This window comes from Anabaena sp. 90 (genome assembly GCF_000312705.1).
In the GTDB taxonomy this organism is placed as follows: domain Bacteria; phylum Cyanobacteriota; class Cyanobacteriia; order Cyanobacteriales; family Nostocaceae; genus Dolichospermum; species Dolichospermum lemmermannii.
In genome coordinates, this window is sequence record NC_019427.1 from 1,375,172 (window position 1) to 1,490,514 (window position 115,343).

The window sequence follows — 115,343 nt, forward strand, 5'->3', positions numbered from 1 at the left end:
TTAAGGATAATTTGTATACTCAAAACGGCTTGATTGTTTGATTCTAAACGTAGGGGTTTAGCACTGCTAAACCCCTACACATCTGGGTTCTTTGTCATTTGGCAAAAGTTTAAATCTCACCCGTGTTTAGTATAATCGCTATTTAGTAAAGTTGTAAAATTAAGGAATTGGCACAAACTCGTATTTATCAGTTCCAGGTTTTTGTTGAACTTTGATCAGGAAACTAGGATCATATCCAGATTTACGATTACCTGATGAAAACTGAATTTGTCCAGTTGCACCATCAACTGAAAATTTCGGATCACTCAGCGTCTGTTGTAGTTCGTAACGGGTACTGCTTTTTTGCAAACCTAAAATAATCGCTTTAGTTGCATCATAGGATGTTGCAGTTCGCCAGTTTACTGGGGCTTTCCACAATTGATTAGCATTTTTCACAAAGGGATTACCAGGAAATGCTGTGGAATGCCAAGGTAGAGAAGTTATTAGACCATTAATGTCTTTCCCTTCCTCTAAACTTTCTTTTGTAACCACAGCAGAAGTGCTAAATAAACTTAACTGGAAATTATTAGCTTTTACCAATGCTCTACCTCTCCTTTCTGTGTCCCTACTTTTATTTATGTATAGAGCTAATACCAAAGCATCCGCACCACTATTTTTAGCTTCAGAAATGACTGCGTTAGGGTCAAATGCAGGGGCAGAAATATCGCATTCTGTGCGGTTAACCCGAGGAAGTCCTACCACGTTGGTAAAATTGTTCTTAAACGAGATGTTATCTGGATTTTGATCAGTACAGATGAGAAAGTTAGTTTTCTTCATCTTGTTAATTGCATAATCAGAAATGCTCTTTGCTATCGTTTTAATGCCAGGAGCAGTGCGAAAGATATATGTAGTGGTACTAGTCAGATCTTCGGCATAACTAGTAGGAGATATCATTACTAACCCTGATTGTTGATATACTGCGGATGCGGGTTTAGAAGCACGACTAGAATTATGTCCCACTACAGCCAAAATACTCTTATCCTTGACAAAATCACTAGCAATTTGTGGAGCAATCTTCGCATCATTATCATCATTAGCAATTACTACTTCTAATAAAGCTTTATTATTGATACCACCCTTATTATTCACCTCATTTTGTGCCTGTGCCACACCGCGTAGCATTTCTTCCGCTATACCCTTTTCAGTACCAATGGGTACGCTGACAGCAATTTTGAGCCGATTTCTATTCTCACGAGCTTTAGCATTGTTCAGATAAATCAATGCTTCTGGGTCTGTTGGTTTAGCGGTGCGATATCTCTCGAACTTCTCAATAGCAGTTTTACAATCACCATCTAAAAATGCTTTAACTCCAGCTTCTTTATCTGGGTTTTTATCTTGTGTTAAGAGAATTTTTTCACCTAAACTAATTCTGTTATTCAAGTTATATGTCTCTTTATCACAGGAGATTGGTGTAGGCTGAACTGGAACTTGCGGTTTGGGAATGGGTATAAAATGAACTACAATACCGCCAATAACTACTCCGATAATACAAGCTCCTAAGTATTTAAAATTACTATTTTGAGGTGGGGGCGGTGGCGGTGGCAGAAAGGTGCCAGAAGATAGCTGTTTGTCAATTATGGGGGCTTCAATTAGGGCTATATCTTCATCTCTGAGTCCTAACGCTTGCTGAAGACGTTTCAAATCAGTGCGAGTTTGATCACTCAGAGTAAACCCAGATTTAATCTCATTACTGAATGCCTCCTCATATCGCTGCGACTTTTTCTTGTGGATTTCGATAGGACCTAAAACCTTAGCTTCAATTTCAGCAGCATCCTCAGATGTTAGTGTCAGCCTATCTCGTAGCGCATCCAATGTAGTACGACCAATCAAGGGGATTTCATCGTTACCACGCTTTACCCAATATGCAACTTCTCTGTAATATTTGAGCTTAGGATCATCATTAGGCACATTAGCAAGGTTGATTTTATAGCCTTCTCTGATGGCATATATTTCTGGGTTCATGGCTGGAGTGGCTTCTTGAACCTTACTTTTGGCGTATTCATGCAATTCATCAACGGAAATAACACCATTTTCATCCCTGTCTGCTGCACCAGTTTCCAGCCCTTCAACTATGTAGCGAGTGTAAATTGAGGTATCTGCCCCTTCTTCTTCAAAAGAATATTGGGTTGAAGTTGAAGAAGTGAGAACAGCCCTCCCTTCTCCACCCAATTGATTTCTGATATCTACAAAACCATCATCTCTCGCTGACATCCCCTCAGCAAACGCGCCACTAAAGCAACAATCGAGAATCACCACCTCGTGTTTAGAGCGGCTATTGCTCATGACCTCATGGACAGAGGTAGCTGGTACTGTTGTTGCCTTAACTAATACTCCGTTGTCATTTTTGCGGGTGTTACGAGCAGCAAAGTAAAGCCTACCTTCTTCATCTTTGATGCCATGACCAGAGAAAAATAGTAGCAAGAGGTCATTTTTTTGACAATTATCAAACAATATTTCGATGGCTACTTCCATTTCTTGTCGTGGAGGATTTACCAGCACTTTGACCTCATCAAAACCGCCAATGTCTGGGTTTTCCAAAACTTGCCGCATGGCTTCAACATCTTTTGTCGCTGCTGGTAATGAGTTCAGTCCAGGCTCATACTCACTAACTCCTATTAGCAATGCTACTTTCGCCATCTTGCTATCCTTCCCTTATATTGTGTGATTTCTTTCTTAGTTACCTGCGATAAATTTTTGTGCTAATTCCAGTGCTGCTGTTAGTTCTTTCTGACCATTGGCTTTCACTTTCACCTTTTTTCCGTTGACTTCAATTTCCAATTCAATAGTTTTGTTACGCAAGCCGCCCAACCATGCCAACAATTTATAACAATTACTAATAGTGACCTCAGCTTGCAAAGCTCCGACCAAAAAACCACCAACAGATTTACCTCCTTCTGGTACTTCTGCCACTTCTACAAGTCCAGCACTTTCCACATCTAAGTCATTAATGTCTCGCAGCAGATTCCGTGTTTCCCGTTCCTGCTCCTCTGCATCTAAATCTGGATTGGCAAGAGTAATTGTGAATTTAACATTAGATTCTGAACTCATTTTGCACCTGTGAAGTCTTTTAAGGAGTTGACCAACTATATAATATACGCTTGTCTGTAATTTTACTGGATAAAATCGGAAATTTTGATAACTTTTAAGCAATTACCGCTATAGTCAAAGGCTTTTAGAAAGCTCTGGGCAGATTATTATAGAAGTTTAGGCTTGATGAAAAAGGCGATAATCACTCATGACTACCGAAAAGAATCTAGCCATTGTGGACAGGGAAGTCCATGACTCATCCACTTATTATGTGTTTGACGATGGTGAAACCCATGACCCACCAACAGACTTAATATTTGATGATGGTGAACCCTTGGAATCATATAGACATCGGACTGGAATGAATGTCCTTATCCGATCATTGCAGCAGCTTTGGTGCGATCGCAATGATTATTTTACTGGGGGCAATATGTTTATTTATTACAGCAGCACCCAGGTTCGTAATCGTGATTTTCGCGGTCCCGATTTCTTTGCTGTTCTCAATATTGATGGTACTAACACTCGACAAGGTTGGGTGGTTTGGGACGAGAATGGTCGCTATCCTGATGTAATTGTGGAATTAATGTCACCTTCTACAGCAGCAATAGATAAAGGTATTAAAAAAGACCTTTATGAACAGACTTTTCGTACCTCGGATTATTTTGTCTATGATCCATTTAATCCTCGTTCTTTACAAGGATGGCATTTAGATGATAATCAAAAGTACCAGCCGTTAATCCCCAATGAACATGGTTGGTTATGGAGTAGACGTTTAGGTTTATGGTTGGGAACTTGGGAAGGAAGGGTAGAAAGGGAAACTGCTATTTGGGCGCGGTTTTATGATGCTGCTGGTAATCTAGTTCTATTACCAGAGGAAGCAGCTAAATCGCAAGCAGAGGCAGCTAAATCTCAAGCAGAGGCAGCTAAATCACGAGAGGAGGAGGCTAAGGCAAAAGCAGATAGGTTGGCTGCCAGATTACGAGAATTGGGTGAAAATCCAGATATCTTGTAATCGTTAGGTTTCCCAAATCCCCGACTTCTCAGGACAAATCACAATTTCTGGAGATGATGACAGCAGAAGTCGGGGATCTTAATTTTTGCCTGCTCACTCCTGCTGTATAATCAACTGGAAGCACTGGTATAAAAACGGAGGGCAAACCGCCAAAACTGAGTAGAAATAAAGAATAAGACAATTGCTAAAAATCCCGCACCTAGCCACCAGGTAAACTGAATTTGACCTAACAGAGACTGGGCTGGAACTGTAGTTAAAAAAGTTACTGGAACTATAAAGGTAAAGAAGAAGCGATAAGCCGCCGGATAGGCTGTAATTGGATATCTTCCAGCATCTAGAAACCCTCTTAATACTTCTGTGACGTTGTATATTTTAACAAACCAAATACTTGTTGCGCTGAGGATAAACCACAGGCTGTAAAGAATGACTAAACCGCAAGCCAAGGGAAAAATAGTCAGTAAGTATTTGTCAATTCCTAAGTTAAGTTTTGTACCAGCGTAGCCAATGATGAGCAAACCTAAGATTAAATCTGGTATTCCCCAGAGGGAAAGGGTATGAATAGATAACCAAAACTGACTACGAATAGGTTTTAATAATACAAAGTCTAAAGTCCCTTCTTGAACATGACGCACAATCCGATTTAAGTTGGGAGCGAGGAAGGTAGCCGAAAAGCCTTGTAATAGGGTGAAAATTCCTAAGACTACTAAAGCTGCGTCCCATGACCAGCCCGTAAAAGTGTAGCCTGTGCGGTAAAATAGGAACAAACCAAAGATACTACCTACTAAATTACCTAAGCTACTGAAAGCAGAAATGATAAAATTAATACGATATTCCATTTCTGCCGCAATGGCAGCACTCCAAAATAATCTCAACACTTTTAAATATCTTGCCATTTTTCGCCTTTACCCCAATATCTCTTGAATATAAAATAATTTTATCTAAACTTAATATTATTTGGTATTTTTATAATTTATGAACGTTAAAATGTTGAATGCAACTTCTTAAGCAAATCGGATTTTATGCACTTTAATTTACCGGAATTAATTAAATCGCTGGGTTATTTTGGAGTATGGGGAATTATCTTTGCTGAATCTGGTTTATTGATTGGGTTTTTTCTCCCTGGTGATAGTTTACTATTTACGGCTGGATTTGTTGCTTCTCAAAACTTGCTAAATATTTGGGTACTGATTTTTGGTGCGTTTTTTTGTGCTGTATTAGGTGATAATGTCGGGTATTTTACAGGGCATAAATTTGGCAGAAAATTATTTGAGAAGGATGATTCTTGGTTATTTCGTAAAAAACATATTGTGAAAACTCAAGATTTTTATGAAAAGCATGGTAAAAAAACAATTGTCTTAGCTAGATTTATGCCAATTGTGAGGACTTTTGCGCCGATTGTAGCAGGTATTGGGGCTATGCACTATCGGTCTTTTATGTCTTATAACTTAATTGGTGGTTTTGTTTGGACATTTGGAATTACTTTGTTAGGATTTTTCCTGGGAAAAACTTTGCCAGCGGAACAGTTAGATAAGTATCTTTTAGCAATAATTGGCTTAATTGTTGTTGTTTCTTTATTACCATCTGTTATTCATGTAATTAAAGAAAATAGAGCTAATAAATGATCAAATGCTTTGTTTTGATGACAGTTTACCCATCCCTATTCCCAAATATGACCAAAAGCTGGTAGCGTCAAACAAAGGAAAATATTTTTTGTGGATGTGACAACTTGAAAACACGTTCTAATTATTGGCAACTTTTACCCTATATCCGCACCCAATGGCAACCTATTGCTAAGGGTTTTGTCGGGATTTTGGGATATGTACTGGCAACTTTAACCCTGATTAATGTCGCGGGTAAGTTGGCTGTTCCCTTCGGGAATGGTAATGTATTAGCGATCGCTCAATTAGCCGGAATCAGTGCTGCTATTTTTCTTGTGCGCGGCTTTTTTCAGTCTGTACAAGATTTATACATGGCTAAGGCAGCGTTAAGAATCGCTTTTTATCTCCGGCAACAGGTTTATACTCATTTACAAAAACTCAATCTCAGCTATTTTGAAACTGCTAAAGCTGGAGATTTATCTTATCGTCTCACGGAAGATGTTGACAGGGTGGGAGAAGTTATTAATAAACTTTTTCATGATTTTACTCCCTGTGTTTTGCAATTAATTGCTATTCCCATTTACATGATTTATTTGAATTGGCAACTTACCTTAGCGACGGTAATTGTTGCTCCAATTATGGGAATTTTAATTGGTTGGTTTGGGGAACGTTTACGGAAATATTCTCTCAAAAGTCAAAGTCGTATTTCTGATTTATCAGCTATTTTAACGGAAGTTTTTAGCGGGATTCGATTGATTCAAGCTTTTGCAGCCGAAAAATACGAAATTGATAGATTTAGTCATGAGGCAGAACGCAGTTTTAAAGCTAAATATTCAGTCGAAAGATTAAAAGCGATTCAAATTCCCATTGTGGGATTTTTAGAAGCTGTGAGTGCGTTATCTTTGTTAATGGTAGGAACTTGGCAAATATCTCAACGTAATTTAACTGTCGGTGAATTTTTTAGTTATTTAACAGCAGCAGCTTTGTTAATTGATCCTATTGGACATACTACCAATAATTATAATGAATTTAAACAAGGTGAGGCATCAATTGATCGGGTTTTTGAGTTATTAGCAATTCAACCAACGGTGTTAGAAAAACCCAATGCTATTACCCTACCTGCTGTTAATGGTAAAGTTGAATATTGCCATATTACTTTTGCCTATAAATCAGGAGAACCTGTATTAAATAATATTAGTTTATTAGTAATGCCAGGTCAAGCCATTGCCTTGGTTGGTGCTTCTGGGGCTGGTAAAACTACTTTTGTGAATCTATTACCTCGATTTTATGATCCTGAATTTGGTGAAATTTTCATAGATGGTGTCAATATTCGAGATGTGACTTTAAATAGTTTAAGAAAACAGATTGGGATTGTTCCCCAGGAAACAATTATGTTTTCGGGAACTATTGCCCAAAATATCGCTTTTGGACAAAATATTTTTGATATTAACGCAGTGGAATCAGCGGCTAAAATTGCTAATGCTGATCAATTTATTCAGCAATTACCGGAAGGTTATCATACTTGGGTGGGAGAGCGAGGTGTGAATTTATCCGGGGGACAAAGACAGCGAATTGCGATCGCTCGTGCAGTCCTGCTCAACCCGCAAATCTTGATCCTTGATGAAGCCACATCTGCCTTAGATTCCGAATCAGAAGCTTTGGTACAAGAGGCTTTGGAAAGATTAATGGAAAACCGCACGGTGTTAATTATTGCCCATAGATTGTCAACGGTGCGGAAGTGCGATCGCATTTTGGTGTTGGAAAAAGGGCAAATTGTGGAGTCGGGAAATCATGAGGAATTATTAGCTTTAGAAGGGAGATATGCCCGGTATTATGCTCAACAATAAGATCCCCGACTTCTCTAAGAAGTCGGGGATCTGAAATTCTCGCAAGGGATACGAGACGCTACTGCAAACGCTATAATCCAATAATATGCTCATAGTTTAATCCCCAGCGTTCTTTCTCAGATATATCAGTTTTCGTCGCTTTATCATAAGTTAAAATTATCCTAAACTAAGAATACTTTTGATATTTATAACTTATAGTAATTTGCCTTTAGATTTTCTTAATAATTAATTGAGAATTTTTTCTATTTATCAACGAGGTTGCAATACTTTCCGCGATTTGCTATAATTTCGGAGAATTTCATAATTGGGTTACCATTGTCAATTTTTGATCTTTAAAAAGATGTTAGTCTCAAACCCTTTATTGACAGTAGTTCCAGAAATCAATCTCCCAGTCCGATACAAAACTTTACAAAATTAATAGCTATTCCTTGAACAATTTTAGCCATGAATTTGCTCAGAAATGATCTAACTTGAGAGATAGTAAAAATTTACTATTGACAATTTGACGAAAACGTGATAGTTAACCTGTCAATATTATTAATTTTAGTGTTAAATCAACATGAATTACCTTAACTTCGATATATGTAAGGGTTTAGCAGTGCTAAACCCCCACATATCGCATCAATTACAGGATGGTTTGCTGAATATCCCCTAAACAATCACAAAATTATTAACATTCAATGTTCCTGTTAATCCTGTGACTTCAATGATGGCATCATTAGCAGCATTAAACCCTGCGGTTGCGTCATTAATAGCCACAAAGGTTTTTTGCCCGAAACTGAATTGAGCAGCGTAATTTGAACCAAAGGCTGCTAATTTTGCCCCAATACCAGCAGCATCTAGAGTATTAACTGCTCCCACATCCACAAATCCAGCTAATGCCGTAGAAACACGGAACAAATCATTACCTGGAGTAGCGTTGAAATCAGTGATGACATCAAAATTAGCTAGGAGAGAATCAGTAAGATTTTGGTAGACAAATTTATCGCTGCCTAAACCACCAGTCAAGGTATCTTTACCACCCGCACCAGTGAGAACATCATTATTTGTACCACCGACGAGGAAGTCATTACCACTAGTACCTGTCAAAGTCAGACTAGAGGGATTGCCAATAGCACCATCACTATTAGCGTCTATGCCGAAATTAGTCTCTTGAGTGAAAGCCGCCGCAGAATTGAATGCGTATTGTCCTTCAGAAGAAACCCAATTCCAGTTATTATCTAAATTCCAGATATGCAGGAAGTTTCCAGAAATGTTTTTCCAAAGAACTTGATTAACGCCATTGACGGTTTCCGCTGCTAGGGTTTGCCATCCTGCGTAGACATCTTGGAAGATTTGTACTCCACCATTTTTAATAGCAGTTGGGATAGCTTGCCCCACCTGAGCAAAGAATTTGTTGGCGGTATCTTTGACTAATTTAGTGTTACCTGATGATTCAATGAGAATGTAAGGATTGCCAGCAGGACTACCAATCACACCATCACTATTAGCGTCTATGCCGAAATTAGTCTCTTGAGTGAAAGCCGCCGCAGAATTGAATGCGTATTGTCCTTCAGAAGAAACCCAATTCCAGTTATTATCTAAATTCCAGATATGCAGGAAGTTTCCAGAAATGTTTTTCCAAAGAACTTGATTAACGCCATTGACGGTTTCCGCTGCTAGGGTTTGCCATCCTGCGTAAATATTTTGGAAGATTTGTTGTCCACCATTGTTAATAGCAGTTGGGATACCTTCTCCCACTTGGGCAAAGAACTTATTGGCGGTATCTTTGACTAATTTAGTGTTACCTGATGATTCAATTGTGGTGTAAGGACTGCCAATAATACCATCACCATTGGTATCTATGCCAAAATTAGTTTCTTGAGTGAAAGCTGCCGCAGAATTTAATGCAAATTGTCCTTCAGAAGAAACACGATTCCAGTTATTATCTAAACGCCAAATATGCAGATAGTTTCCAGCAGTATTTTTCCAGAGAACTTGGTTTTCACCATTTACAGTTTCCGCTGCTAGGGTTTGCCATCCGGGGTAAATATTTTGGAAGATTTGTTGTCCACCGTTTTTGATAGCGATTGGGGTATTTGTCCCTATTTGGGTAAAGTATTTATCTGTTATATCTTTAACTAGTTTGGTGTTGCCAGTTGATTCGATAGGGGTATAAGTGGGAGATGTGATTTCAACAATGCCTCTGCGGAATTGGTTACTCGAAGAATCATTCCACTTACCAGGAGAACCAAAATTCATTTCTACATAATCTTCTCCATCCCAGCCATTATTTGGTTCACCGGGAAGCCAGTTAGTATAAGTAGATATTTCACCACTCACCCACTTGAATGTGCCTTCTGTCACCTCATCTGTTAAACCAATCCACAGCGTTTGATTAACACCAAAGGTACTGACTAACCAATCCTGCTCTGCTTGATTGTTAATGGTGACAAGATTTCCGCCTAAACTCTGTGCCTGAGCCTGAGCTTCTTGCCATGTTCCATAACTGGTTAAAGTATATTGGCTGCCATTGTAGTTAAACATTAGATGATGTTCCTTTAATAATTTGGTAGATGAAATTATCCGATTGCTATTTCCAAGCACTGCTAGTAAAACACACTAGCTCCAGTCTAACCAACCTTATACTGACTTACGTACTGAGAAGCACTGACTTATCGTGACTTATAACTTAACTTTATTAATACATAGTCCGTAGTTAAAAATATAATTCACTATGCCACATCTTTAACCGGCATAAAGATGAGAATATACGTAAGATATAATTAGACAATCCAATATATACTGATGATGTTATAAATTAACCCAGGATAAGCAATGTCAAGATCACTATGCGTTAATAATGACCACATTGACAAAGTTAAAATAGCACTCACGCACAATGGCTATCCCCACCAAAGAGCCTTGGCTAATGATACCGGATTGTCCTTAGCGACAATTAGCAACTTCCTGACTGGTAAACCTGTTAGTTATGCCAACTTTGAAGAACTATGTCGCAGATTAAATCTAGATTGGCGAGAAATTACTACCAATGTTGAAGTAATATCCACCCCCTCTCCCGCACACGCACAAATACGTAAAAAAAACCAAATCAGCTTACTGCAAAACTGGTCATCATCAGTACGTTCCTTGAGATTACTGGGTTCATCAGAAACAGCCTTTTCTCTACTGCAATCAAAACAACTGCGGGGAACAGATGAACAAAAATACCAATTATACTAAACACGGGTGAGATTTAAACTTTTGCCAAATGACAAAGAACCCAGATGTGTAGGGGTTTAGCAGTGCTAAACCCCTACGTTTAGAATCAAACAATCAAGCCGTTTTGAGTATATGCAATTTATATGGTAATAATCCTTTAAAAATAAAAACTATAATTAACTTACGAATTACGTAAAATGTGGCTAATACCCTGCGTGGTGCAGCCATAAACCTTATTCTTGTGTAAGAGGTTGTTTGAAAAGTATTATATCAAACCCGTAATCTCCAAAAACCTAACCCCCCTACCCCCCTTCCCTGCAAGGGAATGGGGGTTTTAAAGCCTCTCCCCTTGCAGGGGAGAGGTTTGGAGAGGGGTCAGTCAGTCCATACATTCAAAACTTTTCAAACATCCTCTAAGGGTAATTCATGTAGCTTGCTTCCCGCAGGTTATTACCTACAATTTGATTCTGTTTTGCGAAAGTCCTATAACTAAAAATCAAATTTCATGTTCTCAATAGCATAAATAAAGAAAAAATAGTCGGTTTTAACCGACTTTAGCTATGAGACAGGGAATTTATTCCCTGGATTTTATCTTTTTTATAAAATCTATCGAATCTATCGAATCAACCGATTTAATTAAAATTACTACCCATGACCAAAAAAATATTAACTGGACTTAGTTCAACAGCCTACGAACACCCCTTCGATAAAAAAGCCTTAGCTTCTTTACAAAGTATGCCCGGTATCTCTCCTTTGCTCAAAAAAGTCAACGAATATGGTATTGATCGTTTACTGAGATTACAAAGTATTGCTAGTGAAATCAGAGTCACACCGCGAAATTTTCCCCAATTGTATCAACCATTATTAGAAGCTTGCCAAATTCTTGATGTGACAACTATTCCTGAATTGTATTTATTTCGAGGGACAGGACATATTAGAACCTATATTATTGGCGTAGAAAAACCTATTATTGGTATCAATATTGAAGCAATGGAATGGTTAAATTATGATGAATTACTGTTTATTTTTGGATATGAAATTGCTCGCATTAAAAGTCAGCATATAATTTATCATCAAATATCAATTGTGATGCCAGCATTGAAAATGTGGTTAAGCAGTACCACATTAGGGTTAGGAGGATTGATAGCTAGTGGTGTAGAATTAGCGTTATATAATTGGGTAATGATGGCAAAGTTCACTGCTGACCGGGCTGGTTTATTAGCTTGTCAGGATATTGATGTGGCAACTACCGCACTGATGAAACTTGCAGGTTTGCCAGAAGAGTATTTAACTCCTCATGTGATCGAAGATTTCCTCGTTCAATCCCGCGAATTTGCTGCTAATAGTGTTGATAGTTTAGATCAAGTTACGAAAATATTAAGTTATTCAGATTCTAATCTTTCTTGGTTAGTTATGCGGACAGGGGAATTATTAAAATGGGTTGATTCAGGAGAATACAATCATGTACTTCAAGGAGAAAATGTCAACACTTCAAAAGGAGAAGAGGAAGGAGACGAAAAAGAAGGATGGAATTTTTTGACTTCTTGGTAATGGATATATGTATGATTAACGATTGCCTTGAATAATCTCTTATGCGTGGCTAAATTAGATTCCACAGGAGATGAATAAAAAAGTTTTCATAATAATGCTGCTTGAAAACCCGTAGGAGCGCAGCCCCTGCGCCCTTGCCTCATCTAATAACGGCTATATATCTTTTTCCCAACCATAACTAATTGAACACCAGATTGGTTTAAATTTGCTAACCTAGAAATGGTGTAAATATTGCTGATGGTAGCGTGGTTCTCTATTAAAACTATTATTTGAGTAACAATTATGACAGCATTTAACTCTGACAGCCTGCGTTCCTACAGTCAAGATGATGTCCAGCAAATTCTGCAATTAGCGATCGCCCGTCAAGTAGACGATAATGATCAAGAATTTTCTTATCAGCAGATAGTGGAAATTGCCACAGAGTTACAAATATCACCTGATACATTGCAACAAGCGGAACGAGATTGGTTAGTCAAACAAAGCGAAGTTGAACAACGTAAAACTTTTAATCTTTATCGTCAAAGTAAATTTAAGAAACGGTTAGGAAATTACGCAATTATTAATATTTTTTTCCTAGCAATGGATGCCATTAGTGGCGGTCTTTCTTGGTCACTTTATATCTTACTAGGTTGCGGATTAGCCATATCCTTAGATATTTGGAATACTTTTCAAACCCAAGGTGAAGATTACGAAATCGCCTTTCAAAGATGGAATCGCAACCATCAAATTAAACAAACAATCAATACAGTTCTAAATAGATGGTTTAAGGTATTTAGTCCTTAAACTTTAGATACAGTTAAAAAACTCAATATCGTCTATTTTCTATGCTCATCAGAAAACCGCCTGTGGGTGCAAAAAATAACAACAAGCGGTTTTCTAAGATATTTATGAGGTAAATTAGCTACTAGAACCAGAAGCGGCTAATTCTGCTAACCGTTCTTGTTGATCTTGCGATATACAAGATTGAATTACCGTCTCTATATCACCTTCCAAAATAGGGTTAAGGGTAAAATTTTGACCTAAACGATGGTCAGTCACCCGGCTATCTTTATAATTGTAAGTGCGAATTTTTTCAGAACGAGAACCTGTACCCACTTGTAAGCGCCGCATGGAAGTCACAGCATCCTGTTGTTCTCGCAATTTCAACTCATACAACTTAGCCCGGAGAATTTGCATCGCCCGTTCCTTATTCTGTAACTGACTCCGTTCTTCCGTACAGAAAATCCGAATCCCAGTCGGTTTGTGGAACAAATCAGCGGCTGTTTCCACCTTGTTCACGTTTTGTCCACCCGCACCACCAGAACGCGCCGTACTCATTTCAATATCTTTCGGGTCAATATGGATTTCCACCTCATCCACTTCTGGCATAATTGCTATAGTAGCAGTAGAAGTGTGAACCCTTCCCCCAGATTCCGTTGCTGGTACGCGCTGTACACGATGTACACCAGATTCAAACTTCAGTTTACTGTAAACACTATCACCTTGAATTTCTAGAATTACTTCCTTATACCCGCCCATTTCACCCGAAGATTCGCTGACCAGCTTCACCTTCCAACCTTGGACATCAGAATAGCGAGAATACATCCGCAGTAAATCCCCTGCCCAGATACTAGCTTCATCACCACCAGTACCAGCGCGAATTTCCAACATAATGTTTTTGTCATCGTTGGGGTCACGGGGTATCAGCAACACTTTTAAGCGATTTTCCAGATATTCCAGCTTTTCCTCTAGTTCGCTGACTTCTAATGCTGCCATTTGTTGCAACTCTAGATCGCTATTTGACTCTTTGAGGATCTGACGCGCTCCTACTAATTCATCTTGGGTTGTTTTCCAAGTTTCATAGGTATCAACTACCTCTTCCAAGGAAGAACGAGACTTGGCAATTTTTTGATACTCATCAGGATTACTAGCGGTATCAGGATCGGCTAAACGGCGTGTTAATTCATTAAATGTTTGTTCAACAGATTTAAGTTTATCCAGTAAATATATTTCTGCCATGATGACTACATAAGCTCCTAAAAAATAACAAGTGGGCTACTGCATTAAATGACAAGCGACCCAGCACTATGCAGGGTCGTCTATGGCTTCCGCCATGCTATCAATAGTTACAGCCAACCAGCTACTTTTGATTATCGTCGCCAGTTTGAGTTTCAGTTTCAGTTTGAGTGCTGGACATACCATATTTACGGAGGAAGCGTTCTACACGGCCTTCAGTATCAATCATTTTCTGAGTACCAGTGTAAAAGGGGTGATTTCCAGACCAAACATCTACGTGTAATTCGGGTTTGGTAGCACCAATGGTCATAATAACTTGACCATTACAGTAGACTTTAGCGTCTGGATACCATTTGGGATGAATATCAGGTTTAGCCATTGTTTTTTTGGTTGCGAATCTATATAAATTGTGACTGGGGATTGGGGATTGGGGACTGGGGACTGGGTAAAAGTTTTTCCTTCTGAACTCCTGACTCCTGACTCCTGACTCCTATCTTAACGTTTGGAGTATTGAGGTGCTTTGCGGGCTTTGTGCAAACCGTATTTCTTCCGTTCTTTAGCTCGTGGGTCACGAGTTAAATAGCCTTCAGTTTTCAGCGGTGAACGGTTATCTGGGTCAAGTTGACACAAAGCGCGGGCAACTCCTAGACGAATAGAATCAGCCTGTCCAGTTAAGCCACCACCTTCGGCTTTCACCAAAATGTCGTATTCGCTTTCTAATCCCAATGTTTCCAAAGGTGCTTTAATAGCTCCTAAGTAGTTGGGATTGAATTGGAAATACAAATCTCCATCTTTGCCATTAACAGTCATTTTCCCTTCACCGGGAACTAGACGGACACTAGCAACTGAACATTTACGGCGACCAGTACCCCAGTAAACGGCACGACCGCTAGTAGTTTCTGCTACTTGCATTAATTTTCTCCAGGAATTGTACTAATTGTGATTTCTTTGGGTAGTTGTGCTGCATGAGGATGAGTTGGGCCTGCATACACTTTCAGCTTGGTAAATAATTGCTTACCCAAACTATTTTTAGGTAACATACCTTTAATAGCGTGTTCAAGGATTCTTTCGGGTAAGCGCTGTTGCAACTTAGCGAAAGTTTCTGTTTTCATTCCACCAGGACGGCCGGAATGACGACGGTAAACTTTTTGGGTGCGCTTTTTACCTGTAACTGCCACTTTCTCAGCATTGATAATAATGACAAAATCCCCTGTATCCATATGGGGTGTAAATTCAGGTTTCTTTTTGCCTCTGAGGATCATTGCAACTTCGGTAGCAAGACGACCCAGACGTTTATCTGTAGCGTCTACTAAGTACCAATCGCGCTCAATAGATGCTTGAGGGGGAAGGTAGGTTTTAGTCATTTTTTTTTGTCAGTTGTCAGTTGTCAGTTGTCAATTGTCAGTTGTCAGTTGTCAGTTGTCAGTTGTCAATTGTCAGTTGTCAGTTGTTAGTTGTCAATTGTCAATTGTCATGACCCATGACTAGGTATGGTTGGGTGTCATACCAAATTTTTGGCGGAAAGGGAAAATCGGGATAACCGACTCTCAACAAGCATAACCCGTGAGCAGGTGCAGAATATTTCACTTCTTCCCGGCGTTCTTGTTGCCAGATGTCGGTGAAGTCATCTAGAGTCCGCTGACCAGAACCTACTTGTACTACCATTCCGATTAATAGCCGCACCATGCCATATAAAAATCCATTAGCCTGAATTTCAATATGGATAAATGCTCCACTACGACGGCATTCTACAGCTTGCACTTCTACCCAGGAATGCGATCGCGCTGACCCAGCCCGTTCAAAAGCAGATAAATGGTGTTTTCCCAGTAGCGGTTTCAGGGCAGATGTAATTAAGGCTTCATCCAAGGGGGCATAATAATAATGCCAACTGAAAGGTTGCGCGAATAAATTCGGTAAATTTTCAGTGTAGATAGTGTAGCGATATCGTCGGTAAACTGCGCTAAAACGAGCGTGCCAACTTTCACTTACACCTGCTGATGCCCTGATTAATATCCCTGGGGGCAAATAGCCATTGAGAACCTTTGCCCACCTGTGAGCAGGAATTGAACCTGTAGCTTCAAAATGGGCTACTTGAGCGGCAGCATGGACTCCAGAATCAGTCCTACCTGCTCCGTGGAGTGTCACATGATACCCTAGAACAGTGGCTATAGCTGTTTCTATCTCTTCTTGGACAGTGCGCTGTCCTTTTTGTCTTTGCCAGCCGTGAAAATGAGTACCTATGTACTGAATAACCAAGGCTACTCGCTGAGTAGAATTATGCTGGCTGCTTTCTAACATAGTTGTTTGTCAGTCGTTAGTTGTCAGTTGTCAGTTGTTTTTTATTTGCTACTGACCAATGACCAATGACTAATGACTAATAACTTTAAACTAGTTCAATAATCGCCATTTCAGCATGATCACCGCGACGGGGGACGGTATGCAGAATGCGAGTATAACCACCTTGACGGTCAGCATACCGAGTTGGGGCTTGCTCGAATAGTGCATGAACCAGGGTTTTGTCGTAGATATAACCTAACGCCTTTCGACGTGATGCTAAAGAGCCATCCTTAGCTAGGGTAATCATTTTATCTACTTCACTGCGGACAACTTTAGCTCTGATTAAAGTTGTAGTAATTCGACCATGACGTACCAACTCTGTTGTCAAAGCTCTGAGAAGAGCGCGACGTTGATCCGCTGGTTTACTAAGTTTTTTGACTCGGCAACGATGGCGCATAATAATGCAAAGAGTGAATTATTAATGGTTTTGATTTAGCTAGGCTTAGAGCTTCTTTCTTGAGGTAAAGTAATACCTAAGCGACGCTGTAAAGCTTCCACTACTTCTTCCGCTGACTTTTGACCAAAGTTTTTGATTTCTAAAAGGTCTTCTTGGGTGTAATCCAATAAGTCGGCTACGGAATTTACTTGAGCGCGTTTGAGACAGTTATAAGCTCTGACAGATAACTGTAATTCTTCAATCGGAATTTGCGCGGTGGGATCATCTGGGATATCTGAACCTGTATCCGTTGGTTCTAAGGAGATATCTTTCAATGGGTTGAATAAATCTACCAAAATTCCAGCGGCAGATGATAGTGCTTCTTGAGGAGAAATACTACCATTAGTCCATACTTCCAACAGTAGTCGGTCTTTCAAAGAACCATCGTCACGGGTTTCTTCAACACTATAGTTGACTTTCCGTACGGGCATAAACACTGAGTCAATTTGGAGAAAATCCAAAGATGTGGCTTCTTCTCTGCCTCGTTCTACAGTCCTGTAGCCTTTGCCTTTCTCAATCCGAAATTCCATTTCCAGTTTTCCACCTTCAGCAATGGTGGCGATATACTGGGTCGGGTCAATCACTTCTACTTCACTAGGTAAGTCGAAATGCGCTACAGTAACTGTTGCTGGGCCGTTCACGAGTAAGCGACCAATTTGGGGTTGAGAAGAATAACTCTTGAGAATGACATCCTTCATTCGCATGAGGATTTCTAGTACGTCTTCTCTTACCCCTGGAACTGTCGCAAACTCATGGCTAACACCAGCAATTCTCACCGCTGTTACTGATGTCCCTTCTAAGTTAGAAAGTAAAACCCGCCGCAACGCGTTACCAACAGTTGTCCCTTGACTGCGCTCTAGGGGTTCTAGAACGAACTTACTGTAATAGCTCCGACTTTCCTCAGCATTAGACTCTACACATTCAATTTGAAACTGAGCCACGGAGTAGCCTCCCTTGTTAAGGTGCTGCTAGAAGACAAATTAATTGCTTCTCAAATTTTCTTGAAAGCGAACTTATTTACCCCACGCGTCTAAATTCAACAAGTATTCGCTTGGGGAAAATAGTTCAAAATTACCAGCCACAGAGGGCATTGTTGATGATTTCCCAAGGGTTCTAGCTTTTGGCTTGATTACCCAATAGGTTCTGTTTAAACTCGACGGCGCTTGGGTGGACGGCAACCGTTGTGGGGAATTGGGGTAATATCTCGAATGAGTGTAATTTCCAATCCTGCACCTTGAAGCGCCCGAATAGCGGTTTCTCTACCTGCACCGGGACCACTCACCATGACTTCGATTTGCCGCATTCCTTGGTCTGTGGCTCGTCTAGCTGCGCTTTCAGCAGCGGTTTGTGCAGCAAAGGGAGTTCCCTTTTTTGCCCCTTTAAATCCACTAGAACCAGCACTTGCCCAGGAGATAACATCTCCATTTTGATCGGTAATCGTGACAATGCTATTGTTGAAGGTAGACTGAATGTAGGCAACCCCATTGGGTACGTTCCGTTTCTGCTTTTTGCTCCCGGATTTTTTCGTTGGTTGTCTGGCCATATTTCTTTAGTGAATTTAAGGTACAACTTGCTAATTGCAGCAAGTTTAGAAAAGTTATTTGCCAGGGGCTTTCTTCTTACCAGCCACTGTCTGTCTTCTACCGCGTCTGGTTCTAGCGTTGGTACGGGTTCTTTGTCCACGCACTGGTAAGCCCATGCGGTGTCTACGCCCTCTGTAACAGCCAATGTCAACTAAACGTTTAATATTTAGTCCTTCTAGACGACGTAAATCTCCTTCAACCTGATAGTTGCTTTCGATTTCTCCTCTGAGGGCAGCTACATCAGCATCAGATAGGTCTTTTACGCGGATATCTGGATTTACGCCAGTAGCTGCGAGAATTTGATGTGATCTAGTTAAGCCAATTCCGTAAATGTATGTTAGACCAATTTCTACACGCTTATCGCGGGGAAGGTCTACGCCGGAAATCCGTGCCACAATGAATCTCTCCCTATTGTTTTCGTAGTTGCAGTTAGCAAAGTGCGATTTTGTGGCTTTAGCCATTTCATGGTCGCGGGTTTAACTTTGCTTTGATAGATAGTTTCTATCCTTGGCGTTGTTTGTGTTTGGGATTTTCACAAATCACCATCACGCGACCACGACGCTTGATCACGCTGCACTTTTCACAAATTTTCTTAACTGAGGCTCTGACTTTCATGCCTTTAAAATTGACTCCAAATAGTAAATTATAGCATTTCTAGAAGAAATATTTCAGTTATGTAACTAGAAAAAGACCAGTTGATTTATGTATGGTAAGATTCTCTGTTATTGATTTTATTTCTTCCGCAGGCGATAGGTGATTCTACCTTTGGTTAAGTCGTAGGGTGTTAATTCAACTTTGACGCGATCGCCAGGTAAAATCTTGATGTAATTACGGCGAATTTTCCCAGAAATGTGTGCCAGGACATTAAAGCCGTTATCTAAGTCAACACGAAACATTGCATTAGGCAACGATTCGGTGACAGTCCCTTCCATTTCAATTAAATCTTGCTTAGACAAGTTTTTTCCTCAACTCAACAATCTCCTATTGTCCTTGTACACTTTTATGGGCATAAAGAGCATAATTGGAGAAATATATCAACAGTTATTAATACATCTTAGGTGACATACTCCACACACTCCCTTATGCCTTGGGGCACGCTTGCGCGAACAGGTGAGTATGGGTTTCTCAGCGACTCCTCTACGAGGACATTAACTGAGCTTTAAAGCCCTATGCCCTAGGGACTTTTGAAGATAATTTTTAACTTTTTTGATTGGCTGCTTTTGGTGCATTTAATTTGTGTTACACCTATCAGTCAAATTTTATCACTTGTGAGAAGAACAAGATTTGACTCGCGCCTGGCTTGGAAGATAGGGGCGAGGTAATAAGGCAATGGAAAAATTTTTTCTCTCTGCCGACATAGACCGCTGCCCCTGAGTTTCTTTAAGCAGCTATGATATTTTTCAAATCAGTAAAAACTTCTTCTTGGGACTGATTACCGTTGACTGTGAGGAGTTTTTGGCGATCTGTAAAATAGTTAATTAAGGGTGCAGTTTCATCGCGGTAAACTTCTAAGCGCCGACGAATCACTTCTTCAGTATCATCTTTTCGTCCGCGTCCTAGTAGCCGAGTAATGACAGTTTCATCTGGTGCATCCAGATTAACTACCTTTTCACCACCCTGTCCTAGACTTTTCAGTAATTCTGCTAGAAACTCTGCCTGTGTAACTTTACGAGGAAAGCCGTCCAAAATCCAACCTGTTTTAGTATCTGATTGTTGCAGGCGTTCTTTCACCATATCTTCTACTAATTTGTCGGGGACTAATTCGCCTTTATCCATGAAACTTTGGGCTTGCATTCCCAAAGTTGTTTTCTCTTGAATAGCTTGACGTAAAATGTCACCTGTAGAAATATGGGGAATCTGCAAAAATGCAGCCAAGGTTTGAGCTTGAGTTCCTTTACCAGCACCCGGTGGTCCCAAGAAGATTAATCGCGTCACTATTGTTTCACCATTCCTTCATAACGCTGAGAGATGACGTAAGTTTGGATTTGTTTAGCCGTATCAATTGCCACACCGACTAAAATTAACAAAGATGTTGCCCCCAGTCCTTTAAAGGTGGGAACTTTTAAGGCACTTTCTACGGCCGTGGGAATAATTGCCACTAAACCTAGAAAGATAGCTCCTAAAAAAGTAAGTCGGTTTGTCACCCGTTCAATATACTCACTAGTAGCTTTTCCGGGACGAATACCGGGAATACTAGAACCCATTTTTTTCAAATTCTGAGCCACATCTACTGGGTTGAGAATCAACGAAGAATAGAAATAGCTGAAGAAAACAATGGAAGTTAAGTAAACGAGAGCATATACCCAAGGTGCAGAACCACCTGGACTTAAATAGGTATTAACAATGTTTGCTAATTCGGGATTCTTAGTGAAATTGGCGACTAAAAGTGGCAAACTCAGGATTGCGGCTGCGAAAATAATCGGCATTACCCCACCAGAGTTGAGACGTAGGGGTAAATAACTCCGCTGTTCTGCTAAAACTCTTCTACCTACTTGACGACGGGCAGAAATAATGGGGATGCGGCGCATTCCTTCTTGTACGAACACAATACCCACGATTGTGAACATAAAAACCACTACAAGAACGATGACGCGCCCGACTATTTCCCGTCCACCAACTTGTACCAAGTCAATGGTATCGCCGAGAGACTTGGGTAAAGATGCCACAATGTTGACAAAAATCAACAAAGATGCACCATTACCAATACCCCGTTCTGTAATCAGTTCAGATGCCCACATGACGAACATTGAACCAGCAGTGAGAGCGATCGCCGTTTCTGCTACGAATATCGGACCTGGTGTTTTGGCAAATTGTTGGAGAAATAATGCCGAAAAAGCCACACTTTGAATAATTGCCCAAATTACAGTCACATAGCGGGTAATTTGTGATATTTTCCGCCGACCTGCTTCGCCTTCATTTTTCTGGAGATTTTCTAAAGATGGCAGAGCAGAAGTGAGTAATTGGATAATAATGGACGCATTAATAAAGGGCAAAATCCCTAAAGCAAAGACACCTAAAGTAGAGAGTCCCCGCCCAGAGAATATATCCAATAAACCAAAGATGGAATTGTTGCCCGATATAGCTTCAGCAAACTTAGGTCTATCAATTCCTGGGACAGGCAAAAAGATACCCAGGCGAACCAAAATTAAAATACCGACAGTGACAAGCAGCCTACCTCTCAGTCCGGCTGCTTGCGCCATCTGCATAAAAGTTTCTTGAGCTGTTGGGGCTTTGTCTCGACTGATCATAGAGTTTTACCTTTGAAGTCCTAACTATGATTTACGTGATTCATTATGATGAAGATGATTAAGCCGTCTGAACTGTGATTTTTGTGATTTATTTGATGAAGATGATTACCCTAATCACATTCATCATCCTAATCATATAAATCATCTTAATCATAAAAATCATAGTTCAGACTTTTACGCAGCTTCACAACTTCCACCAGCAGCCTCGATTTTGATTCGAGCTTGGCCTGTGAAAGCAGCAGCTTTTACCTGAAGAGGAACATTCAATTCCCCATTCCCCAAAATTTTCAATTGGCCTTTAACAGTGGTTAAGATCCCCGCTGCTTTTAAGGATTCCAATGTTACCTCTGAGTTAGCAGGTAAATCATTTAATTTCTCTACATTAATCGTAGTGTAGATTCTCCGGTTCATCAGGGGGAAACCCTTGAGTTTAGGTATCCGGCGGTACAATGGCTGTTGACCACCTTCAAAACCTGGTCTTGTCCCACTACCAGAACGGGATTTTTGACCACGCATCCCTAAACCAGCACTAGCACCTTGTCCAGCAGAAATACCTCTACCTACACGCTTACGGCGTTTTTTAGAGCCTTTTTGGGGCTTAACATCATTAAGTCTCATTTTGGTTTGTGATTTTAGATTTTAGATTTTGGATTTTAGATTGAGAATCTGATACAAAGACTGACTAAATATAGAGTTTCTCAATGGAGATACCGCGATCTTCAGCAACTTCACTTAATGTTCGCAGGGTAGATAGAGCGTTAACTGCTGCTCTGGCGTTGTTCAAAGGGTTGTTTGAACCTAGTTGTTTAGCGAGAATATTACGTATTCCTGCTAACTCTAATACAGTCCGTACAGCACCCCCGGCAATTACCCCTGTACCTGGTGCGGCTGGGCGCATCATGACTTTAGCACCGCCACCAACACCATCAATGGGGTGAGGAATAGAATTGGATTTGGTGATTGGGATGTCAATTAGATGTTTTTTACCATCAGCGACACCTTTTTTAACTGCACCAATTACATCTGATGCCTTACCAACTCCGACTCCAACTTGTCCACGTTCATTACCGACGACGACAATGGCACGGAAGCTGAGTTTTTTACCACCTTTGACGACTTTACTCACCCGGCGGATTTGGATAACTCGCTCTTGCCAGGTGGTTTCTTCTTTTTTTGTACGGCTTGCTTTACGACGACCGGTTACCATAATCAATGCTCTCTTTTAGTTGTCAGTTGTCAGTTGTCAGTTGTCAGTTGTCAGTTGCTACTGACTATTGACTACTGACGGACTTAGAAATCTAAACCAGCCTCGCGTGCCGCCTCGGCTAAGGCTTTGACGCGACCATGATAGAGGTTGCCACCACGGTCAAAAACGACTTTAGTGATGCCTTTTTCTAGGGCGCGGACAGCTACCAGTTTACCAACTTGCACTGATGCGTCACAGTTGGCACCGGAAGCGATGCTAGATTTCAATTCTGGTTCTACGGTTGATGCCGCTACTATAGTTTCCTGCTTGGCATCATCAATCAATTGAGCATAAATATGCTCATTGGATCGGAATATGGACAAACGTGGACGTTCTGGGGAACCGTTGACTTTGCTACGAACGCGCCGATGACGACGTTGTTTTGATTCTTTGCGTGTAAGTTTCATATTTACTTCTTACCACCCTTACCAGTCTTACCAGCTTTGCGTCTGACCACTTCACCTGCATAGCGAATACCTTTACCTTTGTAGGGTTCAGGTGGACGAACGGCACGAATTTTAGCTGCTGTGTTGCCGACAATTTCTTTGTCATAACCGCTGACTATGACATTAGTTGTCCCTTCTACCGCAAATTGAATTCCTGCTGGAGGTTCAATTTGGACTTGATGGCTATAACCCATATTTAAAACTAGGTTACTGCCTTGAAGTTGGGCGCGATAACCAACCCCTTGGATTTCCAAGCGACGTTGAAAACCCTGGGATACTCCCTCCACCATGTTGGCCACTAGGGTGCGGCTCAAACCGTGCATTTGTCTGGAGGTACGGGTTTCATCCCGACGAGTAACTATCAATGTTTCTCCTTCTTGGGAGACTATGACATTTTTAGGTAGTTGACGGGAAAGTTCGCCTTTAGGACCTTTCACTACTACTTTGACACCATCAATCGCCACTTGCACTTTGGCGGGAATGGTAATTGGACGTTTACCAATACGAGACATGATTTTTTGTTCTTTGTCAGTTGTTTTTTGTCAGTTGTCAGTTGTTGGTTGTTTTGCCACTGACCAATGACCAATGACCAATGACGACTACCAAACGTGGCAAAGCACTTCACCGCCTAGATTTTGGCGGCGTGCTTCGCGGTCAGTCATAATCCCACTGGATGTAGAAATAATGGCAATACCGATACCGCCTAGCACTCTTGGTAATTCTTTTCTATTGGAGTAAACACGCAAACCTGGTTTACTCACTCGTTTTAGGGCAGTGATTAGGGGTTGGCGATTTTTACCTTTGTATTTCAGGGAAATAACTAGGTTCCGCTTAATTCCTTCTCCTGCTTCTTCAACTTCCGCAATGAAGCCTTCTTCTCGCAGTACCTTGGCAATATTACGAGTCATCTTTGTAGCTGGTACTTGCGTAGTTTGATGCCTTGCCATATTGGCATTGCGGATGCGCGTCAGCATATCTGCAATTGTGTCGTTAGCCGCCATCGTTCCCTCTTTAGATGAACTTATTGATCGCGAAAGGGCATTCCCATTTCCTTAAGTAAGGCGCGGCCCTCTTCGTCGGTTTTTGCCGTGGTGATGATAGAAATATCTAAACCCCGGACTTGATCGATTCTGTCATATTCCACTTCTGGAAAAATTAGCTGTTCCCGCACACCTAGAGTGTAGTTGCCACGGCCGTCAAAGCTTTTGGGGCTGACACCGCGAAAGTCTCTGATTCTGGGTAGTGTCAGGTTAATCAGACGATCTAAGAAAGCGTACATCCGTTCGCCTCTTAGTGTCACCATAATCCCTACAGGCATACCTTGACGAATTTTAAAGCCGGCGATCGCTTTCTTTGCCCGTGTTACCACAGGTTTTTGTCCAGTAATCAGGGCAATTTCGCTGATAGATGCCTCTAGTGATTTGGCGTTTTGAGCAGATTCTCCCAAACCTCTGTTGATAGTTATCTTAATCACCTTAGGCACTTGATGCACGTTGGTGTATTCAAACTGAGTAGTCAATTTGGGAGTAATTGTCTCTTGATATACGGTTTTAAGTCGTGTTTTCGCCATAGTGTTTGTCCTTATATCCCCTGGTCTTGGTCAGGGTCGCTTTCCTCCAATTAAAAATGCCAAATTAAAAATTAAAAATTGAAATTGCGAATTTTTTAATTTTTAATTCTTAATTTTTAATTGGTGAGAATTTCACCTGTTTTTTTGAGCATTCTCACTTTCTTGCCTTCGGCGGTGAAAGTGTAGCAAACGCGACTAGCGACGTTTTGCTTGGTGGAATAGAGCATCACATTGGAGCTATGAATGGGGTACTCCTGGGTGACTATTTGCCCTGATTCACCTTCTTGTTGAGGTTTCACGTGCTTGGTTTTAAAGTTGACACCTTTGACAAGGACTTTGCTCAATTGTGGTAGTGCTTTAATCACTTCCCCAACTTTACCTTTATCTTTGCCAGCGATGACTTGCACAGTATCACCGGTTTTGACGTGCATTTTATGAAAAACTTTGGGTTGTGGGCGCTTTGCCATTACAGCACCTCCGGAGCCAGAGAAACAATTTTAGTAAAGTTTTTGTCGCGCAGTTCACGAGCTACCGGACCAAATACCCTTGTACCTCTAGGATTACCTTCTTTATTGATAATCACTGCGGCGTTATCGTCAAAACGGATAGCCATGCCACTGTCACGACTAATAGCTTTACGAGTACGCACAATTACTGCTTCTACAACATCTGACTTTTTTACAGCCATGTTGGGTGAAGACTCTTTGACAACAGCGATAATTCTATCGCCTACGCCACCATAACGGCGGTTACCTGCACCTAATACGCGGATGCACATTAGTTTTTTAGCACCGCTATTATCTGCGACATTCAGATAAGATTGGGGTTGAATCACAACTGGTCTCTCTTCTAGGGTCGTTGTAGCTGATGGTACAACTGTTTACTAAGTAGCTTTAATGTTCAGGATTTCTTTGACTTGCCAACGCTTGGTTTTGCTCAGGGGTCTAGTTTCCTGAATCCGCACCCGGTCGCCTATTTTGCAAGTATTCTCTTCGTCGTGAACTTTATAGCGGCGGGTTTGAACTACGATTTTGCCGTACTTGGGGTGAGGAGCGCGGTTTTCTATGGCTACTACCACAGTTTTTTGCATTTTATCGCTCACTACCAAGCCAACTCGTTCTTTGACTGCCATAATCTCCTACTTTTGTTCTTGATCTGAAAGACTCGCTGCCCGTTTCCGTTCTCCTTCTACTGTCAGTAATTGGGAGAGCCGATGGCGTGCGTGTTTGAACTGGTGAGGCTTTTCTAATTGTCTAGTGGCTTTTTGTAAGCGCAACTGGAATAGTTGTCTTTTCACAGCGACAATTTCTTCAGCCAACCGTTCGTCATTTAATTCTCTAGCTTCTGAAATCTTGGGAAGAGGCATAAACTACTCCTGCTCCTGTGGTTGAGAGCGGGTAATAAACTTGGTCTTAATTGGTAACTTACTGTCAGCTAATCGCATAGCTTCGCGGGCAATTTCTTCAGTAACGCCGCCAATTTCAAACATGATCCGGCCTGGTTTGACTACGGCTACCCAAAACTCTGGGTTACCTTTACCAGAACCCATCCGGGTTTCAGCAGGACGCATGGTGATTGGTTTGTCAGGGAAAATCCGAATCCAGATTTTGCCACCCCGGCGAATATACCGAGTCATTGCCCGACGGGAAGCCTCGATTTGCCGTGAGGTAATCCAAGATGGTTCTTGGGCTTGGAGTCCAAAATCCCCAAAGTTGAGGGTACTGCCTCGGCTGGCAAGACCTTCCATGCGTCCGCGTTGTTGTTTGCGGAATTTAGTTCTTCTAGGACTTAACATGATTTGTCAGTTGTCGGTTGTCAGTTGTCAGTTGTCAGTTGTCAGTTTTTTACCACTGACTATTGAGCATTGACTAGGCTTCATTGGAGCGGTCTTCAAACTGTTGACGACGACGTTGTTGTTGTCGGCGACGGGGTTCGCGTTCACGGTCACGATCTCCACGTTCACGGTCTTTAGCTGGTTGAGCGGGAGCTTGTTCCTGTCCAGGAATAATTTCGCCTTTAAAGACCCAAACTTTAATTCCGAGAATTCCGTAAACTGTCTTAGCTGTGCAGCCAGAATAGTCAATGTCAGCGCGTAAGGTATGGAGAGGAACTCTACCTTCACGAGTCCACTCTGAGCGGGCAATTTCTGCACCGTTGAGCCGACCACCGACTTGAACTTTGATTCCTTGGACACCTGCTCTTTGAGCGCGTTGAATTGCTTGACGAACAACTCGACGGAAGGAAACTCGACGTTCTAATTGTTGAGCAATGTATTCAGCAATCAGGTAAGCATCAGCATCAACTCGTTGGACTTCAACAACGTTAATGCGAATTTGGCGATTACCACCCAAAGCTCCTTGTAGTCCAAGACGCAATGATTCAATACCTTGACCACCACGACCTACAACCACACCTGGTCTAGCTGTGCGGACTTCTAGGTCGATTTGATCAGCTTTGCGCTCAATTCTCACTTCGGAAATACCGGCGTTATTTTGAGCGTATCTACCTAGTTTTTGCTCAATGTATTGACGGAGTTTGTAGTCTTCTTGGAGAAGTTCTGGATAACGGTCAGGTTCTGCAAACCAACGGGATTGGTGTTCTTGAGTTATACCCAGTCGAAAGCCGACTGGATGAATTTTCTGTCCCACAAAAGCTTCCTCTAAAATTTCTTACTGTACGCAATTTTCTTGTGCCTGTATGGCTGTTTACTCAGCAGTAGCAACCGCGGAAACAGCAACAGTGATATGACACGTTGGTTTGCGAATTTGGTAAGCTCGACCTTGCGCTCTGGGTTGAAACCGTTTTAGCACTGGTCCTTGGTCGGCATAGGCTTGACTGATCACCAAACTGGATCTGTCTAAACCAGCATTATGCTCGGCATTAGCTGCGGCACTTCTGAGAACCTTTAAGATGGGGTCACAAGCGCCATAGGGCATAAATTCGAGCAAGATTAGTGCTTCTCTGTATGAACGGCCGCGAATTTGATCAAGTACACGGCGCACTTTATAGGGAGAAATGCGTATATAGCGGGCGATTGCCTTAACTTCAGTAGTGTCAGTTGCCATTTTCATAACTTACTCTATGTTTATCAATTAAAAATTTAGAATTAAAAATTAAAAATTCTCATGTTTTAATTTTTAATTTTCAATTTTTAATTGATCTATCTCCCTGATTTTTTGTCACTTTTACCATGACCTCTGTAGGTACGGGTAGGAGCAAATTCTCCTAACTTATGACCGACCATCTGTTCATTGACAAATACGGGAATGTGCTGCCGTCCATTGTGAACAGCGATAGTATGACCTACCATCAAGGGCAAAATTGTCGAAGCTCTCGACCAAGTTTTGACCACTTGTTTTTCATCTTTTGCGTTTAACTTCTCAATTTTCTTGAGCAGATGGTCAGCAACAAAAGGACCTTTTTTTAAAGAACGACCCATAGTTCAATTTTTGATTTGGGATTATTGTCAATTGATAATTGATAATGCTTAATTGTCAATTGTCAAATTTGATGTTAGGACTGACGACCACCACGACCACGTTTAGATGATTTGCGGCGACGACGGATAATCAATTTAGTGCTGGCTTTCTTGCGATTCCGTGTCTTAGCCCCTAAAGTAGGTTTACCCCAAGGTGTGACAGGACCGGCTCTACCGATAGGCGCTCTACCTTCACCACCACCATGTGGGTGATCCACTGGGTTCATGGCACTACCTCTCACCTTGGGACGACGGCCTTTCCAGCGATTTCGTCCAGCTTTACCAGCACTGAGGTTTCTGGCATCTGTATTACCGACTTGTCCAATGGTGGCGTAGCAATCACGCCGAATCAAGCGGACTTCACCTGAAGGTAACTTTAAGGTTACATAGTTGCCTTCTTTAGCGACAACTTGAGCTACTGCACCAGCAGCCCGCACGATTTGACCACCTTTACCTGGTGTCATTTCGACGTTGTGAACACTAGTACCCAAGGGCATATTCGATAGAGGTAAGGCATTACCATCTTCGATAGGAGACTCAGGTCCAGCAATTATCTTTGTGCCTACAGTCATGCCATTTGTTTGCAAGATGTAGCGTTTTTCGCCATCTTCATACAACACTAAAGCGATCCGCGCATTGCGGTTAGGATCGTATTCAATGGCTGTAACTGTAGCGGACATATTCCGCTTATCTCGCTTAAAGTCGATAATGCGGTATAGTTGTTTGTGTCCGCCACCCCGACGACGGCTGGTTATCCGCCCTTGATTGTTCCGACCTTTAGGACGATGAACTGATTCAGTTAATGATTTTTCTGGCTCAGTTTTCGTAATTTCGGCAAAATCGGAGATGATAACTTGGCGAGTACTGGAGGTATAAGGGCGATAAGAACGAGTACCCATAAGTGATTTTGGAGTTTTGAATTTTTAATTCAGAATTTTTTTGATTTCGATTTTCGATTTTTAATTGTTTTTTGGCAATTATTCATTAGCCCAATTGCAAATCTCTAATCTAAAATTCTTAAACTTCTGGGAAGAGAACTTTTCTGATTTTTTCTTCGTCCCCAGGAGCAACGGTGACAATAGCTCGCTTGTATTGGGGTTTATAACCAATAAATCTACCTACGCGTTTTTGTTTGCGTGGAGGGTTAGCGGTATTGACTTTGACGACCTTAACTGCAAATAGGTCTTCAATGGCGGCTCTAATTTGTAGCTTAGTGGCTTTAGGAATGACTTCAAATACGTATTTGTTTTGTTCCATGAGCATGGTCGCTTTTTCGGTGAGAATGGGGCGACGCACTAAATCCGGTAGATCACGGGTGGCAACTACTTTAGGCACTGTAGACCTCCTGGATCTTATCTAGGGTTGATGATGTGACGATAATTTTGTCAGCGTGGAGCAAGTCGTAAACGTTTAACTGGTCGGCGGGAATCAGTTTTAAGTTTTCGATGTTACGGGCTGATAAAAGCACGTTTTCTGCTATTTCAGACAAAATCAACAGTGTCTTTTGTTCTGATGTTGCACCCCATCTAGCTAATGCTGCTACGAGATCCTTGGTTTTAGGACGCTGTAACTCGTTGCTAAATTCTTCAACAACTATTAGATCTTCAGCACGGCCAACAAATGCTGTCCGCAATGCCAAACGGCGTTCTTTACGGTTCATTTTTAGGTCGAAATCTCTGGGTTTTGGTCCAAAGATCACACCACCACCACGCCATAATGGTGAACGGATAGAACCAGCACGGGCGCGACCTGTGCCTTTTTGCCGCCAAGGTTTACGACCACCACCACGAACTTCTGCACGAGTTTTAGTGCTGACAGTTCCCTGGCGAGAATTGGTCATTTGTCTGACTAGGGCGCGGTGTACGATATGCGCCGCTGTTGTTTCTTTGGCAACCCGGAGGTCGAAGCTTGTCTCTCCGACTTGCTCTCCTTGCCAATTTTTAATTACACTCTCTACCATCTTTGTGTCCTTTGTCAGTTGTCAGTTGTCAGTTGTTAGTTGTCTTTTTTTGCCCCTAACCAATGACTAAATGACTATTTTTTGCCAACTATAGTTGCAGGAACGACGCTCACTAAAGCTCCTGGTTTGCCAGGAATAGCTCCTTTAATGATGATTAAGTTGCGTTCTGCATCTACTCGTATTACTGTCAGTTTGCGAATTGTGACACGAGTACCGCCCAAACGTCCTGCCATCCTTTTACCGGGATAAACACGACCTGGGGTTGTCCCAGCACCGATAGAACCTGGCGCTCTATGGTTTTTGGAACCGTGTGACATGGGACCGCGAGCAAAGTTGTTACGCTTCTGGTTACCGGCAAAACCGCGACCAATACTTGTACCAACTACATCTACAATTTCACCGACACTAAAAATATCTGCTTTAATTTCTTGACCTAAAGCATAATCACCAGTGCTATCGGTGCGATATTCATTCAGATGACGGACTGGTGGGGCGGAGGATTTAGCCAAATGTCCCAACAATGGTCTGTTCAGTGACTTGGGTTTAACTTCGCCATAACCAACCTGAATGGCAGAGTAACCGTCGGTCTGTTTCGTTTTAACTTGTGTAACGGTGCATGGACCGGCTTTGATGACGGTAACAGGAATGGAGACTCCTGCTTCATCAAATATTTGGGTCATGCCCAGCTTGGTGCCGAGAATACCTACAGACACAGTTACTGGTTCTCCTTTCGTTCTATTTTTTTGGAAGTCGAATGGGGACAGCTTTTGTCACTGTCGCTTGAGTGTAAACTTTACCTCTGAAATTTGGACTGGCGTTAAACAGTGCAAATTCTCGGCGACGCAACAATTTTTGTCCCTTTTGCTTTAGTGAATTTGTTTATTTTCACTTACTCAATCACAATAACAGGAATAAGTGCCTACTCTATGGAGAAGGTATTACTTCTGGAATCCAATGCGAGGCTTGATGGCTTTGCGCTGTGTGCAGCAATGCTTTTGTCCAAGCAGTTGCTTTGGCACTCTACCGTGGTAGCAGGACTTAAGTGGTTATTGACCCTCAGTATCCTTTTCCTTAGTCTTAACATAATGCCATGAAACCAACATTATTGCTAAGGAACTACTTATTTTCATACCCTAAACTATTGTTTAAGATTTTGCCTAATTTTTTTAGGATTTACGGGAGTGATTTGGTGTGAGAGCTTAAATATGAATTTGGCTCTTGATTTGACCTGAAAGCTTTTTTAGTTTAGCAGTCTCTTATGGAGTAAGCCAGTTTTATTCTTTTAGGGAAACTAACTAGAAACTCAGATGCTAGGACTAACTAGAAACTCTAAATAAGAAAGATGCCTAGCTAATTATACTATTCGGTCACAATCTAATAATATAAACTATTCATGACTTTTTGTCTAGTATTTTTTTGCTTTGTGATGGGATGCTGAGGCGGAGGTAGGAAAAATTACCCATATTCCGGTTTTGAATTTTCAAGATTGGGAAAAATATCCTGCTTCATTTAACTTAATCTACCACTAGAGAGTGAATAATAGAGATATCTAAGTGGGATAGGAGAAAAATCTATGGCACTAATTACCACTGGCAACGGTTTCATCCGCAATTTGGAGAAATTTGGGGCGTTGGGTGTTTATGTTCCTCTGGAGGGGGGCTATGAAGGGCGCTATCTGCGCCGATTACGGGCGACTGGCTATGTTGCATTGCATATTACTGCGAGAGGACTGGGTGATGTGGCTGCGTATCTGATGCAAGTTCATGGTGTCAGACCACCACATTTAGGCAAAAGAAGCAATAGTAGTGGTGCGGCGGTGGGTGATGTATATTATTTACCACCAATGATCAGTTCTCATTTGGCACAATTACCTCCTAAGTCTAAGGGGTTGGTGTTGTGGATTATTGAGGGAAATATTCTTTCTGATCAGGAAGTTGAGTATTTGATGAATTTGCCTAAGTTAGAACCACGGGTTAAGGTGGTAATTGAGAGAGGTGGCGATCGCATTTTCCGCTGGACTCCTTTGGAAAAGACACTGTTAGCTAGTTAAGCAAATTGTCAGGGTGGGGAAAACCCCGCCCCTACTATGCAATTATTTCTAATTCTGTATTTCCTGTTGTACCCAAGTACGAAAGGATTTACTAGCTTGCACTTCATCTATTTGGCAATCTTGCAAAAATTGATAAAGTTTTTCTTTGGTGATTATAGAAAATGTGGGACTTTTTTCTCCTTCAACATATTGATGATTTTGAAGTTGATAAAATAGCACTATTTCACCGTTATAACGCCAAAATTCTGGTACTCCCATGCTGGCATAAAAAGCAAGTTTATTGATGTCAGTATGAGTAATATCTACTTCTACAATTAAGTCGGGTGGTGGATCTTCATTTAAATCAACTTTTTTCCCAACTACTTGAGGTTGATTTTGAATGTAATAACAGTTATCCGGTTCAGCACTTCTTTGTAAATCATCACGATTTAAGGTAGTTGAACCCATTGTCTTAATTTTTAAACCCATTTCTTCTACCAAAATGCAGATGAATCGTTCAATTAATCTGGTAGCACTTTCATGTTCTTCTAAAGGCATGGTAATTTCTAATGTCCCTTGATCATAGATAAGTCGAGAGGAACGACTTTGCCCTAATGCTGCTAAAATTTGCTGATAATTTTGCCAACTGATATTGTGGAAAACTACTCGCTGTTCTGCGGGGGTAGTTTCTGGGGTAATATTGTTTGGTTTAGTGATTGTACTAACCATAGTTGCCCTTAAATTTAGCTTAATAGTTATTATAATATATTACGCAAAAGCGAGAATCGAGTGAATTTAAATTTGTCTACTCCCTTACAATTAATTGGACGTTCTGTAGAGTTTCAGCGGATTATTGAAATACTGGCAAAGGATGGTGATTTGTTAATTACTGGAGTCCCTGGTAGTGGGAGACGCACTTTAGTGAGAGGTGCAGCACAGGAGGTGAATACAGTTATCTTGGAAATAGACTGCATTCGCGCTACAGAAGCAGAGAGATTTGTGCAACTATTAGCGGAAGCGATTAGTCAAAATTGGGAAGCGGAAAAAATTCAAATCTGGTTAAATGAAAATACTTCGGAATTTTTTACTTTTAATTCTGAAAGTCAACTAAAACTAATTCGTTCTTTGGAACAGGAACAACTATGGCAAGCTTTCGCCAGTTTGTTAGACTTATTGGAAATAATGGCGGTTGATTTAAATCACCGCATATTGCTGATTTTAGAAAGTTTTCCCCATATTCGTTCTTGGGATCGTCATGGTTTATGGGAAACTACATTTAGGAAAGAAGTTAAGGCTTATCCTCATGTTAGCTATGTACTAATAGCCACCATTGCTGAGTCTAGCCAACATTCAGATGATACTAATTATCCCCTAGAAACTATCCAATTAGCCCCTTTAGCTAAGGATATTTTAGCCTTGTGGGCGAGGGAAATTTTACATACGCAAGGTTTTACTTTTGATTGTCATAGTCAGGCTTTACAGCTATTTTTAGAGGCAGTACAGGGACATATTGGCGATGGGATGGCGATTATTCGGCGGTTATCTGCGTCGCACTGTGCAGATGGATTAATTCGGGAGGAAGATGTGCAAAAGGCTATAGCCGGATTATTGAAAGATTTATCTATGACTTATGAATCTTTGCTGATGTTGTTACCAGCAAATCAGGTACATTTATTAGAGTCTTTGGCTATTGATCCTACTGATAAACCTCAGAGTAAGGAGTATATTCAAAAGCATGGACTTTCACGGGGTGGAAGTCTACAAGGGGCGTTAACTGGTTTACAGCATAAGGGTTTGATTTATGATGCTGAACATGGTTATCGGTTAGCTATGCCTTTGTTGGCTTTATGGTTGCGGGAACGGTTGAGTTAATTTTGTTTCGCGCAAAGACGCTAAGGTGCAAAGGCGCGAAGGAAGAAGGTTAGAAGGTTACAATTCTGGTAAAAATTCAGGTTCTAATATTTGTGTGATTTCATAATGACAATTTTCTGGAAAGGTTTCATAGGGGAGGTTTGTTTCTTTGACTGCTAAGTTAATTCCATCTTGATAACTTAATAAAAAGGCTTCTTCTAAATAGGATTTTAAGCTGGGACTATCTGCTAATATTCGGTTGATTTGAGTCCGTTGTTCTCGAATTGTTGCTAACCAACTATTACTACGTTTTTCTGGTTGATGTTGCCATTTTAGTAGGTGTCCTAATAACAAGGCTAAACGGTTGGTTAATTCTCTTCTTTCTTGTCTTCCCAATGTTTCTATTTCTTCAATTAAGTTGAGTTTATCTAGTGTTTCCCATTTTTCTTCTTTGAGTAGTTGTGCTTGTGTTTTTGTCCAGCTATAAAAATCAGAATTGTACAGTGTATTCATGGTTTTTACCTGTAAATTACTATATATTATTTAATTGTCAGAATCAGGATATCCAGGATGTGAATTTGTCTGAATCAGGATACTCAGGATTTTAGGATTTTTAGGATGTGAATTTGTCTGAATCAGGATTTCCAGGATTTTAGGATTTTCAGGATAGGAATTTGTCTGAATCAGGATTTCCACCGATTTTAGGATTTTCAGGATGTGAATTTGTCTGAATCAGGATTTCCAGGATTTTAGGATTTTCAGGATGTGAATTTGTCTGAATCAGGATACTCAGGATTTGAGGATTTTTAGGATATTAAGAATATGAATGAGATGAAGATAATGAAATCCTGTTCATCCTTAAATCCTGGAAATCCTGATTCAGACATTCTCCCTAACAGTCCTGTTCATCCTTTAATTCGCTAAATCCGTGTTCAGATTTTCAGGATGTGAAGAATATGAAGAAGATGAAAATAATAAAATCCTGTTCATCTTTAAATCCTGGATATCCTGATTCAGACATTTTCCCTAAAACCGTCCATTTCCCTGAACAATATGCTTCACCGTCGTCAATGTTTCCAAACTAATAAATCCCCTGCGATGTCCTTTTTGATTGGACATTCCTAAAAATACAGCCTCTCCCCGTGAGGAGTGACGAGAAAAACGAGGGGAAGCATTTATGTAGGTGGAGGCGCTATTTACTCCTAATGCAAATTGGCGACTTTCTTGGTAAGACTCTGTGACAATACTATCAGCATGACTGCTACTATATTGATTAATCCAAGCGATCGCACTTTCTAAACTATCTACTAACTTAAAAGCTACTGTTTTGGTTAAATATGGTGTTCCCCATTCTTCATCTTTGGCTAATTGCAATTGGGGAAATGCTGCAACTAGTTCTGCATCTCCTTTGAGTTGAAAACCTTTTTCTTTTAAACTACTCCACAGCACTGATAAGGAAGATGGTAAAGCTTGACGATGAACTAAAACTTTTTCAATGGCATTAACTTGATCTGGTTCGCTTTCATGGCTATCCATAATCATCCAGCGAATCATTTCTAAGCTACTGTTGATTGACCAATACAGATAACAATTACCCATTGCTGATTTTAACACTGGGCAAGTTGCTTGTCTGACCACCTGTTGAATTAAACTGGAACGTCCGTAGGGAATAACTAAACTTAAATACTGATCTTGGGTAACTAAATCTCGCACTGAAGCACCATGTTCAGCGGTGATTAATTCTACACAACCTGCGGGTAATCCGACTTTAGTAATGGCTGTTTGCAGGGCGTTAGCGATCGCTGTATTGGAGTTACTAGCTTCCGTACTACCTTTAAGAATAATACTATTGCCAGTTTTTATGCAAAAACCAGCAGCGATCGCCCCTAAATCGGGGAAAGCCTCATAAATAAAGGCAATCACCCCTAAAGGCATTAATTGAGTATAGCTTTGAGAGTCTTCCTGTTGATAATCAGCAGTTCTCACCCGTCGTAAAGGATCAGATAATTCTCCCAATCGTTGCAGAATTTTGATTGTATTCTCCAACCGAGAGGGAGTTAGCTTCAACCAGTCCAAAATTAATTCGGGAACTGCCATTTCTCGACTTGCTTCTAAATCCAGAGTATTAGCTTCGAGAATTTCATCAAAATCACTTTCTATCGCTTGTGCCATTGCTAACACAGCGCGACTCCTATCTATCCCCTTAGTCGTTCCCAATTTCAGGGAAGCCTGAAAAGCGCGGTTAGCACTTGTCATAGGTTCGGGGTAATCATCAATCACTTCACCTGTCATGGAGTTAACGTCTGTAAGTAAGCCAGACCATTAGTGCTGGCAGAATTACCAATAGCACTGCTACAATTGTCCAAGCTATGATATTGGAACTATTAGCCAATCGTAGAGCTAATGGTAGCCATATAATCACTAACACAAAAATAATGCTGAGTGCTACTGGCAAATAGTTTTGTCCTAATCCGGGTTGAACAATTTGCCAATTATTACCTTTCCAACGCCAAGCACGTTTATATGGATAGGTAGTAGAAAGTTGCTCTAATACATATCCATTTTCTTCGACAACAAAAATCTGCTGACAGCGATCGCATCCGAAAGCTTCTGTTAGCGTGATAGGAATCAAATGTCCCTTGCGACGACAAGGACAAGCGTATTCCGTATTTAAGTCAATTTTATCTGGTTTTTGAGGTTGCACAAGCAAGATGAATAACTTGGGCGGTTTTTTACATTATTCCCCAATTTTCCTGAAAATCAGTATGGGAAACTCTAAAATTACGTCTAATGATATAGCTGGGAAAGTCTACTAACAAACTCCTAACCTAAAAATCCATCATCTACCAATTTAGTAGAGATGGAAAATCTTTAGTGTTACTTTAATATATCAACTTTAACTAGAAAGCGGGTGATGGGATTCGAACCCACGACATCAACCTTGGCAAGGTTGCGCTCTACCACTGAGCTACACCCGCGAACTCACCAATAAACTTATTATTCCAGATATATTCAGCTTTGTCAACCCCCAAATTAAATTCTTTTTTTGTCAGTAGGGGCGAAGCATTTGGAAGATACATTATCGGTCATTGCCAAAAATAGTTCTCCAAATGCTTCGCCCGTAAAGTCAGTAGGGGCGAAGCATTTGGAAGATAAATTATCGGTCATTGCCAAAAATAGTTCTCCAAATGCTTCGCCCGTACAGTTGTCCGTTGTCATTACCAATTACCAATTACCAATTACCAATTACCAATTACCAATTACCAATTACCCATTACCTATCACCCATTACCCAATTAACCTGCTAAATTCGGGCGTAATTGCCGCATGAGAGTCGCCATTTCTATGGCGCTCATGGCATATTCCCAACCATGATTACTCTTGATGCCGGCTCGTTCTAGGGCTTGCTGCATGGTATCTGTGGTCAAAATCCCGAAAATTACCGGCACACCTGTTTGGAAACTGGCCGCAGCAATACCTTTAGAAACTTCCGATGATACATAATCAAAATGCGGTGTTTGTCCTTTGATGACTGCACCCAGGCAAATTATGGCATCATAACGGCCAGACATTGCTAATTGACGGGCTACATTGGCAACTTCAAAACTACCGGGAACCCAAACATAGTCTACTTGCTGTCCTTCTGGATCAGGATCTATACCATGACGTTTTAAGCAATCTTTACATCCTTCTACGAGTTTCATGGTGACAAGATCATTAAAGCGAGCAATGATCAATGCAAAGCGCAAAGACTCGGTGTGCTGAAAATTTCCTTCAAAAACTGCCATAACTGCCTCTAAATAAATTTACAATAACTGCTTTACCAATATACTTTTCTGCCATCAAAATAGAAGAGCAGGAAAGCACAATCAGGAAAAAGTCGTTTAGAAAAAGAAAATTTTTTCTGTTTAACTCTTTACCTAAGCTTTTCTGCTCTTAATAGAGTATATGGTATGCGTTAGTGAATGATTAAAGCATTCAACTAAATCACAAAAAAGTTTAATATACCAACTAACACGACTAAAGCCGCCCAAATACCCGAACCAACCCAGAGTAGTTTTTTAGATTCTACCCAGTTTTGAGGAGTGGCGTAAACAACAGGTACACCAATCACAAGCACGAAGGAGAACAAGACTAATGATATTAAAGCGATTTGAAATACTATGCTCATTTTGTTTTTCCCAACATAACTAAATCTTAGTTTTCCCAGAACTGCTGCTGTATAAACAGTCTAGGGTTTTCAGTGAACCTTATGAACTCATAAGGCATCACCTGATCAATTAATATTTTACGTCTGGTTGTAACAGTTGCTCACTTCTGATCCGCCAATCTGTTTTTTCTTTAGGTAATTGGTGATTGGTAATTGGTGATTGGGAAATTGATTAAGATAAAAATTATATTCTCTAACTTCTACTTCCTTCTTCCTTCTTCCTTCTTTCTCCTGACTCCTGACTCCTTCTTCCTTCTTCCTTCTTTCTCCTGACTCCTGACTCCTGACTCCTTCTTTCTCCTGACTCCTGACTCCTGACTCCTTCTTTCTCCTGACTCCTGACTCCTATCTTAAAAATATATGGATTTAATTCTTTGTCACACAACTGCGGATTTTGACGCTTTGGGGGCAGCAGTGGGGTTAACTTGTCTCAAACCAGGGAGTAAAATTGTCTTGACTGGGGGCGCACATCCTCCTGTGCGGGACTTTTTAGCGTTACATCGTGACGAGTATCCGCTAATTGAAAGACGTTCGGTAAATCCTGAAAAAATTCGCTCTTTAATGGTTGTGGATACTCAAAAGCGCGATCGCTTGGGTAAAGCTGCTATCTGGTTCGATTTACCCAATGTCCAAGAAATCATTGTTTACGATCATCATTTTGGACAAGATAGAGACATTCCCAGCACTCAATTATATATTGACGAAGTGGGGGCGACAACTACCTTAATGGTAGAAGAATTGCAAAAAAATAATATTTCTTTAAATTCTGCCCAAGCAACTGTAATGGCTTTGGGTATTCATGTGGATACAGGTTCATTAACCTATAAACAATCTACAGCCAGAGATGCTTTAGCGTTGGCTTGGCTAATGCAGCAAGGGGCAAATTTATCAGTTATTTCTACTTATCGTGATCCTGGTTTATCACCACAATTACAACAATTGTTAAGTGCAGCTTTAGAAGATTTACAATATCTTTGTTTGCGGGGATATACCATTGCTTGGTTAACACTAAAAACCGATGGTTTTGTCCCTGGTTTATCAGGTTTAGCTTCCGAAATTATTGATTTAACAGAAACCGATGCTGTACTGTTAGCAAATGAATATGCTTTAGGTGAAAATGATTGGCGCTTAACAGTAATTGGCAGAACGCAAATTCCCCAAACAAATCTTAATTCCTTATTTCAACCCCATGGTGGTGGTGGACATTCTCAAGCCGCATCTTTTAATCTTCGCACTACAGATTCCCAACCAATTTTACAACAATTATTAGATGGTTTAAAAGCCCAAATTCCCCATCCTCCCACAGCTAGAGATTTGATGTCTTCTCCAGTGCGGACAATTCGCCCTGATACTACTATAGCCGAAGCCCAGCGGATTTTATTACGTTATGGACATTCAGGTTTATCTGTAGTGAATAGCCAAGATTTATTAATCGGAATTATTTCCCGACGGGATTTAGATATTGCTTTACATCATGGGTTTAGTCATGCACCAGTTAAAGGTTATATGACAAGTAATTTAAAGACAATTACCCCTGACACTTCTTTACCAGAAATTGAGTCTTTAATGGTGACTTATGATATTGGCAGATTACCAGTATTAGATCATGGGCAATTAGTTGGTATTGTTACTCGCACCGATATTTTAAGAGAATTACATCAATTAACAATTCAAAATCTAGAATCAATAACTGAAAAAGATTCTCAGGATTTAGGACTAAGTACGGAATTAGAAAAACGTCTTACTCCTCAACTTTGGCAATTACTGACTACAGCATCGCAAGAAGCAGAAAAACGCGGTTGGCATCTTTATTTAGTTGGTGGTGCAGTGCGAGATTTGCTATTATCAAAAGCGGAAAATCGCAGTTTGATGATTAATGATATTGATTTAGTCGTTGATGGTTTTCATAAAACCGCAGACGTTGGTGCAGGGGTAGAATTAGCTAAAGCCTTACAGCAAATTTATCAAAATGCCAGATTAGAAATTCATGGTGCTTTTCAAACTGCGGCTTTGTTATGGCATAAAGATTTAGTATTAGATTCCTTATGGGTGGATATTGCCACAGCTAGAACTGAATTTTATCCTTACCCAGCAGCTAATCCAGAGGTTGAAGCTAGTTCTATTCGGCAAGATTTATATCGGCGAGATTTTACGATTAATGCCATGGCTTTGCGGTTAACTTCTCCCCGTGGTGGTGAATTATTAGATTTCTTTGGTGGTTTTATAGACTTACAAAATCAGCAAGTTAGAATTTTACACGCTAATAGTTTTATTGAAGATCCAACTCGAATATATCGCGGTGTGCGGTTTGCGGTGCGGTTTGGATTTTCTCTAGAACCACAAACAGAAACTTATATTCGTTATGCTATAAATAGTGGAGTTTATGATAGAACAAGTCAGGAAAATAGTAAAACTCCGGCTTTGCAAACTCGACTAAAAACTGAATTAAAATATATATTAGCAGCAGATTATTGGCAATCAGCTTTAGAATTATTGGATAATTTGGGGGCTTTACAATGTATTCATCCTACTTTAAAATTAGATGTGGAACTTTCTCGACAATTAAATTTATTAAAACACTGTTTAAGGAAGTTTGACAAAAAACAAACTTTAATAAATTGGCAAATGCGTCTAGAAGTATTAATTGCCTATTTACAACCAGAATATCGGGTAAAAGTAGCTAAAAATCTGCAATTAGTTGATGATAGTATTGTCAGATTAGAGAAATTATCTCAAATTCAAGCTGAGATAATTACATTATTACCGACTTTTGAAAAACCCAGTCAAACTATTTATTTACTCAAAAGATATGATTTGCAGACTTTAATTTTAATTGCTTTACAAAGTCCCCGCAAAATCAGAAGACGGATTTGGCAATATTTAACAAATTGGGGAAATATTCAACCGCTATTAAATGGGAATGATTTAAAACAATTGGGTTATAAACCTAGTCCCCAATATAAGCAAATGCTTGATGATTTATTAACTGCTACTGTAGATGGTATAATTAAGGATAAAGCGGAAGCACAAGAATTTCTAACCAAGCATTATCCTGGGTAATTGATCTTAAAAATATGAGGTTGATATGCAAATTCAAACATCCAGCAAATACAATATTAATTTACTGATAACATCCATGTTAGAAATGATAAAATTGGCTCAACTGGTGGCAATGGATATTCAGTAATATCAATAGTGACTGAATTACCCTCCAGTTTTAAAAATTTCCAAGTAGTTCCACTGGTGACAGAACCGAAAATTATGGGAATGTTGACATTATTAGCAGCATTAAATTTTTGGGCAGCTACCATTTCTGCAATACACTGACCTAAACCACCATTAAGATTTTCTTTTTTTGCTTCTATAATTATAACTACTGGAGCTTGAATTTCTAATTGGCTTAGTGATTTACTAATCAGAAAGTCACAAATACCATTGAGTCCAATACTAGAATCAACGGTAAAATCTTCTCCAGAAAAAAGGCTAATTTGACGATCTAATAATCGTCGAACTGCTGTTAATACAGGGCTAATAATCCATTCAGAACGGGCTTTTTCACTACCCCTTGCAAGTACCAATGGTAAACCTTCTTCTAGTTCTTGACGTAGCAAATCATCAGGTTTTACAACAGGCACATCTGGAAAAAACCGTCCTCCTTCATGGATGGCGATCGCTAAATCCTGACGGACTTTTTTTAGTGTAAAATCACTGTAGGGCATAGTTATAATTAATTTTTGCTACAAAAACAGAGTTTAGTTCCGTAGGTTGGGTTGTGGAACGTAAACGTATCCCTGCGGGACACTGCGTGAACGCGGAGCAATCGGAACGAAACCCAACATCATATTATTAAAACATATTATTAAAACTTTTGTTGGGTTGCGCGATTCCTGCGGAGCGCTTCGCTATCGCTTAACCCAACCTACATTTGATTTTAGATTAAATTGTATCAGGATCTATATTTAATTCCCGCAATTTTGCTGCTAAACGTTCTGCGGTTTCTTCAGGGGTAAAAACTAGCTTTCCTTCTGGTGTGAAATACCGCAATAATCCCTCATGAATTCCCAAATATAAATCTAATTGTTCACTCCATAAATGTCCTTTTTCATTTGCTTCTAGAGGTTGATATTTTCCATCTAATAAATGAAAACCTGCAAATTCTAGTGTATAAGGATCAAACCAAAAATAATCCGGTGTGCGGAAAGTATTTTGATAAAGTTCTTTTTTGTATTCTCTATCTGTATTCGCTGTAGTTGGTGAGAGAATTTCTAAAATTACATTGGGATATTTACCGTCTTCATTCCAAACTACCCAACTTTTCCGAGTTTTGCGTTCTGTTCCTAGCACAACAAAGAAATCAGGACCTCGGAAATATTCTGATTTTTTCTGATTAGGACTATAATAAATGGTGAGATTTCCCGCAGCATAGAAATCATATCTATCTTTCCACAACCATTCTAGACATTTGAAAAGGAGAATTATTTGTCTTAAATGTAGTTCTGTTTCCACGGGAGGTTCATCACTATATAAATCACTGGGGGGAAAAATCACATCTTGAGAGATGTTTTCTCTACATTCTAATTCTTGAGTAATCATCATAATATGACACCAAGTCGTTATTTGTTGATTATAGCATCGAATTACAAGATCCCCGACTTCTTTAAGAAGTCGGGGATCTGACTGAAACCCAACCTACCAGAATACATGATTATTCCATTTCTTTAATTATATTCATTGTTTCCACACTCACGGTACAGACTCTCATTAATAAATCAATTACCTGTTCTTTATAATCTGCGAAACGATAAGTATTGAATTTTTCCGCAATGGTGGGATCTTTTGGTTTCTTTTCTTTATATTGATCTAATATCCATTCTAACGCACAACGATTACCCAGCATATATTCCCAAGCTATTTTCGGAATATTTTCTAATGTAGTAACATCATCTAGGATAATACTATTTTTGGTTTTATCGGCTTTTAATTTTGCTTTGGGTGTTTTTTGATTGTCTTTTAAAGGAATATCAAGACGGGTTAAGTTATAAGGTGTGACTGTTTCATAATTAATATGTAATTCCATGAGTTGTTTACCCCAGTTAACCCATTTTTGGAAGTTTTCATAATAGGGTAAACGCGGAAATTCGCGTTTAAGGTTGAGTTCGTATTTGCTGCGATAAGCTGGGTTATGTAGGACTGCGTAGGTATAATGAAAGATGTCTATTTTGGTAATTGTTTCATCTTGGTAATGGGTTTGAATTTGTTTTAGTCCCCAGTCGGTAATATTATCAATGCGTTTTCCTTCTTTGTCGTAACGGTAGAGGGGGAGACATTGAGAATCACCGGTTAAATGTAAATCAATAATTGTGTTACTACCTAAACAATGAAAGGGTTTTGTATTTCCTGACGCTGAAAAAGCTATATATTTGTTTTCTGTATCGTTTTCATTTAAAATATCAAACCATTGATAAGTCATTCCATTAAAATGCTTATCAAAGTAAAAATACTGATTATAAAAAGGACGGTATGAACTTTTTATAATTTGTTCAGGTTGAAAAGTTTTATTGATTCTTCTATCTAAATATTTATTTAATTCTCTATCCCATTTAATTGTATCCTTGTTCGGGTAATTTGAATCTTTTAATGTTTCTTGATAAACTTCAATTAAAAATTTTACTTTTTGTTCTAACGCAGTTTCTGATAAATCATAAACCCATTCATCTCTTTGTGTTGCTATACCTCTAGAAAATAACTTAAAAACCGCTTCTTCTCCTTTACCCGCTTTTACATCCTTATCAACTAAAGGTAAAAGACTATCAAAATCATTATCAGATTGATTAATCCAATTACCATTATTATCCGGTTTAAGATGAGTAAAACCTAAATCTCTAAATTTTTGGGAACTAAAATATTTTTTCTTTTCATCTGAATCTGTATAATCATCAATTTCATTATAATAAACTTTGAAACCTTCCGCGTTTTCATTCCTAATTAAAAAATAAACAGCTATACCTACTCTAATTTCATCACTAAAGACATTACCACCTTCTTTGCGTCGTCTTTCTCCACTTGTTCTTGCATTACCTTTCATGTCAATAACATGAATTTCATTAAATTCTTTAGCTACAACTTTTCTAAAACCATCATAAGCAATAGAATTTATAAAAGAACTATTAGAAACAAACGCAATAATCCCATTTTTACCTAGTCTATCAGCAGCCCATCTAATAAACCGAGTATACATATCATAAACAACAATATTATTCTGCGCTTTACTATATTTAATATAAGATTCCTTAATTAACTTATCTATAGCAGTATAATAACGATTAGCATTATTATCATTAAAATTTTCCTGTTTTGCATTATAAGGAGGATTACCAATAATCACAGAAATAGTTCTATCATTCTGTCTTTTGATTCTTGCGGTATTCTCCACACTCATAGCAAACAAATCCAATTGCTTACCCGCAAAAGATGTATTATCCAAAGTATCCACAAAACAAATATTTTCAAACTCCTCATACACCCCCATTTTCTGCTTATAGGTGTATTCAATATTCAAATTTGCAATGTAATAAGGTAAAATAGCCACCTCATTACAATGAATTTCATGTTTATACTTATGTTCTAAACTCTGCTTTGGTAAATAATCAATCAACTCAGTAATAAAAGTCCCCGTTCCCGTCGCAGGATCTAAAATTTCCACATCTTTATCTGCTAACAACTTCCCAAAATGTTTATGAACTAAAAAATCTGTACTTTCAATCATAAACCGGACAATTTCATTGGGAGTATACACAATTCCCAACCTATCCGCAGCTTTAGGATTATATGCTTTGTAGAAATTCTCATATAACGCTTTAAGAAACTTCTGTTTTTCTTGATGATTATAAATATTAGCCGCAGTTCGTCGAATAACTGCATAATATCTTTCAATCGTTCCCAAAGTGTTTTTCTTCACGCTTCCCGTAAAAAAGGTAGAAATTACCCCTTGTAATTCTCCCGCAATATTATTTTCTCTGTGAAATTGCGATTCATTAAAAATATTGATAAAAATATCTTCCGTCAAAATATGCTGAATCATCATTTCCCGAATATCAAATAAACTGATTTCTGGGTTAATTGATTCTTTGCAAATTCCCCAAAACTTATCCCGCGCAGTTTGAAAAGATGTGTTATTTTCCCCTTGACAATCTATCAAATCTCTGAGAGAATTTAATACAGTGGGTAAATCTTGCTTAAAAATTTCTATCGCTTCCCGAAAATCCTTAACTTCAGGACGCACATAATTAATAAAATTGGTAATAATTCCATCTACTGCCTCAGCGTCGCGCATAGATACCCGCATAGTTTCTGTGCTAGATTGAATTAAAACCGCAGTTTGGGAATCTTCAAATAAAATATTACTATCGGGATAACCTTTATTTAATTTCTTTTCTATTTCTTCATCTAATTTATCATATTGGTCTTTGCTTTCCCAATAACCCCAATCTAACCGCAAAGCATCTTTAATTGTGCCATCGGGATAAACAAGTTTACCATTTGGTAATCTATAATCTAATTCAGGAATCAGTAAAAAATCTCTCGGTTTGCAATATTCATTGAGGAGATTTTGAAAAGCCACACGAATAGAAGTTTCTTTGCGAGAACCACCATATTGAATGATTTTTTCGACTTCGGCTTGATATTGAGTTACCAGGAGTCTAGACATAATTAAAAAATGGATTATTAAAAGTTTTGTTGGGTTGTGCGATCACTTCACCCAACTTATATTACTATATTATTACATTGTCTACGTAGATTTAGTTGTGCGATCGCTAATGTAAAGACAGTTAATGCCATGTTTCCACAGTGACTGTATTCCCCTCAGAAAACTTTCAGATAGAAGCATTACGGGCTATATACAGGTTATAATTCTTTTTGCGGAGCAACTTTACAAAAATTTATGAGTAATCCCCTTGTGCAAGCCTTTTTCGTAGGCAGAGCAGTCGCTGAAGTGATTAATGAGCGCGTAGAAGTCGCCTTGACTGATGCTTTGAGTGAACTAGGCAAATTTGATGCTGAAACTAAAGAGCAACTACGCCAGTTTACAGAAGAAGTGATGGCACGAGCTAATCGAGCAGCGGAATCGTCTGCAACTGGTACAACCACAGGTAATAGTTCATCTGGTGGAGATCCAGTAGACTTACAGACAGAAATTGACGAATTAAGGGCAGAAATCGCTCTATTAAGAAGTGAATTGCAGAAGCATCGCAATGCTGCAAAATAGGTAATAGGTGATGGGTAATGGGTAATAGGTAATGGGTAATAGGTAATGGGTAATAGGTAATTGGTAATTGGTAATTGGTAATTGGTAATTGGTAATGTGAAAAAATATTCTCCCCTGCCCCCCTGCCCCCCTACCTCCCCTACCTCCCTTACTCCCTGCCTCCGCAACAACCCGACGGTATAAGAAAAATATGGAACAAGGTTACTCAGACAAAGCATACCGTTGGAATCGGGAAGAATACTCTAGCAAACGCCGCTTTGTGGATATTTGGTCTTTTGTCTTGACCTTGATGTTCAAAATTTGGCGCTATAACAAAGATTGGAGTTACTCCGGTGGTGTAACAGAATCTAAGCAAGCAGCTAGACGTAAAGCCCAAGCAATCTGGATTAGAACCACGTTTTTAGATTTGGGTCCGACTTTTATTAAGATTGGACAATTGTTTTCGACTCGTGCGGATATTTTCTCTGCTGAATATGTGGAGGAGTTATCTAAGTTACAAGATAGAGTCCCAGCATTTAGTTATGAACAGGTAGAAGGAATTATTGAGCAGGAATTAGGTAAGACTGTTCCCACACTTTTCCAAGATTTTGAACCTGTTCCCCTCGCTGCTGCTAGTTTGGGTCAAGTCCACAAGGCCACCTTGTATACTGGTGAGTCCGTAGTTGTCAAAGTCCAACGTCCAGGACTCAAAAAGCTGTTTGAAATTGATTTAGGCATTCTTAAAGGTATTGCTCGCTATTTTCAAAATCATCCCAAATGGGGACGCGGCAGAGATTGGATGGGTATATATGAAGAATGTTGTCGCATTCTCTGGGAAGAAATTGATTATCTGAATGAAGGACGCAATGCCGATACTTTCCGCCGGAATTTCCGCCCTTATGATTGGGTGAAAGTACCGAGGGTTTATTGGCGTTATGCTACTTCTAGAGTAATTACTTTGGAGTATGTGCCGGGGATTAAAGTTAGTCAGTATGATGCTTTAGATGCTGCGGGTGTAGATAGAAAAGCGATCGCTCGCTATGGCGCACAAGCCTATCTTCATCAACTTCTCAACAATGGTTTCTTCCACGCTGACCCCCACCCCGGTAATCTGGCAGTTAGTCCCGACGGGGCTTTGATTTTCTACGACTTCGGGATGATGGGAACAATTAAATCCAATGTCCGCGAAGGATTAATGGAAACGTTATTTGGTATCGCCCAAAAAGACGGCGATCGGGTGGTAAAATCTCTAGTTGATTTAGGAGCGCTTGCCCCAGTTGATGACATGGGACCAGTCCGTCGTTCAGTCCAGTTTATGCTGGATCACTTCATGGATAAGCCCTTTGAAAATCAATCAGTGGCAGCCATCAGTGAAGACTTGTATGAACTCGCTTATGATCAACCATTTAGATTTCCAGCCACTTTTACCTTCGTCATGCGTGCCTTTTCTACCCTCGAAGGCGTTGGTAAAGGTCTAGATCCAGAATTTAACTTTATGGAAGTTGCCCAGCCTTATGCAATGCAGCTTATGACAGATAACAGTAGTTCTGAGGGGAATAGTTTCTTGAATGAATTAAGTCGTCAAGCAGTCCAAGTCAGTAGCACTGCTTTAGGATTACCACGAAGATTAGAAGATACCCTAGATAAAATAGAACGTGGTGATATCCGGCTGCGAGTTCGCTCCGTCGAAACTGAACGCCTGATCCGGCGACAGAGTAATATACAACTGGCAATAAGTTATGCTCTTATTATCAGTGGTTTTACAATTGCCGGCACAATTCTCCTAGTTAGCCATTATGTCTGGTTAGCAAGCTTTATTGGTTTAATTGCCGCATCAGTTTCATTCATGCTGATTCGGTTGCTTTTACGCCTCGACCGTTATGATCGGATGTATTAATTAATTGTTCACGAAAAATCTATGAAACTTGAATCTACCGGTTGTACAGATCCGGGGCTTATTCGTGCTTATAATCAAGATTCCTACTATATTGATCCCACAGGGCGATTCTTTATAGTTGCTGACGGTATGGGTGGTCATGCAGGAGGAGAAGAGGCTAGTCGCATCGCTACTGCCGAAATTTGTGCATATCTAGAGCAAAATTGGCAATCCCCCGAATCTTCCTCAAAACTCCTAGAACAAGCTTTATCCACTGCAAATAAAGCCATAGTTCAAGATCAGCACAATCATCCTGAACGTGCTGATATGGGAACGACAGCCGTAGTAGTAGTTATCCGTCCAGATGAATTACCTGTATGCGGTCATGTTGGTGATTCCCGTCTCTACCGTCTGCGAGAATCACAATTACAACAAATTACAGAAGACCATACATGGATTGCCAAAGCCATGAAAATCGGTGATATTACTCTTGATGAAGCTAGGGTTCATCCCTATCGTCATGTTTTATCCAGTTGTTTAGGCAGAGAAGACCTCAACCACATTGATATTCAGCAACTAACTCTGGAAAATGGCGATCGCTTACTGCTCTGTAGTGATGGACTTACAGAAGAACTTATAAATCCACAAATTCTTGGATACATCAGGGATACACCTTCTTTAGAAAAAGCTGCTCATGACCTAGTTGAAGCCGCCAAAGCACAAGGTGGACACGATAATATTACCGTCGTCCTTGTGTCTGTAGAAACCTAATAGGAGTCAGGAGTCAGGAGTCAGGAGTCAGGATTTCAGGAGTTCAGGAGAAAGAAATTGAAGAATAGAGAATGGAATTTCTCCCCTGCTCCCTGTTCCCTGTTCCCTGTTCCCTGTTTCCTGCTCCCTGCTCCCTGTTCCCTGTTCCCTGTTTCCTGTTCCCTGTTCCCTGTTCCCTGTTCCCTGTTCCCTGTTCCCTGTTCCCTAAAAAAAGTAAATATACTTAACGATTTGTTCAAATTGAGCATTTTTTATATTAACAATTTGATAAAAATATTTTTAATCTCCAGAAATTACCACAGGAGCTTAAATTTCTATAATTTCCACAATTGACATATCCTACTTTGTAGTGTGTCTTAAATAAACAGCAAATAAAGGGTTAATCAATCAGAGAATCTAGATAAAAACCAAGTATCAAACTGGTCTTCCTCTCGATTTCTCATTCCATAACTACTGCTACTTAAAGAATCTTCACCAAAATTAAACTATGCCAATTTGGACAAACCCGCTTTCAGTGGAGTTGATTCCTATACCAGTAGATTCATTACCAATTCATACCTCAGAAAAAATAAATTCAAAAAGATGGGCAAATTGTCAAACACTTGTTATCTTTCTTAATATAGAGAAATAAATGTCAGGCAAAATCTAGCCCAGGAATTGCTTATTAGGAATTTGACGTAATTAAGCAGATTGCAATCAAAGGAAGTAAAGAATTTAAGTAATCAGCAAAAGCCGATTTTACTTTTAACCGCTAACTTCCAAGTTTTCAATTCTGTGATCAATTTCGATTTTACACGTTGTTTGTTTTGGAGTTGATTGTCAGTAACCCAGCCCTAAAGGGACTGAGCTTGCAATTTCTTGCAAGCTGTACTGACCAGACCACCCTAAGGGTAGTCTAAGGGTAGCCGTTATTTGAGTCACGACACCTCGAAATGCGTAGCCAGTTTCCCGCTCTGTCGCTGTAAGTTAAACAGTTCTAAGGTCACTGGAACAGTGCTTTCAGCCTAACAAGCTCTTATAACAGGTCAAGGCTAACATTACCCCAGAAATGGGAGTTGGTTTCCAGATTCCAATCAAAAATCTGGTTTCAATTTTAACATCCACAGCGGTTTTAACCGCTCGTGCGGTCACTGAGCTTGTCGATAGCGAAGCGTGGCGTAAGCCATAGTGTCGCTTCCCTCTCAGCGTCTTTAGACGCTGAGTTTCCCACTTACCGCGAGGTTTTATGAATCAAGGAACTGAACTATCTTTGGAACAGCAATTTAGCATTCGCTCCTTTGCCACACAAGTCCAACACATGAGCCACGAACAAGCTCAAGATTTTTTAGTCAAGCTTTATGAGCAGATGGTTGTGCGTGAAGCAACTTATCAAGAAATGCTTAAACATAGCTGGGGTCTAGACTCAGGTGCGAATATGGCATAGAGTTATTTACTATTAACTCTGCTTTTGGGACTCATTTCTCAATAGGAAAAAAAGCTGGGGATGTTGATTTTCTTCTAACTTCCTTCTAACTTCCCCACTCTTGCCTCTTGCCTCTTGCCTCTTGCCTAGTGCCATAACGACGATTTTCAATGCTAACCTACTTATTTTAAGAGGAAGTGTGGCAAATTTAGGGTTAATTAGCTATATTTACCGTGAATTTCCCCTAAAAGCATCTCTTGAGATGCTCCTGTAACGGCGGGTAAATTACCAGGAATACCGATGTTCCGCCAGTATGCTAAAACGGCAAAGGCGATCGCTTCTTTAAAAGCCGCACTTAAGCCAAACTCGTCTGTAGTTGAAACTGGAACATTCCCTAACAGTAACTCTAGCCGATTTTTTAAGTAAATATTGCGACTACCACCACCACATAATAATACCCGATGTGGTCTTCTGGAGAGAAAAGTGTCATAACTATAAACAATAGAAGCTGCTGTCAATTCTGTAATGGTTGCTAAAAAGTCTGCGGAATTGAGTTGGTAGGCTTGGGCATTCTCTAAACAATCATACAAGTAAGTGACACCAAACAACTCCCGTCCAGTCGATTTAGGCGGTGGTAAATGGAAATATTCGTGACTGAGCCATTGTTCTACTAAGGGGTAACAGGGTGTACCACTAGCAGCCCAATCACCATTTTCATCATAGCTTTTAGCCCCATTTGTAAAATGTTGCACAGCTAAATCCAATAGGCTATTACCTGGGCCTGTATCCCAACCGCGAATTTGCGACAACCAATCATCACTACGGGCGGGGAGACAAGTGACATTACCAATACCACCAATATTTTGGATACAACGCTCTTCCTGGGGATGACTGAGTAAATAGGCATCTATTTTCGGAACAAGGGGCGCACCATGACCATAAGCAGCTATATCTGCCGTTCGGAAATTACTTATAGTATTAATACCAGTGAGATGGGCTATCAACGCCCCCCGACCTAGTTGGCAACTATAACCTAGTTCTCCTAATCCCTGGGGTGGACGATGATAAACAGTTTGACCATGAGAACCAATCAAGGTAGCTCCTTGATGACCAATTTGAATATGTTGAGCAGCTTCAGCAAAATTCCGAGCGATGGCATCATCTATTGCTGCTAATTCGGCTATGGATACAGCAGTACCAGCCCCAAGCTCTAAAATATGTTCTCTGAGTTGCGGGGGGTAGGGATATGTTTCCCCTGCGAGTAATTTCACCTTCAGATCCAACTCTCTGCCAGAAATTTCGACTAAAGCGGTATCTATCCCATCTACAGACGTACCACTCATTAAACCAATTACGCGAGTCCGTTGCATTGACTCAAATACTCTTATGGATTTGCGATCGTAGTGTAATTGATCCCATTACCCATGTCAAAACAAAAAGGGTATATGGATCTAAAAACGCAAGTTATGACCTTATAAAGTATAACTAACTAATTTTGCTGACGATTCATATCTTGCAAATCCAGAGCATAATTTAAGCGTAAAATATTTACCCCTGGTTCCCCAAAAACGCCTAAAAATCTCCCATCAATATACTTACTAATTAACGGAATGATGTCATCCTCCCTAATCCCCCGCGCTTGTGCTACCCTTTCTATCTGTTGTCGTGCTGCTTTCAAAGAAATATGGGGATCTAAACCAGAACCTGATGTATAAATCAAATCGGCCACAGGTTGTTTATTCTCATTCTGAAATTCTTCTGCTTGCTTGAGAATCCGTTCCTTGAGTGCTGGATTAGTCGGAGCAAGATTACTGCCTCCAGAGATACCAGTCGGTTGAGCTTTTCTACCTTGGCTATATTTAACAGCACTCGGACGACCATGAAAATAACGGTCTGATGTAAATCCTTGACTAATCAAACTTGAACCAATAGGTTGATCTCTGACATTTAACATCATGCTACCATTAGCTGAAACTGGGAAAATTGACTGACCTACTAACAACACAAAAAGAGGATATATAATTGCGGTTAATAACCACATTACTAAAGTTATTCTCACTGCTTTGATAATTTCTCGAATAATAGACATAATTTAATCTTGAATTTTATTTTAATTTGTGAATTATGACTCTACCGTTCCCTTTATGTAAAACAACATTTAAGTAGGTTGGCGTTAAAAATTGTCGTTATAGCAAGGCAAAAGGCAAAAGGCAAGAATTACCAAAATTACCTATTGATTTAATTGTTTACGCTAAACCCACAAACGTAATCATCATATCTATGAATTTAATCGCAATAAATGGAGCAATTACCCCACCTAAGCCATAAATCAAAATATTCCGTTGCAGAAGTTGATTAGCAGTCAAAGGTCGAAACTGAATACCTTTTAATGCTAGAGGAATCAAAGCCGGAATAATTAAAGCATTGTAAATCAATGCCGAAAGAATAGCCGAATTAACGCTACTCAACTTCATAATATTCAAGCTTTCTAAATTAGCAGCAGTGAAAAGTACCGGAATAATCGCAAAATATTTAGCAATATCATTAGCAATAGAAAACGTTGTCAATGCCCCACGAGTAATTAACAATTGCTTACCAATACTCACAATATCAATTAATTTGGTGGGATCAGAATCTAAATCCACCATATTAGCCGCTTCCTTAGCTGCTTGCGTTCCCGTATTCATCGCCACACCTACATTAGCCTGTGCTAAAGCTGGAGCATCATTAGTTCCATCCCCCGTCATCGCTACAATTTTACCCTCAGCCTGTTCCCGTTGAATCACACTGATTTTATCTTCTGGTGTCGCTTCAGCAATAAATTCATCTACTCCAGCTTCCTTAGCAATCACAGAAGCAGTAATTCGGTTATCTCCCGTGAGCATGATTGTCCTGACTCCCATGCGTCGGAGTTGGTCAAATCGTTCGCGGATACCAGGTTTCACAATATCCTTGAGATAGATAACACCGTAAATTTCATGATCGAGACATACGGCTAAAGGTGTACCGCCTTGATGAGAAACTTGTTCATAAGCAACATCTAATTCCGGGGTATCCTGTCCATGACGAGAGAGGACAAAGCCTTTAATTGCTCCTACTGCGCCCTTCCGCACTTCCCTACCACCAGGTAAATTAGTGCCACTCATGCGGGTTTTTGCCGAAAATTCTACCCCCTGTGCTCGTTTGCGGTCTAAATCAAAATTTGCACCTAACTTTTCTGCCAGTCGGACAATAGATTTACCTTCGGGAGTATCGTCAAAGATACTAGCTGCCAAAGCCACATTCGCAATTTCTGTGATTGAGTGGCCATTGATAGGAATAAACTCTTCTGCTAAACGATTGCCAAGGGTGATTGTCCCGGTTTTGTCAAGAACGAGAGTATTGATGTCTCCACAGGCTTCTATTGCCCTGCCAGAAGTGGCAATGACGTTAAATTGTGCCACTCTATCCATGCCGGCAATGCCGATGGTACTCAGCAAACCGCCGATAGTTGTGGGTATAAGTGCTACCAAGAGAGCAATGAGAACCGGCACACTAACAGGACTATTCACATAGTAGGCAAAGGCGGGCAGGGTTGCTACTACGAATAAAAATACTAAACTCAGAACCGCTAATAATACTGTTAAAGCAATTTCATTGGGTGTTTTAGTGCGTTCTGCTCCTTCCACTAAGGCAATCATCCGGTCAATAAAGCCTTTACCTGGTTCAGCCGTGACGCGAATAATCAACTCATCGGAAAGGATGCGTGTACCACCTGTAACTGAACTAGCAACATCTGAACCAAATTCTTTGAGAACTGGGGCAGATTCGCCTGTAATCGCTGATTCATCCACAGACGCGACACCCATGATTACTTCACCGTCTGCGGGAATAATATCACCGGAAACGACGTATATAGTATCGCCCTGTTTCAAACTGCCAGAGGGAACTTCTGTAATTGTGCCGTTAACGCTGATAGTTTTGGCGCTGGTGGCTGACTGGGTGGAACGTAAAGTGTCAGCTTGGGCTTTACCTCGTCCCTCCGCTACGGCTTCAGCAAAGTTGCTAAATAGAACTGTGAAAAATAAAATTCCTGTTAATAGCCCATTAAACAGATAGGGATTTTTTTGATTTGTTGGTCCAAATAATTCGGGATAAATGGTTAGGAAGAGAGTAATAATTGTTCCTATCCATACCAAAAACATTACCGGATTTTTAATGGCATATTGGGGATACAGTTTCCTAAAAGCATCGCCTATTGCCCGAAAATACAGTCCTTTGTTAGTTACTCGCGTTTTCCTAAGTTTCTTACGGCGATAACGAGGACGGGGTGTTTTAGAATTAGAGTTATTTCCGTTTGAGTTCATATATTGATAATTGATATAGCAGGAGTCAGGAGTCAGGAGTCAGGAGTCAGGATAAAGAAAGAAGAAGAAAATTCCTCTCCTCCTCTCCTACTGCTAACTACCAGCAGCGAGTTTAAAACCTTCGGCGATTGGTCCTAAAGCTAAAACTGGGAAAAATGTCAGGATTCCTAAAATTAGGGTGACACCTGCGGTAATCCCAGTGAATAGCAAAGAATCAGTTTTCAAAGTTCCCCGGCTTTCACAGACTACTTGTTTTTCAGACATACTATCAGCTAAAAGGAGCAGGGCAATAATTGGTAGATAACGTCCTGCAAAAATACTGACAGTTGTACTTAAATTCCACCATAACGTCCCGTCATTTAATCCCTCTAAGCCAGAACCATTATTAGCTGCGGCTGAGGCGTATTCATAAACTACTTGGGAAATACCATGAAAACCTGGGTTACTAATTCCTGACAAAGATATAGGATAAGCTAAAGCTACAGCACTGGGAATTAAAACCATCATCGGGTGAATTAACAACACTACACTAGCCAGGACAATTTCTCGTTTTTCAATTTTGCGGCCAAAAATTTCCGGTGTGCGCCCTACCATTAACCCAGTGATAAAGACGGTCAGAATCAGATAAATGAAGAGATAAGCGGTTCCTATTCCCTGTCCTCCCCAAATTATTTGTAAAAATAGGTTGAATAAGGTGGAAAATGTGCCATTAGGCATGAGGGAATCGTGCATTCCGTTGACAGCACCGCACATGGTGGCGGTAGTTGTAATCGCCCATAATGCGGTTTGCGCCCAGTCAAATCGGACTTCTTTGCCTTCTAGATTGGGTAATTCTAATCTCAAAGCATTATTAATCAGAGGATTTCCTTGTAATTCTCCTGTGGCTGTAACGCCAATGAGAACGACAAAGATGATAAACACCATCCAATATAATAACCAGGCTTGTTTGAGGTTGTTGGCAAATATTCCGTAGGTGTAAATTAAGGATGTGGGAATGGCCAACATGGCGATGATTTCGATTAAGTTGGAAGCGCCATTGGGATTTTCAAACGGGTGCGCGGAGTTAGCTGCAAAAAATCCACCACCATTTTCCCCTAGCATTTTGATCATTTCCCAGGATGCTACTGGACCTCTAGCTATATACTGAATTCTGCCTTCTAAGGTTTCTACTACTAGGGTTTTGGCTAAGGTTTGGGGTACACCGCAGATAATTAGAGCGATCGCCCCCACAATAGATAAAGGTAATAATATCCTAGTGATAGCCTGGGTAAAATCTACATAAAAATTCCCCAGTTTTCTCCCTGTTAATCCTCGGATAAAGGCAATTCCCACTACTAAACCACTAGCCGCAGACGTAAACATCAAAAAACCTAAAGCCGAGGTTTGGCTAAAATAACTAAAGGTATTTTCTGTGGCGTAATGTTGTTGGTCGGTATTGGTCAGGAAGGAAATTGTGGTATGTAGTAATAAATCCCATCTCATTCGTCCCAGTTCATTGGGATTCCAGGGCAGAAATTTCTGATAATAGAGAAGGGCATAAACTATCACACCCATTACTAAATTGCTACATAGTAAGGCGCGGATATACTGCCAACCCGTCATATCATTTTTTTTACCCACACCCCCTAAAATATAAATTATTGCCTCTATTGGCTTCATAACAGGATCTAGGATTGTCCTTTCTCCCAAGAAAACGCGGGCTATGTATTTTCCTAGTATGGGCGTAATGAATACGACAATACACAGCGTTAAAGCAATTTGTAAAAAACCTTGACTCATGTAGTTTGCACTCTATTCAACTCAAGTTATAGCCAGTTAATACTCAACAATCATGCCTAAATTAGTAGTAAATTGAATTTTTAGTGATTAGATAATTTTCATCCATCAGGTATTGTTTTATCTGATTCTAGTTAAATATTCTAGACAATATATTTTTAATTTATTTAACTGCACATCAGATTATAGTTCACCATTCCCTAAAAATATGCTTTAAATTATAGTGAAGTCTACCTAAGTATAAAGCATCTAGTGATTGGTATATTTTTAGATATAAATTTAGTCAGAGTAAAAAATATATGCTTCTGATTATAAGCTAATTAGTTCAAATGACAATGAACTGCAAATAAACAATCATTATATTGCTTGTCAACTTCAAGATTTGTAAATGCCCAAGCTACTTTATATGGCTTTTGGTATTCTCCTAAAATATTGATACGGTGACAAATATCAGGAATTTTCGTCAAATATCTGGGAGTTAAGGGAAAATCACAGGTAAATATACCTTCAACTCTTTGTGTCGCACCTGGGGTATATTTAATCATGATTGCCACGCAGTAGGTATCATCTGATGTATGCAGGACTTGAACTAACCCATCATGACTGATATTTACGAGATGATTAGGTAATTTCAAGACTTCGCTAGTATCTAAGGGGAGATTTTGAGTTTTCACCCAATTGAGAATTTCCTGATATTTTGCCAGTGCTACACGTTTTTGGTAAAAGTATTTAATATCAAGAATTGAATTAATTATCCCAGATACTACTTGTACCGATAATAATATAAATCCGCTGAATATTCTTTGTAGTTTATACATTTTGGTTATGATTCAGATGATTACACAATATAGAATATATTGATTAATGGCAAGATTCAAATTTTTCACTACGTAACTAAACCGCCTACGATTAAAATCGCAGGCTAACAGCCAAAGTCCACTCAAGTGGACTGAAAATAAATCTTTAGTCTACTTTAGTAGACTTTAGCTATTAGACAGGGAATTAATTCCCTGGCAGAATAATTTTAGAATATAACAAACATAAATTTATTTTTTTCACAAAAATGATATTAACGAATAACTAATATAAGTTATACTAGCAATAATTAAATAAAATTTTCCTTAAATAGTATATTATGTCAGTGATCAATCATCCCACTATTTTCTCCTTCTTCTCCGGCTCAGGATTCCTCGATTTAGGCTTTGAAACTAGCGGCTATAACATCACTTATATCAACGAAATCTTCCCCCCATTCATGTCCGCATATCGCTATTCACGGGAAAAACTCAACCTCCCCGAACCTGAATATGGATATCATGAAGGAGAAGCCGCAGACGTAAGTAAATTAATAACAGGAACACCAGCACAACGATTAAATGAATTAGTCAAAGATTCCCGTAAATCAAATAATATAATAGGCTTTATTGGTGGTCCACCCTGTCCTGATTTTTCGGTTGGTGGCAAAAACAAAGGACATTTAGGCGATAATGGTAAACTATCATCTGCTTATATTGAATTAATTTGTCAAAACTTACCAGATTTCTTTTTATTTGAAAATGTCAAAGGTTTATGGAGAACCACAAAACACCGTTTATTTTTTGAAGAACTAAAAATCAAATTACAACAAGCAGGCTATATTCTAACAGAACGGTTAATTAACTCTATTGAATATGGTGTACCCCAAGATAGAGAGAGAATTATTTTAATAGGCCTTAAAGATAATTTTCTCAAAGACATAAAAATCAAAGATGAATTTATCTTTCCTTGGGAAAAACATATTTTATATCCTCAATATCAAGTATTTGCTTATCCTTGGAATAAGTCTGAACCATTTCAAGAAGATTCCATAATTCCTTGTCCTGAAAATATGCCTCAACAACTCACTGTTGAATATTGGTTTAGAAAAAATGATGTTCTCAACCATCCCAATGCTAAACATCATTTTCAACCACGAGCAGGTAAAATTAAATTTGCTACTATTGAAGAAGGAGATGATTCTAAAAAATCTTTTAAACGTCTGCACCGGTGGCGTTATTCTCCCACAGCTTGTTATGGTAATAATGAAGTCCATTTACATCCTTACAAAATTAGACGTATTTCTGTAGCCGAAGCTTTAGCAATTCAATCCTTACCTGAAGATTTTTCATTTCCAGAAAATATGTCACTTACGAATATGTTTAAAACCGTTGGAAATGGAGTTCCATACTTAGCCTCAAAAGCCTTAGCGCAAACTATTCTTGACTTTATGAACACTGGTTCGCAAGATTAAGATCCCCGACTTCTTTGAGAAGTCGGGGATCTGGGGGTATTGTGGTTTAATATATAAGAAATACTTTAATTTTCATCAAGTTTAATAAACTCTACACCAAAAGCAAAAACGATGGCAGCAGACTATCCCAACATTGATATTGCGCCATTTATTGACCACTCTCTGCTATTACCAATTGCCACCCCAGAGCAGATTAGTCAATGGTGCGACGAGGCATATAGATATAACTTTGCAGCGGTATGTGTGAATCCCTGTTATGTCAAGCAAGTAGCAGAACTACTGTATAAAAAAAATCCTCAAGTTTGTACAGTCATTGGTTTTCCCAATGGTGCAAATACTTCAGCCGTGAAGTTATATGAAGCCAAAGAAGCCGTAGACAATGGCGCTACTGAGTTGGACGTAGTTATTAACATAGGCTGGCTAAAAGCCGGGAAAACCGAGGAAGTTCACTGGGAAATTGCCACAATTTGCGAAGAAGCCGGACAACCTGTCAAGGTAATTTTAGAAACTAGCCTCCTCACGGATACAGAGAAACAAATAGCTGCGGAACTAGCTATGGATGCTGGTGCTGCATTCTTAAAAACCAGTACAGGTTGGAATGGTGGCGCAACTGTAGCAGATGTTAAGCTTTTGAAAGAAATAGCAAAAGATAGGGTAGGCATCAAAGCATCAGGAGGCATTCGCACTCACAACGATGCCTTAGATTTAATTATGGCTGGTGCGACTAGATTAGGCACATCTCGCGGTGTGGATTTACTTCGTCAACGCCATAACCCAGAAAAAGAAAAGAGTGAGTAGTCAGTTGCTCATTGTCAGTTGTAATTTATTTTGCCACTGACAACTAACTAATGATTAAAAATGAGTAAAACCTACAAAGCAACTGGTATTAATCTCAAAGCGCAACCACTGGGTGAGTCAGATAAAATAGTCACAATTTTAACTCAAGAATTTGGGCTAATTCGGGCAGTTGCTACGGGAGCGCGGAAACAAAACTCCAGCTTGGGTGGGAGAATGGGGATGTTTATCGTCAATGAATTACTAATTTCCCAAGGTAGAAATCTCGATAGAATTACTCAAGCTGAAACTATAAAAACTTATCCCGGTTTATCTAAAGATTTAGGTAAATTAGCTGCTAGTCAATATTTAGCGGAAATAGTTTTGTGTCAAGCGTTAAGCGAACTACCCCAAACAGAACTTTATGAGTTATTTAATGAACATCTTCAACGCCTAAATGATATACCCAAAACTGAAATAAAATGTGTAGTTGCCCATTTAGTCCAAGGTGTATTTCAGCTTTTAGCCTTAGCAGGACTGACACCACAAGTAGAATCCTGTTGCTTAACCCAACGGCTTTTAACTCCAGACTGGACAAATCCCCATTGGCAAGTGGGATTTAGTATTCCTTCTGGTGGGATAATTTGTTTAGATGCTTGGAAAAGCCTGCGAACAGAAATAGAGCAGGAAAACCGGGAAAATAGGGAAATGCAGGAAACAACACAGAAAAGTGTTCCCAATCCCCAATCCTGTGCCTCTAACCCTAGCTATGAAACAGTTTTTCATCAGCAGGAGTTACCAATTATTTCTCGTCGCTTGAATGGGAAACAACTGGTTATGCTTCAATATCTGTCGGAAACAGAGATAATACAAATAGATGCAGCTTCAGATTCTGGATGGTTAGCTGTTGAGCAAATTTTGCGCCAGTATGTCCAGTATCATTTAGGACAACCTATTCGCTCTGCCACTTTGATTGACTCCTATTTTGCCACCAACCATGATGCAATCGTCTGATTTAGATAAAAAAGGCCGAACTCACTCACCTAGCGACGCTAAAAAAAAGCATAAAGCATCAGATCATAATGTTGCTTCTTCCCCTAAAGTTAGTCATATTCATAGTCCAGAAATGTCACTCAAGGATGTTTCTGAAAATGGGAATTGCACATCAGAAATTCCCTTGACTGATATCCCCAAACCATCAAAAATTCCGCAGATAAATGGCAAAATTAATGGTGTTTCAGAAAATGTCCCAACTACAACGGAATTAACACCGGAAACACTACCATTAATAGATGCTGGTTCGGGAGGTGCAGATTCGGAAAATAATCAACAGGTGGGTTTTTTACCTGTATTGAAAAATCCGAATTTTCTCGCTCTTTGGGCAGGTCAAGTTTTCTGTCAATTAGCTGATAAGGTTTATTTAGTATTAATGATTGCTTTGATTAATAGTCAGTTTCAAGCTAGTGATCAAAGTATTAGTGGTTGGGTTTCCGCTTTAATGATGGCGTTTACTATTCCCGCCGTATTATTTGGTTCTGTAGCTGGAGTTTTTGTAGATCGTTGGTCAAAAAAAGTTGTTTTGGTAGCATCAAATATTTGGCGCGGGATTCTGGTATTGCTCATTCCTTCGCTGTTATGGTTAACCCATGATTGGCAGCCTGTGGGAGTTTTACCCGTGGGTTTTTTGATTATTTTAGGTGTGACTTTTTTGGTTTCTACCTTAACACAATTTTTCGCACCGGCAGAACAATCGGCTATTCCTTTAATAGTGAAAGAACAGGATTTGCTTTCGGCTAATTCTCTCTACACTACGACAATGATGGCTTCGGTAATTGTCGGTTTTGCCGTAGGAGAACCAGTTTTGGCCTTAGCAGATGGACTGTGGACGCAATTAGGTGGTAGTGGGGGATTGGGTAAGGAAATTCTGGTGGGTGGCAGTTATGCGATCGCTGGGTTAATATTATTCTTACTCCAAACTAACGAAAAACCCCATCCTCCTGAAACAGAATTTCCCCATGTTTTCTCGGATTTGCGCGACGGGTTACGTTATCTCCAAGAAAATCATCGTATCCGCAATGCTTTATTACAACTAATTATCTTATTTTCTGTCTTTGCAGCCCTGACTGTGCTTGCAGTTCGCATGGCAGAAATTATTCCGAATATGAAAGCCTCTCAATTCGGCTTTTTATTAGCATCTGCTGGTGTGGGTGTGGCGCTTGGGGCGACAATTCTCGGACAATTTGGACAACGCTTTTCCTATAAACAACTGAGTTTTTGGGGTTGTCTAGGTATGGCAGGATCTTTAATTGGTTTATCATTGTTTACAACCCAACTCTTGCCTGTGCTGCTCTTCATTGCCTTAGTGGGAGTATTTGGGGCTTTGGTGGGTATCCCCATGCAAACTGCAATCCAAACTGAAACACCCCCAGATATGCGAGGTAAGGTATTTGGGCTGCAAAATAATGTGATTAATATTGCCCTTTCTCTACCTCTGGCTTTAGCTGGTGTGGCAGAAACTTTTATCGGCTTAAAAGCAGTATTTTTTACCTTAGCTGCCATTGTCTTAATTGGCGGTCTGTTTACCTGGTATAATTCTGGTGAATCCTCAAATGGCAAATAGCCAAAAACTGCATCAAACTGTTGGGTTTTGTGCTAAACTTAATCCAGCAAGATCCAAAATACTTGCTGGGAATCAACTAAATAATCAGCATATTAATTTGTAATCAAGTTAAAAGATTTATAAATTATGAGCATCATCAATAAAGCCATTTATTGACTTTTTAATTACCAAGATTATTTAGGGTTAAAAGTTAGAGATATCTGAGTTTTTGTGAATATCAAAAATTCAGCTATAACAACTTCATAATAAAAACAGTATATTTTACCCTCGCTTTTTTATAGATAACCTAAGAATGCGTATAGCTTGGATTGGAAAAAAAACACCCTTTTGCGGTAACGTCACCTACAGTCGAGAAATTACCAACGGACTCCTAGACAGGGGACACGAAGTTAGTTTTCTACACTTTGCCCAAGAAGAAGCGACAACTGACAATTGGCCTAATTTTCAGGAAGTTCCTTTGCCATTTATTTACAAGTCCCAGGTTTATACAATTCCCTCTTTCAAAGCAACTAAGGTTTTGAAAGATTCTTTGCGGGAAATTAAGCCGGATATAGTTCACGCTTCTCTGACTTTATCAACTTTAGATTTTGTTCTACCAGAAATTTGCGAAGAATTAAATTTGCCCCTAATTGCCACTTTCCACACTCCATTTGCAGGTAAGGGGGCAAAATTATTATCCAGTACCCAACTGTTAGCTTATCAACTTTACGCTCCTTTTTTGGATCATTATGATCGGGTAATTATCTTTTCCCAAATTCAGCGGGAATTGTTATCAGGTATGGGTGTGAGGGAAAAAAAGATTGCTGTTATACCTAATGGTGTAGATCCTGTTAAGTATTCTCCCGGTGTTTCTCATGTGAAAGCTGAATTTGGCGCTGAACGTTTGTTTGTTTATCAAGGGAGAATCGCTCAAGAGAAAAACGTTGAATCTCTCTTACGTGCTTGGAAACAATCACATATGGGCGTTAATACCAAATTATTGATTGTGGGAGATGGTCCATTAAAGCCTTCTCTAGAATCATTTTATGGACGAGAATATGGCATCATCTGGTTAGGTTTCATCGCTGATGAAGATCGCCGCATCGAAATTTTACGGGGTTCTGATGTATTTATTTTACCTTCTTTGGTAGAGGGTTTATCCTTGTCTCTATTAGAGGCAATGTCCTGTGGTTTAGCTTGTTTGGCTACTGATGTTGGTGCAGATGGAGAAGTTTTAGAAAAGGGTGCGGGTGTGGCAATTAATACAAGCAGTGTGCGATCGCAGTTAAAAACCCTCTTACCACTATTTCAAGATCATCCAGAGTTAACCACATTGTTGGGAGAAAAAGCCAGAAAGCGAGTATTAGAACGCTATACCCTGAATGATAACATCACCCAATTAGAAGAGCTTTATAGCCAAGTTCTTGCACAACGTCCTTTAACACTGAGTTGGGGTATTTAGCGTATTTTCAACAGCTATAACCAATAAATCTTTCTCTCTATTTCTGGATGAGGAAGATTTTTATTGTCTATTTATTCAGAATTGAATAAGTAGGTGAACACAATAAAACCAAACTGTGTAAAGAAATGTAAAATCGCTGAAAACTTCTTTACTCTTGCCTCTGGTTACTGAGCGAAGTCGAAGTATTGCCTCTTGCCTAGTGCTATGACGACAATTTTCAACGCCAACATACCATATTTAATCCATTTTGTCAATTCGCAATTTCTATTCTTTACAAAAATTAAGATTTTTATTACATTATTTTACATAAGACATAAGTTCATCATAAACATTTTTAGCTTAAGTCTTCACAGCGACTAATTAACACATAATCTTGGAGATTCCGACTGTGGCTTTAACTATCCAGTCCGCTCAAACTATTTTTTCTAATACTCAACTTCCTAGTCCTATTCCCGCAACTATAGCATTGTTCGATCAACTTAACGTTGATGATCAATTAGCATATCTTTGGTATGCTTACACCGAAATGGGTAAAACCATTACTCCTGCCGCACCTGGAGTAGCACGCTTGCAACTAGCTGAAAGTTTGCTGACCCAAATTAAGCAAATGTCTCGTGAAGAGCAAACAAAAGTCATGCGGGATTTAGCCAGCCGTGCTGATACTCCTATTAGCCGTTCCTATGGTTTCTTTAGCGTTAATACCAAACTCGCTTTCTGGTTCGAGTTAGGAGAATTGATGAAACAGGGAATCATCACTCCTGTCCCCGTTGGTTATCAAATGTCTCCTGGTGTAAAATTTGTATTAGAAGCCACACAAAAACTTGATCAAGGTCAGCAAATCACCGTATTGCGGAATACTGTAGTAGATATGGGGTTTGATACTTCTGACCTTGGTCCTAGTAGTTATCCTAAAGCAGGTGCAGAACCAGCTTTCCAACGCACAACCCCTGTTATATCTTCAGTGAAAATTGACGGCATTACAGAACCCGCTGTCTTAGGCTACATTGAAGCCATGAATGCAGATAAATTTGATACTGCTATTGCGCTATTCACTACCGACGGTGCGCTACAACCACCATTCCAAAAGCCAATTGTGGGTCGGGAAGCGATCGCTAAATATATGCGCGAAGAAGCACAAGGACTTAACATGATGCCGCAACAAGGTATCTGCGAAGTTCAACCAGACGGTTCTAAGCAACTGAAAATCACAGGAGTAGTGCAAACTCCTTGGTTTGGTGTCACAGTTGGTATGAATATTTCTTGGCGGTTTTTAATCAATCCCGAAGGACAAATCTTCTTCGTAGCGATTGATATGCTTGCTTCTCCTCAAGAACTCATGAATCTGCGTCGAGTTTAATTAAATCATGAGGCTGTCGAAAATCAAATTTATTTGTTATTTTCACAGCCTCGCAATAATAGAGTGAAAGCTATTGACACCGACCAGAAAATTTGTTATCATAGAAACGACGAGGAAGAACTATCTTTATCGCATAAGCACAACTAATCAAGCTAAGTCAGCAAATAATGAAAAAAGCTATTTAATGTGTAAGTTATAGACATTTAGGGCTTTACTACCTCTAATGCCTTTTGGATATTTTGATTTTAAAACTGTTGCTATATGATGATTTAAAGTCCCAGCATCATTAAACTCTTTTGATTCCTGTAGTGCCTCATATAATGAACGGATCTCTTGTGGTGACAGATTCGTGAATGTGCGTAATTCGGTAATGTCTAATCTATGGTTGAACTCATTCACAGTATGCCGCCATTGATGTAGAAGCGAAAACAACTCACTATCTTTGCGTTCTGCAAAAACACCAGATGCGATCGCTGTTTCATTGACTGATATAATTAGTCGTGGAAAGACTAGAGGTTGCCCCAAAATATGTGAATTTGATGTGAATCGCGCATCAGATAAAATTACCTCATTTGCTATGCACTCATTCAGTAAGGCTTGCAGCAATGCAGTCTTCTTTTCGTAAGCTGATACCCACCGTTCGCCAAAAATACCTGTAATTGTTGCCAATGCTCCGAGAGCCGATAGTAGTGCATCAAAATCTTGTTTTTGAGTCAACCAGACAATGGCTAAAATAAATCCAAGAAACAGAGGGAAAAAAGTGGCAAATGTGACTAAGTTTTTCATACTGACATCATCTGTTATTCGTCTAAATGCTTCTAGCGTTTTGGTGTCCATACAGTCACCAGTGGAGTTCCTGAAATGCCAGGGGTAACTCCCGATGACTCAGGAGCAAGCAGAATTAAATCTATACCAAATCTACTCTGAGAACGTGCTTCAAAAGGTGTGTGTAGTCTATCAACAATTATTAGGTTGCTATCTGATATGCTTTTCTTGATACCATCTGAGGTATACTTTCTAGTCAGCAATAAACGAATAGTATCTTGAGGTTCAAAATTCATAACTGAGCGGTCAGGTAACATCACGTCAATTTTTTTGCCAGTTGAATTTTGATACAGGACTTTTATCAGAATTGCTTTATTTGTTTCAATAGAACCTTGAAATAAAATACTATTCAAGTCAATGTTTAAATCAGTGTTTTGAAACAAAGCACTTGTAACAAACTCTTTGAATAACCTAGTTGTTGCATATTCTTTCGCTGCTGTTTGTGCCGCTTCCTCGTTTAAGTCTTCAGTGGTTGCTACTTCTATAAGCAGTCTATCTTTAGGTCGCATTAGTTTGGAAAGAAGTTGCAGTAATTCTGTGTCTTGTTGGAAATTAGCTAATGTATTTCCAAGTAGAGAAAACAGAACAGGATTATCATTGGGAATTTGGTCAAACAGTTCGCGTAAATGTCCAATATTTCTCTCAATTGAGAAGTCAATTTGAATTGTTATGACATCATTCTTCAATTGCAATCTTTCTGTTGCCTTTTGAACACCGAATCTTAACATCTCCGAACTCATATCAATTGGAAAATAGAGTAGGTCAGGATTTGTGTTGAGTAAAATACTCAAAATATGCTGGTCTTTTTCTCCTGTACCTACACCTAAACTAACGTAATGATATTTTTTATCTTTTATGTTGTTAGCATGAATTTGTTGCCATTGAGAGTTAAAAAATTTTATGCTCTCTTTCATGACAAAATAGAAATTATCTTTACAAGCATGATCCCAAGCAATAGCTGAACCTACACTCCAATAAGCAAAACCAGATAATATCTTTTTACCATCACCTGTAGTCGAAAATTCCCCTCTCAATCCCTGGGTGAGTTCTGCCAGTTTATTAGATTGATCTTCTCCTATCAAGCAGAGAGTCCATCCTTTTCCTGAAGTCTCTAATGCAAAATTTATACCCATTTCGAGCCTCGCTTGTTAAGCAATTTATCTGAATTAATCCTCTACTTATGTATACAAATACCACATGGTATTTGTTATTGTCAATCAAATATTATGCCTGCCGTACTATAGAGTAGTTTAAGTAGGTGAACACAATAAAACCAAACTGTGTAAAGAAATGTAAAATCGCTGAAAACTTCTTTACTCTTGCCTCTTGCCTCTTGCCTCTTGCCTAGTGCTATGACGACAATTTTCAACGCCAACCTACTTAATTTGCTTATTCAGTGTTCAGTTTCTGTTTGACATTCTTGTTTTCAGGAAATCAATCCTTCCCCAAAACAGACCACCCCAAACTTGTAGACTGTTCATAAACCTTCTTCAAAGTATTCACATCTCTAATCGAAATAAACGGCGGTTTGCGAACTTGAGAAAAATACATAATATCAGTTTGCAGAAGACTATGACCCCAAATTCCCAAAGCATGGCCAAGTTCATGACGGGCTGCTGATAAGACATAATCACCAGTTTGACTAGGACTCAACAGAATTGTAAACCGGTGAGATAAAATATTATTTTCAGTATATAAATCATAACTAGTTAAAGCCGAACGCGCCCGCAATATTTTACCATTAGGTTCACGTTGCAAAGGCGGTGCTTTTCGGGAGATTGTAATATCAGCAATAGCCGATTTTTCCACTACCTGTAAAGGTAAATAGATATTCCATTCTTGAACAGCTTGGAAAACACTATTAACCCATATTTGTGACTGCTTTTCATTAATATCTGTTGGTGTTTCTATCTTCACCTTTACCGGAAAACTTGACCAAATCAAATAACCAACTTTCGTAGATTTGATTTGATCAAAATAATCACCACTATTTGTTTTATCTTGCCATTGTGCCAGAGTCGCTGGTAAAGGATGAGTTTTTTGGATAAATTGGGAGTTTCTTTCCTGTTCCCTCACACCAGCATTTACTTGAAAGTTACTCAAAATAACTAGCAGTCCTGTACTTATTGCTAAAGTCAGAACTGCTTTTAATCTTCGCCAAAAGTTTTGATTTTGGGTAATTTTTCCCATTTTCAGTTTCAATTATTTAGGCAACCAATTAGCACTTAAAACCACAGTTAAACCCAGAAAAACTACAACTAATGCCCAAGTAACTCGATTTAAAGTATTTTCGGCACTTTTGGTACTGGTAAATAATTGTGCTTGTCCACCAATAGCGCCAATACCGTCACCTTTAGGACTATGTAACAAAACGAGGATAATCAAACCGAGAGCGGAAAATGCCCAAATGCCTTGGATGATGTTAGTAATTGCCATATTTAGAAATGTTGGTTATAAGAAGTTATCAATCTCGTAAGGGTTTAGCAATGCTCATTGGTGTCAACTTAGGTTACAGATACTTCGACCCTTCGACAGGCTCAGGGCATCGCAAGCTCAGTACAAGTGGCTTATTTGTTTGGCTTCCACACCCGTCAGGGAATAAATTCCCTGTCTCATAGCTCAAGTCCGTTAAAACGGACTAATAAATTTTCCTAGTATTTAGTCATCTTTTAGATGACTTTCGCTATTAGCAAGAAACTTGAGTTCCTTGCGGGATCAAGATTTTGCGTTAAGTTGACATCAATGAAGCTCTTGCTTTACCCCTACCATTTTACGATTTTACAAACCTATTTGTACAGGAGTACGAGTTAGTTGTAAATCATATTCTGCGGCTTTAAGTAATGATCGCCCTGTCATTTCTTGTGGTTGGGATATCTGTAAAATATCCAGAATAGTTGGGGCAATATCGGCTAATTTGCCGTCATTTCTTAATTCCACATTTGTTCCATATCCGGGTATTTTGGCTTTTTCACCTTCTACCAAAATTAACGGAACTGGGTTAGTAGTATGCGCTGTCCACGGATGACCGCCTTCATCTAGCATATACTCAGCATTGCCATGATCAGCAGTAATAATTGCTGTACCACCTGCTTTACCAATAGCATCAATCAGACGACCTAAACATTTATCTACTGCTTCAATCGCTGTCACAGTAGCTGGGATTTGCCCCGTATGCCCTACCATATCTGGGTTAGCATAGTTCATCACGACTAGGGAGTAAATGCCCTTTCTCATGGCAGCGATCGCCACATCTGTTACAGCTTGTGCTGACATCGCCGGGGCTTGATCATAAGTCGCCACCATAGGACTACTGACTAATTCCCGGTCTTCTCCCTCACAGGGTTCTTCTAGTCCCCCGTTAAAGAAGTAGGTAACGTGGGCATATTTTTCAGTTTCCGCAGTTCTAAACTGTTTTAAACCACGATTAGCGATAACTTCACCGAGAATATTACTCAGATTTTGCGGCGCAAAAGCCACAGAAACAGGTAATTCTGGATCATACTGGGTAAAAGTTACAAAGGAAAGCGGCTGAATTGGCTGTCTTGCAAAACCGTTAAAAGTGTTGCTGACAAAGGCTTGAGTTAGTTCTCTAGCCCGGTCAGGGCGGAAATTGAAAAATATAACCCCATCACCAGATTCTACCGCGCCTGGTTGCAGACGGACGGGAAGAACAAACTCGTCAGTCACACCTTCAGCGTAAGCTGCTTGCAATGTCTCTACAGCCGTGAGTCCATTGCCCGCACTATCTGTTGTTATCACATCGTAGGCACGTTGGACTCGATCCCAACGGTTATCACGATCCATTGCATAATAGCGACCACTGATAGTAGTGATTTCACCGATGCCAACCTGATCTATATAGTCTTCCAACTGCTGAATGACGTTGATAGCATCTGTCGGTTTAGTGTCACGACCATCAGTAATGGCGTGGATACAAACTTGTGAAAGTTGCTGTTCCTTCGCTAAGTCAAGTAGTCCAAATAGATGGGTAATATGGGAATGCACCCCGCCATCAGAACAAAGCCCCACTAGATGTAACTTGCCATTAGCAGCACGGACTTCCTGGCAAATTTTGACAAGGGCTGGGTTTGCGGCTAAAGAACCGTCTTCTACAGCATCTGAGATCCGTACCAGTTCTTGGGGTACGACTCGACCAGCCCCAATGTTCAAATGACCAACTTCCGAGTTGCCCATTTGTCCTTCTGGCAACCCTACGGCTTTTCCTGATGTGCGAATGAGGGTGTGGGGATAGACTGCCCATAAACTGTCCATAATCGGAGTTTTGGCAGCGGTAATTGCGTTTCCTCGCGTTTCCTCACAGTAGCCCCATCCATCTAGAATGACTAGCACCACAGGAGCAACAGGTGCTTTGGTCATAGTAAAATTGCCCTTTACTTTTTGTAATACTCGAATGATACCATTGCTAACCAACTCTGAAGGTTAAATTCTACTGATTAATTTCTAATATTCTGCTGGTTATCATGTTGCATCCAATCAAAACAGCTTTTGTCGCTATGAGTAAAGATTGTGTAAAATCAGCATATCTGTTTGGATAGGTAGTTTTGATTATTGACTATTATAGTACCAAGTGCTATACTTTAGTTAAAGGAAACTAATATGGCAATCTACAAAACCCGATGGTTTAACCGTTGGGCAAAAGATCAGAAGTTAAATGATTCTAGTCTCTGTAATGCTGTTGCAGAAATGGCAGCAGGTCTTTACGACGCGGACCTAGGAGGTGGACTATTTAAAAAACGCATTGCCCGTTCTGGAAAGGGCAAGAGGGCTGGTTTCCGTACATTGGTTGCTACTAACAAGGGAGATAGTTGGTTTTTTGTGTTTGGGTTTCCAAAAAACGAGCGTAGCAATATTGATCAGGATGAAAAAGAAGCCTTGAAAAAACTGTCATCAGAACTGCTGTCTTTAACAGCAGAGGCTCTTGAAACAGCAAAATTGAAAGATGAATTAATAGAGGTAATCTGTAATGAGGAAGAAAAAGTCAGCAATTCTTGAGGCTGTTCACGAAACTGCTATAGGACTATACAAGGCTGGTGTAATGAGTCAAGTTACGTTACGCGAATTTGATAGCTTGTGTTTACCGCCAATTGAACCGCTAGAACCTCAACAAATTAAGCAACTTCGTGAATCATTTAATGTCAGCCAATCTGTGTTTGCTGCTATTTTAAACATCAGTTCATCAACTGTTCAAAAATGGGAAATTGGGCAAAAACGACCTACAGGCGCGGCTCTTAAATTATTGCATTTAGTCCGGGAAAAAGGTTTGGAAAGTTTAATTTATTAATCTAACCTGATTGCTAAATAAGTAAGAAATTGCAGTTTCTAATTGCCAGAATAATCTTTATTTAATCAGCAAAAAAATAATAATGGTACAATCAGCCCTAAAACTAATCACAGTTAATGAATTTATTGCTCCTATTAGCTGTTCCTGAATATTGGATTGTAGATTATTTAGATATTGGTGGTAGAGAATATATCGGCAAAACCAAGCGGACAACAATTACAATTTGTACATTAGTTGAAGACAAGTATCAAAATGGAGCTTTTAACATTATTATTTTAACACAAAAACCGGAACTCTTTTATAAGCAGGTGTCCCACTTTTTGGATCAATTTCTGCTTTAAATAAAACATTAGTTTCAGGATAAAACATGAAAGCTACACCTTCACGAATTGCACCACAAATAATTTCAATATTCTCTAATTCTCCCGCATTTCCTTTAACTGTAACTCGTTGATGTTCCTGAAATCCTGCTTTTTTAATATCCAACCTATTCATTAAAATACAATGACGATGGGGCATATTGCGATATTTATCTTCACTGCGATAAACTACTGTATTATGTTGTCCATAACTCCGTCCTGTTCCTAATATTAGGACAATTCCTGATTGATTCTTCTCAACACCAAAAGCTGATTTATGCGGTAAGGATAATTGGGGTAAGGGTGTGACAAACATCTGCGCTTTACCATCAGAAGTGGGAAATTTTGGTTCTTCAAAAATTCGCCCTGTAATAGTAAATTCTTCCTGAGTTTGATCAATTTCACCTATTTTGTCATAACCAGGAATAGTTTTAGCAATTAATTCTCTGACATAAACTGTATCTTGTAATTTACGCCAATTAATCGGATTTTCATCATGTAACCGATGAGCAATTTCTGTAATTAATTCAACTTCGGAAATCAAATCGGAATTATCTGGTTGTAAATGACTTTTACCTGCATCATTTAATCTGACAAAATTATTACCTGATTCCGTTGTCGTCCTATGGGGATTTTCAAACCGATTGAAAACAGGTAATATTAAAGTTTGCTGTTTTGCTAATCCGTGAAAATGTCCTAAATTCGGTTTTGTCGCTACATAAAAAATGGTTTCAATTTGCGATAAAGCCTGTTTTGCTTGCTGTAAATCGGGGTTAGCTGCATACAAATTTCCCCCTAAACAAAAGAGAGTATTGATCTTTCCTAATTCTGCTGCTGCTATTAAATCACGGGTATGATAACCAGGAGTTTCACTGACGGGTTTTCCTAATAGTTTTGATAATGCTTGTTTGATTTCTTCGCGCAAATTGACGGTGACACCCATTGAACCAAATCCTTGCACGTTGGAATGTCCCCGAATGGGCATTGTTCCTGCGCCAATTTTACCAGCGTTACCTGTAATTAAGGCTGTATTTGCGATACTAAAAACATTATCTACACCGTTGGCTTGTTGGGTGATTCCCATAGCCCAAGCAAATACTACACTTTCTGATTTACCAATTAGATAAGCTGTGGCTGTAATTTCTTCTTGAGATAAACCGCAGGTATTAGTGATATTATCCCAAGATATATTTTCTGCATAATCTATAATTTGTTGCCAGTTTTTAGTGGAAGACGCGAGATATTCTCTTTTAATTAAATTCTGTTCAATTAGAGATTTTTGCAACCCCACAAATAACGCCACATCACTACCAGGAATCGGTTGTAAATATAAAGAAGATATATCTGAACCACCTGTGAGTAAAGATTTGACGGGAAACGCAGGAGAGGCAAATTTAACTAAACCGATTTCAATTTGGGGGTTAATAATAATTACTTTACCGCCTCTTGCCCGCAATTGGATTAATTCGTTCATTAATCGCGGATGATTTGCCGGTGCGTTAGAACCAATTAAAACTAGACAATCACTATGTTGTAAGCCTTCTAAACTTACCATTGATGTCCCTGAACCGAAAACTTTTTTTAAGCCGATGGTTGAGGGAGCGTGACATAAATCAGAACAATCTGCTAAATTATTACTACCAAGCGATCTCATTAATAACTGTAATAAATAAGCAGCTTCATTGGCAGAACGTCCAGAACTATAACTAGCAATCTTTTCTGGTAGTTGTTGAAAAGCTATTGTGGCAATTTCGTAAACTTCTTCCCAACTAATGCGTTGATAATGGGATGAACCTGATTTGAGAATGAGAGGATAACTAAGTCTCCCTAAATCATCACATTCTTGAGAAGTCAGTTGTTGTAATTCACTAATATTATATTTTTGAAAAAAATCTTGTTTAATTCCTGGTTGCAATTCTGCTGCAATTGCTTCCACACTTTTAGCACAACGTTGTAAATATTCTCCCGCTTCATTTACAAAGCCTCCCTTTTGTCCACCCGTACCCCAAGCACAGGATAAACAAGCACTTTTATGATTGAGAGTTTGCCATAATTGTAAACCTTGGGGTGACAGAGTTTTTTCTATCCAGTATTGGATGACAGGTAAACCACCACCTGCATTGCAATTAGATTTATTTTCAGGTAAATTATCCATAAATAGAAGTTTTATATCTTATTTCTTTACGGACTGATTTTTTAATATTTAGCTTATACCAATTTTACATCAGGCTGCACAGAAACATGAAATCCATTAATTAATTTATCCCTCTTCATCTGCGTTTATCTGCGTTTATCTGCGTTCAATTGGATCATCTTTTTTGTGGAGTTCTCTAATATTATTATAGCGGGCAAGATGCCCGCACTACCAATCACCAATCACCAATTACCAATCACCTATTCAGCCGTTTTATTAGCCGCACGATTAGCACGAGATTCGGCTGAAGCCATGACTTCTGCAAAGTTTTCCACAACTTCACCAGGGTGGTTTTCCAAGACTCTGGTAGAAATCGCCACTCGACCTTTACCTTCGTCTAAATCAATAATTACAGCTTTGATTGGTTGACCAATTTGAAAGACTTTGTCTAAAGATTCAATGAATTTTTGGCTAACTTGTTTGATGTGTAGTAAGGCGCTGACACCATTAAAATCTACAAATACACCAAAAGGTTTGATGCCGGTGATTTTTCCTTCGATTAATTGACCGATTTCTAATAAACTGAAGTTGCTAGAACGAGCAGCTAAACGTTGAGAAAGAACGAGTTTATTGGTTTCCCGATTAATTTCTAAAAAACCCACAGTGAGACTTTGACCTTTGAGTGCATCTAGGTTATCACGTTCGGACAGGTGCGATCGCGGAATAAAACCTCGTAAACCAAAAAGATCAACAGTGACACCACCTTTATTAACACCTGTTACCCGCACTTGAACAGTTTGGGAATTCTCTTGTATTTCTGCTAGTTTTTCCCAAATCTGCCGCATTTCCAATTGCTTACGGGAAATGGTAACTTGACCTTCAGCATCCTGATCCCGAATAATTAAAAACTCTAGTTCCTCATCCATCGGTAATATTTCCGACAAATCAGTTACTGCTCTCAAAGAAGCCTCCTCTTGGGGAAGAAACGCCGACGATTTACCACCAATGTCAACATAAGCACCGTCGTGGTCAACTTGGAATATCTTGCCACGAACAACTTGTCCTTTTTGAAATTGGTAATCGTGTTTTTCCAGTGCTTTGGCAAAATCGTCCATTGAAAAAGACGAATTGGCTGTTTGAGAAAGTTTAGATTCGGAATTCATGACGTTTGAAGATAAATTATTATTTGTTATTTGTCAGTGGTCAGTGGTCAGTAGGGGCGAAGCATTTGGAAGATAAATTATCGGTCATTGCCAAAAATAGTTCTCCAAATGCTTCGCCCGTACAGTTGTCAGGACAATTGGCTAAAAAGTTGTTGGACTTGCGCCCAAGCGTCCGCCGCAGCTTTAGGATTATAACTGGCACGACGGTCACAAAAAAACCCATGATCAGATCCATCGTAGCGAAACAGCCGATGAGAAATGTTATATTTTGCAAATTCGGCGGCAATCTCTTCCACTTGTTCTGGGGGAATACTCGCATCTTCCGCACCAAAAAAGGTGTAGATAGTGCCTTTAATCTCTGATGTCCGCGTCACAGTGGGATTTCCACCGCCAGGAGTCCGGATAGTAATTCCCGCACCATAAAAGGACGCAGTGGCTTGAATATCAGTGAGAGTAGCAGCTAAATAGGCGACGTGACCACCAAAACAAAAGCCAATACAACCAAATCCATCTGGTTTGACTTGGGGTAAAGTTTTCAGGTAGTTAATAGCTGCTTGAATATCGCTTAAAAGTTCTGATGCTGTAGTTTGTGAGGCATAATTTCTACCTGTTTCCATCGCGTCGGCAGTATAACCAGTCTCAAATCCAGGGGCTTGACGCTGGAACAGTGCTGGAGCAATTGCTACATATCCCAGTTTAGCAATCCGTTCTGTGACATCCCGAATATGCACATTAACGCCAAAAATCTCTTGTAAAACCACAATTCCTGGATAAGAACCGGTTGCTGTTGGTTTAGCTAAATAAGCGGCGATTTGCAAATTATCTTCAGAAATTTGAATTGTTGAAGTGTTTATTGTTGGCTCTGTCATAATTAAGTTGGTAGTAAGGGAATAGGCGAGAATTAATAATATTTATTAGCCCTGTTGGCGGAGCGGCCAACCTACTTCATTCATTCTGACTGTTTACTCCTAAATCGGTGTATTCTTCTGTGGTAATATTTTCCAAAGCAAACTAACTTATCAATCATATATTTAACAGGTAAATTGTGGCCATTTGTATAAGTTTTATGGAGCAGAATTGGTAATGATTCAATTTCGTATTCAGCCAGATAGTGAAATTCCTGCATCTAATCAACTATTTAATCAAATCCGATTTGCGATCGCTTCTGGGCAATATACACCTGGATATAAACTGCCCAGTACCAGAGCTTTAGCAATGCAAACTGGATTACATCGCAATACCATTAGTAAAGTTTACCGCCAATTGGAGGAACAAGGATTTGTTGAAAGTCTAGCAGGTTCAGGAATCTATGTCCGCGCCCAAGGTCATGAGGGTGGAAGTAAATCCCAGTCACCCATGCTTAAACAACATCCTGAGGCTTATAAGGTAGTGGAACAAGCCCTAGATGAGTTACTTAGTCAAGGCTGTTCTCTCAATCAAGCCAGGGAAATATTTTTAGCAGAAGTTGACTGGCGTTTGCGTTGTAGTGCCAGAGTATTAGTAGTAACCCCATCTCAAGATATTGGGGCTGGGGAATTAATGATTAATGAGTTGGAAGAATCCCTGCAAATCCCAGTCCAACTCGTAGCAATGGAAGAACTTATCAGCGTCCTCGACCAAACTACCTCAGCCACATTAGTCACCAGTCGTTATTTTATCGGAGAAGTGGAAGCGATCGCTGCACCAAAAGCTGTCCGGGTGATTCCCTTAGATATTCACGATTATAGCAAGGAACTCGCTGTAGTTAAAAGCCTAGCCAAATCTAGTTGTATCGGCATAGTTAGCCTTAGTCCTGGCATTCTCAGAGCCACAGAAGTCATTTTACACGGTTTACGCGGGGATGAATTATTAGTAATGACTGCCCAACCCAAGGATGCTTATAAACTACACGCTATCGTCAAACGCTCAGAAATTATCTTTTGTACGGATCAAGTCAGCTATTCTACCGCACAATCAGCTATGCAAACAGTCTTAGAAGACCTAATTCGTCCACCTAAACTCATTCGCTGTGAAAATTATATCGGCACACAGTCCATTAATTTATTAAAACGCGAACTGGGATTAATTTAATTTGTCAGTTGTCAGTAGGGGCGAAGCATTTGGAAGATGAATTATCGGTCATTGCCAAAAATAGTTCTCCAAATGCTTCGCCCGTACAGTTGTTAGTAGGGGGGAAGCATTTGGAAGATAAATTATCGGTCATTGCCAAAAATAGTTCTCCAAATGCTTCGCCCGTACAGTTGTCAGTAGGGGCGAAGCATTTGGAAGATAAATTATCGGTCATTGCCAAAAATAGTTCTCCAAATGCTTCGCCCGTACAGTTGTCAGTTGTTATTTGTCCTGAAAATAACCCCAAGGAACAAATAATTTGTGCAGTAATTTGTGGGGTAGAAGAAAAATCAAATGAGATAACAGCAATACCCGAATTAATTAAAGTATTAGATATGACTGGATGTTTATACTCAACACACCTTAATTATTTGATTTAAGCGGGTAGGGGTTTAGCAATGCTAAACTCCTACAAATCTAGGTTTTTCGTGATTTCACAAAAGTCCATGTCCCAACCGTTTTGAGTATATTAATATATATAAATGAACAAAATAAATTTATTATTAACAATAAATAATTACCCTAAATTTATTAAATTTTTAGAATTTTAATCAAGAAATTAATCAATTTTTGAATGAAATTAGATATTTTTACAAATTGATTCACTAACATAGTATTTTGTCAAAAAAAATTAGATGCGTTTCCCCTGAATAAACTCCCTGTCTAATAGCAAAAGTCGGTTAAAACCGACTCATGAAAAAACGCAAGTTTCTAACCCACAAACATCATAGAAAAATTACGTCCAACTTGCTAAACGGGGAACTTTCATCAATTCTTGACTGAGGCTATCGTGCAGATAACCATTAGTAGCTAAAATTCTTCCCGACTCAATTTTGATCGGAGTCCCATCATAAGCAGTCACATTTCCTCCCGCTTCCTGGACTAATATTATCCCAGCCACAACATCCCAAGGCGCAATTCCCCTTTCCCAATAACCATCAACTCGACCACAGGCTACATAAGCTAAATCCAAAGCTGCTGCACCATCACGTCTCACACCTTGGGTAAGATGGGTAAGATGACAAAACTCGGCATAATTGTTGTCAGGGGTTTCCCGTCTGTCATAGGCAAATCCACTGACTAACAGGCTTTTACCTAATTCCGCTGTTTGAGAAACCTGAATAGGGCGACGGTTACGGGTTGCACCTAAACCAGCAGCAGCCCGAAATAACTCATCCCGAAAAGGGTCATAAATTACTCCCACCTTGGGGACACCTTGAATCATCAAACCAATAGAAACAGCGAAACAGGGATATTGATGGGCGTAATTGGTTGTACCATCGAGAGGGTCAATCGCCCAGAGAAATTCATTATCTTGATTTCCCAGTTTTCCCGACTCTTCAGCCAGGATAGAATGTTGGGGAAAATGGCGACGCAATACTTCTAAAATTACCTGTTCAGAAGCTTTATCAGCAGCGGTAACTAAATCACCAGGACGGCCTTTTTCGGTGATTGCGTCTTCTAATTTACCTAAATAATCTTGTAAAACTACACCTGCGGCTAAAGCTGCTTCTGTAGCAATATCTAGAAAAATTTGCATATTTGTCGGTTGTCAGTGGTCAGTTGTCGGTTGTCGGTTGTCGGTTGTCAGTTGTCGTTTTTTAACGAGAGAGACGGCGAAATTCTCCGGGGGTGATTCGCATGGGTTTATCGGGATTCCAGATGCCTTTTCCCATGATTCTTGCCCATTGTTGGGCGCGTTCTAGGCGTTGGTCGTATTTGTGATTAGGCGATCGCGCTACAAATAAAGCATATCCTTGTTTGACAACTTCTTCATTTAACAACAGTTTATCTTTCCATACATAAGCCAAAGTTCGGTTAAATTTATCCTTAGCTTCTAAATCAAATTCCAGATTCACAGCTTGATTTGCACCACCAATTAAACCTTCTACTAATTGTTTTGCATCCTCACCCCAAGGAAGTTGGCGGATATCTGGTGCATCTAAACCAATTAATCGGACTTGGGAAATTAAATTGGGTTGTGCTTCCATTCCCAAAACTTCCAAACTTTGTCCACTCACAACCCGTGCTATTTTTACATTAGCGGGAATGATTGAGGAATTGTTGTGGCTTTGACAACTCACCAACAGTAAAAAACTAGCTAATATAATTATTCTCGTTACAAAAACGCGAAGACGGACTACTACAGTAGCCATCCTCGCTATCAAATTAATTAACATGAACACACAAAAAATCTTAGTCCTCATCTAAGGGTAAACCCGCTTTAACTTTGCCCTTACCAAAAAACCGCCCAAACTGAAGTTCATAAACCTCATCTTCATCTTGTGTTTCCACTTCCAAATCAGAACGAGCGTAACTTACACATAATAAAGCGTAACCTTGGCGACGTAAATCAGGAGAAAGCCCAATGGCTTCTGGTTGATGAATTTCTCCTGATAAAACTCTCACAGCGCAGGTTGTACAAGCCCCATTTCGACAAGAAAAGGGCAATTCTGTCCCATTGTGTTCAGCGGTGTGTAAGATATAGCGGTCTTCAGGAACTTCGAGAGTATGTGATGTCCCAGTTTGGCGATTGTAAACTTTAATTGTGTGGGTTTGAACCATCTTGATTTTTAGATTTGCGGATTTGGAGTTTCACACTTAATTATAAGGAAGAACGCCGAAAACCCTTGAAAATGTGGCTGACTCAGGAAGCCACATTTGGGCTTTAGACAAGGGATGAAGGCTAGAGGCTTTCCTTTATCCTGCATTGACGTTAATTTGAAAATTTGAAATTATTTCAAATTTTAATCCATATTCGTGATACAACTAAATTGTCACTAAAGACATAAAAAGCTACCGAGGGACTCTCGGAAAGTTACGCTTGTCAGATATGATTTCGCCCGCCAGGGCAAACGAAATCAGGGCAAGAACCCAAATATTTAAGGAACCCTGCCTGAAACTGGGATAACTGAGGGATATAGACTGAAACTCTCTATAGAATCTCCGCGTCTAAAGACGCGGAGAGTGTCAAAAGAAGATTGCTTGAAAACTCTGCACTTTCAGGTCAGGGAGTGATGATAGCGCAGCCTGTCCTTAGCCATAGAAAATATCTTTTCCAAAATGGTTGCTTTTTTTTCAATCCTATTGTAATATAGCAAAACGAGACACCTGGAGAGATGGCCGAGTGGTTGAAGGCGCAGACCTGGAAAGTCTGTTATGCAGAAATGTATACGAGGGTTCGAATCCCTCTCTCTCCATTCCCCAACAGTAACTAAGTTTGATTTAAAAATATTTGCTTGTAAGCTCACACAGCAGACTTTACCCATAAAACTAAAAGATAATTTTTGGATATAAATAGTGAATTTCGCCCAAAAGTGGGCATTTTGTGTAAAGTATATGCAGGTAAACGGCAAAATATCATATTCACTTAGAAGAAATCGGCTAAAATCTACCTGATAGGTATTAACTCAACCAAGACTGTGGCAACAAATTAGTCAAAATTCAGCTATTGTCAGTTTACCTACAACAACATCCCCACTTTAATATTCAGAGGTATCAATGCAGTTTGACAATTTTAGCAAAAAAACAAACGAATATAAAGAACTTAAAGAAAAACCTCATTGGCAAAGCCCAGCAACCAAAGGCAATATTAAGCCTAAAGAACCTAATCCAGCTAATAATATCAGCTTTAATGAGGATGACAATCGTGGACGAGTAGCAATTTTTATTGACGGGTTAAATTTATTTTATGCCGCATTACAATTGGGAATTGAAATTGATTATGTAAAATTGCTTTGTCGGTTAACAAAAAATTCTCGGTTATTACGTGCTTTCTTTTACACAGGAATGGATAGTGGCAACGAAAAGCAACAGGGATTTCTTTTATGGATGCGTCGTAACGGCTATCGTGTAGTTACTAAAGATATGAGTGTAGTTGTCGATAATTACAAAAAACCAAATTTGAACGTAGAAATTGCCGTTGACATGATTACTTTAGCACCCTATTATGATACAGCCGTCTTAGTTAGTGGCGACGGAGATTTATCCTATGCTGTTCATGCAGTTAGTAATGTGGGCGCTAGAGTAGAAGTAATTGGCTTGCAAACAACAACTAGCGATAGTGAAGCGCGTTCTAGAAATCACCTAATTGATGTGGCTGATGAATTTATAGATTTTGATAGTATTAAACAACACATTCAAAAAGATTCTACTATCGGGTATAGTTATCGGACTTCTTCTAATTACCAAGTTTAAATTCCCAATATATAAATTTTCCTCCCTTTTTTTGCAATTTTATCGCAACCACCTTACTGGTGAGGGCATTAGTTGATCATAAAATAAAACTCCATCTAAAATAGGGTTTTATTCCCGACTGCTAAGATATTATCCCAACCTCAAATTAAAATAATTTGAGAGGATTTAATCCTGAATTTTATTTGACACTTTTCTCGTATCTGTGCTATACAAGTGTAGAAACAGCTAATTAACATTAATAGACATAACAGACTTTAAAACTGAACTTTAAAGTATGGCATGATCACTTCTTAATTTGTTTTTAGCATTCACTTAAAACATATCTTCAATAGATATATTTTTGAGAACTTATATTATTAAAGGCGTAGGTAGTTCAGTGAATCAAATCCAATTAACTTTAGTTATTAGCTATGTTCTCATGACTGGCTATTTTTTTACTAATTGGTTAACATTTTCTCTTCGTCACCCTACATCTTCCCCACAGGAGAAATTTTTATCCTTGATCATGTTTGTGATCATCACTATTTTATGGCCTTTAGTGATTGTTAACTCTTGCTTAGAAGTGATCAAAAAAGGCAAGTTAGAATTTACTACAGTTGTTCCTGTACTTTTAGTAATATGTGCTTTTGGTATTTCCTACTATTTAAGTTCATTACCTGAACATTGGCTATGTTATTACGATCTATTTTGCCATGTTTAAATACTTGTGAAAACCAGTTTTAAATTGTCGATTATCAATTTTTTCTTGTCTTTTACCTAAGAGGTTGTTTGAAAAGTATTATATGAAACCCATAATCTCCAAAAACCTAACCCCCCTACCCCCCTTCCCTACAAGGGAATGGGGGTTTTAAAGCCTCTCCCCTGGTAGGGGAGAGGTTTGGAGAGGGGTCTGTTTACACATGAAAAACTTTTAAAACATCCTCTAAATACGCAATTTAACCTAAAGTTATCCTGGTATTAACTTAATCTTTATTGATGGAAGATGTCGTAATTTGTGGTTTATTGTTTGGTCAGGTTCATATAGTGGTGGAGACAGGTAATTTCTTGAGAGTGGCAAACACCTCAAGCTGTGATACTTTTGTGTGAATTTTTATTTATTACCGACTTGAAATATTGAGTGTGTCAAAAGTATGGTTAATTATGGATGTCACCATTAAAACCTTATTCGTTTAACAATCAATGGTTAATTCTAGTCTTGTTGCCACACTCTATGTTAATCCTGCTACAGGAAATGATGCTAATACGGGTTCTCGTCCTAGTCCCCTAAAAAGTATTACCAGCGCCCTGAAACAGGCAAAAGCATCAACAATTATTCAGTTAGCTAGTGGAACTTATAGCACAGCCAATGGGGAGGTATTTCCCTTGACCATTCCACCGGGAGTGTTGGTAGTAGGAAATGAGGCAAATAAAGGCCAGGAAATGATCATTTCTGGCAGTGGTGAATATCAAAGCCCTAGTTTCGGGGTACAGAATATCACTTTTCTTTTACTAAGTGATGCGAGTCTTTTAGGTGTGACGGTGATTAATCCTGCCGCAAAAGGTACTGGCGTGTGGATTGAATCATCAATACCTACCGTGGCCAACAGTACATTTAAGAACTGTACCAGAGAAGGAATTTTCATAACTGGGAATGCGAAACCGGGGATTGTAGATAATTTGTTTATTAACAATAAAGTGTGTGGATTAGTCATAGCTAAGAATAGCAAAGGGGAAGTGCTGCGGAATGTATTTGAAAATAATGCTTTGGGCATAGCCATTAGTGATTTTGCCGCGCCTTTAGTAGCAAATAATCAACTTTGTGCCAATGGCACAGCGATCGCCCTTTCCCGTGATGCTAAACCAGTATTACGGCGGAATCTCATCACTAGTAACACCCAAGGTGGTCTTTTAATCGTCGGTAATGCCGTTCCCGACTTAGGCAGTCCCCAAGACCCAGCAGACAACATTTTTCGAGAACAGGGTAAATTTGATTTACAAAATGTTACAGATCAAAAAATCATCTCCGTTGGTAATCAATTAAGTCTTCCCCAGGTGATTGGGGCGATAGATTTCATCGCTGCTACCGCTGACACCCCCAGTCAAATCGGAGTCAGCAGTAGATTTGCTGATTTAGAAGGACATTGGGCGGCAGCCTTCGTGGAAGCCCTAGTCAGTAAAGATATTATTAGTGGTTTTCCTGATGGCACTTTTCAACCAGCCACACCCATTACCCGCGCTCAATATGCAGCTTTGATGACGAAGACATTTCAACTACCGGAAAGTAATCAACTAGATAAATTCAAAGATGTCAAATCCGACTTTTGGGCTGCCAAAGCCATAGCCAGTGCGTCCGATAGAGGCTTTTTAAAAGGCTTTCCCGATGGCACATTTCGACCAGAAAATAACTTAACCAAAATTCAAGCCCTAGTCTCCATTGTCAACGGTTTAAACTTGAGTGGTGGTAATCCTAACGTCTTGATGGTATACAGCGATCGCGCTCAAATTCCCAGTTACGCTACCAGTGCAGTGACAGTGGCTACGCAAAAACTATTAGTTGTCAATTATCCTCAACCAGATCAATTAGAACCATTGCGGGAAATTACTCGCGCTGAAGTCGCAGTCCTAATTTATCAGGCATTAGTCGCCACAGGACAAGAAAATCCCCTTCCCTCTGCCTATATTGTCAAACCAGAGACAGAGATTCCCTCTTTTTCCGATATTGTTGGCCATTGGGCCGAACCATTTATTCGGGCATTAGTTAGTATGAACTTAACCCAGGGTTTTGCTGATGGCACATACCAACCAGATCAAGCCATGAGCCGCGCTCAATATACAGCTTTAATTGCTGCGGCTTTTAATCCCCCAGCCAAACGTCCGTCCCCAGAATTTACAGACATAGCCAAGGATTTTTGGGCAGCTAACGCCATTGAAATTGCAGCCAGAGGCGGTTTTGTGGGCGGATTTAGCGATCGCACCTTCCGTCCTACCCAAAACGTCCAACGGCTACAAGTCATAGTCTCCTTGGTCAACGGACTGGGACTTGCGGCCACTGCTCAAAAAACCTTAACCTACATTGACCAAGATAAAATTCCCGAATATGCCCGGACAGCAGTTACCATCGCTACCCAGCAAAAAATTATTGTTAATTATCCAGATCCCAATTTACTAGCACCCACGAGGGAAGCCACCCGTGCCGAAGTTGCAGCCATGGTGTATCAGGCATTAGTCACCAGTCAACGCACAAAAGTTATTAATTCACCTTATGTTGTTTTGCATATCAGCAATTGACAAGTAGAATGGAAAACACTGCCTATCACTTTTGCTGCTGGTGAGAAAAACTACTCATGTAGCTAAAAGTACGTTAGGCTAGATGCGATGGGTGAAATGTTTATACCTATTGCCTATAACTCACAGCCCATGTTAACAACAGCCCCGGTCACTCAAACTTTCGCACCTCCTGCCGAACTAGCAGCTAAGTTATTAACTCACTACAGCTTTGATCTCAACGGACACAATGCTAGTGAGCTAGTTAACCAATGGCAATCTGAATATCCCCTGCATTGGTTACATTTAGCAGTTATTGAAGCTTTGTATCAAGGTCGTTATAAAGCCGTATCTGTACAGCAAATCTTGAACTTTTGGCGACGAAAGGGCGAGACAACCTACCATTTCAATATGGAATTTGAGCGCATGATTTGTAGCAAATTCCCTGAACGTCTCACTTCTGGGTCTCTACAAGTTTTACCACCCACTAAACAGGAAATCAGGATGGAAGAATATAAAAATCTTCGTTTATTACCTGCTCCAGTGAGTTATAAGTATCAAATAAATAATAATTTACAGCCAACAGCAGAGAAACGGGACTTTGAGCCAGAAAATCCAGTCCCAGCATCTCCTTCTGATCAATTAACAGCAAATATCAGACAACAGCAAATTATTGAGGAAATTTCCCCCCCACCTGCCCAACAGTTAATGCTACCAGCAACGGCCAATCATCCCCCTATTGGTCAGTTTATGCCCCAAAAGAGCGATCGCACCGAATCCTTCACCTCCAAACTCAAAGCCCTCACCAGTGAAAGATTGGAGTTGGCATTTTAGGCAAGAGGCAAGAGTCAAGAAAAATATCAATATTTCCCTATTATACTCAACACGGCTGATTCATTTGATTCTGTGGGTAGGGGTAAAGCAAGAGCTTATTGGTATCAACTTAACGTAAATTGATGTCCCTTCAAGCCAGGGAATAAATTCCCTGTCTAAAAGCTAAAGTCGGTTAAAACCGACTACTTTGGCATAAATAGGATAATTTTTGATTTTGAGTTAACCAGAGTGCGTTTTAACGCACTTTAGCTTTGAGACCGGAACTTAAGTTCCGGGCGGGAATATTGCAGCCAAACAAATAAGCTATCCCTAGATCAATGACCAATTATTTCACAGCCTGAACAACTGATTTGAAACCTTTGCTATTGAAGAGGTTAACCATTTCCGAGGCACTTTCTTGACTATTGAAAACTCCCACCTGCATCACCCTGCGGCCTTGCCAAACCTTGGGAAAAGCATCATTAACCAGAGAACTGACTAAATTCTGTTGCTGCTGATTTGCAACCAACACTAGCACCCGGTAACTGACATTTTGCCCAGTAGCTGTATAAATTTGAGGGTCTGATATTGGGGCTGAATTTTGCATATTTTCCCCTGTGGCTGCTTGAGGAGCTACAAATTCAATAGCACCAGAATCAAGTTGAGTATAATTAAATTGGGATGGATTAGATAGATTATTTGGTACTCGTGGCAATTGATTGGGATTAGAAACGGGTTTAATTTTTAAAGGTGTTACCGTTCTTTGATGAGGAGCATTGGGAACTGTGGGGGCAGAAAATGTGATTGGCCTGCGGGCTGAAGTTTCTGTTGATAAAGAATTAGCACCAGGATTTCTGGCTGTAGATGCGGTTGTACCTTGAAGATCCACTTTACCACTGATGCGATCGCTAACCAAATTATTTCCTGCCGCAGAAATCACCAACTTCGCAGTTTGGGCGTTGATATCATGACGACCATTATTCCGAAAGATATTCTTGCCTGGGTCATAACTACTACCTAAATCTGGTCTAGCTTGGGCAATTACGACTAGACCATCTTCTCTGTTACCTTGAATCAGATTATTCCTTAACATTGGTGTAGCATTTGCTTGGACAATAATCCCCGATCTATTATTCTGAATTTGGTTAGCTACCACCACAGGAGACGCATTTTGGGCAATATTAATCCCAAAACCAGTTTCTTGAAAGATATTTTCCCTGATTTCGGGGCGAGCATTTCCAGAAATAGTTATGCCATTAGCACCATTGCGAACAAAAACATTTTTACTAATACTGGGTGTCCCATCACCAGCGACAGCAATTCCATCTTGGGTATTATTAGTAAAGGTATTTTCCCGAACTATAATATTACTGGATTCAATCCATAATCCATAACCACGAGAATTGGTATTAGTGACGGTGACACCACTTAAACTAGCTTGGTTAGCACCGACAATAGCCACATTTTGACCACCAAATCGGCGACTGAGAAATTCGCCACCACCAGTAATTGTCACAGTTTGGCCTTTATTGTTAATGTTGCCTTGAATGGCTATACCAGGTTTCAACATTAAAGGAAATACTTCTCCACTTTGGACGCTATATGTACCGGGAGAGAGGATAATTACACTATTAGAAGGTGATGCTTCTAGGGCTTGGCTAATTGTCCGCCAAGGTGCGCTAATACTACCATTACCTATTTTGTCATTTCCTGTACTGGGGTTGACAAATGATTGGTTAATCTGAGAAATTGTTTTTTCACCTTGAAGTATTTGTTCGCCAACCCTCGGAACTTGAGCAAAGACACTACTTGCACTTGTTATGAAGAGTATTGTACTCGTTACTCCTAAACCAACTGTTAAACTCAAAATTGAGCAACTCAGGGAGTTTTGTCGGGTGTTCACAGATTTTTGGGGGACTATCATTTTTTATAAAACTCCTCTAAAATTTATAGCAACAACACTGAAAGTTTATTTGGATCTGAGACTGGATATCAACTGTTATACAATTAATTTTTATACTATTTCATGATAGTATGTCTACGATGCTACTTGTATCTTGACAAATTGACCACGATTAGTTAGCAAGTATTTAATAATTAAAATATTAAAATATGAATCAGGCTGGCTATTACTATAAAAGCATTAAAAATGAGGTTTTGTAATGGTTTCAGCCCATAGTCACACACAACAAACTGTTTATCGCATTTTAGATGCTAATTTAGATCGCGCTCGTGAAGGGTTGCGAATTATTGAAGAATGGTGTCGGTTTGGTTTAAATAATGCCCAGTTTTCAGGTATATGTAAACACTTGCGTCAGGAGTTGGGTACTTGGCATACGGCAGAAATCCGCGCAGCACGAGATACACAGGGTGATCCAGGAACGGATTTGAGTCATCCCCAAGAGGAACAACGGGCTGATATTACATCGCTATTACAGGCTAATTTTTGCCGGGTGCAGGAAGCTTTGCGCGTATTAGAAGAATATGGCAAGCTTTATCATGGGAATATGGGAGCGGCTTGTAAACAAATGCGTTATCAAGTTTATACCCTGGAAAGTAATTTGATGGGTTATCAGCGTCATCAGTTATTATGGCGATCGCATTTATATCTGGTAACATCTCCCGCAGATAATTTATTCGCAATTACCGAAGCGGCTCTTCAAGGTGGATTAACTCTGTTACAGTACCGGGAAAAGACCGCTGATGATTTAGTCCGCTTAGAACGGGCGATAAGACTGCGTGAATTATGTCACCATTATGGGGCTTTATTCATTATTAATGATCGGGTAGATTTAGCTTTGGCTGTAGATGCTGATGGTGTCCATTTGGGACAACAGGATATACCCATTGCTGTAGCGCGTCAATTACTGGGACATCAGCGCATTATCGGACGCTCTACCACAAATCCCCAAGAAATGCAAGGGGCAATTGCCGAAGGTGCGGATTATATTGGTGTGGGGCCTGTGTATGAAACACCGACTAAAGTAGGTAAAGCCGCAGCGGGTTTAGAGTATGTGAAGTATGTTTCTCAAAATTGTCAAATTCCTTGGTTTGCAATTGGGGGAATAGATATGAGTAATCTTAATGATGTGATGAAGGCAGGGGCGCAACGGGTAGCTGTAGTGCGATCGCTCATCGAATCAGATCAACCTACCCTAGCAACTCAGTATTTTCTTTCGCAACTGCACAGAATTAAATAGAAAAGAAGAAAAATCGGATTAAACTATGAAATCAATTTCAGGAAAAAATTTTGCTATGCTGTAGGTTAAAAGATATTTAACCGATAATTTATTTATTATGCCTTCACCATTTCCAGGAATGAACCCCTACTTAGAAAATCCTGAACTCTGGCCAGAAGTACATCATTGGATTCTGACATTACTAGCTGAGTCATTGATACCACAGTTGCGACCAAAATACAGAGTAGCAGTGGAAAAAAGAGTTTATCATGATACTGATCGCAACTCTGTTTTAATTGGTATTCCTGATGTGGCGATCGCCCGTTCTTTAAAACCTACAACTCAGAAATCATCTAACATTGCTGTAGTTTCTCCACCTGTTAAACCCGTAACAGTAAATATCCCCATACCAGAAGAAATTAGAGAAACTTATTTAGAAGTGAGAGAAGTTGCTACAGGTGAAGTGATCACAGTAATTGAATTACTTTCACCTAAAAATAAACGTCAAGGAGAAGGAAGAAAAGCATATCAAACTAAACGATTACAAATATTAGGAAGTTCTACACATTTAGTCGAAATAGATTTATTACGTGCTGGTGAATCTATGCCTATATTAGATAATAATATTAAATCAGATTATCAAATTTTAGTTAGTCGTAGTCAATTACGACCTAGAGCAGAATTATATCCTTTTAATTTATCAGAAGCAATTCCCGCCTTTTTCTTACCTCTACAAAAAGAAGATATAGAACCCTTAGTAGATTTACAAAATGTGATTCAAGATTTATTTGATCGTGCAGGTTTAGATTTAGCAATAGATTATAATTCCGAACCAATTCCCCCAATTCAAGAAACTGATTTGATTTGGGTAAATAAGTTATTAAAAGAGCAAGATTTATAGTCTAAATTCATACCAACTCTGGTGACTAGAAATCGCAGCTACATAAACAAAATCCACACTTCAAGAAGGGATTGGGTAGCTGTAGTGCGATCGCTCATCGAATCAGATCAACCGACCCTAGCAACTCAGTATTTTCTTTCCCAACTGCACCGCATCAAATAAATAAAGGGTGCTGACAGTAACTATAACTGTGAATATTATTGTTGCTCCAATTAGTATAGTTGATACATCTCCAGTGCCAACTGAAGCCGCTAATTTCAACAACGAAATAGATTTCAAGAATGTACAATTGACAATTGGTGATAAAATCCCTATTTCATCCTGTTAATCCTTTAATCCTGTACTTCGACTTCGCTCAGTAACCAGACATCCTGATTCTGACTACATTATTATTTTCATAAGTCCTAAATTCAAAATTTTTCCCGCTTTATGTCTAATCAAATTCATCTCCAAGTCAATGGAGAAACTCGCAATTGTTTATCCCCAACTGCTTTACCAGAATTACTCCAACAGTTGGGTTTTAATCTGCGCTTAATCGCAGTAGAATATAACGGTGAAATCTTACATCGTCAATTTTGGACTGAAACTCAAATCAAAAATGGCGATCGCTTAGAAGTAGTCACTATAGTTGGTGGTGGCTAAAATAAGAGTATAATAGCTCTACTCTCCGTTTCTGCATCTGGAGCCGGAGAAAAAACCTCTATTCCCCCTTTAAAAACTCCAAATACCCCTTACTCAATTCCTCCACAGACAAATCATAAAACTGCTTCCCATGTTCTGGGGTTGCTAAATCAGGATTTGAACCCATTCTCCCATCTGGATAACGAGAACGAAAATCAACGGAACTATAAATTTTATGTCCACTAGCAACTTCTGGATCAAGATATGCTTTTTTAATTGCGTCTGGATAAACGTATTGGGTAACAGCTACTTCGCTAGGGGTAGCATGAGAACCTTCTTGATTACCATATAATTCTTTGGCAAGTTTGTACACAGAACCACCCATAAACCAATTAGCAACTTGACATTGCACCTTTGCGGAATTGGGAATTTGCAAATCTTCTAAATGAGCGTAAGTTTCCGAAAAAGCAGCTTTGAGAGTCGCAATATTTCCTCCATGTCCATTAATAAAATAGAACTTGGTAAAACCAGCTTTTACCAAACAAGTTAAATAATCTTTAACTACTAAAATTAAAGTGCTAGGACGTAAACTAATTGTTCCGGGAAAAGCAGTATGATGTAATGCCATACCCACATTAATAGTTGGTGCTACCATTGCTTGGGTTGCTTCCCCGACACCTTTTGATATAGATTCTGCACAAATTGCATCAGTCCCAATTAATCCCGTGGGTCCATGTTGTTCCGTTGAACCAATGGGTAAAATTATTCCTTGAGATTGTTGCAGATAAGTTTCAACTTCCGGCCAAGTGCTTAAATGTAAGAGCATTGTTGTTAAAGGAGTCAGGAGTCAGGAGTCAGGAGTCAGGAGTCAGGAGAAAGGAAGAAGGAGAAAGGAAGAAGGAAAGAAAGAAGGAAAGAAAGAAGGAAAGAAAGAAAGAAAGAAAGGAGGAAGAAGGAAGAAGAAGAAGAAGAAGAAAGAAAATCAACCAATCACCAATCACCAATCACCAATTACCAATTACCAATTATCCAACTATTTCCCACCAACCGAAAGCAGGACCGATAAAACGGATGATTACCCACGCGACAACCATACTACCAATACCTATCCATGCACCACGAGTAGTGATAGCCACAAATTGTGAAGCTTGGGTTTTATTGATGGGAACCCAAGGTAATATTCTAGTAGTGTCTTGTCCGTATTCTTCTCCTAGTGAGTGTTTACGGCGTTTTGCTTCACCCATAATTTAATAATTTAGTTTCTTTTTGAGTTCAATTTAAATTTTAATAGAAATTCGTCATGGAAATTAATTAAGCAGAATCATCTTCATTATTCGCAGAAAACAAACTAGGATCGAGATAGTTTAATCTGGCTAGGGGACTAAGTGCAGAGAGGATTTGCACGCCATAGCTGCGGTTAACGACACGACTATCTAGTAAAGCTACTATACCTTGATTTTCGCGGACAGGTGCGATCGCTCTTTGTAATTCGTTCATAGCTGTGGGTAATAAATATAGTCGAAACCAGTCTTGGTGCGATCGCTTATAATGAGCTACTCTACCAGCTACCAAAGGATTTTCCAAAGATGGTAAAGGTAAAGTTGCAATAATTAACAATCTGGGTGATGGTAAAACACTTTGATTTTCGCGCCAAAATTCCCAACCAGTAATTAAAATCCCATTTTCATCTAAACAAGTTTTTTCTACCTGCACCCGTGAACCAAATTCAGAAGCCAAAATTGTCCCCACTCTGGCTTTTAGCGGTACATCCCCAATTAATATTACCGTCATTCCTGGTGCAGTTGCACTCAAACATACCAAAGTGCGAACTTGATGAATTAATGCTTGTTGAAATTCCGGTGTATTTGGTAAAGGCAACTTATAAGGAATATAAAGTTGAATTGCTTCCCCTTGACTATCAGCAGCAAATTTCAAGCAAGTAACATCCTCTAAACCCAAACGTTGATGGAAAAGAGGTGCTTCTGTTTGCGGTTCTAAAGCACTACCAATTAATACTACAGGTTGACGTTGCCAAATTGGGGCGAGGATTTTACCCAATTCAATTGGAGCATAATATAAAGAAAATAAACCTTGACGACGGGAAATTGTTGACCAAAATAAAGTAGGGTAAGAAGAATTTTCCAAATTTGGGAATTGTTGCCAAAAATTTCGCCAAACATTTGGAAGATTGTTTTTATCTAAAGCTAAATATAACTCTTGTAAAATTTCAATTTCTGGTTGAGAAATCAGATAACAGGAGTAGGGATTTTCTGGATGCTGAAATAATTTATATGTTAGTTCTACCCTAACTTCCCGAATTAAATCTGCTTGATAGGGATAAGCCAGCATTAATTGATCCCAATCATGGGGTTCAATGCTTTGAGTCAGTTGATAACGTACCCAATCTTCTAAATCGTCAACACCATCAATAATTGTGGGAATATTCGCAGGAAATGGATTGTTATCAGCCAATTGTCCTTTTAACCAAGCTTCAGGGGAAGTCAACAACAAACCCTGAAAATCAGGACTTGGCCAAGTGTCACCGGTTCTAATGGGTTTATTCGCTGGTAGCCACTGCTGGAGTCGGGGAATTTCTACCTTTAACAACCGTTGCTGGACAGTTTCGGAAGCGACAATAATTATAGAACCATGCCACATTAAAGCAGAAGCGATAAAACTGGTGCGATATCGCCCTTGATGTCCACAAACCGCCCCTACTTGGATTAAGGCACTACGTCCCAACCGTAAAGCACGTGCCACTAACCTAGCCATCGTTAAATGATGAGGCCAGGAAGGAAACCCGTCCTGCGATCGCAGGAAGTTATGTAATGATAAATGAACTTCAGCTTCAATCACGTGCTTTTAATTCCATAAAAATTGTTCGTTGTCAGTTGTTCGTTGTCCGTTGTTCGTTGTCAGTAGGGGCGAAGCATTTGGAAGATAAATTATCGGTCATTGCCAAAAATAGTTCTCCAAATGCTTCGCCCGTACAGTTGTTCGTTGTCCGTTGTCCGTTGTTCGTTGTTTTACCAATGACCAATGACCAATGACCAATGACCAATCACCAATCACCAATCACCAATCTCCTAAATTATGCCAACTTACCCAGGAATTTCCAGCGAAGCCTTCAGACATCCCTTAGACCGTCAAGCAGAACAAGCTTTACGCAATTTACCCGGCTTTGATTTAATCGCCCGTAAATTTGTAGAATTTGTCTATGAACGCCCCCAATTTGTCTATTTAATGGGTAACTCCATTCAAGTCGGACCGCGGCAATATTCCACGATTTACCAGATATTCCGGGAATGTGTTCGAGATTTGGACATCAGCGGTGAACCGGGATTGTTTATTGCTCAAGATGCCCAAGTTAATAGTTATGCTTTAGGACAAGAACATCCTTATATAGTCGTCAACACTGGGTTACTGGAGTTACTCAATGAAACCGAACTACGGACGGTCTTAGCGCATGAACTGGGACATATTAAATGTGGTCATACCATTTTAATTCAAATGGCGATGTGGGCGATGAATGCCGCTTCCGTCATTGGTGAACTAACATTCGGTTTAGGTAATTTTGTCAGTCAAGCCTTGATTTATGCCTTTTTTGAGTGGCGACGCAAAGCTGAGTTATCAGCAGATAGAGCGGCTTTATTAGTGATGGATGATTTAAACCCAGTCATGTCATCCATGATGAAACTGTCTGGAGGTAGTAACAAATATGCCCATGAATGTAGTTTACAAGAGTTTATTCAGCAGTCGGAAAAATATCAGGCACTAGATGATGATGGGCTGAATCAAGTATATAAGTTTCTATTATACAATGGCGCACAAGGAATGATGCTGAGTCATCCTTTTCCTGTGGAACGGTTGCATTATTTACGCAGTTGGGCAGTATCAGAAGAATACCAGGAAATTAAAAGGGGTAATTATCAGCGTTCTGCTGATGGTTCGGTTGATGTGACACCGGAAACACCTGATCATGAAGCGGAAAAACTCAGAAAAGAAATTGAAAAATTACAAGCAGAAATTAACAAAATGAGAAAGTAAATCACAAGATCCCCGACTTCTTCAAGAAGTCGGGGATCTGAAAATCTGAATTTAATCAACTTTCAGTTTCGCAATCAGGAACACCTTCTCTAAATACTCGACTAGCGAGAATATCTACTGCTTCAATGGTAATTAAATCCTGCTTATTTAACAGTTTACCACTACTTAATAACCGATTTGCTTGACGTAAACGCGCTCTATCTATAGCATTACGCACACTTCTAGCATTGGCAAAATGGGGCATAGTCTTCCGTTTAATTAAATATTCGCGGAAGGCTTTTTCGGCATCTGGACTAAAGCAATAGTTTTGGGCTGTGACTATAGATTGGGCAATAGTCATTAAACTATCAACACCATAATCGTTAAATTCAATATGTAATCCAATGCGGGAATTCATCCCTGGATTACTATGAAAAAATCTGTCCATCTGGTCTTTATAACCAGCAAGAATAACGACCAAATCATCTCTTTGGTTTTCCATGACCTGCATGAGAATTTCTATGGCTTCTAAACCAAAATCCCCAGGATAATCTGGACGGTATAAAGTATAGGCTTCGTCAACTAATAAAACTCCGCCCATGGCATTATTTAATACTTCCCTGGTTTTGGGCGCTGTTTGTCCCATACCTTGACCAACTAAATCATCTCGCGTCACCAACATGACATTTTCTTTACGGATATATTCCAGCCGGTAGAGGATTTCTGCCATTCGCATTGCTACAGTGGTTTTACCCATACCAGGATTACCTAAAAATGTCATGTGCAAACTGGGCGCACCTGCATTCAAACCTAAGCTTTTACGAATACGGTCAACCAATAACAAAGCCGCCATTTCTCTAATTTTGTTTTTGACGGACTTTAATCCAACTAACTCCTGGTCTAACTTATCCAAAATTTCTTGGATATGAGATTCTTGGAAAGCTGCTTCTAAATCAATTCCGTTATTGTGATCTATTTGTTTTTCTAATATCTGTTCGGTCATGACTATCACCTTTGCTTATGATTTTGATGATAGCCTGGAGTTGGGAAATATAAAAGAACATAATCTTTATAGGTCTGATATATTTTTCTTACTTATCAATTAGTAGGGGCGAAGCATTCGGACAGAAAATCAATGGTTTCAACGATAGGTTATCGCCCGAATGCTTCGCCCTTACGGACAGAAAATCAATGGTTTCAACGATAGGTTATCGCCCGAATGCTTCGCCCTTACGGACAGAAAATCAATGGTTTCAACGATAGGTTATCGCCCGAATGCTTCGCCCTTACGGACAGAAAATCAATGGTTTCAACGATAGGTTATCGCCCGAATGCTTCGCCCTTACGGACAGAAAATCAATGGTTTGAACCATAGGTTATCGCCCGAATGCTTCGCCCTTACGGTGTTCTAGACTAGGAACGAGAGAATGCTATCTTATGGAAACATGATCTTCTTCACGCACTTCTAAATGGGGAGCATGATGAACTGGTTGTAAACGTTGACGAATTTTGCCAATGATGATATAGAGAATTGGCACAATAAACAAACTCAAGAAAGTCGCTACAAACATTCCCCCAAATACAGCAGTACCCAGAGATTGACGACTCGCAGCACCCGCACCTGTAGCAGTTGCTAGGGGAAAAATTCCCAACAAAGTCGAAAAAGCAGTCATGAGAATGGGACGTAACCGACCTTGTGCTGCTTCTACTGCTGCTTTGGTAATTGATAAACCTTGCTGTTCTTGCAACTGGTTAGCAAATTCCACAATTAAAATTGCATTTTTACTGGCTAAACCAATTAACATGACTAACCCAACTTGGCAAAATACATCATTATTTAAACCTCTTAATGATTGTGATGCTAAAGCTCCCATAATAGCTAAGGGAACTGACAACATAATAATCAAAGGGTCAACATAGTTTTCATACTGAGCAGCTAATACTAAAAAGACGAAAAGTAAACCTAAACCAAAAATGATTGGTGCTTGTCCACCGGATTCTTTTTCCTGAGCAGCAATACCCGACCATTCATATCCCATGCTTGTGGGTAATATCTTTTTAGCTAGTTGTTCCATAGCTAAAGTTGCTTGTCCAGAACTAGTACCAGGAGCAGCAGAACCATTAATTTCAATGGAACGCAATAAGTTATAATGATTAATAGTTTGCGCTCCTGTTGTTGGCGTTAATTTCACTAAACTACTCAGAGGAATCATCTGATTAGTCTGAGAACGCACATTTAATAAACCGATATCATCAGGATTGGAACGAAACTGAGCATCTGCTTGAACATACACCCGATATGTGCGAGAAAGAAAATTAAAATCATTGACATATCGTGAACCCAAATAAGTTTGCAGGGTTTTAAAAATATCGTCAATGGAAACTTGCAGAGATTTCGCTTTATTCCGGTCAACTTCAATTAAGATTTGCGGTGTATTGGCGGTAAAGGTGCTAAATACAGCTTGCAATCCGGGGGTTTGATTTCCCTGCATCATGAACTGACCAACGGTTTGCAGCATGGAATTTAAGCTGTTAGTTCCCGCTATATCTTGTAACTGAAATTGGAAACCACTAAAACTACCTAAACCGCGAATTGCGGGGGGATTAACCGGGAAAACTCTAGCTTCGGTAATTCCTGAAAAGCTTTTTCTTAAATTACCAATAATTGCTTGGACTGATTGATTTGGTTGTTTACGTTCGTCCCAGGATTTGAGAGTTGTGAAAATTATGCCACTGTTAGCGGTGCTACCACTAAAACCAAAACCACCAATTGCAAATGTTCCTGTAACTTCTGGTAATTTGAGGATTGTTGCTTCTACCTCACTCATGACTTTACTGGTGTATTTGAGTGAAGAACCTTCTGGCCCTTGGATAATGGTAATGAAATAACCTTGGTCTTCGTCGGGGAGAAATGCTGTGGGTACGGTCATGTACAGCCAAGCAGTGAAACCTAATGAACCGATAAATAACAGGAGAACAATCGCTTTTATTTTTACCAAAAATTTTAAAGAGCGCTCATATCCCCAACCCATGGCTTCTAAAAACCAATTAATTCTACCAAATACCCAACCCAAAATCCCTCTAGGTGCGGGTCTTTGCCGCAACAACAAGGCAGAAAGAGAAGGGGTGAGGGTGAGAGCCAAAAATGTGGAAATGGCGATAGAAAAGGCAATTGTCAGGGCAAATTGTTTGTAAATTTGTCCAGTTGCACCGGGGAAAAAGGCGACAGGGACAAATACCGCCATTAATACTAGGGAAGTAGCAATTACTGCCCCAAATAGCTCTTCCATGGAGACTGAAGCCGCTTGACGGGGTGACATTCCTTGGTCTTGAATTAAGCGGGAGATATTTTCCACGACAATAATCGCGTCATCAACTACCATGCCGGTTGCGAGGGTTAAACCAAACATGGTTAAGGTGTTGACGGAAAAACCAAAGGCTTTGACGAAGGCAAACGTCCCCACTAAGGACAGAGGAATGGTGATCACAGGAATTAACGTAGTCCGCCAATCTTGTAGGAAAATAAAGATAACGAGAATTACCAGAGCGATCGCCTCTAAAAGAGTTTTTACCACTTCTGCCAAAGATTCTTCTACAATTGTAGTGGTGTCAAATGCCACTTGATATTTCATCCCTGGCGGAAAGCTTTGCGACAATTGCGCTATTTCCTTTTTGACTAAATTAGCCACGTCCAAAACATTACTTCCTGGTGCCGGAAATATCCCCAGTCCCACACCCTCATTCCCCTTAAACCGCAGAAATGAGCTATAGTTTTGCGCCCCCAATTCCGCCCTTCCCACATCTTTTAACTTAATCAAACTACCGTCACCAGCAGTTTTAATTACCACATTGTCAAATTCCTCAACTTCCGTCAGCCTACTAACTGCCCTCAAGTCAATTTGATACATTTGACCATCTACGGCTGGCTGTTGTCCAAGTTGTCCCGCACCTACTTGTAGGTTTTGTTCATTCAGGGCATCAATAACATCACCAGTAGTTAAATTCCGACTAGCCAATTTATTCGGGTCAAGCCATAGACGCATTGCATAGCGACGTTCCCCAAAAATCCGCGCCTCACTGACACCTTTAATCCGTTTGAGGGCATCTACCAGATATAAATCTGCATAATTACTTAAAAAGACATTATTTAAGGCTTTATTATCACTGTACAAACCGATCGCTAACAAAATATTGTTAGACTGTTTACTCACAGTCACTCCTGTTTGCTTCACCGATTCTGGTAACTGGGGTTGAGCGGAAGTAACACGGTTTTGCACATCAACGGCAGCAATATCCTTGTCCCGCGAAGCATCAAATGTGACAGTAATCGTACTACTGCCATCATTACTACTACTCGAAGTCATGTATTTAATGCCTTCGACACCGTTAATTTGCCGTTCTAAAATCGTTGTGACGGTACTTTCAACAATTTCCGCACTAGCACCAACATAATTAGAATTGACGATAATCTGCGTGGGACTAATTTCTGGATACTGGGCTGTAGGTAATGTGGGAATACTGATTGCACCAACAAGTAAAATGATAATAGCGCAGACGCTGGTAAATACAGGTCGCTTAATAAAGAAGTTAACAAACATAAATTGGTAATTGGTAATTGGTGATTAAAAAGATCCCCGACTTCTTGAAGAAGTCGGGGATCTTGCTATTGTCAATTTTCAGGAATTATTGGAAGTTCATCTCTGAGGTTTTGTATTCCTGAAATTATCAATTTTTCATCCCGTTGTAATCCCTCAATTACTTGATAATCATTCCCTTTAATCTTGCCTAACTTCACCTGTTTTTGTTTAGCTATTAATTGAGAAACACCTTGAGGAGATTTTCCAGTTTCGGCTACAAATACAAAGGTTTCCCCAGCAATTCGAGATATTGCTGTTGTGGGAACTAGCACGCCAGAACGTTGATTCCAAATCACTTTAGCCCGAATTAATTGATCGGCTCGTAGTTGCCCATTGTCATTGTTATAAAGTGCCTTAACTAATATTGATTGAGAGTTATTTGTAATATTGGGAGAAATAAAGAAAATACTACTATTGCCGATGATTTTACCCTGAGCGTTAATTAATTCAACTGGTAATCCTGGACGTAATTGTGTACCTTTTTCCAAAGGGACAGGAATTTTAACGTCCAAAGGTCGGTTTTGGGTAATAGTTGCTAATGGTGTGGAAGTATTCACAACATCCCCTACTTTAACGGGAATATCACCAACAGTTCCAGTGAAGGGAGCAGTAATTGTGTAATACTGAAGTTCAATTTGTTGTTGTTTAATATTGGCATCAGCTTGGACTAAGGATTTTTCTACCTGGGATATGGTAGCTATTTGAGCTTGAATACGGGAATCTATCGCCCCTAGTTGGGCTTTTGCCGTCGCTAGTTTGTTAGCATATAAATCTTGAGTCTGACGAGATACAGCCCCTTGTGCAGCTAATTCAGAATAGCGATTATAATCTTGTTGGTTTAAACGCACATCTGCGATATTTGCTAACCGTTCTGCTTGCAAAGATTTAAGAGTAGCGCGAACATTTTCTAGTTGCGCTTGTGAACCTCGACCAGCAGCAGATAAACTACTAACTGCGGCTTGTTGTTGTTGAGAATCTATTTGCAGAATCGCAGTCCCGGAGGAAACTGAATCTCCTGATTTGACGAATATTTGGGAAACTTGTCCTTGAATTCGCGGTTGGAGATTGACTGAACGCCGCGATTCTAAACTGGCTATATATTCCGTACTATCTTCAACTGTACCTGTTTGCACTGGTGATAGTTTAACTTTAACCCCTGGAGGTGGCGCATTAGCAACTGCTGGAGTTGGTTTTTCAGGATTTAGCAATTTCCATGCTATCCCGCTGACACCCCCAATCAATAACAGTGCGGCTAATACCAACCGCAGCCACCGATTTGACTTGGGAGGTGAGGGAGAAATGTCTTTAATATCGGTTTGAGGTTCAGGTAATGTCATGACTGATAACAAGTTGACGGAATGAATAGTTAAAAATCTATGTGTATGATATGAATTTTGAAACTTCTAATTTATGATGCACTGGCAAAAATATGTATTATCTAATTTAAATATACAGGCTTTACATTTTTTTACAATCAATCGGCAAAATAATTATCTTGATGATCAATTTCTGAATTTAGTCATAGAGAAAACATTATCTGTTTTAGCTCACCTCGAATATAGAAACAGCCTGATTTCCTTGTCGCTGTCTTGAACTCAGGATTTATGCCATTTAACAACTAGTAACTTTGTTCTATTGAATAAATGCTGATCAATGTTTGTTTCTCTTTGGCAAGTCGTACCCAGAAATAGGAAAATTGTCTAGGCTAATCTTTCCCTGGTTAGAATTTAATTTAAGCTGTTATTAACATCAAAATCAACATGATTAATAAATTGATACAACGGTTCTTGACTTTGGCTCTTATTTTTGCTGTTGTCCTTTTCTCCTGGGAAGTTCCTTTTGCTTTCGCAGATCACTTTTTTACTAACTCTGGAGAAATTAGGGATAATATCAAATTATCTGAATATGATTTTACTCCCCAAGAAAATCAAGAACTACAGGGGATTCGTCAGCGTCGAAATAAAGAAATTGCCGCAATTTTAGATTTATCTCAACGTAACTTGCTTGCTCACAAATTACATAATGGTAATAATATTGATCAAGCTTTAGAAGCAATAAATTTAAGTTCTCAACAACGAGAATTAGTAAATTCTATAAATGTCTTCACTAATTTAAAATTGAAGGGAATTTTCTCTCACCATGATTTACTTGACAGTCATAAATAAAGTTCAAAATTGGTAATAGTAAATTATTTCAGTTGTGAGAAATCTGAGTTTTTGCAACTGGTAATAAAAAGATAAAAACAATCACCAATTTTTTCAAAAACTCAATAAATTATGATTGATAAGATTGAATTGTGAGATTTGATGAAAGATTTTGTTGGAGAAATTGACTGAGTACGGTTATCAACTCTAGAAATCCCTCCCTATTTTCTCCCTAATAAAGATAAGACACGGTAGATTAGAGACAGCGTTACTTCTTCAAAACAGGGGAAGTCATCATCAAAATACAGTTGTCACAATAAATGTCTTATGAGTAAAAAACTACAAGGATTCCTCAAACCCCTATTTAAAACCGCCTTTATTCTTAGCTTAGTGCTAACTTTGGCGTTCAGTCATGCTAATGATGCCTTAGCAGCCCGCAGTGGTGGCAGAATCGGTGGTGGTTCTTTTAGAATGCCTTCTAGCCGTACCTACACACCCCGGACAAGTATGCCCGGTAATGGCGGCTACTATGCTCCCTATGGCGGTGGTTTCGGATTTCCGTTTCTTTTGCCCTTATGGGGTTTTGGTGGCGGTTTTGGCGGGTTGTTTGGGATTTTGATCTTTTTTGCCATGGCGAATTTTTTAGTGCAAACATTTCGCCGTGTTACCAGTGGAGAAACGGAAGAAGTCAGCTATAGCAGCAACCCTTCGGTGTCTGTCACCCGGTTACAAGTTGGTTTACTAGCCCAAGCAAGAGATTTACAACCCGAACTCAATCGAATTGCGGAAACTGCTGATACCAATAGCCCAGCGGGAAGAAGCGAAGTTTTACAAGAAGCTAGTTTGGCTTTATTGCGTCACCCTGAATATTGGGTATATGCAGGTGGTGGAACTCAACAAGCAAAGTTAAATTCCGCAGAATCACAATTTAATCGGTTATCTTTAGCCGAACGCAGTAAGTTTAGCGAAGAAACTCTTTCTAATGTGAATAATCAACTCAAGGCTGTTTGTCAGGAAGCTTTACCTGGTGAAGATAACCCGACTCGTTTGATTAGTGAAGGGCCAGGAGAATATATTATCGTCACCTTATTAGCAGCAACTTTGGGTAAATGTGAAATTCCCGCTATTAATAATGCTGATGATTTGCGTCAAGCTTTACGTCAAATTGGTAGTCTTGGTGGTGAACAACTGTTAGCAATTGAAGTTTTGTGGACTCCCCAAGCGTCAGGGGATACCCTAACATCAGATGATTTGTTTGCGGAATATCCTGATTTGAAGTTGGTTTAATTGGGAGTTTTGCAAAACTCATGTAGAGACGTTCATTGAAACTTCTCTACATTCTCTCAAACTCTCACTCTCTGAGACTCTGCGCCTGGAGCGTGTTAGCGAAGCGGGGCGAAGCCCAACAAACTCATTTAGGAAATTGTCCTTCTCGCACTTCCACAGCGTAATCTTGGACAGCTTTGGTAATTGTTTCTCGTAAGTTTGTATAAACCTTGGCGAATGGTGGTTGTTTTTCCGAAAGTCCGAGAATATCAGAAGTGACTAATACTTGACCATCACAGCTAGAACCTGCACCGATGCCAATGGTGGGAATACGGAGTTTTTGAGTAATTTGCAGCGCTAGTTTTGCAGGAATGTGTTCTAATACTATAGCAAAAACCCCGGCTTGTTCGAGAGCGATCGCTTCATGAAAAATTCTCTCACCTTCTTCCTGGGTTTTTCCCTGTTGTCGTAACCCTAATTGATGAATTGACTGGGGTGTTAATCCCACATGACCCATAACCGGAATCCCCGACTGCACTAACCGGGTAATGGTTTCTACCATTGCGGGATAGCCACCTTCTAATTTTACCGCTTGCGCCCCCGTTTCTTTCAACACTCTACCGGCGGAGTGCATAGCTTGGGAGATACTTTCTTGATAGGTCAAAAACGGTAAATCAACTACCATTAAAGCATTTTTGACCCCACGCCGCACAGCTTTAGCATGATGGATCATTTCATCTAAAGTTATTGGTAAGGTAGTTTCATAACCAAGGACGATGGCAAGAGAATCACCAACTAAGATCAAGTCTACACCAGCTAGATCCAAAAGTTGAGCGATCGCATAATCCCAGGCAGTTAACGCAACAATCGCCCTTCCCTGTTGTTTCCATTGAGTTAATTGTTGGGTAGTAACTGCCATAAATAATTGATAATTTATAATTGATAATTGTCAATTGTTAATTGTCAACTGATAATTGTCAATCTCTGGCAAATTTAACTGATGTCACGTTACGTCCGCGCAGGGGAGTTACAGACCTTAATACAATACCATTTTTTGGGTTAATCACTAACAATTGATTTGGCATTCCCGCCCAAATTAATCCTTGGGGACTGGGATTTTTGTCTGTATTATCAACCTTTTGGGCTATAGCTGGTGTGACTAAGTAGGTTGGCGTTGAAAATTGTCGTCATAGCACTAGGCAAGAGGCAATACTTCGACTTCGCTCAGTAACCAGAGGCAAGAGGCAAGAGTAAAGAAGTTTTCAGCGATTTTACATTTCTTTACACAGTTTGGTTTTATTGTGTTCACCTACTTATGCTTGGTAAAGCTATTAATCTCAGTAAATTTGCACGCATTTAGTTAAGTATATCCAGCTTGATATTATTTTTGCATATTCATTTAATTAGTTAGGCTATTTTAATCTTGAAATGCAAAGTCTCAGCCTAAATTTTACCATTTAATAAACTTCATCATGACTGCCAATATCTATCAATAAAATAACCATTTCTAATAACTCTTCATCTTCAGAGAAATTAAAGATAATTCTACAATCATAAGTAACAGAACAAGACCATAAACCCGCTAAATTTCCTCCTAACTTATGAGACTTCAAAGACGGTGTAAAGGGATCATCGGTCAAAAGCCTTAATACATTAACAATTTGATTTTTTAATTGCGGGGTTTTCTTGGTAATCTTCCTAAAAGACCGCTTGAATCCACTACTCCAGACAACTTCCATCATCATCTCCTAGTAAATCAGAGATTAAATCATCAACGCTTCCCCTCTTTGCTGTACCATCTTTAAAAGCTTGTTTAACTTCCTGAGCATTAGTTAAAATTTCAGCCCGCTTCTTCTCAATTCGTTGCTTTTGAAGAAACTCAAATAAATACTCTCTATCTTCTGTGGGTAATCTTTCAATAGAAGTAATAATTTCTTGTAACGTCAGCATAGAATCTCCTCTAAAACAACTCTCTGTTTCTATATTATCTCCCATTGAGCAAATTGCATGAGTAATTTACTTAGTATAAAACAGTAGCAATATATACTTGTCTTAAAGCTTTTAAGTACCAGCTACATCTACAGGTATTGCATAACTTTCAAGTGAATATTTACTTGAGATATACACAATTGTAAACAAATCTTCACAAAATGTTAAATCTTTATGTGATAACAAATTTAAATATATCAATTAACAAAATTCGCAAAATAACTTATTGAATTATTGATATATTGTGGGGTAAGCTACAAATTCCGTGATGTGCAGTTTCTTCTTTTCTTGCTCATCCCCTGACTAAACTTGTCTTCAGGAAAAATGCCTCATGATCCCTCCTTACCCGCTTTAGGTAAAGACATCAGGAAAAAAAGAGAGTTGCAGCAAACCAGCCTTAGGTCTGGAATGCGGCTTTCAGGCAAAAATCCGCAGACGGCTGAATCAAGCCAGTTGAGTAGGGTATGCAAACTCAAGATGAAAAGATTTTGTATTCTTGGGACGAAAAATAACTGGTAAACAATTTGTTGCAGTAGCAATTACCGCAACTTAATTCGTGCAGGAGTAATACTGCCACCATAGAAATTGATCGCCCCTAACTATAAGCAAAACTTATAATCTCATTAAGAATGAATTAAGAGTAGGAATGAGAAGAAGTGGCACATAACGTGATTTGATAGTAAAAAGAAAGACTTCTTGGAAGAAAAATATGTCTTACGCGCAAACTAAGACTCAGGCTAAGTCTGGGTATAAAGCTGGGGTTCAAGATTACAGACTAACTTATTACACACCTGATTACACTCCTAAAGATACAGATTTATTAGCAGCTTTCCGGATGACCCCCCAACCCGGAGTTCCTCCTGAAGAAGCTGGTGCGGCTGTAGCTGCTGAGTCTTCCACTGGTACTTGGACAACAGTATGGACAGACTTGCTCACCGACCTAGATCGCTACAAAGGTCGTTGTTACGACATCGAACCAGTTCCCGGTGAAGATAACCAATATATTTGTTATGTTGCTTATCCTTTGGACTTGTTTGAAGAAGGTTCTATCACCAACGTACTAACCTCCATCGTCGGTAACGTATTTGGTTTTAAAGCTTTACGGGCGTTACGTTTGGAAGACATTCGTTTCCCTGTAGCTTACATCAAGACTTTCCAAGGACCTCCTCACGGTATCCAAGTAGAGCGCGACAAATTGAACAAATACGGTCGTCCTCTGTTGGGTTGTACAATCAAGCCCAAATTAGGTCTTTCCGCTAAGAACTACGGACGCGCAGTTTATGAATGTTTACGTGGTGGTTTGGACTTCACCAAAGACGACGAAAACATCAACTCTGCTCCTTTCCAAAGATGGCGCGATCGCTTCTTGTTTGTATCTGAAGCTATCAACAAAGCACAAGCAGAAACCGGCGAAATCAAGGGTCACTACCTAAACGTTACCGCTCCTACCTGCGAACAAATGATCCAACGGGCTGAGTACGCTAAAGAACTCAAGCAGCCCATCATCATGCACGATTACCTGACCGCAGGTTTCACCGCTAACACCACATTATCTCGCTGGTGTCGTGATAACGGTATTCTGTTGCACATTCACCGTGCTATGCACGCTGTAATTGACCGTCAGAAGAACCACGGTATCCACTTCCGCGTATTGGCTAAAGCTCTCCGCTTGTCTGGTGGTGACCACATTCACACCGGTACAGTAGTTGGTAAGTTAGAAGGTGAACGGGGAATCACCATGGGCTTCGTTGACCTATTGCGTGAAAACTACATCGAGCAAGACAAGTCTCGTGGTATTTACTTTACCCAAGACTGGGCTTCCTTACCCGGTGTAATGGCAGTTGCTTCCGGTGGTATCCACGTATGGCATATGCCCGCGTTGGTAGAAATCTTTGGTGATGACTCCGTACTCCAATTCGGTGGTGGTACTCTCGGACATCCTTGGGGTAACGCTCCTGGTGCTACAGCTAACCGCGTAGCTCTAGAAGCAGTTGTTCAAGCTCGTAACGAAGGTCGCAACTTGGCTCGTGAAGGTAACGATATTATCCGCGAAGCTGCTAAGTGGTCTCCTGAGTTGGCTGTTGCTTGCGAACTGTGGAAAGAAATTAAGTTCGAGTTTGAAGCAATGGATACCGTCTGATAATTGAGGATTTGAGATTTTGGATTCATATACAATCCAAAATCTAAAAATCTAAAGGGCTGGGTCAAGCATGGATTTAAAGCAAATTGCGAAAGACACAGCCAAAACTCTCCAAAGCTACCTGACTTATCAGGCGTTGAGGACTGTATTGGCACAGCTAGGCGAAACAAATCCTCCTCTGGCACATTGGTTGCAAAACTTCTCCGCTGGCAAAATCCAAGACGGAGAAGCCTATATTGAGGAACTGTTTCTAGAAAAGTCAGATTTGGCTTTGCGGATTATGACTGTCAGGGAACATATAGCGGCGGAAGTGACAGAGTTTTTACCAGAAATGGTGATAACTGGCATTCAGCAAGCCAATATGGAACAGCGTCGCCAGCATCTCGAACGCATTACGCAACTAAGTTTATCAAGTCCCAGCCTCGAAATACCAAAGACAGACAATATCTGATTCTAATTTGGATAATTTATCTAATTAGTCAGTCAACCAAGTCATAAAAAATCTCCCCCCACTTATCAAAAACTATGCAAACTTTACCTAAAGAGCGTCGTTACGAAACCCTTTCTTATCTTCCCCCTCTGTCTGACGCGCAAATCGCCAAGCAAGTTCAGTACATCATCACACAAGGTTTCATTCCTGCAATTGAATTCAACGAAACTTCTGAACCTACAGAACTTTATTGGACAATGTGGAAGTTGCCTTTGTTCGGCGCTAAAACTACTCAAGAAGTATTGAGCGAAGTTCAAGGTTGCCGTTCTCAGTATGGTAACTGCTACATTCGTGTTGTTGGTTTTGACAACATCAAGCAGTGTCAAGTTATGAGCTTCCTTGTTCACAAACCCAGCAGATACTAAGAGCTAGTTAGCTAATAGTAATTTGATGAATTAAAAAGAGAGGTAGAGTTTTCTATCTCTCTTTTTTTTAGCGTTACATAATGGCTTTATGAATTATGTTTCGCGCAAAGGCACAAAGGAGCAAAGACGCAAAGGTAAGAGTTTTCAAAATTAACCATGGTTACGCCACTCAGGCTATCGGTGAGTTTCATTCTTTGATTCAGCAATACCCTTTTTTTTAGTTTTTGATAGAGAATAGAATTGTCGGTTGAGTCGCACATACAAAAGGCTAAAGGTGGTAATTATGCAACAAATTACTGTTAATGAAGCATCTCAACACTTGTCTGATTTAATTGAAGCCGCACTTGGTGGTGATGAAATTATCATCATGAAAGATAATCAACCTGTGGTGAAATTAATTCCTGTATTACCAGTTAAACACCGTCGTCAACCTGGTACTGCTAAAGGAATGGTAACAATGGCTGATGATTTTGATGCACCTTTAGAAGATTTTCAGGAATATATGTGATGATGTTTTTGATAGATACACATACATTTATTTGGTATGTAACAGATAACTCTCGACTTAGTAATCAAGTTTTAGAATTGATTAACGATGAGAATAATCAGATTTTTTTGAGTATAGCTAGTGTTTGGGAAATGGGAATTAAACACGGGTTAGGAAAGCTAACGTTTAATCTTCCATTTGAGACATTTATCACGCAGCAAATTAGTATTAATGACTTCACGGTGTTAGATATAAAAATCAGTCATATTACGGCTATTACTCAATTACCTTTACATCATCGTGATCCTTTTGACAGAATGTTAATTGCACAGGCTATGGTAGAAAATATGCCTATAATCAGTGCTGATAAAATTTTTGATGTCTATCCCATACAGCGTTTATAGTAATGCTGAATGTGGGTTTAATCAATATGAAGTCTCCTTAATCTGGGCATCTAGTGAAACCTGGATTTAATAACTGCATAACTTTTGATGGCGATCGCCTCCGGTGGACGGAATGCGATCGCTCATATACTAAACACGGGTGAGATTTAAACTTTTGCCAAATGACAAAGAACCCAGATGTGTAGGGGTTTAGCAGTGCTAAACCCCTAAGTTTAGAATCAAACAATCAAGCCGTTTTGAGTATAATATCTTAGGAAACTGCTGTATTAAAGTGATTTGGGTGAAAATAGCTCCCCAATTACAAAAGGAGAGCTTAGGCACTTAGATAAAGAAGCTACTAACAGCAATAGTACCCAAAGCTGGTAATGTACCACTGGATCCTGTGATATTCACCAATAGGTCATTACTAGATTGGAAGCCAGCCACACCATCATTAATGACTAAATAAGTTCCGGCAATACCAGAAGTGGTGACACTGACTAAAGCTGCACTACTTACACCTAAAGCCTGATTATCAGTTAATGCTCCATTAGCATCAGTAAATACACTATTGACCACATTTGTTAAGGTAGTGTCTGTACTATTAGCAGCACGAGTGAAGGCAGTGGGAGCATTCATAGCTACACCCAGGGAGGTCAACAGGTCAATTTTATCAGTGCCAATGGCAAAGTCGGTAATTCGGTCTGCTCCTGATACTGGGGATTGTCCAAATTGGAAAACCAAGGTATCGCTTCCTATTCCACCTGTGAGGGTGTCTGCACCAGCACCACCGTTAAGAAGATCGTTACCAGTACCACCGTTAAGAAGATCGTTACCAGCATTTCCTGTGAGGGTATTATTGCCACTATTACCTGTTAATGAATTGTCACCTGCATTCCCAGTACCATTAATAACAGCTGTTCCTGTTAAGGTCAGATTTTCGATGTTGGGGAAAACCGTTAAATCAAAGGTAACAGAAGATTGAATGATATCTGTTCCTTCTCCTGAGTTTTCAGTAATGGTATCAGTAGTGCTATCTACGACATAAATATCATCACCTAAACCACCAATTAAGGTATCAATGCCAGCGGCACCGTTAAGAGTATCGTTACCAGCATTTCCTGTGAGGATATTATTGCCTGTGTTGCCAGTGAGGCTATTATTGAGGTCGTTGCCTGTACCATTGAGGTTAGCACTTCCCGTAAGCGTAAGATTTTCAACGTTATCGGCCAGGGTGTAGGAAATGGAAGCATTAACCCTATCAGTTCCCTCACTGGGGTTTTCTACTACCACATCACCCGCATTATTCACAGTATAGGTGTCGTTGCCAGCTAAACCTATCAAACAATCAGCATTTATAGTACCACTGAGAGTATCATTACCAGAAGTACCGATCACTGGGAGAGTCGGTTGACTACCATCATCATTTAAAATGATGCCTGTGGCACTGCGAGTACCGATAGTAGATCGGGAGGGAGTAGACAAATAAACCGTAAAAGTTTCGTTGGATTCAATGGCGCTGTCTCCTCTGACCCGCACTCTTATTTCCTTGCTGGTTTCTCCTGGTAAAAAGGTGAGGCTTTCTCCTGGTGGAATTGCCCCACCAAAAAAATCGGTGGAGTTAACGGGGTTATCACCAGACGGGGTAATAAACCAATCTACTGTGCTTGTACCACTAGCGTCCCCTGTCCGAGTGACAGTAAATACAAATGACTTGTTATCTGAGTCGCCCTCCGTTTGTATCCTAGATGTAGATGTACTAGTGATGTTTAGGACAGCATTACTGGCGATATACTTAAAATAGCTACCAGTGAGGTTAAATTGCAATGAGTTGATTAAACCCTGGGTATTTTCTAAAACAGCAATCAGTTCATCAGGTTCGCTATCAGGTTTATTGATGTAGAGGTTAATGTTATTACCTGAAACTGTGGTCGTATAATCACTACTGGAACCCAAAAGCTGAATGATATCTTCCAGGGGATTAAAGTCTTTGATGATCAGGTAGTCACTTGTACCAGCAGTGGTACTATTATAGTCATCATAACCAATCCATGTGGCATCGCCGAGAATAAAAGTGTCCTCTCCTGTTCCCCCAGTGACTGTATCTACAGTACCTAAACCTGGTTTGGCGACATTGGGATTTACTGGTATGATAGTATCACTTCCATCTCCACCCGCGATATTATCATTTCCTTCACCCCCGATGAGCTTGTCATCTCCACTGTAGCCTCTGAGGTAGTCTGCGTAAGCTGTCCCGGTAATCTCAAATGTCTCTATATTGCTAAAGGACAATAGGGGGCTATTCGCTCTCCAACCATAATAGTAGTAGCCTCTATAATCATGAAAGGCACTATTTGACCAATATCCATTGGACACTCCCAATCCATCTGTACCTAATCCGCTAAAGGTTGCACTGCTATAATCCACAATTAGAGTGTCAGTGCCACCCCCACCGTTAAAGCTGCCATTGCTGACCAATAAATTACCAGTGGCAATAGTGGTGTCATAACCACTGCCTAGAGTCACAGTGGAGATATTCTCAAAATTGTTAATACGGGTATTATTATCCCCACTTAACTGTTCTGTAACTCTTAAATTCAGAACTAAATCTACATCTAAACTGCTCAGGTCTAGGCTTTGTAGGGTGTCGTTGCCTTCTCCCCCGTCAATGCTGTCTCCAGCTTTAGCACTGACTACTGTGTCATCCCCTTTTCCTCCACGGATAAGATGACGACCTGTGCCACCATCAATGGTATCATTGCCATCACCACCCTCAATTTCGTCATTTCCACCTTCCCCTTTCAGGGTGTCGTTGCCATCACCACCTCTGATGAGGTCATTCCCATCTCCTCCCGCGATATCATCATTCCCCTCACCCCCGATGAGCTTGTCATCTCCACTGTAGCCTCTGAGGTAGTCTGCGTAAGCTGTCCCGGTAATCTCAAATGTCTCTATATTGCTAAAGGACAATAGTGGGCTATTCGCTCTCCAACCATAATAGTAGTAGCCTCTATAATCATGAAAGGCACTATTTGACCAATATCCATTGGACACTCCCAATCCATCTGTACCTAATCCGCTAAAGGTTGCACTGCTATAATCCACAATTAGTCTGTCAGTGCCACCCCCAGCGTTAATACTGCCATTGCTGACCAATAAATTACTAGTGGCAATAGTGGTGTCATGACCACTGCCTAGAGTCACAGAGGAAATATTCTCAAAATTGTTAATACGGGTATTATTATCCCCACTTACCTGTTCTGTAGCTCTTAAATCCAGAACTAAATTTACACCTAAACTGCTCAGGTCTAAGCTTTGTAGAGTGTCGTTGCCTCCTTCCCCGTCAATGCTGTCTCCAGCTTTGGCACCAGCTACTGTGTCATTCCCTGTTCCTCCACGGATAACATGACGGCCTGTGCCACCATCAATGGTATCATTGCCATCACCACCCTCAATTTCGTCATTTCCACCTTCCCCTTTCAGGGTGTCGTTGCCATCACCACCTCTGATGAGGTCATTCCCATCTCCTCCCGCGATATCATCATTTCCCTCACCCCCAATGAGCTTGTCATCTCCACTGTAGCCTCTGAGGTAATCTGCGTAAGCTGTCCCGGTAATCTCAAATGTCTCTATATTGCTAAAGGACAATAGTGGGCTATTCGCTCTCCAACCATAATAGTAGTAGCCTCTATAATCATGAAAGGCACTATTTGACCAATATCCATTGGACACTCCCAATCCATCTGTACCTAATCCACTAAAGGTTGCACTGCTATAATTCACAATTAGAGTGTCAGTGCCACCCCCACCGTCATATATCTTGTTGCTGACTAGATTACTGCCCGTCGCTTCAAACTGATCATTCCCGTTGGTAATCGTTCCAGTCAATTCTGTGGTCGTGCCAATGATATAATCTGTCGCTGTTGCCAGGGTTAAGATGATAGTCTCGTCATTTTCTTGAATGTTGTCCTCAAGAGGAGAAATTGTTAGGGTAACTGTATCCGCTCCAGCCGCAAAGGAAACTGTTCCGGTAGTGGCAGTATGGGATGTGGCACCAGTCTGACTATAGTCTGTGTTGAATATAGCTGAACCTGATACGGTGTAATTGACGGTTAACGCACTGGTGATATTGCCTGTTCGGGTGAAGGTGTAGAGAATATTCCCTCCACTATGTTCTGCTACTTTCTTCGGAGAAGTAGCTAATGTGACTATTGGTTTTGTCGTTACATCAGTAGTATCAATAGCTATTGACCATCCGCCCGCGATGTTGCCGATGTCTACCCCTGTATCGTCCACTACATACAGATTCCATGTACCATTGGGGATGGTGTTGTTAAATACGGAAAAATCTATTCCATAGTCACCACTGGGAGCAGGAGAATTATTAAATCTGTCATCTGTTTCATAGTCTGTGGCTCGATAACTACCACTGCTGATCTGACCTTGATCCGGCAGAAAATCACTGGCATTGGGGTCAAAGGTTAAGGTGACATTGTTTAAGTCCCAAGACCAACCTGCATCTGACATTAACAAGATATTGGCACCTGTAGGACCTATCAGTAGAATATCAAGGTCATCGGGATAAGTATGACTAATATTGCTTAGGGTTACTTTCAAACTCGTAATTGTGCCATTTAACCCGGAGACGTTGATACTTGAGGGGTAGGTTGTTGCTGCTCCACCATTAGGAATGGTAATTTCATTGGGATTAGTGAAAACTAGATTTTGCTGACTCATTTTAATTACTCCTGGTTTAGTTAGCACGCAGAAATCTTGCGTATATAAAAAAACGGCTGTTATGTAATATTCTGAGTGTGGTAGCTTCTTTCTAGAATGAGTAAGGGAAGCGTAACACATCACTTTTAAATGTGATTTTGATCAAACAAACAGCCTACAGGCGATCGCTCTTAACTCACTAGCATCCGCTCCAATGCAGTGTGCCAGTAGAGATTGGGCTTGAGCTATATTCATATTTCCACCAAAAACAGAGGCTATAGCGGTGGTAGTCACCAGTTATGACATTTCATCGTAATTACCTCAAACAAAATTTTACTGATTCCAGTATAAGTCTTCCAGTATAATATATCAAATCCTGTCTAAATAATAGACATCTCCGAGAATTAAATGTACGTGACTTGAAACCCTTGTAGAGACGTTCCGTGGAACGTCTCTACGATCTTTTTCGGAGATGTCTAATGATTATTTTCTGTTTAACTTTTAATGAAAATTAATGAAAAATATGGATACTGCTGTGACTAAATAATTCAAACACTGGACATAAATGGATATAGTGCTATAAGAGGTTGTTTGAAAAGTATTAGATGAAACCGATAATCTCCAAAAACCTAACCCCCCTGCCCCCCTTCCCTACGAGGGAAGGGGGGTTTTAAAGCCTCTCCCCGCTTCGGGGAGAGGTTTGGAGAGGGGTTTATTTATACATTAAAAACTTTTCAAACATCCTCTAATGGTTATATTTATAAGTAGTACAATGTCTAATAAATATGTATCAGCTTATTACTACACAATTACAAATTACTACATAAAAATTAGGTGCGTTATGCTATCGCTAACACACCCTACTCAATAAACTACTAAATAATTAAATTAATCAAGCAAGTTATTAATCAGAATTAGTTTCTTATTTTTTAAAGCTCGTAACCCATGATATAATCATCCAAAACAAAGCCACTACCAAAATCTATTACCTGACTATCAATAATTTTAAAACCAAATCGAGAATAAGCTTTAATTCCTTTTTCATTCCTTTTATTAACATTCAGAATTATTTGTTTTAAGTTCATTGCTTGCGCTTTTTGATAAATATGAAATAACATTTTTTGACCATAGCCAAAACCATGTAATGATGGCAATAAATAACATTTATGTAATTTTAAATAACTAATACTATCTATTATTTCTGAACTGTAAGATAAATAACCAACTAATTTAGAATTATGCAAAACTTGATCATAAAATATCCCTCTATTATAAATTTCATTTTCAATTATTCCTGTTCCATACATTTTAGTTAGCATATACTCGATTTGTGCATGGCTGAGAATTGAAGAATAGTGGTTATACCAAATTTCTTGACTGATTTTTCTCAGTTCTTCTAAATCAGAATCTAATAACTTAGTAATGGTAATTGATGAATCATTCATAGTGAGAATTGTATTCTAATAAAAATTAACTGTGAACATTGCCAAAATTAATTTACCATTTAATTGAGATAACATAGGACTCATACAGCGGTTTCCGCTCTTATGAGGTACAAAGTTGAATCATGAAACTCTTGTAGTGCGGGCATACTTCGACAAGCTCAGTACAAGTCTTGCCCGCTAAATATGTACCTCATAACACCGGGAAGTGCTGTATTTGATTTCTGTATCTGGTAAACAATACAAACAAGCAGCTATGGCAATGGATGATACATTTGACACCCCAAATCAATCCTTATCTATCCCCAAGGTCAACATTTTGACCATGTTTCGGCTAGGATTGTTTCAAATGGGGTTGAGTATGATGTCTATCTTGACTCTGGGAGTGCTTAACCGCGTCATGATTCAAGAAATCGCAATTCCGGCAACTATAGGCAGCTTAGTATTAGCAATACCTTATTTTATCGCACCGACAAGGATTCTATTTGGGCAAATGTCCGATGCTAAACCCTTATTAGGTTATCATCGCACGGCTTATGTCTGGGGAGGAGCAGGAATATTTGCGATCGCCGCATTTTTTGCGGTACAAGTAATGTGGCAGTTAAATGCCGCTAATATTGGCGATACCTGGATATGGACTACCCAAACAATCGGTTGGACAGCGGTTCTCGGTTTCATGTTCGCAATTTACGGTTTAGCAATTTGCGCTAGTGGTACAGCATTTGCAGCTTTATTAGTGGATATCTCCGAAGAAGACAACCGTTCTCAAGTTGTGGGGATTGTTTGGTCAATGTTAATGGTAGGGATTATAGTGGGAGCAATCATCAGTTCCAGCTTATTAAAACAATTAGATGCAAACGCACCTCTAGAA

General features: G+C 39.7%; 116 protein-coding genes, 2 tRNA genes and 3 pseudogenes (2 of these 121 running past the window's edge). 46 read left to right on the forward strand and 75 right to left on the reverse strand.

The features are described 5' to 3' along the window. Positions 1–41 carry the end of a Uma2 family endonuclease gene (locus ANA_RS06055; protein ID WP_015079173.1) on the forward strand. The gene continues 622 nt to the left of window position 1, outside the view, so only the last 41 of its 663 coding nucleotides appear in the window; its start codon lies off the left edge, out of view; its stop codon occupies positions 39–41. 118 nt (positions 42–159) lie between these two features. On the opposite strand, the gene ANA_RS06060 is transcribed toward ANA_RS06055, so the two are convergent. After that, positions 160–2,676 carry a caspase, EACC1-associated type gene (locus ANA_RS06060; RefSeq protein WP_015079174.1) on the reverse strand — a complete coding sequence of 839 codons (2,517 nt, stop codon included), beginning with the start codon at positions 2,674–2,676 and terminating at the stop codon, positions 160–162. Positions 2,677–2,712: 36 nt separating this feature from the next. Next, positions 2,713–3,087 (reverse strand): hypothetical protein, encoded by a 375-nt coding sequence (locus tag ANA_RS06065; protein ID WP_015079175.1) that lies wholly within the window; start codon positions 3,085–3,087, stop codon positions 2,713–2,715. 187 nt (positions 3,088–3,274) lie between these two features. Here ANA_RS06065 and ANA_RS06070 point away from each other — a divergent pair, with 187 nt between their 5' ends. After that, positions 3,275–4,078, forward strand: a complete 804-nt coding sequence (locus ANA_RS06070) for a Uma2 family endonuclease (protein WP_015079176.1) — start codon at positions 3,275–3,277, stop codon at positions 4,076–4,078. Positions 4,079–4,188: 110 nt separating this feature from the next. Here the strand turns inward: ANA_RS06070 and ANA_RS06075 are convergent, their stop codons facing one another. Further along, positions 4,189–4,971, reverse strand: coding sequence for an ABC transporter permease (locus ANA_RS06075; RefSeq protein ID WP_015079177.1), 783 nt, complete (start codon positions 4,969–4,971; stop codon positions 4,189–4,191). A gap of 126 nt (positions 4,972–5,097) precedes the next feature. Between ANA_RS06075 and ANA_RS06080 the strand changes: the two genes are divergently transcribed. Both ANA_RS06080 and ANA_RS06085 read left to right on the forward strand, forming a co-directional pair. Further along, positions 5,098–5,700: a DedA family protein gene (locus ANA_RS06080; protein ID WP_015079178.1), complete on the forward strand. Its 603-nt coding sequence runs from the start codon at positions 5,098–5,100 to the stop codon at positions 5,698–5,700. Positions 5,701–5,804: 104 nt separating this feature from the next. After that, positions 5,805–7,523 carry an ABC transporter ATP-binding protein gene (locus ANA_RS06085; protein ID WP_015079179.1) on the forward strand — a complete coding sequence of 573 codons (1,719 nt, stop codon included), beginning with the start codon at positions 5,805–5,807 and terminating at the stop codon, positions 7,521–7,523. Between the two features lie 651 nt (positions 7,524–8,174). Here ANA_RS06085 and ANA_RS06090 read toward each other — a convergent pair. Further along, a complete protein-coding gene (locus tag ANA_RS06090; protein ID WP_015079180.1) occupies positions 8,175–10,049 on the reverse strand; it encodes a bluetail domain-containing putative surface protein in 1,875 nt (624 codons plus the stop codon). A 291-nt stretch (positions 10,050–10,340) separates the two neighbouring features. Between ANA_RS06090 and ANA_RS06095 the strand changes: the two genes are divergently transcribed. From ANA_RS06095 to ANA_RS06105, 3 genes are all read left to right on the forward strand, one after another. After that, positions 10,341–10,745, forward strand: a complete 405-nt coding sequence (locus tag ANA_RS06095; protein WP_015079181.1) for a helix-turn-helix domain-containing protein — start codon at positions 10,341–10,343, stop codon at positions 10,743–10,745. Between the two features lie 630 nt (positions 10,746–11,375). Next, positions 11,376–12,275, forward strand: coding sequence for a M48 family metallopeptidase (locus tag ANA_RS06100; RefSeq protein WP_015079182.1), 900 nt, complete (start codon positions 11,376–11,378; stop codon positions 12,273–12,275). A gap of 282 nt (positions 12,276–12,557) precedes the next feature. Further along, positions 12,558–13,058 (forward strand): 2TM domain-containing protein, encoded by a 501-nt coding sequence (locus ANA_RS06105; RefSeq protein WP_015079183.1) that lies wholly within the window; start codon positions 12,558–12,560, stop codon positions 13,056–13,058. Between the two features lie 114 nt (positions 13,059–13,172). Here the strand turns inward: ANA_RS06105 and prfA are convergent, their stop codons facing one another. From prfA to rplC, 31 genes are all read right to left on the reverse strand, one after another. Beyond that, the gene (prfA, locus tag ANA_RS06110) at positions 13,173–14,273 is read right to left on the reverse strand and encodes a peptide chain release factor 1 (protein WP_015079184.1); all 1,101 of its coding nucleotides are present in this window, start codon (positions 14,271–14,273) and stop codon (positions 13,173–13,175) included. 121 nt (positions 14,274–14,394) lie between these two features. Next, complete coding sequence (gene rpmE / locus ANA_RS06115; protein ID WP_015079185.1) at positions 14,395–14,649, reverse strand: 50S ribosomal protein L31; 255 nt, start codon at positions 14,647–14,649, stop codon at positions 14,395–14,397. A 116-nt stretch (positions 14,650–14,765) separates the two neighbouring features. Continuing rightward, entirely contained in the window at positions 14,766–15,182 is a 417-nt protein-coding gene (gene rpsI / locus ANA_RS06120; protein WP_015079186.1) for a 30S ribosomal protein S9, read from the reverse strand. Then, a complete protein-coding gene (gene rplM, locus ANA_RS06125) occupies positions 15,182–15,634 on the reverse strand; it encodes a 50S ribosomal protein L13 (RefSeq protein ID WP_015079187.1) in 453 nt (150 codons plus the stop codon). The genes rpsI and rplM overlap by 1 nt, the downstream gene beginning before the upstream one ends. A gap of 100 nt (positions 15,635–15,734) precedes the next feature. Beyond that, on the reverse strand, positions 15,735–16,568 hold the full coding sequence (truA, locus tag ANA_RS06130; protein WP_015079188.1) for a tRNA pseudouridine(38-40) synthase TruA: 834 nt from the start codon (positions 16,566–16,568) through the stop codon (positions 15,735–15,737). A gap of 85 nt (positions 16,569–16,653) precedes the next feature. Continuing rightward, positions 16,654–17,004 (reverse strand): 50S ribosomal protein L17, encoded by a 351-nt coding sequence (rplQ, locus tag ANA_RS06135; protein WP_015079189.1) that lies wholly within the window; start codon positions 17,002–17,004, stop codon positions 16,654–16,656. Between the two features lie 35 nt (positions 17,005–17,039). After that, on the reverse strand, positions 17,040–17,984 hold the full coding sequence (locus ANA_RS06140) for a DNA-directed RNA polymerase subunit alpha (RefSeq protein ID WP_015079190.1): 945 nt from the start codon (positions 17,982–17,984) through the stop codon (positions 17,040–17,042). Between the two features lie 206 nt (positions 17,985–18,190). Then, a complete protein-coding gene (gene rpsK, locus ANA_RS06145; protein WP_015079191.1) occupies positions 18,191–18,586 on the reverse strand; it encodes a 30S ribosomal protein S11 in 396 nt (131 codons plus the stop codon). A gap of 54 nt (positions 18,587–18,640) precedes the next feature. After that, entirely contained in the window at positions 18,641–19,021 is a 381-nt protein-coding gene (gene rpsM, locus ANA_RS06150) for a 30S ribosomal protein S13 (RefSeq protein ID WP_015079192.1), read from the reverse strand. Positions 19,022–19,127: 106 nt separating this feature from the next. Further along, a complete protein-coding gene (rpmJ, locus tag ANA_RS24220) occupies positions 19,128–19,241 on the reverse strand; it encodes a 50S ribosomal protein L36 (protein WP_015079193.1) in 114 nt (37 codons plus the stop codon). Between the two features lie 116 nt (positions 19,242–19,357). Then, positions 19,358–19,582 (reverse strand): translation initiation factor IF-1, encoded by a 225-nt coding sequence (infA, locus tag ANA_RS06155; protein WP_006276978.1) that lies wholly within the window; start codon positions 19,580–19,582, stop codon positions 19,358–19,360. Between the two features lie 424 nt (positions 19,583–20,006). Then, positions 20,007–20,561, reverse strand: a complete 555-nt coding sequence (locus tag ANA_RS06160; RefSeq protein ID WP_015079194.1) for an adenylate kinase — start codon at positions 20,559–20,561, stop codon at positions 20,007–20,009. Then, entirely contained in the window at positions 20,561–21,874 is a 1,314-nt protein-coding gene (gene secY, locus ANA_RS06165; protein ID WP_015079195.1) for a preprotein translocase subunit SecY, read from the reverse strand. The genes ANA_RS06160 and secY overlap by 1 nt, the downstream gene beginning before the upstream one ends. A gap of 174 nt (positions 21,875–22,048) precedes the next feature. After that, positions 22,049–22,492 carry a 50S ribosomal protein L15 gene (gene rplO, locus ANA_RS06170; RefSeq protein ID WP_015079196.1) on the reverse strand — a complete coding sequence of 148 codons (444 nt, stop codon included), beginning with the start codon at positions 22,490–22,492 and terminating at the stop codon, positions 22,049–22,051. Positions 22,493–22,556: 64 nt separating this feature from the next. Next, positions 22,557–23,081 carry a 30S ribosomal protein S5 gene (rpsE, locus tag ANA_RS06175; RefSeq protein ID WP_015079197.1) on the reverse strand — a complete coding sequence of 175 codons (525 nt, stop codon included), beginning with the start codon at positions 23,079–23,081 and terminating at the stop codon, positions 22,557–22,559. A gap of 83 nt (positions 23,082–23,164) precedes the next feature. Next, entirely contained in the window at positions 23,165–23,527 is a 363-nt protein-coding gene (gene rplR / locus ANA_RS06180; RefSeq protein WP_015079198.1) for a 50S ribosomal protein L18, read from the reverse strand. A gap of 2 nt (positions 23,528–23,529) precedes the next feature. Further along, on the reverse strand, positions 23,530–24,078 hold the full coding sequence (rplF, locus tag ANA_RS06185) for a 50S ribosomal protein L6 (protein WP_015079199.1): 549 nt from the start codon (positions 24,076–24,078) through the stop codon (positions 23,530–23,532). Positions 24,079–24,165: 87 nt separating this feature from the next. Beyond that, positions 24,166–24,567 carry a 30S ribosomal protein S8 gene (rpsH, locus tag ANA_RS06190; protein WP_015079200.1) on the reverse strand — a complete coding sequence of 134 codons (402 nt, stop codon included), beginning with the start codon at positions 24,565–24,567 and terminating at the stop codon, positions 24,166–24,168. Between the two features lie 20 nt (positions 24,568–24,587). Then, positions 24,588–25,136 (reverse strand): 50S ribosomal protein L5, encoded by a 549-nt coding sequence (gene rplE, locus ANA_RS06195; protein WP_015079201.1) that lies wholly within the window; start codon positions 25,134–25,136, stop codon positions 24,588–24,590. Positions 25,137–25,252: 116 nt separating this feature from the next. Next, the gene (rplX, locus tag ANA_RS06200; protein WP_015079202.1) at positions 25,253–25,603 is read right to left on the reverse strand and encodes a 50S ribosomal protein L24; all 351 of its coding nucleotides are present in this window, start codon (positions 25,601–25,603) and stop codon (positions 25,253–25,255) included. Next, complete coding sequence (gene rplN, locus ANA_RS06205) at positions 25,603–25,971, reverse strand: 50S ribosomal protein L14 (RefSeq protein ID WP_015079203.1); 369 nt, start codon at positions 25,969–25,971, stop codon at positions 25,603–25,605. Before rplN ends, rplX begins: the two co-directional genes overlap by 1 nt. A 48-nt stretch (positions 25,972–26,019) precedes the next feature. After that, positions 26,020–26,268, reverse strand: coding sequence for a 30S ribosomal protein S17 (gene rpsQ, locus ANA_RS06210; RefSeq protein ID WP_015079204.1), 249 nt, complete (start codon positions 26,266–26,268; stop codon positions 26,020–26,022). Positions 26,269–26,274: 6 nt separating this feature from the next. Continuing rightward, positions 26,275–26,502, reverse strand: a complete 228-nt coding sequence (gene rpmC, locus ANA_RS06215; RefSeq protein WP_015079205.1) for a 50S ribosomal protein L29 — start codon at positions 26,500–26,502, stop codon at positions 26,275–26,277. A gap of 3 nt (positions 26,503–26,505) precedes the next feature. After that, positions 26,506–26,931, reverse strand: coding sequence for a 50S ribosomal protein L16 (gene rplP, locus ANA_RS06220; protein WP_015079206.1), 426 nt, complete (start codon positions 26,929–26,931; stop codon positions 26,506–26,508). A gap of 73 nt (positions 26,932–27,004) precedes the next feature. Next, a complete protein-coding gene (gene rpsC, locus ANA_RS06225; protein ID WP_015079207.1) occupies positions 27,005–27,784 on the reverse strand; it encodes a 30S ribosomal protein S3 in 780 nt (259 codons plus the stop codon). 57 nt (positions 27,785–27,841) lie between these two features. Continuing rightward, a complete protein-coding gene (gene rplV / locus ANA_RS06230) occupies positions 27,842–28,201 on the reverse strand; it encodes a 50S ribosomal protein L22 (protein ID WP_041458279.1) in 360 nt (119 codons plus the stop codon). 95 nt (positions 28,202–28,296) lie between these two features. Continuing rightward, positions 28,297–28,575, reverse strand: coding sequence for a 30S ribosomal protein S19 (gene rpsS, locus ANA_RS06235; protein ID WP_015079209.1), 279 nt, complete (start codon positions 28,573–28,575; stop codon positions 28,297–28,299). A 74-nt stretch (positions 28,576–28,649) separates the two neighbouring features. Then, positions 28,650–29,513: a 50S ribosomal protein L2 gene (gene rplB / locus ANA_RS06240; RefSeq protein ID WP_015079210.1), complete on the reverse strand. Its 864-nt coding sequence runs from the start codon at positions 29,511–29,513 to the stop codon at positions 28,650–28,652. Between the two features lie 118 nt (positions 29,514–29,631). Then, a complete protein-coding gene (locus ANA_RS06245) occupies positions 29,632–29,949 on the reverse strand; it encodes a 50S ribosomal protein L23 (protein WP_015079211.1) in 318 nt (105 codons plus the stop codon). After that, entirely contained in the window at positions 29,942–30,574 is a 633-nt protein-coding gene (gene rplD / locus ANA_RS06250) for a 50S ribosomal protein L4 (RefSeq protein WP_015079212.1), read from the reverse strand. The genes ANA_RS06245 and rplD overlap by 8 nt, the downstream gene beginning before the upstream one ends. A 74-nt stretch (positions 30,575–30,648) precedes the next feature. Beyond that, on the reverse strand, positions 30,649–31,287 hold the full coding sequence (gene rplC / locus ANA_RS06255; protein ID WP_015079213.1) for a 50S ribosomal protein L3: 639 nt from the start codon (positions 31,285–31,287) through the stop codon (positions 30,649–30,651). Between the two features lie 860 nt (positions 31,288–32,147). On the opposite strand from rplC, the gene ANA_RS06265 reads away from it, so the two are divergent. Next, on the forward strand, positions 32,148–32,624 hold the full coding sequence (locus ANA_RS06265; RefSeq protein WP_015079214.1) for an NAD(P)H-quinone oxidoreductase subunit N: 477 nt from the start codon (positions 32,148–32,150) through the stop codon (positions 32,622–32,624). A 48-nt stretch (positions 32,625–32,672) separates the two neighbouring features. Here the strand turns inward: ANA_RS06265 and ANA_RS06270 are convergent, their stop codons facing one another. Next, a complete protein-coding gene (locus ANA_RS06270; RefSeq protein ID WP_015079215.1) occupies positions 32,673–33,332 on the reverse strand; it encodes a Uma2 family endonuclease in 660 nt (219 codons plus the stop codon). A 60-nt stretch (positions 33,333–33,392) separates the two neighbouring features. Between ANA_RS06270 and ANA_RS06275 the strand changes: the two genes are divergently transcribed. Next, the gene (locus ANA_RS06275; RefSeq protein ID WP_015079216.1) at positions 33,393–34,475 is read left to right on the forward strand and encodes an ATP-binding protein; all 1,083 of its coding nucleotides are present in this window, start codon (positions 33,393–33,395) and stop codon (positions 34,473–34,475) included. Positions 34,476–34,532: 57 nt separating this feature from the next. Here ANA_RS06275 and ANA_RS06280 read toward each other — a convergent pair whose 3' ends face one another. From ANA_RS06280 to ANA_RS06295, 4 genes are all read right to left on the reverse strand, one after another. After that, positions 34,533–34,967: a DUF29 domain-containing protein gene (locus tag ANA_RS06280; RefSeq protein WP_015079217.1), complete on the reverse strand. Its 435-nt coding sequence runs from the start codon at positions 34,965–34,967 to the stop codon at positions 34,533–34,535. A 513-nt stretch (positions 34,968–35,480) separates the two neighbouring features. Further along, positions 35,481–36,746, reverse strand: coding sequence for a glutamate-5-semialdehyde dehydrogenase (locus ANA_RS06285; RefSeq protein ID WP_015079218.1), 1,266 nt, complete (start codon positions 36,744–36,746; stop codon positions 35,481–35,483). Positions 36,747–36,750: 4 nt separating this feature from the next. Continuing rightward, entirely contained in the window at positions 36,751–37,158 is a 408-nt protein-coding gene (locus ANA_RS06290) for a hypothetical protein (RefSeq protein WP_015079219.1), read from the reverse strand. 202 nt (positions 37,159–37,360) lie between these two features. Continuing rightward, positions 37,361–37,432 (reverse strand) — tRNA-Gly (locus ANA_RS06295). Positions 37,433–37,500: 68 nt separating this feature from the next. Here ANA_RS06295 and ANA_RS26960 point away from each other — a divergent pair. Then, positions 37,501–37,785 (forward strand): hypothetical protein, encoded by a 285-nt coding sequence (locus ANA_RS26960; protein ID WP_083881437.1) that lies wholly within the window; start codon positions 37,501–37,503, stop codon positions 37,783–37,785. On the opposite strand, the gene ribH is transcribed toward ANA_RS26960, so the two are convergent. The 3 genes from ribH to ANA_RS06315 form a co-directional block, all read right to left on the reverse strand. Further along, positions 37,751–38,242, reverse strand: coding sequence for a 6,7-dimethyl-8-ribityllumazine synthase (ribH, locus tag ANA_RS06305; RefSeq protein WP_015079220.1), 492 nt, complete (start codon positions 38,240–38,242; stop codon positions 37,751–37,753). The two genes, ANA_RS26960 and ribH, sit on opposite strands and share 35 nt — an antisense overlap. 194 nt (positions 38,243–38,436) lie before the next feature. After that, complete coding sequence (gene psbZ / locus ANA_RS06310) at positions 38,437–38,625, reverse strand: photosystem II reaction center protein PsbZ (protein WP_015079221.1); 189 nt, start codon at positions 38,623–38,625, stop codon at positions 38,437–38,439. A gap of 232 nt (positions 38,626–38,857) precedes the next feature. Continuing rightward, positions 38,858–39,049, reverse strand: a complete 192-nt coding sequence (locus ANA_RS06315) for a hypothetical protein (protein ID WP_041457768.1) — start codon at positions 39,047–39,049, stop codon at positions 38,858–38,860. Between ANA_RS06315 and ANA_RS06320 the strand changes: the two genes are divergently transcribed. Then, positions 39,025–41,724, forward strand: coding sequence for a CBS domain-containing protein (locus tag ANA_RS06320; RefSeq protein ID WP_015079222.1), 2,700 nt, complete (start codon positions 39,025–39,027; stop codon positions 41,722–41,724). The genes ANA_RS06315 and ANA_RS06320 overlap by 25 nt on opposite strands. 56 nt (positions 41,725–41,780) lie before the next feature. Here the strand turns inward: ANA_RS06320 and ANA_RS06325 are convergent, their stop codons facing one another. The 3 genes from ANA_RS06325 to ANA_RS06335 form a co-directional block, all read right to left on the reverse strand. Beyond that, positions 41,781–42,383, reverse strand: coding sequence for a hypothetical protein (locus tag ANA_RS06325; protein ID WP_015079223.1), 603 nt, complete (start codon positions 42,381–42,383; stop codon positions 41,781–41,783). Between the two features lie 217 nt (positions 42,384–42,600). Further along, a complete protein-coding gene (locus ANA_RS06330) occupies positions 42,601–43,260 on the reverse strand; it encodes a Uma2 family endonuclease (RefSeq protein ID WP_015079224.1) in 660 nt (219 codons plus the stop codon). Positions 43,261–43,369: 109 nt separating this feature from the next. Then, a complete protein-coding gene (locus ANA_RS06335) occupies positions 43,370–46,372 on the reverse strand; it encodes a type ISP restriction/modification enzyme (RefSeq protein WP_015079225.1) in 3,003 nt (1,000 codons plus the stop codon). A gap of 234 nt (positions 46,373–46,606) precedes the next feature. Between ANA_RS06335 and ANA_RS06340 the strand changes: the two genes are divergently transcribed. From ANA_RS06340 to ANA_RS06360, 4 genes are all read left to right on the forward strand, one after another. Next, positions 46,607–46,930, forward strand: a complete 324-nt coding sequence (locus tag ANA_RS06340; RefSeq protein ID WP_015079226.1) for a DUF6825 family protein — start codon at positions 46,607–46,609, stop codon at positions 46,928–46,930. Positions 46,931–47,120: 190 nt separating this feature from the next. Further along, positions 47,121–48,806: an ABC1 kinase family protein gene (locus ANA_RS06345; protein ID WP_015079227.1), complete on the forward strand. Its 1,686-nt coding sequence runs from the start codon at positions 47,121–47,123 to the stop codon at positions 48,804–48,806. Between the two features lie 21 nt (positions 48,807–48,827). Further along, on the forward strand, positions 48,828–49,556 hold the full coding sequence (locus ANA_RS06350) for a Stp1/IreP family PP2C-type Ser/Thr phosphatase (RefSeq protein ID WP_015079228.1): 729 nt from the start codon (positions 48,828–48,830) through the stop codon (positions 49,554–49,556). 1,225 nt (positions 49,557–50,781) lie between these two features. After that, positions 50,782–50,979 carry an NblA/ycf18 family protein gene (locus ANA_RS06360; protein WP_015079229.1) on the forward strand — a complete coding sequence of 66 codons (198 nt, stop codon included), beginning with the start codon at positions 50,782–50,784 and terminating at the stop codon, positions 50,977–50,979. A 197-nt stretch (positions 50,980–51,176) separates the two neighbouring features. On the opposite strand, the gene ANA_RS06365 is transcribed toward ANA_RS06360, so the two are convergent. The 5 genes from ANA_RS06365 to ANA_RS06385 form a co-directional block, all read right to left on the reverse strand. Continuing rightward, a complete protein-coding gene (locus ANA_RS06365; protein WP_015079231.1) occupies positions 51,177–52,328 on the reverse strand; it encodes an anhydro-N-acetylmuramic acid kinase in 1,152 nt (383 codons plus the stop codon). 119 nt (positions 52,329–52,447) lie between these two features. Next, positions 52,448–53,047 carry a K(+)-transporting ATPase subunit C gene (gene kdpC / locus ANA_RS06370; protein WP_015079232.1) on the reverse strand — a complete coding sequence of 200 codons (600 nt, stop codon included), beginning with the start codon at positions 53,045–53,047 and terminating at the stop codon, positions 52,448–52,450. Positions 53,048–53,204: 157 nt separating this feature from the next. Then, positions 53,205–55,304, reverse strand: coding sequence for a potassium-transporting ATPase subunit KdpB (gene kdpB / locus ANA_RS06375; protein ID WP_015079233.1), 2,100 nt, complete (start codon positions 55,302–55,304; stop codon positions 53,205–53,207). 93 nt (positions 55,305–55,397) lie between these two features. After that, positions 55,398–57,083: a potassium-transporting ATPase subunit KdpA gene (gene kdpA / locus ANA_RS06380; protein ID WP_015079234.1), complete on the reverse strand. Its 1,686-nt coding sequence runs from the start codon at positions 57,081–57,083 to the stop codon at positions 55,398–55,400. A 317-nt stretch (positions 57,084–57,400) separates the two neighbouring features. Next, positions 57,401–57,898 (reverse strand): hypothetical protein, encoded by a 498-nt coding sequence (locus ANA_RS06385; RefSeq protein WP_015079235.1) that lies wholly within the window; start codon positions 57,896–57,898, stop codon positions 57,401–57,403. A 317-nt stretch (positions 57,899–58,215) separates the two neighbouring features. Between ANA_RS06385 and ANA_RS06390 the strand changes: the two genes are divergently transcribed. The 6 genes from ANA_RS06390 to ANA_RS06415 all read left to right on the forward strand — a co-directional run bounded on the left by ANA_RS06390 (position 58,216) and on the right by ANA_RS06415 (position 65,541). Beyond that, entirely contained in the window at positions 58,216–59,349 is a 1,134-nt protein-coding gene (locus tag ANA_RS06390; RefSeq protein WP_015079236.1) for a DNA cytosine methyltransferase, read from the forward strand. Between the two features lie 111 nt (positions 59,350–59,460). Next, entirely contained in the window at positions 59,461–60,147 is a 687-nt protein-coding gene (deoC, locus tag ANA_RS06395) for a deoxyribose-phosphate aldolase (RefSeq protein WP_015079237.1), read from the forward strand. A 60-nt stretch (positions 60,148–60,207) separates the two neighbouring features. Then, positions 60,208–61,137, forward strand: coding sequence for a DNA repair protein RecO (recO, locus tag ANA_RS06400; RefSeq protein ID WP_015079238.1), 930 nt, complete (start codon positions 60,208–60,210; stop codon positions 61,135–61,137). Next, complete coding sequence (locus ANA_RS06405) at positions 61,121–62,743, forward strand: MFS transporter (protein WP_015079239.1); 1,623 nt, start codon at positions 61,121–61,123, stop codon at positions 62,741–62,743. Before recO ends, ANA_RS06405 begins: the two co-directional genes overlap by 17 nt. Before the next feature lie 292 nt (positions 62,744–63,035). Continuing rightward, a complete protein-coding gene (locus tag ANA_RS06410) occupies positions 63,036–64,184 on the forward strand; it encodes a glycosyltransferase family 4 protein (RefSeq protein WP_015079240.1) in 1,149 nt (382 codons plus the stop codon). Positions 64,185–64,572: 388 nt separating this feature from the next. Beyond that, complete coding sequence (locus ANA_RS06415; RefSeq protein WP_015079241.1) at positions 64,573–65,541, forward strand: orange carotenoid protein N-terminal domain-containing protein; 969 nt, start codon at positions 64,573–64,575, stop codon at positions 65,539–65,541. Between the two features lie 177 nt (positions 65,542–65,718). Here ANA_RS06415 and ANA_RS06420 read toward each other — a convergent pair whose 3' ends face one another. From ANA_RS06420 to gpmI, 5 genes are all read right to left on the reverse strand, one after another. Continuing rightward, complete coding sequence (locus tag ANA_RS06420; protein ID WP_015079242.1) at positions 65,719–66,378, reverse strand: hypothetical protein; 660 nt, start codon at positions 66,376–66,378, stop codon at positions 65,719–65,721. Next, complete coding sequence (locus ANA_RS06425) at positions 66,360–67,499, reverse strand: L-histidine N(alpha)-methyltransferase (protein ID WP_015079243.1); 1,140 nt, start codon at positions 67,497–67,499, stop codon at positions 66,360–66,362. Before ANA_RS06425 ends, ANA_RS06420 begins: the two co-directional genes overlap by 19 nt. A gap of 301 nt (positions 67,500–67,800) precedes the next feature. Further along, positions 67,801–68,556, reverse strand: coding sequence for a Zn-dependent protease (locus tag ANA_RS06430; protein WP_015079244.1), 756 nt, complete (start codon positions 68,554–68,556; stop codon positions 67,801–67,803). 12 nt (positions 68,557–68,568) lie between these two features. Continuing rightward, on the reverse strand, positions 68,569–68,802 hold the full coding sequence (secG, locus tag ANA_RS06435) for a preprotein translocase subunit SecG (protein WP_015079245.1): 234 nt from the start codon (positions 68,800–68,802) through the stop codon (positions 68,569–68,571). A gap of 342 nt (positions 68,803–69,144) precedes the next feature. Then, complete coding sequence (gene gpmI / locus ANA_RS06440; protein WP_015079246.1) at positions 69,145–70,743, reverse strand: 2,3-bisphosphoglycerate-independent phosphoglycerate mutase; 1,599 nt, start codon at positions 70,741–70,743, stop codon at positions 69,145–69,147. 240 nt (positions 70,744–70,983) lie between these two features. On the opposite strand from gpmI, the gene ANA_RS06445 reads away from it, so the two are divergent. The 3 genes and pseudogenes from ANA_RS06445 to ANA_RS27430 all read left to right on the forward strand — a co-directional run. Further along, entirely contained in the window at positions 70,984–71,379 is a 396-nt protein-coding gene (locus ANA_RS06445; RefSeq protein WP_015079247.1) for a type II toxin-antitoxin system RelE/ParE family toxin, read from the forward strand. Continuing rightward, positions 71,351–71,668 (forward strand): helix-turn-helix domain-containing protein, encoded by a 318-nt coding sequence (locus ANA_RS06450; RefSeq protein ID WP_015079248.1) that lies wholly within the window; start codon positions 71,351–71,353, stop codon positions 71,666–71,668. Before ANA_RS06445 ends, ANA_RS06450 begins: the two co-directional genes overlap by 29 nt. Positions 71,669–71,799: 131 nt before the next feature. Next, a pseudogene (locus tag ANA_RS27430) lies at positions 71,800–71,931 on the forward strand (Uma2 family endonuclease); the annotation flags it as partial. A gap of 7 nt (positions 71,932–71,938) precedes the next feature. Here the strand turns inward: ANA_RS27430 and ANA_RS06460 are convergent. The 3 genes from ANA_RS06460 to ANA_RS06470 form a co-directional block, all read right to left on the reverse strand. Then, a complete protein-coding gene (locus ANA_RS06460; protein WP_015079249.1) occupies positions 71,939–74,182 on the reverse strand; it encodes an FdhF/YdeP family oxidoreductase in 2,244 nt (747 codons plus the stop codon). Between the two features lie 239 nt (positions 74,183–74,421). Beyond that, positions 74,422–75,324: a S1 RNA-binding domain-containing protein gene (locus ANA_RS06465; protein ID WP_015079250.1), complete on the reverse strand. Its 903-nt coding sequence runs from the start codon at positions 75,322–75,324 to the stop codon at positions 74,422–74,424. 128 nt (positions 75,325–75,452) lie between these two features. After that, positions 75,453–76,193 (reverse strand): dienelactone hydrolase family protein, encoded by a 741-nt coding sequence (locus ANA_RS06470; RefSeq protein ID WP_015079251.1) that lies wholly within the window; start codon positions 76,191–76,193, stop codon positions 75,453–75,455. Between the two features lie 214 nt (positions 76,194–76,407). Between ANA_RS06470 and ANA_RS06475 the strand changes: the two genes are divergently transcribed. Together ANA_RS06475 and ANA_RS27435 are read left to right on the forward strand one after the other, a co-directional pair. After that, entirely contained in the window at positions 76,408–77,394 is a 987-nt protein-coding gene (locus tag ANA_RS06475; RefSeq protein ID WP_015079252.1) for a GntR family transcriptional regulator, read from the forward strand. Positions 77,395–77,402: 8 nt separating this feature from the next. Then, complete coding sequence (locus tag ANA_RS27435; protein WP_015079253.1) at positions 77,403–77,813, forward strand: hypothetical protein; 411 nt, start codon at positions 77,403–77,405, stop codon at positions 77,811–77,813. A 356-nt stretch (positions 77,814–78,169) separates the two neighbouring features. Here the strand turns inward: ANA_RS27435 and ANA_RS06485 are convergent, their stop codons facing one another. The 3 genes from ANA_RS06485 to ANA_RS06495 all read right to left on the reverse strand — a co-directional run bounded on the left by ANA_RS06485 (position 78,170) and on the right by ANA_RS06495 (position 79,998). Next, complete coding sequence (locus tag ANA_RS06485; protein WP_015079254.1) at positions 78,170–78,973, reverse strand: inositol monophosphatase family protein; 804 nt, start codon at positions 78,971–78,973, stop codon at positions 78,170–78,172. 61 nt (positions 78,974–79,034) lie between these two features. Next, positions 79,035–79,589 (reverse strand): thermonuclease family protein, encoded by a 555-nt coding sequence (locus tag ANA_RS06490; RefSeq protein ID WP_235081966.1) that lies wholly within the window; start codon positions 79,587–79,589, stop codon positions 79,035–79,037. A 40-nt stretch (positions 79,590–79,629) separates the two neighbouring features. After that, entirely contained in the window at positions 79,630–79,998 is a 369-nt protein-coding gene (locus ANA_RS06495) for a 2Fe-2S iron-sulfur cluster-binding protein (RefSeq protein WP_015079256.1), read from the reverse strand. Between the two features lie 548 nt (positions 79,999–80,546). Between ANA_RS06495 and ANA_RS06500 the strand changes: the two genes are divergently transcribed. The 5 genes from ANA_RS06500 to ANA_RS06520 all read left to right on the forward strand — a co-directional run bounded on the left by ANA_RS06500 (position 80,547) and on the right by ANA_RS06520 (position 85,707). Then, positions 80,547–80,633, forward strand: a tRNA-Ser gene (locus ANA_RS06500). Positions 80,634–80,934: 301 nt separating this feature from the next. Continuing rightward, the gene (locus tag ANA_RS06505; RefSeq protein WP_015079257.1) at positions 80,935–81,630 is read left to right on the forward strand and encodes a LabA-like NYN domain-containing protein; all 696 of its coding nucleotides are present in this window, start codon (positions 80,935–80,937) and stop codon (positions 81,628–81,630) included. 340 nt (positions 81,631–81,970) lie between these two features. Beyond that, entirely contained in the window at positions 81,971–82,330 is a 360-nt protein-coding gene (locus ANA_RS06510; protein WP_235081967.1) for a hypothetical protein, read from the forward strand. A gap of 479 nt (positions 82,331–82,809) precedes the next feature. Then, positions 82,810–84,897: an S-layer homology domain-containing protein gene (locus tag ANA_RS06515; protein ID WP_015079259.1), complete on the forward strand. Its 2,088-nt coding sequence runs from the start codon at positions 82,810–82,812 to the stop codon at positions 84,895–84,897. 87 nt (positions 84,898–84,984) lie between these two features. After that, a complete protein-coding gene (locus ANA_RS06520; RefSeq protein WP_015079260.1) occupies positions 84,985–85,707 on the forward strand; it encodes a hypothetical protein in 723 nt (240 codons plus the stop codon). Between the two features lie 325 nt (positions 85,708–86,032). Here the strand turns inward: ANA_RS06520 and ANA_RS06525 are convergent, their stop codons facing one another. Then, the gene (locus ANA_RS06525) at positions 86,033–87,610 is read right to left on the reverse strand and encodes a DUF1565 domain-containing protein (RefSeq protein WP_015079261.1); all 1,578 of its coding nucleotides are present in this window, start codon (positions 87,608–87,610) and stop codon (positions 86,033–86,035) included. Positions 87,611–87,848: 238 nt separating this feature from the next. Here ANA_RS06525 and ANA_RS06530 point away from each other — a divergent pair, with 238 nt between their 5' ends. The 4 genes from ANA_RS06530 (at position 87,849) to thiS (ending at position 90,408) form a co-directional block, all read left to right on the forward strand. Further along, entirely contained in the window at positions 87,849–88,886 is a 1,038-nt protein-coding gene (locus ANA_RS06530; protein WP_015079262.1) for a thiamine phosphate synthase, read from the forward strand. A gap of 97 nt (positions 88,887–88,983) precedes the next feature. Beyond that, a complete protein-coding gene (locus ANA_RS06535; RefSeq protein ID WP_015079263.1) occupies positions 88,984–89,766 on the forward strand; it encodes a DUF4058 family protein in 783 nt (260 codons plus the stop codon). Between the two features lie 21 nt (positions 89,767–89,787). Beyond that, complete coding sequence (locus ANA_RS26460) at positions 89,788–89,928, forward strand: hypothetical protein (RefSeq protein ID WP_158310509.1); 141 nt, start codon at positions 89,788–89,790, stop codon at positions 89,926–89,928. A 267-nt stretch (positions 89,929–90,195) separates the two neighbouring features. Continuing rightward, complete coding sequence (thiS, locus tag ANA_RS06540; protein WP_015079264.1) at positions 90,196–90,408, forward strand: sulfur carrier protein ThiS; 213 nt, start codon at positions 90,196–90,198, stop codon at positions 90,406–90,408. Positions 90,409–90,466: 58 nt separating this feature from the next. Here thiS and ANA_RS06545 read toward each other — a convergent pair whose 3' ends face one another. From ANA_RS06545 to ANA_RS06555, 3 genes are all read right to left on the reverse strand, one after another. Continuing rightward, positions 90,467–91,213 carry a creatininase family protein gene (locus tag ANA_RS06545; RefSeq protein WP_015079265.1) on the reverse strand — a complete coding sequence of 249 codons (747 nt, stop codon included), beginning with the start codon at positions 91,211–91,213 and terminating at the stop codon, positions 90,467–90,469. A 199-nt stretch (positions 91,214–91,412) separates the two neighbouring features. After that, on the reverse strand, positions 91,413–91,631 hold the full coding sequence (locus tag ANA_RS06550) for a DUF2839 domain-containing protein (RefSeq protein WP_041457777.1): 219 nt from the start codon (positions 91,629–91,631) through the stop codon (positions 91,413–91,415). Positions 91,632–91,698: 67 nt separating this feature from the next. After that, on the reverse strand, positions 91,699–93,243 hold the full coding sequence (locus ANA_RS06555) for a helicase C-terminal domain-containing protein (protein WP_015079266.1): 1,545 nt from the start codon (positions 93,241–93,243) through the stop codon (positions 91,699–91,701). On the opposite strand from ANA_RS06555, the gene ANA_RS24240 reads away from it, so the two are divergent. Next, positions 93,216–93,437, forward strand: a complete 222-nt coding sequence (locus ANA_RS24240) for a hypothetical protein (protein ID WP_015079267.1) — start codon at positions 93,216–93,218, stop codon at positions 93,435–93,437. The two genes, ANA_RS06555 and ANA_RS24240, sit on opposite strands and share 28 nt — an antisense overlap. A 43-nt stretch (positions 93,438–93,480) precedes the next feature. After that, entirely contained in the window at positions 93,481–94,434 is a 954-nt protein-coding gene (locus ANA_RS06560) for a M48 family metallopeptidase (RefSeq protein ID WP_015079268.1), read from the forward strand. A gap of 55 nt (positions 94,435–94,489) precedes the next feature. On the opposite strand, the gene ANA_RS06565 is transcribed toward ANA_RS06560, so the two are convergent. Continuing rightward, positions 94,490–95,416, reverse strand: a complete 927-nt coding sequence (locus tag ANA_RS06565; protein ID WP_015079269.1) for an AAA family ATPase — start codon at positions 95,414–95,416, stop codon at positions 94,490–94,492. A gap of 216 nt (positions 95,417–95,632) precedes the next feature. Between ANA_RS06565 and ANA_RS26465 the strand changes: the two genes are divergently transcribed. Next, positions 95,633–95,788 carry a hypothetical protein gene (locus ANA_RS26465; RefSeq protein ID WP_158310510.1) on the forward strand — a complete coding sequence of 52 codons (156 nt, stop codon included), beginning with the start codon at positions 95,633–95,635 and terminating at the stop codon, positions 95,786–95,788. 55 nt (positions 95,789–95,843) lie between these two features. Here ANA_RS26465 and ANA_RS06570 read toward each other — a convergent pair whose 3' ends face one another. Continuing rightward, the gene (locus ANA_RS06570) at positions 95,844–99,011 is read right to left on the reverse strand and encodes an efflux RND transporter permease subunit (RefSeq protein ID WP_015079270.1); all 3,168 of its coding nucleotides are present in this window, start codon (positions 99,009–99,011) and stop codon (positions 95,844–95,846) included. Positions 99,012–99,082: 71 nt separating this feature from the next. Further along, positions 99,083–100,387: an efflux RND transporter periplasmic adaptor subunit gene (locus ANA_RS06575; RefSeq protein ID WP_015079271.1), complete on the reverse strand. Its 1,305-nt coding sequence runs from the start codon at positions 100,385–100,387 to the stop codon at positions 99,083–99,085. Between the two features lie 423 nt (positions 100,388–100,810). Here ANA_RS06575 and ANA_RS06580 point away from each other — a divergent pair, with 423 nt between their 5' ends. Both ANA_RS06580 and ANA_RS06585 read left to right on the forward strand, forming a co-directional pair. After that, the gene (locus tag ANA_RS06580; protein ID WP_015079273.1) at positions 100,811–101,215 is read left to right on the forward strand and encodes a hypothetical protein; all 405 of its coding nucleotides are present in this window, start codon (positions 100,811–100,813) and stop codon (positions 101,213–101,215) included. 306 nt (positions 101,216–101,521) lie between these two features. Next, positions 101,522–102,481 carry a DUF1517 domain-containing protein gene (locus tag ANA_RS06585; RefSeq protein ID WP_015079274.1) on the forward strand — a complete coding sequence of 320 codons (960 nt, stop codon included), beginning with the start codon at positions 101,522–101,524 and terminating at the stop codon, positions 102,479–102,481. Positions 102,482–102,605: 124 nt separating this feature from the next. Here the strand turns inward: ANA_RS06585 and panB are convergent, their stop codons facing one another. The 4 genes and pseudogenes from panB to ANA_RS06600 all read right to left on the reverse strand — a co-directional run bounded on the left by panB (position 102,606) and on the right by ANA_RS06600 (position 104,410). Next, positions 102,606–103,379, reverse strand: coding sequence for a 3-methyl-2-oxobutanoate hydroxymethyltransferase (gene panB, locus ANA_RS06590; protein ID WP_015079275.1), 774 nt, complete (start codon positions 103,377–103,379; stop codon positions 102,606–102,608). 61 nt (positions 103,380–103,440) lie between these two features. Beyond that, a pseudogene (locus ANA_RS27440) lies at positions 103,441–103,572 on the reverse strand (transcriptional regulator); the annotation flags it as partial. 345 nt (positions 103,573–103,917) lie between these two features. After that, a complete protein-coding gene (locus ANA_RS06595; RefSeq protein ID WP_015079277.1) occupies positions 103,918–104,199 on the reverse strand; it encodes a type II toxin-antitoxin system RelE/ParE family toxin in 282 nt (93 codons plus the stop codon). After that, complete coding sequence (locus ANA_RS06600; protein ID WP_015079278.1) at positions 104,180–104,410, reverse strand: hypothetical protein; 231 nt, start codon at positions 104,408–104,410, stop codon at positions 104,180–104,182. The genes ANA_RS06595 and ANA_RS06600 overlap by 20 nt, the downstream gene beginning before the upstream one ends. A gap of 748 nt (positions 104,411–105,158) precedes the next feature. Here ANA_RS06600 and ANA_RS06605 point away from each other — a divergent pair. The 5 genes and pseudogenes from ANA_RS06605 (at position 105,159) to ANA_RS06625 (ending at position 108,335) form a co-directional block, all read left to right on the forward strand. Then, positions 105,159–106,589 carry a form I ribulose bisphosphate carboxylase large subunit gene (locus ANA_RS06605; RefSeq protein ID WP_015079279.1) on the forward strand — a complete coding sequence of 477 codons (1,431 nt, stop codon included), beginning with the start codon at positions 105,159–105,161 and terminating at the stop codon, positions 106,587–106,589. A 70-nt stretch (positions 106,590–106,659) separates the two neighbouring features. Then, positions 106,660–107,068 (forward strand): annotated as a pseudogene (locus tag ANA_RS06610) (chaperonin family protein RbcX). Between the two features lie 46 nt (positions 107,069–107,114). Further along, positions 107,115–107,444: a ribulose bisphosphate carboxylase small subunit gene (locus tag ANA_RS06615; protein ID WP_015079281.1), complete on the forward strand. Its 330-nt coding sequence runs from the start codon at positions 107,115–107,117 to the stop codon at positions 107,442–107,444. Positions 107,445–107,727: 283 nt separating this feature from the next. After that, positions 107,728–107,952 (forward strand): type II toxin-antitoxin system Phd/YefM family antitoxin, encoded by a 225-nt coding sequence (locus tag ANA_RS06620; protein WP_015079282.1) that lies wholly within the window; start codon positions 107,728–107,730, stop codon positions 107,950–107,952. Next, positions 107,952–108,335 carry a type II toxin-antitoxin system VapC family toxin gene (locus ANA_RS06625; RefSeq protein WP_015079283.1) on the forward strand — a complete coding sequence of 128 codons (384 nt, stop codon included), beginning with the start codon at positions 107,952–107,954 and terminating at the stop codon, positions 108,333–108,335. Before ANA_RS06620 ends, ANA_RS06625 begins: the two co-directional genes overlap by 1 nt. Before the next feature lie 321 nt (positions 108,336–108,656). Here the strand turns inward: ANA_RS06625 and ANA_RS06630 are convergent, their stop codons facing one another. Together ANA_RS06630 and ANA_RS06635 are read right to left on the reverse strand one after the other, a co-directional pair. Next, a complete protein-coding gene (locus ANA_RS06630; RefSeq protein WP_015079284.1) occupies positions 108,657–113,051 on the reverse strand; it encodes a beta strand repeat-containing protein in 4,395 nt (1,464 codons plus the stop codon). 908 nt (positions 113,052–113,959) lie between these two features. Next, complete coding sequence (locus tag ANA_RS06635; RefSeq protein WP_015079286.1) at positions 113,960–114,475, reverse strand: GNAT family N-acetyltransferase; 516 nt, start codon at positions 114,473–114,475, stop codon at positions 113,960–113,962. Positions 114,476–114,728: 253 nt separating this feature from the next. On the opposite strand from ANA_RS06635, the gene ANA_RS06640 reads away from it, so the two are divergent. After that, positions 114,729–115,343 carry the 5' portion of a BCD family MFS transporter gene (locus ANA_RS06640; protein WP_041458282.1) on the forward strand. The gene runs 822 nt beyond the window's last position, so only the first 615 of its 1,437 coding nucleotides appear in the window; the start codon lies at positions 114,729–114,731; its stop codon lies beyond the right edge, outside the window.

What these genes read in the sequence shown, in the direction of transcription:
- rplR (WP_015079198.1), bottom strand. Translation starts at nt 23,527, where the DNA reads ATGAAACTTACACGCAAAGAATCAAAACAACGTCGTCATCGGCGCGTT.
- ANA_RS06100 (WP_015079182.1), top strand. Translation starts at nt 11,376, where the DNA reads ATGACCAAAAAAATATTAACTGGACTTAGTTCAACAGCCTACGAACAC.
- ANA_RS06615 (WP_015079281.1), top strand. Translation starts at nt 107,115, where the DNA reads ATGCAAACTTTACCTAAAGAGCGTCGTTACGAAACCCTTTCTTATCTT.
- secG (WP_015079245.1), bottom strand. Translation starts at nt 68,802, where the DNA reads ATGGCAATTACTAACATCATCCAAGGCATTTGGGCATTTTCCGCTCTC.
- ANA_RS06530 (WP_015079262.1), top strand. Translation starts at nt 87,849, where the DNA reads ATGGTTTCAGCCCATAGTCACACACAACAAACTGTTTATCGCATTTTA.
- ANA_RS06350 (WP_015079228.1), top strand. Translation starts at nt 48,828, where the DNA reads ATGAAACTTGAATCTACCGGTTGTACAGATCCGGGGCTTATTCGTGCT.
- rplQ (WP_015079189.1), bottom strand. Translation starts at nt 17,004, where the DNA reads ATGCGCCATCGTTGCCGAGTCAAAAAACTTAGTAAACCAGCGGATCAA.
- ANA_RS06535 (WP_015079263.1), top strand. Translation starts at nt 88,984, where the DNA reads ATGCCTTCACCATTTCCAGGAATGAACCCCTACTTAGAAAATCCTGAA.
- panB (WP_015079275.1), bottom strand. Translation starts at nt 103,379, where the DNA reads ATGGCAGTTACTACCCAACAATTAACTCAATGGAAACAACAGGGAAGG.
- ANA_RS06620 (WP_015079282.1), top strand. Translation starts at nt 107,728, where the DNA reads ATGCAACAAATTACTGTTAATGAAGCATCTCAACACTTGTCTGATTTA.
- rplF (WP_015079199.1), bottom strand. Translation starts at nt 24,078, where the DNA reads ATGTCTCGTATTGGTAAACGTCCAATTACCATTCCCGCCAAAGTGCAA.
- kdpC (WP_015079232.1), bottom strand. Translation starts at nt 53,047, where the DNA reads ATGTCTATTATTCGAGAAATTATCAAAGCAGTGAGAATAACTTTAGTA.
- ANA_RS06595 (WP_015079277.1), bottom strand. Translation starts at nt 104,199, where the DNA reads ATGGAAGTTGTCTGGAGTAGTGGATTCAAGCGGTCTTTTAGGAAGATT.
- ANA_RS06325 (WP_015079223.1), bottom strand. Translation starts at nt 42,383, where the DNA reads ATGCCCTACAGTGATTTTACACTAAAAAAAGTCCGTCAGGATTTAGCG.
- ANA_RS06320 (WP_015079222.1), top strand. Translation starts at nt 39,025, where the DNA reads ATGGATTTAATTCTTTGTCACACAACTGCGGATTTTGACGCTTTGGGG.
- ANA_RS06505 (WP_015079257.1), top strand. Translation starts at nt 80,935, where the DNA reads ATGCAGTTTGACAATTTTAGCAAAAAAACAAACGAATATAAAGAACTT.
- rplB (WP_015079210.1), bottom strand. Translation starts at nt 29,513, where the DNA reads ATGGGTACTCGTTCTTATCGCCCTTATACCTCCAGTACTCGCCAAGTT.
- ANA_RS06470 (WP_015079251.1), bottom strand. Translation starts at nt 76,193, where the DNA reads ATGACAGAGCCAACAATAAACACTTCAACAATTCAAATTTCTGAAGAT.
- ANA_RS06600 (WP_015079278.1), bottom strand. Translation starts at nt 104,410, where the DNA reads ATGCTGACGTTACAAGAAATTATTACTTCTATTGAAAGATTACCCACA.
- secY (WP_015079195.1), bottom strand. Translation starts at nt 21,874, where the DNA reads ATGATCAGTCGAGACAAAGCCCCAACAGCTCAAGAAACTTTTATGCAG.
- ANA_RS06060 (WP_015079174.1), bottom strand. Translation starts at nt 2,676, where the DNA reads ATGGCGAAAGTAGCATTGCTAATAGGAGTTAGTGAGTATGAGCCTGGA.
- rpsE (WP_015079197.1), bottom strand. Translation starts at nt 23,081, where the DNA reads ATGGTAACCGGTCGTCGTAAAGCAAGCCGTACAAAAAAAGAAGAAACC.
- ANA_RS06390 (WP_015079236.1), top strand. Translation starts at nt 58,216, where the DNA reads ATGTCAGTGATCAATCATCCCACTATTTTCTCCTTCTTCTCCGGCTCA.
- ANA_RS24240 (WP_015079267.1), top strand. Translation starts at nt 93,216, where the DNA reads ATGATAAATGAACTTCAGCTTCAATCACGTGCTTTTAATTCCATAAAA.
- thiS (WP_015079264.1), top strand. Translation starts at nt 90,196, where the DNA reads ATGTCTAATCAAATTCATCTCCAAGTCAATGGAGAAACTCGCAATTGT.
- rplM (WP_015079187.1), bottom strand. Translation starts at nt 15,634, where the DNA reads ATGACTAAAACCTACCTTCCCCCTCAAGCATCTATTGAGCGCGATTGG.
- ANA_RS06485 (WP_015079254.1), bottom strand. Translation starts at nt 78,973, where the DNA reads ATGCAAATTTTTCTAGATATTGCTACAGAAGCAGCTTTAGCCGCAGGT.
- ANA_RS06330 (WP_015079224.1), bottom strand. Translation starts at nt 43,260, where the DNA reads ATGATGATTACTCAAGAATTAGAATGTAGAGAAAACATCTCTCAAGAT.
- ANA_RS06280 (WP_015079217.1), bottom strand. Translation starts at nt 34,967, where the DNA reads ATGAATACACTGTACAATTCTGATTTTTATAGCTGGACAAAAACACAA.
- ANA_RS06105 (WP_015079183.1), top strand. Translation starts at nt 12,558, where the DNA reads ATGACAGCATTTAACTCTGACAGCCTGCGTTCCTACAGTCAAGATGAT.
- rpsH (WP_015079200.1), bottom strand. Translation starts at nt 24,567, where the DNA reads ATGGCGGCTAACGACACAATTGCAGATATGCTGACGCGCATCCGCAAT.
- ANA_RS06095 (WP_015079181.1), top strand. Translation starts at nt 10,341, where the DNA reads ATGTCAAGATCACTATGCGTTAATAATGACCACATTGACAAAGTTAAA.
- ANA_RS06490 (WP_235081966.1), bottom strand. Translation starts at nt 79,589, where the DNA reads ATGGCTACTGTAGTAGTCCGTCTTCGCGTTTTTGTAACGAGAATAATT.
- ANA_RS06270 (WP_015079215.1), bottom strand. Translation starts at nt 33,332, where the DNA reads ATGGTTAGTACAATCACTAAACCAAACAATATTACCCCAGAAACTACC.
- rplE (WP_015079201.1), bottom strand. Translation starts at nt 25,136, where the DNA reads ATGGCGAAAACACGACTTAAAACCGTATATCAAGAGACAATTACTCCC.
- rpsQ (WP_015079204.1), bottom strand. Translation starts at nt 26,268, where the DNA reads ATGGCAGTCAAAGAACGAGTTGGCTTGGTAGTGAGCGATAAAATGCAA.
- psbZ (WP_015079221.1), bottom strand. Translation starts at nt 38,625, where the DNA reads ATGAGCATAGTATTTCAAATCGCTTTAATATCATTAGTCTTGTTCTCC.
- rplP (WP_015079206.1), bottom strand. Translation starts at nt 26,931, where the DNA reads ATGTTAAGTCCTAGAAGAACTAAATTCCGCAAACAACAACGCGGACGC.
- rplO (WP_015079196.1), bottom strand. Translation starts at nt 22,492, where the DNA reads ATGAGACTTAATGATGTTAAGCCCCAAAAAGGCTCTAAAAAACGCCGT.
- ANA_RS06475 (WP_015079252.1), top strand. Translation starts at nt 76,408, where the DNA reads ATGATTCAATTTCGTATTCAGCCAGATAGTGAAATTCCTGCATCTAAT.
- ANA_RS06460 (WP_015079249.1), bottom strand. Translation starts at nt 74,182, where the DNA reads ATGGATAATTTACCTGAAAATAAATCTAATTGCAATGCAGGTGGTGGT.
- ANA_RS06450 (WP_015079248.1), top strand. Translation starts at nt 71,351, where the DNA reads ATGAGGAAGAAAAAGTCAGCAATTCTTGAGGCTGTTCACGAAACTGCT.
- ANA_RS06365 (WP_015079231.1), bottom strand. Translation starts at nt 52,328, where the DNA reads ATGCAACGGACTCGCGTAATTGGTTTAATGAGTGGTACGTCTGTAGAT.
- ANA_RS06080 (WP_015079178.1), top strand. Translation starts at nt 5,098, where the DNA reads ATGCACTTTAATTTACCGGAATTAATTAAATCGCTGGGTTATTTTGGA.
- ANA_RS06495 (WP_015079256.1), bottom strand. Translation starts at nt 79,998, where the DNA reads ATGGTTCAAACCCACACAATTAAAGTTTACAATCGCCAAACTGGGACA.
- truA (WP_015079188.1), bottom strand. Translation starts at nt 16,568, where the DNA reads ATGTTAGAAAGCAGCCAGCATAATTCTACTCAGCGAGTAGCCTTGGTT.
- ANA_RS06465 (WP_015079250.1), bottom strand. Translation starts at nt 75,324, where the DNA reads ATGAATTCCGAATCTAAACTTTCTCAAACAGCCAATTCGTCTTTTTCA.
- ANA_RS06445 (WP_015079247.1), top strand. Translation starts at nt 70,984, where the DNA reads ATGGCAATCTACAAAACCCGATGGTTTAACCGTTGGGCAAAAGATCAG.
- ANA_RS06630 (WP_015079284.1), bottom strand. Translation starts at nt 113,051, where the DNA reads ATGAGTCAGCAAAATCTAGTTTTCACTAATCCCAATGAAATTACCATT.
- recO (WP_015079238.1), top strand. Translation starts at nt 60,208, where the DNA reads ATGAGTAAAACCTACAAAGCAACTGGTATTAATCTCAAAGCGCAACCA.
- ANA_RS06070 (WP_015079176.1), top strand. Translation starts at nt 3,275, where the DNA reads ATGACTACCGAAAAGAATCTAGCCATTGTGGACAGGGAAGTCCATGAC.
- ANA_RS06335 (WP_015079225.1), bottom strand. Translation starts at nt 46,372, where the DNA reads ATGTCTAGACTCCTGGTAACTCAATATCAAGCCGAAGTCGAAAAAATC.
- ANA_RS06420 (WP_015079242.1), bottom strand. Translation starts at nt 66,378, where the DNA reads ATGGACACCAAAACGCTAGAAGCATTTAGACGAATAACAGATGATGTC.
- ANA_RS06265 (WP_015079214.1), top strand. Translation starts at nt 32,148, where the DNA reads ATGGCACTAATTACCACTGGCAACGGTTTCATCCGCAATTTGGAGAAA.
- ANA_RS06585 (WP_015079274.1), top strand. Translation starts at nt 101,522, where the DNA reads ATGAGTAAAAAACTACAAGGATTCCTCAAACCCCTATTTAAAACCGCC.
- ANA_RS06360 (WP_015079229.1), top strand. Translation starts at nt 50,782, where the DNA reads ATGAATCAAGGAACTGAACTATCTTTGGAACAGCAATTTAGCATTCGC.
- ANA_RS06075 (WP_015079177.1), bottom strand. Translation starts at nt 4,971, where the DNA reads ATGGCAAGATATTTAAAAGTGTTGAGATTATTTTGGAGTGCTGCCATT.
- gpmI (WP_015079246.1), bottom strand. Translation starts at nt 70,743, where the DNA reads ATGACCAAAGCACCTGTTGCTCCTGTGGTGCTAGTCATTCTAGATGGA.
- ANA_RS06405 (WP_015079239.1), top strand. Translation starts at nt 61,121, where the DNA reads ATGATGCAATCGTCTGATTTAGATAAAAAAGGCCGAACTCACTCACCT.
- ANA_RS06565 (WP_015079269.1), bottom strand. Translation starts at nt 95,416, where the DNA reads ATGACCGAACAGATATTAGAAAAACAAATAGATCACAATAACGGAATT.
- ANA_RS06090 (WP_015079180.1), bottom strand. Translation starts at nt 10,049, where the DNA reads ATGTTTAACTACAATGGCAGCCAATATACTTTAACCAGTTATGGAACA.
- ANA_RS06385 (WP_015079235.1), bottom strand. Translation starts at nt 57,898, where the DNA reads ATGTATAAACTACAAAGAATATTCAGCGGATTTATATTATTATCGGTA.
- rpmE (WP_015079185.1), bottom strand. Translation starts at nt 14,649, where the DNA reads ATGGCTAAACCTGATATTCATCCCAAATGGTATCCAGACGCTAAAGTC.
- ANA_RS06550 (WP_041457777.1), bottom strand. Translation starts at nt 91,631, where the DNA reads ATGGGTGAAGCAAAACGCCGTAAACACTCACTAGGAGAAGAATACGGA.
- ANA_RS06525 (WP_015079261.1), bottom strand. Translation starts at nt 87,610, where the DNA reads ATGATAGTCCCCCAAAAATCTGTGAACACCCGACAAAACTCCCTGAGT.
- rpmC (WP_015079205.1), bottom strand. Translation starts at nt 26,502, where the DNA reads ATGCCTCTTCCCAAGATTTCAGAAGCTAGAGAATTAAATGACGAACGG.
- ribH (WP_015079220.1), bottom strand. Translation starts at nt 38,242, where the DNA reads ATGGCAGTTTTTGAAGGAAATTTTCAGCACACCGAGTCTTTGCGCTTT.
- rplV (WP_041458279.1), bottom strand. Translation starts at nt 28,201, where the DNA reads ATGGCAACTGACACTACTGAAGTTAAGGCAATCGCCCGCTATATACGC.
- ANA_RS06345 (WP_015079227.1), top strand. Translation starts at nt 47,121, where the DNA reads ATGGAACAAGGTTACTCAGACAAAGCATACCGTTGGAATCGGGAAGAA.
- rpmJ (WP_015079193.1), bottom strand. Translation starts at nt 19,241, where the DNA reads ATGAAAGTCAGAGCCTCAGTTAAGAAAATTTGTGAAAAGTGCAGCGTG.
- ANA_RS06430 (WP_015079244.1), bottom strand. Translation starts at nt 68,556, where the DNA reads ATGGGAAAAATTACCCAAAATCAAAACTTTTGGCGAAGATTAAAAGCA.
- ANA_RS06410 (WP_015079240.1), top strand. Translation starts at nt 63,036, where the DNA reads ATGCGTATAGCTTGGATTGGAAAAAAAACACCCTTTTGCGGTAACGTC.
- ANA_RS06605 (WP_015079279.1), top strand. Translation starts at nt 105,159, where the DNA reads ATGTCTTACGCGCAAACTAAGACTCAGGCTAAGTCTGGGTATAAAGCT.
- rpsI (WP_015079186.1), bottom strand. Translation starts at nt 15,182, where the DNA reads ATGCAAGTAGCAGAAACTACTAGCGGTCGTGCCGTTTACTGGGGTACT.
- rplD (WP_015079212.1), bottom strand. Translation starts at nt 30,574, where the DNA reads ATGGTAGAGAGTGTAATTAAAAATTGGCAAGGAGAGCAAGTCGGAGAG.
- ANA_RS06580 (WP_015079273.1), top strand. Translation starts at nt 100,811, where the DNA reads ATGATTAATAAATTGATACAACGGTTCTTGACTTTGGCTCTTATTTTT.
- ANA_RS06575 (WP_015079271.1), bottom strand. Translation starts at nt 100,387, where the DNA reads ATGACATTACCTGAACCTCAAACCGATATTAAAGACATTTCTCCCTCA.
- ANA_RS06560 (WP_015079268.1), top strand. Translation starts at nt 93,481, where the DNA reads ATGCCAACTTACCCAGGAATTTCCAGCGAAGCCTTCAGACATCCCTTA.
- kdpB (WP_015079233.1), bottom strand. Translation starts at nt 55,304, where the DNA reads ATGAACTCAAACGGAAATAACTCTAATTCTAAAACACCCCGTCCTCGT.
- rpsK (WP_015079191.1), bottom strand. Translation starts at nt 18,586, where the DNA reads ATGGCCAGACAACCAACGAAAAAATCCGGGAGCAAAAAGCAGAAACGG.
- ANA_RS06285 (WP_015079218.1), bottom strand. Translation starts at nt 36,746, where the DNA reads ATGACAGGTGAAGTGATTGATGATTACCCCGAACCTATGACAAGTGCT.
- ANA_RS06520 (WP_015079260.1), top strand. Translation starts at nt 84,985, where the DNA reads ATGGGTGAAATGTTTATACCTATTGCCTATAACTCACAGCCCATGTTA.
- ANA_RS06515 (WP_015079259.1), top strand. Translation starts at nt 82,810, where the DNA reads ATGGTTAATTCTAGTCTTGTTGCCACACTCTATGTTAATCCTGCTACA.
- ANA_RS06065 (WP_015079175.1), bottom strand. Translation starts at nt 3,087, where the DNA reads ATGAGTTCAGAATCTAATGTTAAATTCACAATTACTCTTGCCAATCCA.
- ANA_RS06340 (WP_015079226.1), top strand. Translation starts at nt 46,607, where the DNA reads ATGAGTAATCCCCTTGTGCAAGCCTTTTTCGTAGGCAGAGCAGTCGCT.
- ANA_RS06625 (WP_015079283.1), top strand. Translation starts at nt 107,952, where the DNA reads ATGATGTTTTTGATAGATACACATACATTTATTTGGTATGTAACAGAT.
- ANA_RS06635 (WP_015079286.1), bottom strand. Translation starts at nt 114,475, where the DNA reads ATGAATGATTCATCAATTACCATTACTAAGTTATTAGATTCTGATTTA.
- deoC (WP_015079237.1), top strand. Translation starts at nt 59,461, where the DNA reads ATGGCAGCAGACTATCCCAACATTGATATTGCGCCATTTATTGACCAC.
- rplX (WP_015079202.1), bottom strand. Translation starts at nt 25,603, where the DNA reads ATGGCAAAGCGCCCACAACCCAAAGTTTTTCATAAAATGCACGTCAAA.
- ANA_RS06545 (WP_015079265.1), bottom strand. Translation starts at nt 91,213, where the DNA reads ATGCTCTTACATTTAAGCACTTGGCCGGAAGTTGAAACTTATCTGCAA.
- ANA_RS06570 (WP_015079270.1), bottom strand. Translation starts at nt 99,011, where the DNA reads ATGTTTGTTAACTTCTTTATTAAGCGACCTGTATTTACCAGCGTCTGC.
- rpsS (WP_015079209.1), bottom strand. Translation starts at nt 28,575, where the DNA reads ATGGGTCGTTCTTTAAAAAAAGGTCCTTTTGTTGCTGACCATCTGCTC.
- prfA (WP_015079184.1), bottom strand. Translation starts at nt 14,273, where the DNA reads ATGGCAGAAATATATTTACTGGATAAACTTAAATCTGTTGAACAAACA.
- kdpA (WP_015079234.1), bottom strand. Translation starts at nt 57,083, where the DNA reads ATGAGTCAAGGTTTTTTACAAATTGCTTTAACGCTGTGTATTGTCGTA.
- ANA_RS26465 (WP_158310510.1), top strand. Translation starts at nt 95,633, where the DNA reads ATGCTTCGCCCTTACGGACAGAAAATCAATGGTTTCAACGATAGGTTA.
- ANA_RS06425 (WP_015079243.1), bottom strand. Translation starts at nt 67,499, where the DNA reads ATGGGTATAAATTTTGCATTAGAGACTTCAGGAAAAGGATGGACTCTC.